Here is a 112,395-nt window from a genome sequence, read left to right on the forward strand (position 1 = left end):
GCGGCGACCGCGACGGCGACGGGGCCGGAGGCAGCGGCAGCGGCGAGGCCGAGCAGGTGCAGGCGTACTTCGGCACGGCGACCGACGACGTGCTGGCGGCCGTCGTCGACGCGGACGAGCAGGGCGACCCGAGCGGTCTGGACCGAGGCAAGGAGGTGCACGCCCTGGCCGCGCTCTCCGGCGACGAGCGGTGGGTGACGGAGCTGCCGGTCGCCTCCTACGTCATCGCCACCTCGCGCACCACCGGCTACGCGGCGACGTTCTTCCCGAGCGGCCGCGACACCCCCACCCTGATCGCGTTCGACCTGTCCGACGGCCGCACCCTGTGGACGATCGAGCTCTCATCGGGCTCGTTCACGTCGGCGTTCTGGGGGCCGACGCTCGTCCGGGTCGACCCCGGTGGAGTCGTGCACGGGCTCACGACGGGCGTCGAGCTCGCCGGCTGAGGGCGGTCGCGGGCTCAGCCGCACCTCGACGCGGCGTCACGTGCCGGGCTGGCCCGTTCCGGACACGATGACGCGATCCAGCGCGTCACCATGTCCGGAACGCGTCGCCGCAGGCAGTCCGCGGCCGCCGCGACGAGCCGGGGCGGCTCAGGTCTGCACGAGGCGCGGGTCAGTTCCCGCGGACGAGCAGCGGGAAGACGAAGACCGCGAAGAGGAAGAAGGCCGCGGTCACGGCGAAGATCACGTAGGTGCCGCGGCCGACCGGGTCCTGGCCGGCGGCCTGGCGGCGGCGCATGACCCGGCGGCGGTACAGGACCTGCATCACGATGAGGACGACCGCCGCGACGGCGAGGATCGAGATGACCAGGGCTTCGATGAGGGAGTCCTTCGGGCGGGGGCGGCGGTGATCGGGCGAGACCAGCTTAAGGGCGGGCGGTTCCGGGCGAGCCGAGAGAGATCCGTCGCCGGACGACCGCGGCTCCGGGTTCCACAGGGCCGCACGGTGCCGATCACTCTCAAACTTTGAGAGTGATCGGCAGGAGGGGGCAGCAAGGGCAGGAGGCGCGGCGGCCGTACGATCGCCGGAGGCGCGCGAGAGGGGACGAGCACCGTGACGGACCACGAGGACACGCGCTCGGCCGGCGATGCCCGGGACGACGAACGCCGAGCGGACGGCGACGCCCGGGCCCGCGCTGCGCGGCCGGGCGGACGAGGAGGCGGCCTGCGCGCTCGCTGGCAGCGCGCCTCCTCGGGTCGTCGAGCGGGCACGGCCGCCGCGGCGGGCGTCGTCGCGGCAGCCCTCGTCGTCGCTGCGGGGCTCGCCGCTCAGCCCGAGTACCCGGAGGGCGATCCGGTGGACGGGCTCGTCGTCGACGAGCTGCGGAGCTCCCCCGTGGCCGAGGGCTGGCAGATCGAGCCTGCAGACCTCGGAGCGACCGACGTGCAGCCCGGCTGCCTCGACATGCGCGTCCTGGCTCGGGCTGGGGACGACGTCCTCGTCCTCACGACCACGCAGCTCGGCGCGGCGAGGGCGGGCTGCTCCGACCGCGAGGGCGGCGGAGGCAGCGAGGGCGCCGAGGGCGCCGAGGGCAGCGGCGACCGCCTCGTCCGTGTCGACCCGCGCACGGGCGTCGTGCGGTGGAGCACGGCCACCTCCGACGTGAGCGACGTCGTCTCCCCCGAGCAGCTCGGCGCCTGGGTCGACGACGATGGGTCGACGGCCGTCGTCGGCAACGGGACGGCCGGACTCGGCTCCCCGAGCGCCACGGTCGCGCGGGTCGACCTCGCGACGGGCCTCGTGCTCGAGCGGTACACGTCGCCCGCGGGCCCGCTCGTCGTGGTGGAGGTCGACGACCGGTGGGTGCTCACGCAGACGCAGGTCGGCGGCGGGGGCGACCGCGGCCAGGGCTTCGTCGACGGACCGGCCCGGACGCTGACGACCGTCCTGGCGCGGGAGGACGTGGGACGCGCGGTCTGGCAGACCGCCCTCGGGGTCGACGGGCACGCGGACCTCGTCGGCGGCGGGGTGCTCGTCGTGGCCGACGGCGCAGGGTCGCTCGTCGATCCGGAGACGGGTGCGGCGGCCGCGTGGGGCGAGCCCTGGCGGGACGACTCGGCGACCACGGTCGACGGGGACCTCGTGTTCGTCGACCTGCTGACCGACGGCACGACGACGACATCCCCCCAGCGGGTCGCGCACCGGCTCGACGGGCGGGAGACGTGGCGGCGCGACTCCGGGCGGGACGAGGCCCCCGTGCTCGTCGGCGACTGCGTCTTCTTCTCGGAGGGCGCCTCCCTGACCTGCGTCGACCGGGACTCCGGCGACGAGCGCTGGACGGTCCGCAGCGACCCCCATCCCGACGGCGTGCCCGCACCGGCGCCCCTCGCGCTCGAGCCCGCGGCGGGGCAGCGCGGCGGGGACGTGCTCGCGCGGGCGGCCACCTCCCGCGAAGGAGACGGCTCAGCAGGGTCGTCGGGCTCGCCGGGCCGCCAGCAGGCCCTGCTCGTGCTCGACGCCGAGACGGGAGCCGAGCGCACCCGGATCCGGGTGCCCGGCGACGCGTCGCCCCTCGCGATGTCGCGCACCGTGCTCGCCGTGACGACCGGCCCTCGCGTCGGTCTGGACGGCGGCGTCCTCGCCGGCGCGGTGGCGGCGTACGACCTCGCCGACGGCCGCGCGCTCTGGCAGCTCACGCCCGGCGAGGGCGACGCCGCCGGCGTTCACGACCTGCAGTTCTGGGGCGGCACCCTCGTCGCGGTCGGCGACGACGGCGTCGTCACCCAGCTCGTCGACGACACGCGCGTCGTCGGCTGACGCCGTCCCGGACGCGAAGAACCGCGTTCCGCACCATGAACCGCGAAAAAAGGCGGTTCATGGTCCGGAACGCGGTTCGAGGCGGGCACAGCCGCAGCCGCAGCCGCACCGCGGCCGCGGCCGCACCGCGGCCGCGCGCAGCTAGCCGCGCGCCTGCGCCGCCAGGATCCACGCCATGGCGTACGACCGCGAGTTCCCGTCGTCGATCCCCGTGTCGGGCAGCGCCGCGAGCGTCGTCAGCGCCGACGCGGCCGCGTCCTTCCCGGCCAGGGCCGAGTACATCAGGACGTAGTCGGCGAGCGGCCCGTCGAAGCCGTCCGGGGCTGCCTCCGCGACGAACGCGTCGACCTGCTCCGCGCCTCCTGCGGCCTCGGCGGTCAGGTAGTCGACCGACGTCGGGCTCAGCGGGATCAGCTGGATGCCCGCGATGGCCGACGGCTCGGCCGAGAACCACGTGGCCCAGTCCCGCTTGCCGCCCCAGTTGAGCGACACGACCGTGTGGTCGAAGGTCGTCGTGCCGGCCGCGCCCTGGAACACGGGGTCGCTGAGGTCGGGCGCCACGAAGTAGGCGAGGGCCGCCTGCGATTCGGCGCTGAGCATCCAGCTCGCCTCGCCGCCGAGGGCCTCGTCGCCGGTGGCCGACGCCCAGAGCGACAGGCCCGCGTAGGCGCCCACCGCCTCCGACGACGACTCCTGGTTGTTGCCGTCGGCGAACGGCGACCAGCCGCTGGCCCAGCTGTGCGACCAGAACGGGTCGAACGCGCGACGGTCGGGGAACGAGCCGTTCTGCGAGCCCGACGCGATGTCGGCGGCGAGCAGGTCCATCACGGGCTGCCAGCCCTCGGCGAGCGAGGGGTCGTCCGCGGCCATGACGCCGGCCGCGTAGAGGAAGTAGCCGTAGTGGAAGTAGTGGTCGTTGAACTCGTCCGAGCCGAACGAGGCCGCCTTGCCGACGACGCCCTTCACCGCGGGGTCGTAGACGAAGCACTCCTGGTCGCGCGACTCGCAGCCGTCGGGCTCGGTCCACAGGTCGAGCTGGTCGACGATGCGCTTCTTCAGGTCGGCCGCCACCTCCTGGTCGTCGAGCTGCACGGCGAGCTGGTAGAGCATCGACGCCCGGTAGAGCGCCTTGCCGCCGTAGTACGTGTCGGCCGCGAAGGTCGGCGTCAGGCTGACGTCGATCTCGAGCTGGTCGCGCACGGAGGCGCGCTCGGCGTCGCTCAGCCCGCTCAGGTCGAGCGCCGCCGAGGCCGTCGTGGTGGGCGCCCCGAACGACAGGCCGGTGCCGATCGAGAGGGGCACCGTCCCGTAGACGGTCGGGTACGTGAGACCGGTGTCGGCACCGCCGGCCGCGGGGCCGGAGTCGCCCTGGTGCGGCGCCGCGACGACGAGGGCGTCGCCGCCCGCGGCCGTCACGTAGCCGAGCTCGGTGGTCTGCTGCTGCTGGTCGCCGCTGCCGCTCGTGCCGTACGAGGTGGTGACGCCGGTCAGCGGCGAGGCCGCCGCGTCGAGCACCTGCGTCGTCTGGTCGGAGGAGGCGCCGGCCGGGACCGAGACGAGCACGACCGAGCCTCCCTCGTCCAGCGAGACGGAGGAGGCGTCGGCGTCGAGGGTGCCACCGGTGACGACGACCCCCCAGGTGGCGTCGCCGACCTCGACCGTCGCGCGGCCGTCGCCGGCCGCCTCGAAGGTGCCGTCGCCGAGCACCGAGAGCGCGTCGGTCTGCGCCGTCGCCGCGGTGTACGACACCGTGGGCGAGCCCTCGGCGATCGTCGTGTGGCCGAGCACGGTGTCGCCGTCGCGGTGCTCGAGGGTGACCGACACGTCGTCGTAGCCGCTCACCACGAAGTCGGACGACCCGAGGTCGACCGAGACGTCGGTCAGTGCGGGGCCGACGATCGCGGTGGCGGACGGCACCGGGGCGGGCTGGCCGGCGGCGAAGCCGTCGTCGGTCAGCTGGAACGAGATCGGGAACGGGAAGACCGGCATCGGCTCGTCGCCGAAGACCAGGCCGGAGAACCAGCGGTTCGTCGGCGGCAGGACGCCGTCGGCGAGGCGCATGGTCGGGACCTCGGCGACCGACTCCTCGGGCAGGGCGGCCACGAGCGGGTCGATCTGCGAGGCGGGCAGCACGTCGCCGGCCGCGGTGGTGCGGCCCTCGGTGCTGCCGCCGTCGGGGCCGGTCGCGCCGTCGTCGCTCGTGCAGCCGGCGAGCACGAGGCCGCCGGCGGTCACGAGGGCGAGGGCCGCGACGAGGCGACCTGCCGGGCGGCGGCCTGCGAGGCGACGGCCGGCGAGGCCGTGCCCTGCGGGGCGGGGGGTGCCGGGGAGGCGCGGCGCGCGTCGGGTGTCGACCCGCGCCTCCTCGGCGTGACGGGTGGTCGCGGCGTCGGTCGAGGGTCCCGAACGACCCAGCCCACGACGACGACCCGTCGTCTTGTCTCCTGCGTCAGCGATGATCAGACCCCGATCTGACGCAGGAAGTCGGTGAGGGAGTCGACGGGGCCGGCGAGCACCCCGTCGTCCCGGAGGTGCAGCTTCGCCTCGACGGGCGTGCCCGGCGTGACGAGCCCGTTGTACGCGCCCTCGACGAGCTGGTCGCTCGAGACCTGCAGCGTCGTCTCGGCGTCGCCGTCCTTGGTCTCGACGTTCACGACGCCGACCTTGCCCGTGATGGTGGTCTGGTTCGGCAGCATGAGGTCGACCTCGGCGCCGGACTCGATCCGCTCGTAGTCACGGGGCGTCAGCACGAAGTCGGCGGCGACGAAGAGGGTGTCCTCCTTGTCGATGGTGCCGAGCGACCCGCCGGCCTGGACGAAGCTGCCCTCCTTGAGCAGCACGTCGGCGACGGTGCCGTCGACGGCGGCCTTCAGGGTGAGGGTGCCGTCGGGGGCCACCGAGTAGGTGGCGGTGTCGTAGGTCACGAGGCCGCGCGAGATGTCCTGCAGCAGCGAGAGGCTCTGCACCTCGAAGAGCGTGTCGCCCTCCTTCACCTCGTCGCCGTTCTCGACGTACGAGCGGGTGATGGTGCCGCTGTAGTCGGTGCCGACCGAGTACTCCTGGGCGGCGATCTCGGCGCTCGTGCTGTTCACCTGCTGCTGGCGCTGCGTGAAGATCATCGTGAAGGCGGCGACCAGCACGAGCACGACGAGCATGCCGGCGGTCATCTTGAGGCGGTTCATCCAGGTCATGACGTGACCCTCTCCTGCTGGTCGGCGCGGGCGCCGGAGTCGTCGGCGCGGGCGCCGTTGTCGGGGGCGTCGCCGTGGTCGGGGGCGGCGTCGGAGGCGCGGCGACCGCTGGGCCGGTCGGCCCGGCGTGCTGCGCCGACGAGCGAGTCGGGGTCGTGCTCGGCGGCGTGCGCCAGCGCGTCCCTCTCGTGGGCGTGGGCGAAGGCGCGGGACGCCGCGAGCTCGGCCTGGCGGGCCTGGTCGCGAGCCGTCTGCTCCGGGTCGTCGGAGGGCGTGCGGTCGGCGAGGCGGTGCGCGGTCGCGAGGTCCGCCTCCTTCGCCGCCGCCTGCTCGGCCTCGTCGGCCTGCTGCAGGGCGAGGATCTCCTCGCCGGTGCGCGGTGCGGGCCGCGAGACCTGCGTGCGACGCGACGCGGGCGCCGAGCCGGGAGGCGCGGTGAGCACCACCGGGGCGTCGGTCACCTCGCCGCGCTGCTCGGCCTTCGCGAAGCGCTTGAGCGTGCGGCCCTCGCGCCAGGCGGCGACGAGGAACGCGGACAGGATGAAGGTGTTGAGCAGGTTCCACACGGTCGCCAGCGTCAGCACGCCGTTGTCGGCGTCCCGGACGAGCGCCACGCACGAGGTCAGCGTGAGGAACAGCCAGAACAGCACCTGCGGGATGATGAAGTTGAAGGGCGACGACACCTTGCCCTTGCGGCCGGTGACGCTCCACGCCTCGTCCTTGCCGCTGATGACGTTCCACAGCGCCTTGACGTAGATCGGGAACGACACGGTGGCGAGCATCAGCACCTCCCAGCGGAACGAGCCGAGCGTGTAGAACGCCAGCACGATCTGCATCAGGTAGAAGCCGGCGTAGAAGAGGAACCACTGCAGCACCGAGATGTGCAGGTTCATCGGGCGGAGGTCGAAGAAGATCTCCATCGGCGGCACCATGAGCAGCAGCAGCGGGGCGATGCCGGTCAGGTAGTTCGTCGCGGTGACGAAGTACTGGAGGCGCTGGTCCATCGTCAGGGTGCGGCGCGGGCTGAGCGGGTTGTGGCGGAACAGGATCTCGAACCCGCCGGTCGCCCAGCGCAGCTGCTGCTTGCTGTACGCCTCGATGGTCTCGGGGGCGTCGCCGACGGCGAGCGTCATGGGGATGTAGATCGACTTCCAGCCGGCCTCGTGCAGGTGCAGGCTCGTCCAGACGTCCTCCGACTTCGAGTCGGTGTCGATGCCGCCGATCTCGTCGATCGCGCTGCGGCGGAAGATGACGTTCGTGCCGACGCAGAAGGCCGCGTTGAAGCGGTTGCGGCCCGGCTGGATGAACCGGTAGAAGACGGTCTGCATGTAGCCCGCGCCGCGGCTGACGAGGCTCGTCAGGTTGCCGTAGGTCTGAGGGGTCTGCACGAAGGCGACCTTCTCGTCGACGAAGAACGGCACCGTCTCGAACAGGAAGTCCGTCCCGGGCACGAAGTCCGCGTCGAAGATGGCGAAGTAGTCGCCCTTCGCGATGGCCAGCGCGTGGTTCACGTTGCCGGCCTTCGCGCCGTTGCTGCTGAGGCGGCGGATGTAGCGCGCGCCGAGCTGCGCGGCGAGGTCGCGGACCTCGTCGCTGCGGCCGTCGTCGAGCACCCAGGTGCGGTGCTCGCCCTTCAGGGCCAGCGCGGCCTGGACGGTCGTCGCGATCTTGGCGAGCTCCTCGCCGTAGACCGTGATGAACACGTCGGCGACGATCTTCTCGCCGGCGATGCGCATCGGCCAGAGGTGCGGGGTGCCGCGGAGGCCCAGGCGGTCGATCTCGTCCTCGTCGTACAGGGTGTCCTGCGTCGCGTGGAAGTCGAAGTCGCGGGGGTCCTGGCCGCCCGAGAGGATCGTCCACATCGCGAAGAGCGTCTGCACGACGAGGATCGCCTCGGCGACGATGATCATCGCGTAGGGCAGGATGTCGCCGCGGTTGCTCGGGTTCAGCAGGAACTGCGCGTAGAGCAGGATGCCGAGCGTCGCGATGAGCACGAGCAGCACCATGACCGGGCTGTGCGCCCTGCCGCCCTCGGGGCGGGCCGCCACGCTGACGTGGTCGGCCCGCGGCCGAGGAGCAGGCACCGGCTCGCGACGCTGGCCGACGGGTCCGGAGGGTGCTAGGTGCCTCTGGTCGACGGTCGTCGCGGTGTCGGCACGCTCGTCGAGGACGAGCGCGCCGGTGCTGGTCGTGCCGGGTGCGGTGGTGCCGGGTGTGGTTGCGGTGGTGCCGGCCGCGAGGCGGTCGGCGGTGGACGACGTGGTGGCCGACCCCGTTTCCGGGGACAGCGGAGCGTCGCGCATGGTTCGGGACATGCGAGTACTTCTCTCCTGGTTCGGGACTACGGAGATCCCGGACGGCAGAGAGCGGCGGTTGTCGCCTGCAGACGTCCGGGGAGGGCGTCGGCAGCTGTGGCGACGGGTGCGTGCAGTCGACGGCCTGGGTGTGAGCCGGCGACGGCGGTGAGCGGAGGAGGGTGCCTCCGGGGCTCGTCCTCTCGGACGGGCCTGTCGGGTGCGCCCGGTGGGTCGCCGGGCGGCGGTGGTGCTGGTGGTGCGGTCGTCGTGTGGGCCTTTCGGGGGACCTCGCGGCGACTGATCAGAACAGTACAGGCTGGTCTGGAACCAGGTTGTCACCCGTTCGGGGGGTCGTACCCCTCCTGTGGGGCACACGGCCTCCGGGACCCGCGCCGTTGCTGGCCTCATACCCGGCGGTATCGCCCGTCGTGTCACCCGGGCGAGGGACAGACTCACCCCGGGTGCCCGGGCTCATCCGTCGGGCGGCCCGCCCGGAGACGCGGATCCGTGCAGAGGGTGCACGTCCGGAGGGCCGGATGCGTGCAGAGGGTGCACGTCCCGTGGGAGGCGCGGGCCGGCTCAGGCGCGGACGTCGCGGACCCAGCGCGCCAGGAACTCCGCCCCGGCCTCGTCGTGGATCAGCCCCGTCGCGCTCGTGAGCACCGGGTACTCGGTGGCCGGCACGCCGTCGGCGGGCCGCACGTCGACGTGCGCGACGTCGTGGCCGTTCGCGTGCAGCCAGTCCGCCATGGCGTAGTCGCTGCGCGAGTCGCCGACGGTGCGCCAGGCGAGGGGCAGCTCGCCGTCCTCCGCGAGCAGCTCGAGGGCGCGCTCGGCGCCGAGGTCCTTGCCGAGGCGGACCGACTCGATGTCCGTGGAGATGATGGTCGGGTCGACGCGCCACTGCACCTCGCCGCGGGCGTCGCGACGCTCGTCGTCGAGTCGCCGGACCCCGGCGCCTCGCCGGACCAGCGCCTCCATCGCCTTCTCGTCGAACTCGCGCTGGCGGGCCAGGTAGGTGGCCGACTCGACCGTCGTGAGCTGCTCGATCGAGACCATCGCGCGCTTGGTGTGGTCGAAGAAGACCAGGTCGGCGAACTCGGCCGTGACGAGCTCGTCCATCTCGGCGGCGAAGTCGGCGGGCATCGCCAGGGCGGAGTCGACCTGCACCTCGCTCATGCCGCCGGCGCCGTGCTCGGGCCCGATCGAGAACCACGACGCGCCCTTCTCGCAGATGCCGTGCACACGGGCCCCGGCGGGCAGGCCCGCCGCGATCATCGGGCCGACGACCTCGTCCCGGATGAACGCGTCCGACCGGCCGGTGTTGAAGACGACCGGGATGCCCGCCGCGGCGAGCGCGACGAGGTCTCGCGTGATCTGCGGCAGGGCGATGCTGCGGCTGACCGGGCTGGCGATCGGCCCGTCGACGTCGAGGAGGAGGCCGAGGGGAGGGGGCGTCGAGGAGACGGTGGACGAGGAGGCGGTGGTCACCGCTCCATCCTCGCAGCCGCGGCCCCCGTCGGCGCCTCGACCGCGCGGAGGACCCGCCCGTCCGCACCAGGTGGGAGGATGGGTGGTCCAGACCCCGAAGGAGATCTCCGTGCCGCAGCTGCCCGCACCCGTGATCGCGGCACTCGAGGCCTTCGCCGCCCCCGACGCCCGCGACACCGTCCAGAGCCTGGCCCACGAGGCGGCCGAGGGCGTCGACACCCCCCGCGAGCGCCTCGACGCCCTGCTCGAGTCGGTCGAGTGGGTCGACATGGGCGTCGTCCACCCCATGGCGCCCGAGCTGCGCGACCCCGAGGGCGTGCGTCGACTGCTGACGGCGATGGGCGCCGAGGGGCGCTGCGCCGTGCTCTCGGCCAGCGGCTCGGAGGACGACCGCGACCTCGGCGGCGCCCTCGACCAGGTGCTGCAGCAGCAGTCCGGCGGGGCGCTCGTGGTCTGCCGACCGGGGCCCCTCGCGTTCCTGGTGACCGCCTCCGGCGAGCGGTGGCTGCTCAGCGACCGCGAGCTGCCGCACCTCACGGGGCCGCTGCCGATCATCCGCGACTGACACCGCGAGGCGTCAGACTGGGGCGATGAGCACCGACGCGTCCCGTCCCACCGCCCTCGTCACCGGAGCCACCCGCGGCATCGGCCTCGCCGTCGCCCGCGACCTGTCGCGCACGCACCACGTCGTCGTGCACGGCCGGGACGAGGAGGCGCTGGTCGCCCTCGCCGACTCGCTCCCGTCCGGCGCCCCCTGGGTCGCGGACCTCGCGGGGTCGCCCTTCGAGGCGCCCGCGCTCGACCGCCTCGACGTCGTCGTGCACGCCGCGGGGGTGATCGGCGGCGGGACCGTCGAGGGCACGAGCCGCGACGACTGGCGCCGCGTCTTCGAGGTCAACGTCTTCGCCGTCTCCGAGCTGACCCGGCAGCTGCTGCCGGCGCTGCGCACGGCCCAGGGCACGGTCGTCGCGATCAACAGCGGCTCGGGCTTCGCCGCCGGCCCCGGCGGCAGCACCTACGCGGCGAGCAAGTTCGCCCTGCGGGCCCTCACCGACTCGCTGCGCGAGGAGGAGCGTCGGCACGGCGTCCGCGTCAGCTCCGTCCATCCCGGCCGCGTCGACACCGACATGCAGCACGAGCTGGTCGAGAGCGAGGGAGGCGTCTACGACGCGTCGCTCTACCTCGAGCCGCAGTCGGTGGCCGACGCCGTGCGCCTCGTCGTGGACCTGCCCCACGGCGCGACGGCCGAGGTGGTGTCGGTGCGCCCGACCCGTCGCGCCTGAGCGCCGGGTGCAGCGCTCGGGCCCGAGCGGGGCGCCCGCGCCGGGCCGCGTCGACGCGGGTCAGGTGGGCGCAGGTCAGGTGGGCGCAGGTCAGGTGAGCGCGAGGGCAGGCCACTCCGGCAGCTGCGTCTGACGGATGGTCGCCTCCTCGAGCAGGTGGCCCGGCAGCTCGCCCTCGTAGACCGCGGCGTCGATCTTGACCAGCTGCAGCCCCTCGGCGAGGTCGGCGTCGTGGTCGGTGTAGGTGCCGCTGAGCTGCAGGCCCGTCGCGGTCGGGTACTGGTCGGTGACGCGGTAGCCGAGGCCGTTCCAGCGGGTGCGGATGTCGAGCTCGAAGTACTCCTGCACGTCGGCGACGTCGATGGTGCGCGACCAGACCATCGGGGTGGTCGGCGTCCAGCCGTCGGCCTCGGCCTGCTCGTCCTGGCGCACGGCGATCACCCGCGTGCCCCCGTCGATCAGGTCGGCGATGCGGACCTCGCCGTCGTCCATCCGGGCCAGGCCGCCGACGAAGCGGCTGACGAGGCGCGGCTGGCGTCCACGCGTCGCCTCGACGTCGTCCGCGTAGATCCAGCCCCAGGCGGCGGAGTGGAAGTACGCGAGGTAGGTGCTCGTGCCGTCGGCGGCGATGCGGTGCAGCTCGGCGCCGGCAGGCACGCGGCGGTGCGGGAGCCACGAGAGCGGGATGACGTGGTCGGGGTCGGCGACGAAGCCGTCGCCGCGGAACGGCGGCCGGTCGAGGAACGGCCCGCCGGTGACGTTCTGAGTGGCCCGGTCGGGACCGCCCGTGGCCTTCTCGAGGAGCAGGTTCTCCGTGCCCTCGAACCGCAGCACGTCGATGTGCGGCATGTCCGTCGAGAACGGCGTCCCCGGGAAGTCGAGGCCGTGCGCCGTGATCAGCTCACGCGGCGTGCGCGCGTGGCCGACGGCGCCCCAGGGCACGACGAAGCCGGCCACCCGGTCGTGGTCGTGGTCGTGGTACGCCGCGCTCAGCTGCGGCGTGACGGCTTTCTGCAGGATCATCTGCGCCCCTCCGAGGTCGTTCGGCGACGACGCTGGTTCGTCCGTCGCCCGACCAGGATGGCACAGGGCACGGACAGACAAGTCGATCCCCCACGTCCGGCACCGCCGTCAGGAACGGGGCCGCGGCAGCGCCTCACCAGGCGCAGAAGCCGCCGTCGACGAGCAGGTCCGTGCCGGTGACGAAGCTCGCGGCGCCGGACAGGAGGAACACCGTCGGCCCGGCGATCTCGTGCGGCTCCGCGACGCGCTGCATCGGCGTCTCCGACGCGAAGACGGCCATGTGGTCGACCATCTCGGGTCGGAGGTTCATCGGCGTCGCGGTGTAGCCGGGGCTGACGGAGTTCACGCGCACCCCGCGCGTCGCCCACTCGATGGCGAGGGACTTCGAGAGGTGCTGCACGGCGGCCTTGGCGCTGTTGTAGTGAACCTGGTTGAGCCCCCGGTTCACGATGGTGCCCGACATGGACGCGATGTTGACGATCGAGCCCCGCCCGTGCGCGAGCATGGCCCGGCCCTCGGCCTGGCAGCTGAGGAAGACGCCGGTCACGTCGATGTCGTAGACCTTCTGCCACTGCGCGAGCGGCATGTCCTCGGCGGGCGAGGCGTTCGCGATGCCCGCCGCGTTGACGGCGAGGGACAGGTCGCCGAGGTCGCGCTCGATCCGGGCGACGGCCTCGGCCATGTCGTCGGGCGACGTCACGTCGGCCTCGACGGCGAGGGCACGTCCTCCGGCGCTCTCGACCTCGGCGATCACCGAGCTGAAGTCGGCTCCGACCAGGTCGACGAGACCGACTCGACCGCCCTGCTCGGCGATGCCGATCGCGATGGCGCGGCCGATGCCCGAGGCGGCTCCGGTGACGAGGGCGACGTCGCCCTCGAGGGTGAATGACGGCATGGTTCTCCTGGGGTGTGGGGTGGGGACGGGGTGGTGCGGTGCGGTGCGCGGCGGTGGTCGTGCCGCGTCAGGCGTCGGCGAGCAGGCGCCGGGCGGTGGCCACGTCGGTGACGAGCACGCTCAGCCAGCCGCCGCGCAGGGCGGCGCGGATGGCCTCGAACTTGCGGGCACCCCCGGCGACGCCCACGCGACGAGGCACGTCGAAGAGCTGTTCCGTGCTGATGCCGAGGACGCGCTCGTGCAGGTCGGAGTCGATGACCCTGCCCTGGTCGTCGAAGAAACGGAGGCAGATGTCGCCGACGGCTCCGGCGTCTCGGAGCGCGCCGGTCTCCGACTCGCTCAGCGAGTTGCCCGAGTTGCGCAACAGCGGCGACGGCTGCACGCTCCCGATGCCCACCAGCACGACCGAGAGGTCGTTCCAGAGCTCGGCGACCTCGGCGACGAACGGGTCGTCGAGCAGGGCGTCACGACCAGAACGCGACGACACGACGCCCGGTGCGGCGAGGTAGCGGGGGACGGCGCCGGTGACCCGGGCGAGCCGGTCGGTGAGACGCGTCGCCATCACCTGGACGCCGGGTGCGCCGACGCCGCCGATCACCTGGACGATCTCGGTCGCCGTCCGCACCGTCTTCGGGGACATGGCGTCGACGGTCGCCAGCAGGGTGGCCGACCACGAGGACAGGCCGACGCGCTGCCCGCCGGTCAGGCTGGTCTCGAGGTAGACCGCGGCGGCCGCGCCCAGGGCGTTGAGGATCGACGCGTCGTCGTCGTCGCTCGGGTCCGCGACGACGACGTCGTCGAGCCCGAAGAGGTGCTGGAGCTCGTCCTCGAGGTCGGGGTGCACGCCCTCGGGCGGCACGACGACCGTGCGGACGATCCCCGCGGCCACAGCCTCCTTCAGGAGGCGCGACACCCGCGACTGCGACAGGTGCAGCTTGTCCGCGATGGCCGGCTGGCGGAGGCCCTGCTCGTGGTAGAGCCGCGCCACCTTCGTCATGAGTGCCAGCTGCTCCGTGGAGGGCAGGGCGCCCGGTCCGATCCGCGTCACGTGGGCTCCGATCGAGGCTGGTGGCCGCCCTCCCGTCGTCGGGCCGGGCCGCGACCAGGCGGGGAGCTCCCTGGCTCCCGCCGGCCGCGTCCCTACTGTATTGGTCGGCATCGGTCAGGCCGTCGCCAGGGACATGACCCGGCCGGGGGTCGCCTCGGCCCGCGAGAGGACGCCCCGCGACTCGCCGTCGGCGAGCACCATGACGCGGTGCGCCAGGCCGAGCACCTCGTCGAGGTCGCTGCTCACGACCACGACCGCGGTGCCGCTCGCGGCGAGCGCCGCGACGACCTCGTAGATCGACGCCCGGGCGCCCACGTCGATCCCGCGGGTCGGCTCGTCGAGGATGACCACCTTCGGGGCGAGCTGCAGCCACTTGCTGATCACGACCTTCTGCTGGTTGCCCCCGGACAGCGACGAGGCCGGGTCCTGCAGACGGCCCTTGACCCCCAGGCTGCGCGCGGCGTGCTCGGCGACGCGTCGGACGGTCGCCCGGCCGACCCAGCCGCCGGAGCCGAGCACCGGCAGGCTGGGCAGCACGATGTTGTCCTCGATGCTCTGGTCGACGATGACGCCCTGCTGCTTCCTGTCCTCGGGGACGAGCACGACGCCGGCCCGGATGGCGCTGCGCGAGTCGCCCAGGACGACGTCCCGACCGTCGACGACGACCCGGCCCGTCACCCGCGAGTCCGCGCCGGCGATGGCCCGCACGAGCTCGGTGCGGCCCGCGCCGACGATGCCCGCGATGCCGAGCACCTCGCCCTTGGCCACGGTGAGGTCGATGTCGCGGAACCGCCCCGTGTCGCTCGACAGCCCCTCGACGCGCAGCACCTCGGTCTCGGTCGGCGCGGCGATGTCGGGGAACAGCCTCGCCACGGAGCGGCCCACCATCTCCTCGACCAGCTGGTCCGGGGACACCTGGGCGTCGTCGTGGGCGGCGACCTCGCGGCCGTCGCGCAGCACGACGATGCGGTCGGCGATGCGGGCGATCTCCGACAGCCGGTGGCTGACGTAGATGAACGACACGCCCTCGCGCTTGAGCTCGGCCACGGTCGCGAACAGGGCGTCCGTCTCCGCCTGCCCGAGGGCGGCCGTCGGCTCGTCGAGGATGAGGAGGCGGGCGTCGAGCATGAGCGCCTTGGCGATCTCGACCTGCTGCTGGCCGGCGACGCTCAGCTCGCGCACCTGCTGGTCGAGGCGACCGGTGAAGCCGAGCTTGCGCAGGGTCGCGCCCGCCTGCTCCTTCATCCGTCGCTCGTCGAGGAACCCGGCGCGGGTGGGCCAGCGGCCGACCAGCACGTTCTCGGCGACGCTGAGGTCGGGGAGCAGCCGCATCTCCTGGTGGATGAGCCCGATGCCCTGCGAGATCGCGTCCCCGGGGTCGGCGGGCGAGTACGGCTGTCCCTGCCAGGTCATCGTGCCCTCGGTGGGCGACGTGACGCCGGCGATGATGCTCGACAGCGTCGACTTGCCCGCGCCGTTCTCGCCGAGCAGCGCGACCACCTCGCCGGGGGCGACGTCGAGGTCGACCGAGTCGAGGGCCGTCGTCCCCGGGTAGACCTTCGTCGCCCCGCGGACGGAGAGGCCACGGCTGCTCGTCGGCGTCACGGTGTCGCTCACGGGTGCTGGGCGATGAAGGGGGCGACGTTGTCGGCCGTGGTGAGCACGCCCTCCTGCAGCTGCTCGGCGGGCAGCTCGTCGCCGTTCGCCAGCTTCACGGCCGACTCGAGGGCGAGCTTGCCCATGGCCTGCGTGGGCTGCGTGATCGTGGCGGCGAGGGTGCCGTCCTGCACGGCCTCGAGACCGGCGACGTCGCCGTCGAAGCCGACGACGAGGATGTCGTCCCGGCCGGCCGAGCGCGCGGCCGTCGCGGCGCCGAGGGCCAGCGCGTCGGCCCGGCCGAACAGCACGGTGATCTCGGGGTGCGCCTGCAGCATGTCGGTCGCGATGTCGAAGCCCTCGTCCTGCGCCCACTGCGACGACGCCTGGCGGGCGACCTCGGTGAGGCCGGGGCTGGACTCCAGCGCCGTGGTGAAGCCCGCGTCACGGTCGATCTCGGGGGTCGTGCCGACCTGGCCCTGGATGACGCCGACGGCGCCCTCGCCCCCCGTCTGCTCGATCACGTAGTCGCCGAGCGCCTCGGCGGCGGCGACGCTGTCCGTCGCGATGAAGGTGTCTCCCGGGGCGCCCTCGGGGTTGCGGTCGACGGTGACGACGGGGATCCCCGCGTCGTCGGCGGCCCGCATGGGCACCGTCGCCGCGGTGGCTCCGGCCGGGATGTAGATGATCGCGTCGACGCCCTGGGTGATGAAGTCCTGGATCTGACTGACCTGGGTGTCGGAGTCGCCCTTCGCGTCGGCCACGATGACCTCGACGTCCTGGCCGTCCGCCTCGGCCTCGACGGCCTGGCGGATCTGGTTGAAGAAGTCGGCCTGCTGGTTGGCGACGGCGAGGCCGATGGTGACGGTGTCGTCGTCCTGGCCGGCGGCGGTGAGCGCACAGCCGCTGAGCGCGACGACGGACGCTGCGGCGACGAAGGCCGCCGCGACTCGGGTGGTGGTGCGGGACATGGTGTCTCGTTTCTCTGAGCGGTCGACCGACTCTGGTCGCCGAGGGGTGAGGTGAGGCGGGGAGGGAGGAGGGAGCTGAGGAGGAGGGGTGCGGGTCAGGCGCGTCGGCGGCGGAGGACGTCGATCGCGACTGCGAGCGCGATCACGAGGCCGATGACGATCTGCTGGATGAACGGCGAGACGCCGAGCAGGTTCAGGCCGTTGCGCAGCACGCCGATGATGAGGACGCCGACGATGGTCCCCGTGACGCGTCCCGAGCCGCCGACGAGGCTCGCGCCGCCGATGACGACCGCCGCGATGACGTCGAGCTCGTAGCCGGTCCCGGCGCTCGGCTGCGACGAGTCCAGGCGGGAGGCGAGGACGATGCCGCCGACGCCCGCCAGGGCGCCCGCCGTGACGTAGACCCAGGTCGTGACGCTGCGCACCCGGATGCCGGCGAGGCGGGCGACCTCGTGTCCGCCGCCGATGGCGTAGATCGCCCGACCGCTGCGGCGGTAGGTGAGGAACGCCCAGCCGGCGACGTAGAGCACGATCAGGAGCAGGGCAGTGACGGCGAGGAAGCCCAGGTAGCGATTCGACGACAGCTCGTAGAACCACTCCGGGTAGCCGACGATCTGCTGTCCGTCGGTGATGAGGTTCGCGAGGCCACGGGCGATCGACATCATGGCCAGGGTCGCGATGAACGGCGGCAGCCTGAGCATGGTCACCCCGAGCCCGTTCAGCGCACCGGCCGCCGCCCCGACCGCGACCGCCACGAGCATGGCCAGCGGGAGGGGCCAGCCGCCGTCGTGGGACAGCCAGCCGAGGACCATGGTCGACAGCGCCAGGACGGAGCCGACGGAGAGGTCGATGCCGCCCGTGATGATGACGGCCGTGGCGCCGAGCGCCAGGATGCCGATCACGGTCACCTGGTCGACGACGTTGACGAGGTTGCGGCCCGACAGGAAGTTCGGCGCGCACAGGGACAGCACGATGAAGAGGACGATGAGGCCCGCGAGTGCGCCGCCGGACCCCTGGAGGAGGCGGCCGGCACGGCTGCGCAGGTCCGGGCGGTCCTCCACGGCGGGAGGTCGGTGGGGAAGGGTGTCGGTCATGAGCGGGCTCCGTCGGCTGGTCATGGGTGGTGCGGGTCGGGTGGGGGGATCGAACGGGGGCTGTTCAGCTCATGAACATGCCGCCGTCGACGTTCACGGCCTGGCCGGTGATGTAGGTCGCGGCGTCGGAGGCGAGGAAGAGCAGGAGGCCGGCGATGTCCGAGGCCTCGGCGGGGCGGCCGAGCGGGATCGCGTCGATCCACTCCTGGATGAGCTCCCCTGGCGCGTAGTCGCCCAGGCGCCGCCCCCACTCACGGTCGTTGTACTGCCACATGTCGGTCTTGACGATGCCGGGGCAGTAGGCGTTCACCCGCACGTTCGCGGGCGCCAGCTCCTTGGCGAGCGATTGGGTCAGCCCCACGACGCCGAACTTGCTGGCCGCGTACGCCGGCGTGTAGATGAAGCCCTGGCGCGCCTGGCCGGACGCGGCGTTGAGGACGACCCCGCCGCCTCCTGCCTTGAGGAGCGGTGCCGCCTCGCGGCAGCAGAGGAACATCGCGCTCGTGTTGACCGTCAGGACGCGCTGGAAGTCCTCGAAGCTCGTCGCCTCGAGGTCGTCGATGGTGATGATGCCCGCGTTGTTCACCAGGACGTCGAGAGTCCCCCAGCGCTCGGCCGCGTCGGCGAAGAGCGCGGCGACCTGCGCCTCGTCGGTGACGTCCGCCTGGATCCCGACGGCGTCGAGGCCACGCGCGGCGAGCGCCTCGCCCGCCTCGACGACGTGGGCGTCCCGGTCGGTGACGAGGACGGAGGCGCCGGCCTCCGCGAACGCGGTCGCGATGCCCAGGCCGATGCCGCGGGCCGCGCCCGTGACGACGACCCGGCGACCGGCGAAGTGACCGGCGAACAGGGGGTGCCCGACGGTCAGGGGGTGACCGTCCGGCGCGTCGCCGGGGGCTCGGGGGGAGGTGTCGGTGCTCACTGCTGCTCCTTCGCAGGGTGGGTCGTCATGGGGGCGAGGCTCAGCTCGCGACGACGGGAGAGAGGGACGGACGCGCTGCCGTGACGGCTGCCGCGGGATCGGAGGAGGACCGCGACCGGGACCGCGCGAGGGCGGTCAACCAGCGTGCCCTGCGGGCGCGCACGGCTCCGTCGTCGACGTGCACGTCGAAGCGGGTGCGGCCGCCGCGCAGGGCGGCCGCGTCGGCGTCGGACCAGAGCCCCGCCGTCCGGCCGGCGAGCTGCGCGGCGCCGCGTGCCGAGAGCTCGGCCGTGTCCGAGCGGACGACGACGCGTCCTCCGAGGTCGGCCTGCAGCTGCATGAGCCAGTCGTTCCGGCTCGGGCCGCCGTCGGCGAGGACGACGTCGACGTGGTCGCCGTGCTCGCCGACCGCCGAGAGGACGTCGTCCACCTGCAGGACGATCGACTCGAAGGCGGCCCGGCTGAGGACACCGGCGTCGGTGCCGAGGTCGAAGCCGGAGAGCACGGCGACGGCGGACTCGTCCCACCAGGGTGCGCCGAGGCCCGCGAAGGCGGGGACGAGGTCGACGCCGTGGTCGGCCGGTGCTCCCTGTGCGAGCGCGGCCAGCTCGTCCGGGGTGCGTCCGAGGAGGCGCCCGAGCCAGGCGACGGTGGCGCCGGTCGAGAGGATGTTCCCCTCGAAGGCCTCGACGGGCTCAGGGTCGGCCCACGCGATGGTCCGCACGAGGCCGGCCCCGAGGACGGACGCGCCGCCGGAGAGCCCCATGATCGACGATCCGGTGCCGTAGGTCACCTTCACCTCGCCCGGCTCGCGGACGCCGTGGGCGAAGAGGGCGGCGTGCGAGTCCCCGAGCACCCCGGTCACCCGGACGTCGGGCCCCAGGCCCGGGACGCCGACGACGGGAGCGGAGACGCGGGTCGACGGCGACACTGCCGGCAGGCTCTCGACGGGGACGTCGAAGAGGTCGAGGAGCTCCTGGCTCCACGCAGCGGCGTCGAGGTCGAGCAGCTGGGTGCGGCTCGCGTTGCCGAGCTCGATCCGGTGCTCGCCGGTGAGCGACGCCACCAGCCAGCTGTCCACGGTCCCGAGCGCGACCTCGCCACGGCGGCTGCGCACGCGGTCGGGGTCGACGGAGTCGAGGAGCCAGCGGAACTTGAGGGCCGAGAACATGGGGTCGAGCGGGAGCCCGCTCACGCGTCGGACTCGCTCGCCGTGACCCGCCTCGGCGAGGGCGGCGCAGACGGCAGCCGTCCTGCGGTCCTGCCAGCCGAGGAGGGGCGCGAGGGGCCGACCGGTCGCGCGGTCCCAGACGACCGCCGACTCCCGCTGGGTGCTGAGGCCGACGCACACGACGCGGTCGCCGAAGACGGCCGCGGCCTGCTCGAGGCAGGTCACGACGCTCGCCAGGATCTTGTCGGCGTCCTGCTCCACGTGCCCGACCGCGGGGTGCGACTGCCCGACTGCCACGGAGGTGCTCCACACGACCTCGCCGGCGACGTCGACGACGAGGGCCTTCGTGGAGCTCGTGCCCTGGTCGACGGCGACGACCACGCGGTCGTCGACCGCGGTGCGCGTCTCGTCAGCCACGACCCGCGACCTCGCGAGCGGCCGCGACGATGCTGTCGGCGGTGAGCCCGAAGTGCTCGAGCAGGAAGTCGGTGCTGCCGGTCGGGGCGAACTCCGTGAGGCCCAGCAGGCGGAGCCCCACGCGAGAGTCCCCCGGCAGCTGCCCGACCACGCTGGCGACCGCGGCTCCCAGTCCTCCCGCGACGTTCGCCTCCTCGGCCGTGACGATGCCGCCCGTCTCGCGGGCCGCCGCCTCGATCGCGTCGACGTCGAAGGGAGCGATGGACCAGGCGTTCAGCACGCGGGCCTGCACGCCGTCCGCGGCGAGCAGCTCGGCCGCGGCGAGGGCCCGGGACACGAGCGTCCCGGCGGCGACGAGGGTGATGTCCCGGCCTTCGCGGAGCTGCTGGAACCGGCCGCGCTCGAGCACGGAGCCCTCTGGCGTGACGTCCGGCACCTTGTGACGACCCACGCGGATGAAGGTGGGGCGGGGGTGCTCCACCGCGGCCCGGACGGCCAGACGGGTCTGCAGCCGATCGGCGGGGACGACGATGTCGAGGCCCGGCAGGGCGCGCAGCCAGGACAGGTCCTCGACGGAGTGGTGCGTCGGGCCGAGTTCCCCGTAGGCCATGCCGGGGCTCATGCCGCAGAGGATCACGGCGTGCTGGCTGTAGGCGACGTCGGCCTTGATCTGCTCGAGCGAGCGCCCGGTGAGGAACGGGGCGGCCGCGCAGACGAAGGGGATCATGCCCGCGCTCGCCAGTCCGGCGCCGACGCCGACCATGTCCTGCTCGGCGATGCCGACGTTGATCAGGCGGTCCGGGAACTCGTCGCGGAAGTCGGTGAGGTTGCTCGACCCCACCGAGTCGTTGCAGACGGCGACGATGCGGTCGTCGATCCTGGCGAGGGCCGCGAGCTCCTCGGCGAAGGCCTTCCGGGCGTCGTGGACGGGCAGGTCGGCGCCGGTGGGCGCGGGGGCCGTCGTGGTCATGCGAGTTCCTCCAGTGCGGTGCGGACCTGGTCTGCGGTGGGCACCTTGTGGTGCCACTCGACGCGGTCCTCGATGAACGAGACGCCCTTGCCCTTGATCGTCTGGGCGACGACGGCGACGGGCGAGCCGGTGGTCGACGGCCCGAAGGCCTCGATGAGGGCGGAGAAGTCGTGGCCGTCGACCACGCGCACCTCCCAGCCGAAGGCCGCCAGCTTGTCGTCGAGCGGGTCGAGCCCGTTCGTGTCCTCGGTGCGGGCGCCCTGCTGCAGGCGGTTGCGGTCGACGACGGCCGTCAGGTTGTCGAGGCGGTGGTGCGCCCCGGCCATGAGGGCCTCCCAGTTGCTGCCCTCCTGCATCTCGCCGTCGCCCATGACGGCGAAGACGCGGGCGCCGGTGCCGGTGAGCTTGGCGGCGATGGCCTGGCCGACGGCGACGGGGAGCCCGTGCCCGAGCGGCCCGGTGTTGGTCTCGACCCCGGGCACCTTGTTGCGGTTCGGGTGGCCGTTCAGGGCCGAGAGGGGCTCCATGAACGTCGAGAGCTCGTCCCGGGAGAAGTACCCGGTCTCGGCGAGCGTCGCGTACAGCGCGGCCGAGCAGTGGCCCTTGCTGAGGATGAAGCGGTCCCGCTCGGCCCAGTCCGGCCGCGTCGGGTCGATGCGGAGCACGGCGGAGAAGAGCGCCGTGAGGATGTCCGTCACCGAGAAGTCGCCGCCGATGTGGCCCTGGCCGGCCCCGGAGATCATGCCCACGACGTCGCGCCGCACGGCCCGGGCCCGGGCGGCCAGGAGCTCGTCGCGTTCGGTGTCGTCGACCTCGTCGAGGCGGCTGCGGAACTCGGACCAGGCGGTGGCCTGGGAGACGTCGGTGTCTAGCATTGAATACCTATTCAGTAGTGATTCGGCTTGCACTGAGCGTGCCAGCACCGACGCCGACTGTCAAGGACGAGTTCTCGACGGGTCGTCTCGCCGGCCGGCGAGGGCACCGCATCGGCACGCGGTCTACCGTCGTCCGCATGACGACCGCGACGCGACAGACGGCCAGCGACCCCGCGACGGAGGCGACCATCGGCGACGAGGGAGGGCCGAGCAGCGAGCCGGTGACGCTCCTGATCCTGGGCGCGTCCGGCGACCTGGCCGCCCGCCTCCTGATGCCCGGGCTCGGGGGCCTTCTCGCCCACGAGCCGGTGCGACGCGTGCAGCTGATCGGCGCCGGCGTCGAGGAGTACTCGGACGAACAGTGGCACCAGCGGGTCAGGGACTCGTTCGCGAGCGTCGAGGCCGCCGGGCCCGCGGTCGACGCCCTGCTCGCCTCGACCCGCTACATCACGGCGGACGTGACGTCGGCCGACGCCCTGACCACCTTGCTCGACGCCTGCGAGGCGCCTCCCGCGATCTACTTCGCGCTGCCGCCCGCGATCACCGAGAAGGCCTGCGAGGCCCTGAAGCAGGTGCAGCTGCCCGAGGGCACCGCGCTCGCCCTCGAGAAGCCCTTCGGCACCGACGTGGCGTCGGCCGGGCACCTCAACGAGCTCGTGCTGCAGCTCGTCCCCGAGGAGCGGGTGCACCGCGTCGACCACTTCCTCGGTCGGGCCACGGTGCTCAACCTGCTCGGGCTGCGCTTCGCGAACCGCCTGATCGAGCCGATGCTCAACAACCAGCACGTCGAGAGCATCGACATCGTCTACGACGAGACCCTCGGTCTTGAGGGCCGGGCCCGGTACTACGACCACGCCGGCGCCCTCGTCGACATGATCCAGAGCCACCTGCTGCAGGTGATGGCCGTGCTCACGATGAACGCGCCCTCGACCCTGACCGCCGTCGACCTGCGTGACGAGAAGCAGCTCGTGCTGCGCGCCACGCGCCTCCTCGACGGGGACCCCGTCGCGAACAGCCGTCGTGCCCGCTACACGGCCGGCACCATCGAGGGCCGCGACCTGCCCGCCTACACGGCCGAGGAGGGGGTGGACGCGTCCATCGAGACCGAGACGCTCGCCGAGATGGTCGTCGAGGTGCAGAACTGGCGCTGGGCCGGCGTGCCGATCCGGCTGCGCTCGGGCAAGGCGCTGGCCTCGAGGAGGCGCGAGATCGTCATCACCTTCCGCCCGCCGACCCACGTGCCGCGCGAGTTCGTCGGCGGCGGCACGCCGGACCGCCTCCGCATCGCCATCGCCCCCGACGAGATGTCGCTCGAGCTCAACGTCAACGGCCCCGGCGACTCGTACGACCTGTCGCGGGCGACCCTGCACGCCGAGTTCGGGCTCGGGGACCTCACGGCCTACGGCGAGGTGCTCGCCGGGATCCTCGACGGCGACCCCACCCTGTCGGTGCGCGGCGACTCGGCGGTCGAGGGGTGGCGCATCGTCGCCCCCGTGCTCGACGCGTGGCGCGCGGGCGACGTGCCGATCGACGAGTACCCGGCGGGCACGGCTGGCCCGTCGTCGTGGCCCGCGGTCGAGGACGACTGAGTCGCCGCCTCCCCCAGGTGTGCATGCACCCCGTTGTGGACGAAGCACCCCGGAACGACGGGGTGTCTCGCCCACAACGGGGTGCCGCGCGTGGGGCGGGCTGCTCAGCCGAGGCTGACGAACGCGGTCACGTCGTCGCGGGGCAGCTCGTCGGCGACGGCGCCGACCTGCATCGACGCGACGGTGACGGCGGCCCCGTGGCTGGTGAGGAACGCAGTGTCGCTCGCGTCCCGACCGGTCGCGATGCGCAGCAGCGTGCTGCGCGGCGCGAGCGTCGTGGCGTCGACCACGTGCCACTCGTCGTCGACGAAGGCCTCGGCCACGGCGTGGAAGTCCATCGGCGACAGCCCCGGCGCGTAGACCGACACCAGCCGGGCCGGGACGTCGAGCGCGCGGAGCAGGGCGATCACGAGGTGCGCGTAGTCACGGCAGACGCCCCGGCGGTCGAGCAGGGTCTGCACGGCGCCGTCGGTCGGCGCGCTGGCGCCGGGGACGTAGGCGAGGTGCGAGCCGACCCACGAGCTGACGGCCGCGAGCAGGTCGCGGCCCGTGAGGCCGCCGAACTCCGCCCGCGCCGTCGGCGCCAGGGTGTCCGACTCGCAGTAGCGGCTCGGCCGGCGGGAGCGCACGAGGTCGAGCTCGTCGACCGGAGGCGGGGCGAGCCTCCCCTCGACGACGACGCGGTAGTCGACGAGCACCCGGCCGGCGCCGACGTCGCACAGGTGCAGACGGGTGCCGTGCTGGTCGACGAGCTCGCGCACGGCGACGGGGGCGCCGTCCTGGGTGACGACCAGCGCCTCCTCGGCTCTCTGTTCGTACAGGGCCGAGGCGGCGACCGACAGGACGAACTCGGCCGGGCCGGCGACGTCGAACTCGAGACGGGCGGAGGCGGTGCGCTTCATGCCCCGAGCCTGGCAGGCCCGCGGGTCGGGGCCGAGTCGGGCGTGCGTCGCGCATGTGAACTCGTCGGCGTCGAGTGGTCAGCAGATGCTCTGCCGAGGCCGCGCGACGACACCAGGTGACCACTCGACGGTCGGGACGTCCGAGCACGGGAGGCGGAGCCCGGCACGGCAGGATGTGGGCATGCCCTCCTATCGCGTCCTCCTCGCCGTCGGCTCGCTGCGCCCCGGTGCGCGGCCCGACGCCCTGCTGCCGAGCGCTGCCGCCTCCGCCGCCGAGCACGCCACCGTCGAGGCGAACGACATCATGATGGTGCGCGGCGAGCCCCAGCTCGTCGTGCGGTTCACGGGGACCGACGACGACTTCGCCCTCGGGGTCGGCGCCGCGGTCGAGTCGACCGTCGATCGGCTGGCCGAGGTGCGCGGAGCCCGGGTCACCCGCCGCGACGGCGGCGCCTGGACCCTCGTCGGCGCCGCCTGACGCGGCACGCGCCGCCGAGTGGTCAGCTCTCGTCGTCCCCGGGGAGCCCGACGACAGTTCCGGACCACTCGGCGGATCCTGCTCGTGCGTAGGCTCGGCACATGGACGGCAGGGGCGGCAGGGCCAGGGCGGGCAGTGCAGGCAGGACGGGCAGTGCAGGCAGGACGGCACGCGTCGTGACGACACGTGCCGTGACGGCCCTGGCCGTGGCCGCGCTCGCCGTCGGGGCGCTCGCAGGCTGCGGCGAGCGCGACGACCCCGTCGTGACGCCGACCCCGTCGCCGGTGAGCCCGACGGCGACGCCCGAGCCGGCCACGCCCGAGCCCTCGGTGGAGGCGCCGGTCACCACGGACAAGCCCACCGACCGGCAGACGATCCCGCCGCAGAACTAGCCCGCCGGGTCGAGACGCAGGCTCGAGACGACAGGAAAGGTCCTCCCCGGGGTCGGGGAGGACCTTTCTCGTCGGTTCACGTCGGCCGGCGGGCCGGGCCAGGCCAGGCCAGGCCGGCCGAGCCGGCCGGCCGGCTAGCCGCCCGAGCCCGCGGCGATCACCGCCAGGTTCACGGCCCGGACCGCGTCGCGGTCCATCTTCTCGACGCGCCGGTCGTAGGTCCAGAACCCGTTGACCTCGCCCTCGACGTCGGTGAGCTGGGTGTAGACCGAGCCCGACAGGTACGTCGAGGCCGGGTCGACCAGCGCCTCCGTGTTCTCGACGTACGCGGCCGTCAGCTCCTCCGGCGACGAGACCTCGCCGTAGGGGTTGACCGAGCCGCCGGGCCACACGTGCCCCGGCGCCGAGTAGGAGAACCCGCCGTGCTCGCCGTCCATGGCGGCGCGACGCGCGTCCGGCCGCGGCAGGGCCGGGCCGGTGTACTGGTGCCAGTCGATGACGTCGCCGCGGCCGCTGTCGCCCTTCGAGTTGCAGCAGTTGACGCCGCTGTGGGCGTCGACGAGCCGCGACGGGTCCTGGGCCTTGACGCCGTCGGCGATCTCACCGGTGATGTCGCGGTTCCACTCGCCCCAGCCCTCGTTGAACGGGACCCAGCCGATGATCGACGTGAACGAGTCGTGCTGGTCGATCATGGTGCGCAGCTGGGCGCGGAACACGTCCTGCGTGGCGCGGTCGGCGTTGCCCCCGTTGTTGGCGGGCATGTCCTGCCAGACCATCATGCCGAGCTGGTCGGCGTGGTAGTACCAGCGGGCCGGCTCGACCTTGATGTGCTTGCGGATGGTGTTGAACCCGAGGTCCTTCGTGGTCGAGATGTCCCAGGCCAGGGCCTCGTCGGTCGGCGCCGTGTAGACGCCGTCCGGCCAGTAGCCCTGGTCGAGCGTCGACAGCAGGAACGTCTCCTGGCCGTTCAGCAGGATCTTCTGCTGACCGCCGACCTTCCCGATCTCGATGGAGCGCATGCCCTGGTAGCTGGTCACGGCGTCCTTGCTGCCGCCTCCCTGCATGGTCGCCGACACGTCGTACAGGTACGGGTCGTCCGGGCTCCACAGGTGCATCTCGTCGATCGGCACCGTGAGGCGCTGGTTCGCCGCCCCCTTGGCCGACCCGACGACCACGCCGTCGTGGTCGCGGACGAGCACCTCGACCTTCGACTTCGAGGAGGCGCCGGCCGAGACCGCGGTCACCTCGAGGGCCTGCGCGTCGAGGTCCGGCGTCATCTTCAGGCGGTCGATGTGCGCCACCTGGACCGGCTCGAGCCACACGGTCTGCCAGATGCCCGAGGCGGGCGTGTAGAAGATGCCGCTGGGGTTCGGGTCCTGCTTGCCGCGGGGCTGGTTCCCGGTGGTGTCGTCGACGCGCACGACGATCTCGTTGGCGCCCTTCTTGTTCAGCGCGTCGGTGACGTCGGCGCTGAACGCGTCGTAGCCGCCGGTGTGCGTCGCGACCTTGCGGGCGTTGACGTACACGGTCGCCTGGTAGTCGACCGCGCCGAAGTTCAGCACGACGCGGTTCTTGTCGTTCTTCTTCCACTCCTTCGGGGTCTCGAAGGTGCGGCGGTAGACCATCTGGTCCTCGTGGCGCTCGAGGCCGCTGAGCTGCGCCTCGACCGGGTAGGGCACGACGATCTGCTCGGCGAGGTCCTTGCCGAACGGCAGGCGGTCGCCCGACTTCCAGGCGGCGAACTGCCACTGGCCGTTGAGGTTCTGCCAGGCGTCGCGCGCGAGCTGCGGGCGGGGGTACTCGGGCAGCGGGTTCGTCGGGTCGACGTCCTCCGCCCAGGGCGTGGTGAGCACGTAGGTCGACAGGTTCGCGACCGGCTGGTCGAACGCGGGCACGGCGACGCCGTCGACGGTGAGCCCGCCGAGGCCGTCGTACGCCACGCGCACGCTGGTGCCCTGCTGGAGGGGACCGCCCGGGGTGACGACGAGGCCGAGGCCGTCGGCCGCGAGCGTCACCGCCTCGACGGGGAACCCGGTCTGGTCGACCGAGAGCGTGAGGTGGTCGGCCACCGTCTCGGCGCCTCCCACGACGCCCGGCAGCACGACGTTCACCGCGTCGCCCGCGGGCGGCACGCTGGCCTGCACGGGGTAGACGGCGAAGTCCGCAGGAGGCGCGAACGCCCCGAGCGGGACGATCGACTTCTCGACGCCGGGGCCTGCCCAGCTGAGGTGCATGTTCGCCCCGCCGATCGCCTGGAACATGTCGAAGCGGAACGGCACGGCCTGGCCGGCAGTGAGCTGCACCGGTGTGCCGACCTGCTCGATCTCCCAGTCGTTGACCCAGTGCTCGATGACCTTCTCGCCGTCGATCCACAGGCGCATGCCGTTGTCGCCCTTGGCCGAGAACGTGTACTCGCCGGTGGCGGGCGCGGTGATCGTGCCCGTCCAGCGGGCGCCGGCGCTCTCGCCCTGCCCCGTGCGCTCGGCGAAGACCGGCACGAGGTTGCCGTAGTCGATCTCGGTGTCGAGCACCGTGGCCGTCGCCGGCTCGAGCAGCTCGTAGTCGGGCGCGCCGCCGAGCCGGAAGTACTCGCCCTTCAGCCCGTGCGCCGCGACGGCGCTCGGTGCGAGGGCCTGCGGGGCAGGCGCCGCGGTCGGTGCCGACGGATCGGCGGCCGCGTCGGTCGGGGCAGCCGACGGGACGGCGCTCGGGTCGGGGGTGGTCGGAGCAGCCGTCGGGTCGGTGCTCTGGTCTGCAGTCGGGTCTGAGCTCGGGTCGGAGCTCGGGTCCGCGGTCGGGTCGGCCCCGGGCGTCGCGGAGGAGGAGGGAGCGGGCGTCGGCGTGCCGGCGGCCTGCGCCGTCTGGCCGAGCCCGAGCGTGGTGGCCATGACCGCCGCGAGCAGGAGCGCCGTGGCGGCGCCTCCTCGTGTCGGGGGACCACTTCGTCGTGGTTGTGACATGGAACTGACCTTCCTATCGGTGATCTCGATGTCGGTCGACTCAGTCGTCGCCGGGGCGCGACCTCGCCTGGATCCGGGACAGCTGCACCTGCCCCACGGCGACGGCGACCAGGAGGACGCCGTTCACCACGGCCTGCCAGTTGGAGTTGGTCAGGCCGAGCCTGTTGATCAGGTTCGCGACGACCTGCAGCAGCACGATGCCGACGAGCGAGCCGAACACGGTGCCGGCACCTCCGGTCAGCAGCGTCCCGCCGAGCACGACGGCGCTGATCGCGGTCAGCTCGAGGCCGACCCCCAGCGTCGTCACCCCCGAGGCCGTGTAGGAGGCGGTCAGCGCGCCGGCGAGGCCCGCCAGCAGCCCCGAGACGGTGTAGACGATCACCTTCGACCGGCGCACCGGCAGCCCCATCAGCTCGGCGGCGTCCTCCTGCCCGCCGACGGCGAGCAGGGTCGACCCGTAGGAGGTGCGGCGCAGCACCAGCACTCCCACCGCGAACAGCACCACCGTGATCCAGACCGGCCAGCCGAGCCCGAGGAACGTGCCGCGGGACAGCTGGAGGAACGCGCTGTCGGCCGGGACCTTGTACGTCGTCGAGCCCTCGTCCGTGAGGATTAGCAGCAGCCCCCGGGCGAAGAGGAGCCCGGCGAGCGTGACGATGAACGCGGGGATCGCGGTCCGCGAGATGATCGTGCCCTGCACGAGCCCGATCAGGCCGCAGCCGGCGAGGGGCAGCAGCACCGCGACGACCGGGCCGTACTGCGACCCCCACGCGGCGAGCACGCCGCCCAGCGCGTAGACCGAGCCGACGCTGAGGTCGATGCCGCCGGTGAAGATGACGAAGGTCATGCCGAGCGCGAGAGGGGCGAAGAACGACGACTGGATGGCTATCTGGCTGAGGTTCCCCGCCGTGGCGAACGAGGGGAACACGACCGCCATGGCGACGACCAGCACGACGAGGGTGGCGAGGGCGCCGTTCCGCTGTGCCAGCCGGGCGAGCACCTCGCCCCGCGAGCGGGTGGTGCGGACGACCCGGGTCGAGTCGGCGGCCGACTCGAGCACGGGGGCAGGGGACGACGTCATGGTCTCTTCCTTCCGAGCTGCACCCAGACGGCGACGACGATGACGCCGGCCTGGATCATCTGGGCGACGGAGTCGGGCACGTCCTGCGCGACGAGGGTCGACACGAGCAGCTGCATCAGCAGCGCGCCGGCGACGGTGCCCACGACGCGGACCTTGCCGCCCGTGAGCGGGGTGCCGCCGATGACGACGGCCGCGATCGCGTTCAGCTCCATCAGCAGGCCGAGGGTGCGCGGGTCGCTGGCCTGCGACCGGGCCGCCGCGAGCACCCCGGCGAGTGCGGCCAGCACGCCCGCCACCATGTAGACGATCAGCAGGATCCGGGCCCGGCGGAGGCCCGCGAGCTCGGCCGCGCGCGGGTTGCCGCCGATGGCCTCGACGCCGCGGCCGAAGGTGGTGCGGCGCACGACGAACCAGACGACCGCGAAGACGAGCGCGGCGACCAGCACGGTGTTCGGCACCCCGAGGGTCGAGCCGCTGCCGAGGCGCACGAGCCCCGGGTCGCTGAGGTTCTTGATCTGGCCGCCGATGACGTTCGCAAGGCCGCGGCCGCCCACGAAGATCGCGAGGGTCGCGACGATCGGCTGCAGGCCCAGCTTCGCGACGAGCGTGCCCGAGACGAAGCCGGTCACGAGCCCGGCGGCGACGCCGATCAGGATCGCGGGCAGCGTCCCGTAGCCGATGTAGAGCGGCATGATCGCCGCGGAGAGCGCCATGACCGAGCCGACGCCGAGGTCGATGCCCTTGGTGCCGATCACGAGCGACATGCCGAGCGCGACGATGATCACCGGCGCGGCCTGGATCAGCTGCAGCCGCAGATTGGACGTGCTGACGAAGTACGGCGTGATGACGACGTTGAGCAGCACGAGCACGACGAGCGCGAGGTAGACGCCGTTGCGGGCGACCCACGCCGCGTCGGGGCGGCGACGCGGCCTCGAGGTCTCGACCCGCGCCTCCGGCGAGGTGGTCTGCGTGCTCACGAGGCACCTCCCTCGGGCGCGGCGTCGCCGACGAGGGCAGCCAGCAGGCGCGAACTGGTCACGTCGTCGCCCTCGAGCCGTGCCGAGACGCGGCCGTCGCGCAGCACGACCACGCGGTCGGAGCCCTCGACGAGCTCGTCCGACTCGCTCGAGATGAGCACGACGCCCAGCCCGCGGGAGGCGAGCTCGTCGATCAGGCCCTGCACCTCGCGCTTCGCGCCGACGTCGATGCCGCGGGTCGGCTCGTCGAGCAGGAACACGCGCGGCTCCGTGCACAGCCACCGGGCGATGAGCACCTTCTGCTGGTTGCCGCCGCTGAGCTGCGACACGAGCTGGCGCGGGCTCGAGACCTTGATCCCGAGGCGGCGCACGAAGGTGTCGACGAGCTCGTCGACCTTGCGGTCGCTGATCACGCCGAAGGTCGAGACGCGGTCCATCACGGCCAGGACGATGTTGTCGCGGACGCTGAGCTCGGGGATGATGCCCTCCGCCTTGCGGTCCTCGCTGAGCAGCGCGACCCCCGCGGCCAGGGAGGCGCGGATCGAGTTCCGCCGGACCGGCCGGCCGCCCACGCGCACCTCCCCGCCGGTCGTGGCGAGGGCGCCGTAGGCCGCCTTGACGGTCTCGCTGCGGCCGCTGCCGAGTAGGCCCGCGAGGCCGAGCACCTCGCCCTGGCGCACCTCGAACGAGACGTCGTGCAGGGCCGCGCGGGCGTCGAGCCCGCTCACGCTGAGCACGGGGTCGGCGCTGAGGGCCGGGGTCGCGGTGGTGGTGCCGACGCCGCTGCCGACGAGGGCTCCCTCGGGGGCCGGGGAGGCGCCTCCTGCGCCCTCGGGGCCGGCATCGGCGTCGGCGTCTGCCGCGGAGCCGACGCCGGCAGCCGCGTCGCCGAAGCCGGTGGCCCCGTGGGCCGCGACGTCGTCGATGTCACGGCCGAGCATGTGCGAGATGAGCTCGCGACGGGTCAGCGGCGCCATCTCGCCGGTGTGCACGACGCGGCCGTCGCGGAGGATCGTGACCGCGTCGCAGAGCTGCCAGAGCTCGTCGAGGCGGTGCGAGACGAAGACGATGCCGACGCCCTGGTCGCGCAGGCGCCGGGCGACGGTGAAGAGGGTGTCGACCTCGCGGCGCTCGAGCGACGAGGTCGGCTCGTCCATGATGACGACGCGCGCGTCGACGCTGACGGCCCGGGCGAGGGCGATCATCTGCTGGATGCCGAGGCCGAGGCGTCCGAGGTCGCCCGTCACGTCGACGTCGACGCCGAGGTCGCGGGTGATCTCGGCGGCCTCGCGCTCCATGCGGCGCACGTCGACCAGGCCGAGGCGGGTGCGCGGCTCCCGGCCGAGGAACACGTTGCGCGCCACGCTGAGCAGCGGCACGAGGTTGACCTCCTGGTAGACGGTCGAGATGCCGGCGTCCTGCGCGTCGGCGGCGCGGCCGAACGAGGTCTCGACGCCCTGGTGCAGCAGGCGGCCCTCGTCGGGGCGGTGCACGCCGGTGAGCACCTTGATCAGGGTCGACTTGCCGGCGCCGTTCTCGCCGACGAGGGCGTGGATCGAGCCGGGCTGCACGCTGAACGAGACGTCGCTCAGGGCGGTGACGCCGGCGAAGCGCTTGGTGACCCCGTCGGCCTGCAGGGCGGGCGTGGTCGGGCGCTCCGCCGTGGCGGACGGAGGAGGAGAGGTCGTCGTCATCGACGGGCCCTTCTGTGCGGTCGGGGGTGACGCAGGGGGGAGGCCGGGGACCGAGGGCCCAGGAGGCGCGGGCGGTCGTGCGCGGACCGCGCCGCGCCTCCTGGGGTCGGGCTGGCGAGCAGCCTCGGGAGCCGGGCCTAGAAGGCCTGGTCGAGGTCCTGCTCGGCGTTGTCGGAGGTGTACTCCCCGTCCTTGATGATGATGTCCTCGGGGATCGCGTCGCCCGCGTAGAACTTCTCGAGGGTCTCGAAGACGAGCGGCCCGAAGCGCGGGTTCGACTCGATCACGGCGTTGTACGTGCCGTCGACGATGGCCTGCACGGCGTTGCGGGTGCCGTCGATCGAGACGATCGCGACGTCCTCGCCCGGCGTCTTCCCCGCGTCGCTGATCGCGGTCATCGCGCCCAGCCCCTCCTCGTCGTTGAACGCGTAGATCGCGTCGATGTCGGGGTTCGACTGCAGCAGCTGCGCCGTGACGTCCTGCCCCTCGGAGCGGCTCGCGTTGGCGGTCTGCTGCGCGACGATCGTGATGTCGGGGTACTCGGCGGCGACCTGGTCCACGAACCCCTTCTGACGGCCGTCCGTGACGTTGTTGCCCGACGGGCCGAGCAGCACGGCGACGTTCGCCTTCTCGTCGGTGACCTTCGCGAGGGCGTCGGCGGCGCGCTTGCCCTGGTCGACGAAGTCGCTGCCGAGGAACGTGAGGTAGTCCTCGCAGGCCGTGTTGGTGACCTTGCGGTCGATGGTGACGACGGGCACCCCCGCGTCGGCGGCGGCGCTGAGCGCGGGGTCGAGGCCGTCGGAGTTGACCGGGGCGACGACGAGGATCTGGACGTCCTGGTTCAGCAGGTCCTGGATGTCGCTGATCTGCTTCGGCAGCTCGTTGTTGGCGTTCGTGACGACGAGCTCGGCGCCGGCGTCGGCGGCCGCGTCCTTGAGCGACTGCGTCTCGGCGGCCCGGAAGCTCGCGGAGTCGGGCTCGGACTGCGAGAAGCCGATCTTGGCCCCCTCCAGGTCGACGGCCTCGACGCCGCTGCCTCCGTAGGTGTCCATCGTGCAGCCGTCTCCGCTGCTCGCGCTGGGGCTGACCGCCTCCGCGGCGTCGCCCGTGCCGCCTCCTGCGGCGGTGGTGCCCTCGTTGGTGCAGCCGGTCAGGGCGAGCCCCGCCGCTGCGACGACCACGGCGCTCCGCACCCAGAGCGTGCGCCTGGTGACCTGGTACATGCGTTCTCCCTTGAACGTGCAGCCCCAGCAACGTTGCTGCGACTGTGCAGAAGCTATCAGTTTGCAAACAAAAGAAACAAGGGGGTCGAGGAGGCACGGCGCGCGACCCCGGGGTACGTCACGACGTCGGAGTCCATGACCGACCCTGGCGAACACGAGCCTGACGGGATCGCGGACGGCCGCCCGCCGCGGAGAGCGGGGTACGTCATCCCGGTGACGTGCCCCGCGAGATCAGGCGTCGGGCGCCACCGGCGGTCGATCCGTGATGCTTTCTGAGCGAGCGCGGCGTCGGTCGAGGCCAGGACGCCGGCTGGCGTGCGGTCGACGGGAACGGGTCAGAGCGAGGCGACGTGCACGTCGACGCCCGCGGCACGCAGCGCGTCGAGCTCGTGCTCGGGCGACGCGGCGTCGGTCACGACGTGCGTCATCTCGCCGGTCGGCACGGTGCGCACGGCGGTGCGGACCCCGAGCTTCGTGTGGTCGGCGAGCACGATCACCTGGTAGCCGGCACGGGCCATGGCGCGATCGGAGTCGGCGACGGCGAGCGCGGGCGTCGAGAGCCCGAAGTCGGCGGCGAGGCCGTTGCCCGACAGGAACGTCTTGTCGGCGTGCAGCCCGGCGAGGAGCGCGATGGTCGGGTCGCCGATCAGCGCGCGGATCGATCCGCGCAGCGAGCCGCCGGTCATGATCACCTCGACGTCGGGCGACGCCACGAAGAGCTCGGCCACGGGCAGCGAGTTGGTGACGACCGTGAGGCCGCTGAAGCCGCGCAGGTTCTCGGCGAGCGCCTCCGTCGTGGTGCCGGGACCGATCACGAGGGTGTCGCCGTCCTTGACGAGCTCGGCGGCGAGGCGGCCGATCGCGGCCTTCTCGCGGGCGGCCTGGCCGAGCTTCTCGAGGTAGGGCTGCTCGCGGGACGGGCCGGACGCGACGGCGCCGCCGTGCGTGCGGGTGACGAGGCCCTCGCTCGCGAGCTGGTCGAGGTCGCGGCGCACGGTGACGACGGACGCGTCCAGCCGCTCGGCCGCCGCCGAGATCGAGACGGCGCCGTCGGCGCGGATCATCTCGAGGACGAGGTTGCGGCGGTGTGCGGCGATCACCCGCACGAGCTTACGACCGTGCCTGCCGCCTCCTGGCCTGACCCGGCCTGGCTCCGGCGTGGCTGCGGCCCGGCCAGGTCTCGCCGGACCGACGGGAAAGGTCCTCCCCGAGCTCGGGGAGGACCTTCTCTGTCGGTCCGGCGCGCCCGTCACCCCCGTGACGGGACGCGGCCGAGACCGGCCGGCGGGCTCAGTACCAGTTGACCGACTGGCTGTGGCCCCAGGCGCTGCACGGGGTGCCGTAGGCGCGCTTGATGTAGTCGAGGCCCCAGGCGACCTGGGTGGTGGCGTTCGTCGCCCAGTCGGAGCCGGCGGTCGCCATCTTGCTGCCGGGCAGCGCCTGCGGGATGCCGGTCGCGCCGCTCGGGTTGTAGGCCTTGTAGTTCCAGCCCGACTCCTTCTGCCACAGGTTCACGAGGCAGCCGTACTGGTCGCTGCCCCAGCCGTACTTCGACGACGCGAGCTGCTGGGCGGCGGCCTTGGCGGCGGCCGGCGTGTTCGCGGCGGCCTGGGCGGCAGCGGCCGCGGCTGCGGCTGCCTCGGCAGCGGCCTGCGCCTCGGCGGCGGCCTGGGCCTCTGCGGCGGCCTGGGCGGCAGCCGCGGCGGCGGCGGCCTGGCGGTCGGCCTCGGACGCGGCGGCCTGGACCGTCTGCGCCGTCGTCGCCGTCTGGGCGACGCGCGTGGCGAGCGTGTCGGAGTCGAGGTTCTCGTAGTCCGCGAGCGAGGCGACCGAGGTCTCGAGCGCGCTGGCGTCGACCTTGTCCTTGGTCGAGCTCACGACCTGCGAGGCGATGTCGATCGTGGACTTCGCCTGGGCCTCGGCGAGCGAGTCGGCGATCGCCTCCTCGTTCTGCTTCACGCTCTCGGCGTGGGCGGCGGCGACGGCCTCGGCCGACGGGGCGCGGTTGACGAAGGCGAAGCCGGTGCCCGCGACGATCGCGACGGCGGCGACCGCGGTCACGCCGACGAGGCGGCGACGGCTCGCGCGGCGACGGCTGGCGGCGATGGCCCGGCGCGTCAGCGGCGCGGCCGCGGTGCCGGTGGAGTCGTCGGTCGTGGAGCGGGTGGTGCTGGCGGTGCTGGTGCTGCGGGTGCCCTCGGGGGCGGGGGTGTTCTCGGAGGTCATGTCGTCCCATTGCTCGGCCGGCCTGCTCGGCGCGCCTCGGTCGGGGGCACGTCGACTCACCTCTGCGCCTCGGGTGCGCAGCACCGCGGGAGGCGCGGTGCACGACGGCACGGCCGGGGAGTCGGTCCCGGAGGCGGCCCGGCCGTTCCGCCCAGGGGCGGACCGGTCGACCGGCAGGTGCTGTCGAGGTGACGGGTCGGTGTCGGTTCCAGCGGGGCCTCGGGGCCCGGCACGTCCGCCCAGCGCTCCCGAGGGGTACGGGCGGGCGCGGGCGAAGCGACGAGCATGCACCACGAGCCTGAGTGTCCCCGCAGAATGGAGAGAACTCGCCTTGGCCCTCCCCCGGCTCTGGGGATGTCGACCGACTCAGCCGAACGGGATGATGGGAAGACGGCGACGACGTCGAGACTCCCCGCAGGAAAGGACATGGCCACGTGATCACCGGCGCCTACGTACTGGATCTCGTCGATCTCGGCAACGACGCCATGGACTCGGGCGACCTCGCCGCCGCAGAGAAATACTTCCGAGCCGCTGCCGAGCAGGGGAACGCAGACGCGTACTTCGATCTCGGGAACCTCCTCCAGCAGCAAGGCCAGCTCGACAGCGCCGCAGAGCACCTCAGCCGAGCCTGGGCCATGGGCGTGGTCGACGCGGCGCTCAACCTCGGTCTCGTCCTCCAGAGCCTCCGTCGTGACGACGAAGCAGAGGTCGCCTTCAGGAACGGATGGGAGGCCGGCGATGACGGCGCCGGCCACGAACTCGCGTGGTCGCTGCGGGAGAGGGGTGACACGGCCGGCGCACGACGGGTGTTCCGGAAGATGTCCCGCGAGAAGAGCTACCTCGGCCGCAAAGCTGCAGGCGTTCTCGGCACCTGGGCCGAGATGAATGGGAAACGCGACAAGAAGACCATCGAGCGGCTCACACGCGGCTTGTGGGCCTACCAAGACGCGGCCCCGGCACTCGCGACCATCCTCGTGGAACGAGGCGACTTCATGACGGCACGTGATCTGCTCGAAGAGCACATCGCCTACTCCCCTCGGGCATCGGTCCGATTGGGCAACCTCCTGAACGACCACTTCGGCGATCGCGAAGGAGCAGAGGCAGCTTTCCTGATCGGTGTCGCCGCCGGCGATGCCCATGCCAAGGACAACCTGGACGAGCTAAGAGCCTCGCTGAACGCCGCCCCTTGATCGACTCACAGAGGTTCCTGTCGCCGGTCATCCATCGGGGCACCATCATCCTGCCGGTCCGAGCTCCGCGCACCTGAGCGAGTGTTCTGCTGCCAACATGAAGCCGCCCACGGGTACCGGCCCCTCGGATCTTCTCCGGTCCGATGCCGGGGCGCCGGCCGCTAGACGGTATGCGACCACAGCCCGGTCGCGGTCCGCGAGCAGCTCACGGCCTTCTGGCGAGCGAGCTGGCAGCAGCTCTACGAGGCGGTAGAGAGCACGTTCATGCTCCACCTCCACTCCCGCCCGCGCGGCGGCGACCCTGGCCGTCGCTCCGCCTGACACCGCGAGGCGGCGCCGGTGACCCCGGGACCAGATCGCCAAGGCCGATCCGGCAAGCACGAGGAGCATCAACGACCACGTGCCGAGCCACGGCGCGATGTGCTCGTTGACGGCCGTGCCTTCGTCGAACACAGCGAGGACTGCAGACGGCAACGACAGCGCCGCGGCCCCTCCGAGCAGGTACGGCGGCCGCGGCCGATCTGCCGCCATGACCCCGATGACGGCGCCGAACAGCGCCACCCCAGCCCACACAGCAGCCCAGATGTCGAGAGGATCCGGGACGGCGGCCGTGATGTTCGAGAACGGGACAGCCCGCGGCTGATACTTGCCACCGCCCAGGTTCTCGAACACCAAGAACGCTGCGAGGAGAGAGGCGGCACCGGGAAGACCTCGCACGCTCAACCAACGGACCGAGTGCACGTCTCTGACTTTGTCCGCATCCCCTGGTCTGAGCCGCTGCTCGATGATCCTCGACGTCGTCGTCACGTACTCGTCGACGACTCCCACGACACGCGGGAACAGATCCGGGTGCTCCAAGAGCACGATCCGTTCGGCAGCCGCCGCAGCCTCGTCCATGCTGTGAGAGCTCGCTCTCCGCAGCGCAGGCGTGTCTCCGGGGGCCGTCATGCATCCATCATCCAGGACACGCGCGCGCGAGAGGGGACCACGGTCGCCAGCGAATGGGCCGGCAGACGATCGCCCATCGGGCCGCTGCCTCTAGCTGCTCGGCACCTCGTCCGTGGCTGCGTGGGAGAGGGGATAGGCGCGGTCGAGGCGCGGGCTGAGGACGACGAGGAACAGGAACATCGACAGCAGCCACCCGGCGACCCAGTAGGCGGGAATCGAGAAGATGGCGACGTTCGACACGACGTCGGTGGCGACTGCGACGACCACGGCGATCGTGAAGAGCACGCCCACCCCGTAGTACAGGGCTCGGAAGCCCTCCTCGACACGGCCCCGCCGTTCCTGCTGGCGAGTCGTTCGTACGTCGAGGGCGGTGACCGAACGGCCGTAGTCGTCCTCGGCGACGGTGACGAAGAGATCACGAACCGGGACGCCGAACGCCTTGGCCACTCGCGACAGCGTGTCGAGGCTCCCGTCGTTGCCCGCCTCGAGCCTCTGGACGGTGCGGACGGTCACGCCGCTCTCGTCTGCGAGGCGTTCCTGGGTCCAGCCCATCTGGGTCCGGAGATCGACGATCCGTGTCTCGTTCATGAACCTCACACTAAGAACGACCGGCGCCGAGGTCCACGACACCGACCCGACAGGCACCCGACACCTTCGCGACAGAGCACCTCGGGGCACCAGGCCCCATCACGGCCGCAGCCGCAGCCAGCGGTCTCAGATCGGGTCTGTCAGCGATCGGCTGTCGGGCGCCCAAACGGTCGAGGTTGAGTCAACCGTGCAGCCGACGAAACGTACTGGCCTGAGTCATCACTTCGCCAGGCTCGGCTCGTCCTCCCTGATCCGCGCGTGCACATGCATGTCGTGCCAACCGTCGATGTGGAGGGCTTGGCTGCGCTTCACGCCTTCGAGGGCGAAGCCACATTTGGACGCGACCCGGCAGGAGGACTCGTTGCTCACCGCGTGTGCCAGTTCTAGGCGATGGAACCCCGAATGGAAGGACCACTTGGTCAACCCCTGGAGAGCCCCTGAAGCAACCCCGAGCCCTCGCCCTTCGGGGAGGACCCAGTAAGACAGTTCGGCGAGACCCGACGGGAGGTCGATGCGTCGGAGTGAAATTTGCCCCATCAGGTGACCGTTGCAGACGATGGCCCACCCCGCGCCACTTCCGTTCTCCCACCGAGACCGCCAGTGAGCAATCCACTCGTTTGCTTCGGACGAGGTCATCGTTCGTCCATGCCATTGCTGAATCGCCGGATCTTCATAGGCGCGGCAAACCGCTTCCGCATCCGACCTGATCCACGGACGTAGTTGGAGACCACGCGTCGTGAGTTGAGGTTGCTCGTGGCTACTCAGGGTCGCAGCGTGCATGACGGCTTGCACGAGCTTCGGCATGCCCCGATCCTGCCAGCGGTGTCGCCAATCAACACGCTGTCCGTCCTCCCCGCCGCGACGGCTAGGACTCTGCGCCCCGCTCCGGCTGCGGCTCCTCGCGGATGAACCGGGGCCCGTCCCAGCCGTCGCGCGTGACGCGCTCGACGAACTGGGCCACGGGACGCACCCAGTGCGAGCGGTCGCCGTAGAGCGTGCGGTAGAAGACCAGCGCCTCCTCGGTGTCGACGTGCCGCCCCGTGCCGATCACCTCGTAGCGGCCGCCCTTGAAGTGGCGGTAGGTGCCGGGCGCAGGAGGCGCGGGCTCGGCGGGGCGGTCAGGGCCGGCGGCGGAGGGGGTCGCGGTCACCGCACCAGGCTAGGCCCGTGCTGGCCGGTGTCGGTCCCGCCCCCTACGATCGCGGCATGGCACTCCTCCACCAGGCCGAACTCGTCCCGTCGAAGCTCGAGGCCCTCGCGGCCTGGGCGCCGAGCCAGCCGTGGTTCGAGGGCGATCCCGGGCCGCTAGAGAAGGTCGCGGCGTTCCGCCTCGACGACCCGGCCGGCGAGGTCGGCGTCGAGGTGCTGCTCGTCCGCGCCGGCGACGGCCCCGTGCTGCAGGTGCCGCTGACCTACCGGGGCGCCCCGCTCGAGGGCGCCGACGACCTGCTGGTCGGCACGATGCAGCACTCGGTGCTCGGCGAGCGCTGGGTCTACGACGGGTGCGGCGACCCCGTCTTCGTCGCGGCGACGATCGCGGCCGCGCTCACCGGCGACGGCCAGGCCGACCAGGTGCTGCAGACCGTCGACGGCGAGCGTGTGCCCCGCGAGTCGGAGATGGTCGTCGTCGGCAGCGGCACGACCGGCGCGGCAGTGCCTCCCACCTCGGTGCGGGGCACGCGCGTGGTCGACGGCGCCACCGTCGTCGACGCGGGCTCGTGCACCCTCGTGGTCGCGCGGACCCCCGACGGCGGCGGCTCGCCTGCCTCCCTCGCCGAGGCCGCAGGAGGCGCGCACGACGACACGACGCAGGTCCTGTCCGCGACGTGGCCGGGCCACGACGCCCCGACGACGCTCGCCGTCGTGCTGGTGCACTAGCCGCGGGCACACGTCGAGGGCGGGTGAACTGGCTCGAGGGCGGGTCATTGACGACCCGCCCTTGGCGCCGTTCACCCGCCCTCGGCAGGTTGCGCGGCTGCGGCAGTGGCAGCGGCAGCGGCAGCGGCAGCGCGCTACTTGATCGCAGCGCGGATCTCGCGCGCAGCGTCCGCGACGTCGTCGGCGCCGTAGATCGCGGCGCCCGCGACGGCGACCTGGGCGCCCGCGTCCTGCACCGAGCCGACCGTGGCGGCCTTGACGCCGCCGGCGACCGAGAAGGGCACGCCCGACGCCTTGCCGGCCGCGAGCAGCGTCTCGAACGTGAAGCCGTCCTCGGCCTGCTCGTCGAGGCCCGCGTGCATCTCGACGAACTCGGCGCCGAGGGCGACGACCTCCTTGGCGCGGGCGGCCTTGTCGTGCACGCCGATCAGGTCGACGACGATGCCCTTGCCGTGCTCCTTCGCGGCCTTGACCGCACCGGCGATGGTGCTGTCGCCCGCGACGCCCAGCACGGTCACGAGGTCGGCGCCGGCCTTGAACGCCTCGCCGGCCTCGAGCTCGCCGGCGTCCATCGTCTTGAGGTCGGCGAACACGACCTTGTCGGGGTGCGCCTCCTTGATCGCGGTGATGGCGCGGAAGCCCTCCGCCTTGATCAGCGGCGTGCCGAGCTCGATGATGTCGACGCTGGGCGCGGCGGCGGCGGCGAGCTCGAGGGCGGCCTCGGTGGTCAGGGTGTCCATGGCGAACTGCAGCTTCATGTGGTGCTCCTTCTTTCGGGGTGGGACGTGCGGGTCGAGCAGCCGTCGGCTACTCGAGGTTGGCGTGGCGGGGCCACATGTCGTCGGCGCTCTGGCCGGAGCGCTGCCACAGGGCGTGGAACAGTGCGTCGCCGACGAGCACGACGACCTGCTCGAAGAGGCCGCCGGCGTACTGGGCCGAGGCGGAGCCCGAGCGGTCGAGCTTCTCGGCGGCGGGCACGAGCACGACGGCGGTCGCGACCTCGGCCAGCGGCGAGTCGGCGGCCGTGGTCACCGCGGCGACCCGGGCACCGGCGTCGACGGCGGACTGCGCCGCGCTGACGATGCCGCTCGTCGTCCCCGATCCGCTCGCGGTCAGCAGCACGTCGCCCTCGCCGATCGCGGGGGACGTCACCTCGCCGACCACGTGCACGGTCAGGCCGAGGTGCATCAGCCGCATCGCGGTCATCCGCAGCGCGAGGCCGGACCGGCCCGCACCGTGCACGAAGACGCGCTCGGCGCCGGACACGAGGTCGGCCACGGCGTCGAGCCCGTCGGGGTCGGTCTCGACGACCGCGCGCACGGCACGGTCCACCTCGGTGCGCACGAGCTCGAGCGCGTCGGCGGTCGAGGAGGCGGTGGCCGAGGAGGCGGTGGGGGTGCTGTCTGCGTCGGGCATGGGTCCCAGCCTGCTCCCGTGCACCTCCGGGTGCGCTGTTCGTCAGGGCGGGCTGACCTACCCGAACGGGTAGGTGGTGGTCCGCGGGTAGGGGCCGGGTAGGGTGACGCCGTGCCTGACCTGCCGACCACCGCCCCGGCGAGCTCCGCCGCCTCCACGCCCCTCCCGGAGCCCGACCTCGCGTCGGCGGCGAGCCGCGCGGTGGTCGCCCGGCACGCGCGCACGGTCTCGGAGCTGCTCGACCGGCACGCGCTGACGCTCGAGTCGCTGCTCGCCACCCTCCGCTCCGGCCGCCTCGACGACCGCGCGGCCCGCACGGTGGCGATCGAGGTCGCGGCGGCCGCCGTCGTCGAGCTCCGCTCCGAGACGGACGAGCAGCGCTCCCTGCTGCTCGAGCCGGTCGTCGGGGCGTTCGCGCGCCTCCGGGACGACCTGCGCCCGCTCGTCCGCTTCGGCGAACTCGACGTCCAGTTCGTCGAGCCGCCGGCGACCGGACGAGCCCTGCCGGGGGAGGTCGCCCACGCCGCCCGCACCATCGTGCGGAGCACCGTCCTCGCCCTCGTCGACGACGGCAGGGCCCGCCGGGTTCGCATCCAGTGGGACTGCGACGGGCTGAACCTCCTCATGGCCGTCCGGGACGACGGAGCGGGCGAGCTGACGGCGCACGACGACTCGCTGCGGCCGGTCGCCGAGCGCGTGTCCGCCCTCGACGGGACCTTGTCGGTCTCGTCCACGCCCGGCTGGGGCTCGGACCTGACCGTCAGCCTCCCGCTCGACCCGCCGGCCGAGCCCGGGTCCCTCGACGAGGCGGTGTCGCTCAGCCCGCGCGAGCGCGACGTCCTCCGGCTGGTCGCCTCCGGGGCCCGCAACCGCGCCGTGGCCGAGGCTCTCGGCATCAGCGAGAACACCGTCAAGTTCCACGTCTCGAACCTGCTGCGCAAGGCCGGGGCCTCGACCAGGGCCGAGCTGACGGCGCTGGCGCGGTAGCTCTCCCGAGGCGTGCACCCGCGATCAGCCGCGGTCGAGCACCAGCGCCTGCGACGCCCCGGCTGCGGCGTCCGCCGCGACGGTCCCGGTCCGCGCGAAGTCCGCCCAGATCTGCCGGACCCGACGCCCGAGGCGGTCGACCTCCGCCCAGTCGGACTCGCCCAGCAGGGCCGACCGGCCCCACGCCTCCTTCGTCCCCAGCAGCAGCGGCAGGTCGGTGATGTGGGCGGCTCCGTAGCGGCTGCCGCGCGGAGCCCAGCTCAGCTCGTACCGCACGGCCCGACCGCCGGAGGCGCGGTGCCGGTCGACGAAGCGGCGCGCGTCGCGTCCGTAGACTGCCCCCGTCGTCGCCCGGACGAGCACGCGGCGCACGAGCCCGCCGACGACGGGCAGGCTCGTCAGCACGTCGAGCGGCCGGACGAGCGGCACGTAGAGCCCGGTCTCCTCCGTCGTCGCCCCCATCAGCAGGTCGACGTGCGGAGCGGCGTCGCGCCAGGCGGCGTCGCGGTCCTCCTCGGCGGGCAGCGGCGCGCGGCCGTACTGCGGGCCGAACGGCATGCCGCCGCGCAGGCCGAAGCGCAGTGCCGCCCGCTCAGCGGGGGGCTGCCCCGCCAGCAGCTCCTCGACGGTGGCGTCGGGGTCGGGGGCGCCGACGACCCGCAGCATCGCGCGCGACATCGCGGACCGGCCGCGGCCCAGCCCCAGCGGGGCGCTCTGCACGATCGCGCGGCGGAACAGCCCGCGAGCCCCGTCGCTGATCATGAGGTGCGCGATCGAGTCGCCGCCCGACGACTGCCCGAACAACGTCACCGTGTCGGGGTCGCCGCCGAACGCGTCGATCGTGTCGTGCACCCAGCGCACCGCCTCGAGCTGGTCGAGCAGCCCGAGGTTCGACGGCACCCGGTCGCCGTCGCCGAGGAACCCGAGGACGCCGAGCCGGTAGGTCACCGCGACCACGACGACGCGCTGCTCGACGACGAGCGAGCGCGGGTCGTAGACGCCGAGGTCGCCCGCGCCGTTGACGTAGGCACCGCCGTGGATCCACACCATGACGGGCAGCCGCTCCCCCGGGGCGAGGTCGGCGGGCAGCGTGATCGACAGCGCCTGGCAGTGCTCGGAGTCGACCATGCCGCGGGCCGCGTCGTCGAAGAGCACCTGCATGGCGGGCGACGCCAACTGCGGCGAGGCAGGCGCGCGCTCGAAGGCGAGGAACGGCACCGGCTGCCCGTCGTCGCCGACCGCAGGAGGCGCGGGCCGGGGAGCCTCGAAGCGCTCGGCCACCGCGTACGGCACGCCCAGCACGCGCACCACGTCGCCGTCGACGCGCCCGACGACCGTGCCGACCCGCGTCTCGAAGGTGCGGGTCTCGAAGGTGCGGGTCGGGGCGGCGCCCGTCTCCGCGGTGCCGACCGCGGCCGCCGGCGTCTCGGCGGCGGGGGTCTCGGGGGTGCGGGTCTCGGGTGCGCTGCTCACCGGCTCACGCTACGCGCGCCTCCTGCGCCCACGCGCGACCGCCCCGACGAGCTCCGACCGCGGCACCCCGCGAACCCGCGCGGACCCCCCGGCGCGCACGAGGGTCCGCGCGGGTTCGCCGGGTCTCGACGCCCGCGCCCCGCGGCAGGCGGCGGGCAGCCGCGGGAGGCGCCGCTCACGTCGGCAGCAGCACCTCCGCCGCCGAGCGCCGCACCGACTCCGTCAGCGTGTCGAGCAGCCGCGACGACAGGGCCCAGCGCTGCCAGTACAGGGCGAGGTCGACGTGCTCGCCGGGCGCGAGCTCGACGAGCGACCCGTCGGCGAGCAGGTCGAGGCACTGCGCCTCGGGCAGCAGCCCCCAGCCGAGGCCGAGCCGGGCGGCCCGGGCGAAGTCGGCCGACGACGGGACGAACGTGCGCGGGGGTCGCGGGTCGTAGCCGAGAGAGGCCCGGAGGAACCCGCGCTGCAGCTGGTCCGACCGGTCGAAGTCGAGCATCGGCGCGGCGTCGACGCGGCCCATCGTCGGCACTCCCCCGAGCCAGCGGTCGACGAAGCCGGGGCTCGCGACCGCGCGGTAGCGCATCAGCCCGAGCGGCTCGGACGAGCAGCCCTGCAGCGGCTCCCGCGTCGACGTGACCGCGGCGAGCACCGTGCCCGAGCGCAGCAGCGAGGTGGTGTTCTCCTGGTCCTCGCGGTGCAGGTCGAAGACGGCGCCCACTTCCGGCGGCAGGGCGGCGAGCGCCTCGAGGAACCAGGTCGCGAGCGAGTCCGCGTTGACCGCCACGGCGATCGACGTGCCGAGCCCGCCCGGCCCGCCGGCGCCTCCTGAGCCGCCCGCGCCGGCGCCCAGCTCGACCGCGGCGTCGTCGGCGAGCAGCTGCACCTGCCGGGCGTAGCGCAGCACGACGTCGCCGGCCGCGGTCGTCACGACGGGCGTGGTGCGCTGCACGAGCACCTGCCCCGCGGTGCGCTCGAGCTGCTTGATGCGCTGCGAGACGGCCGACTGCGTCATGTGCAGCCGCTGGGCCGCCGCCTCGAAGGTGCCCTCGTCGACGAGGGCGCGGAGGGTCACGAGGTGCTCCGAGGCGAAGGTGATCATCAGCAGAGCTTATGCAGCATCACGATCATGAGCTAGAGAGATGCGGTGCCTGCTCCCTAGCGTCGGGGCGTGACCTTCTCCTCCCTCCTGCTGCCCGCCCTGTTCGGCATGGGCACCGGCCTCGCCCTCATCGTCGCGATCGGTGCCCAGAACGCCTACGTGCTCAAGGTCGGCCTGCAGGGCGTCAACCGGGTGATCCTCCCCGTCATCGCCGTCTGCGCGGCGAGCGACGCGGTCCTCATCATCGCCGGGGTGGCCGGCGTCGGAGCCCTGATCGCGGCAGCCCCGCAGGCCCTCGTGGTGGTGCGGATCGTCGGGGCCGCGTTCCTGCTCGTCTACGCGGCGTTCGCCGCGAAGCGGGCGATCCGGCCGTCCGGTGCACTGCAGGCCGAGGGAGGCGCGGTGCAGCCGAGCAGGAAGACCGCCGTCGTCACCGTGCTCGCCCTCACCTGGCTGAACCCCCACACCTACCTCGACACGATCGTGTTCCTCGGCTCGGTGGCGAACCAGCAGCCGGGGGACCTCCGCTGGTGGTGGGCGGGCGGGGCCATCGCGGGCAGCTTCCTGTGGTTCGCGGTGCTGGGCCTCGGCTCGCGCCTCCTCAAGCCGTTCTTCGCGAAGCCGTCGTCGTGGCGCGTGCTCGACGGCCTGATCGCCGTGGTGATGACGGCGCTGGGGCTGCGGCTGCTGCTGGGCGCGTGACGCCTGGCCGCCGAACGAACGGCGTCCGTCGCGTTGTTTTGAACTATTCAAGAAAGCGCGCTAAGGTGGTGCTCACGCCGACGGAGACGAGCACCCCGCCCTCAGTCGACCGGCGGCCCTCGTCTCCCTGAACGAGGAGGCCCCCATGGACCGCACCGCATCGACCACCCCCGCCCAGCCGTTCCCGCTCGGCGGCCGCTACGTCAGCACCGCCCGTCGCGACGAGCCCGTCGGCTCGTACGTCTCGACCGCGCACCGCGACACGGTCACCATCGGCGCCTACGTGTCGCCCTCGGTGCAGCGCACCTCGCTCGGCCGGTACGTCCGCGCCCAGCTCAGCGCGCTGAGCACCCGCACCTCGACGGTGCGCACGCACACCGGCTCGATCGTCCTCGGCCGCTAGGCCCTGTCGACGGCGCCGGGCGCCGCCGGGCACGCCGGGTCGGCCCCCCCGAGCTGACGGACGGCGGCCTGCGCCGCACGGACCACGACGAACGACCCCGCCCCCGGACGACGGCACCGCACGCAAGCGGTGACCTCGTCCCGGGCGGGGTCGTCGTGCGTCGCGCGGGCCTTCCCGCGCGGTCGCTAGACCGCGTCCGAGCCGGTCACGCCGGTGCCGCTCGTGCCGGTGCCGTCGGTCGGCGCGGGCCCGCCGCCCGCACGCGGGACGCTCTCCGTGCCGTCGTCCTCCGACGAGTCGGCGTCGGCGTCCACGCCCTCCGCGTCGCGGAAGGCCCCCTGCTGGCCGAGGGGCGAGCGGCCGTCGGCCTCGACGCCCGAGCCCGCGTCGAGGCCCGTCCCGGTCGTCGCGTCGTCGTCGTGCGCGTTCGTGCTGTCGCTCATGTCTGGCCTCTCGCTCGTGTCGTCCCGCGTGGTCGCCCTCGGTGTCGAGGTGCCGCGGTCGTACCACTCTGCCCCGGAGGCGCGGGCCGGGTCCCAGGGAGGCGCACCCGGCCCCCGGGAGGCGGGCGGGCTAGTGACGCGCGAGGAACGCCAGCGTGCGCTCCGTGAGCAGCGCGGCCGCCTCCGGCCGGTACGCCGCCAGCGACGAGTCGGCGAAGAGGTGCTCGCTGCCGGGGTAGGTGAACACCTCGGCGTCGGCCGTGGCGTCGTCGGCCCGCAGCTGGGCCACGAGCTCCCGGGCGGCGTCGAGGTCGCCCTCGTCGGCGAAGAAGGGGTCGTGCTCCATGCCGTGCACCTGCAGGGCGAGGCCGGACGGCCAGGTGCCGAACTCGGCGGCGGGCACGCAGGCGTGGAAGAAGAGCGCGCCGCGGGCACCGGGACGCGACTGCGCCAGGTGCTGCGCGGGCAGCACGCCCAGCGAGAAGCCGGCGTAGACGACGTCGGCGTCGAAGTCGGCGGCCGAGCGGACCCCGCGGGCGGCGACCTCGCCGACGCCGAGGCCGTGCACGAACTCGAGGCCCTCGTCGATCGAGTCGAAGGTGCGCCCCTCGTACAGGTCGGGCGTGTGCACGACGTGGCCCGCGGCCCGCAGCGCGTCGGCGAAGGCGACGACCCCGCGGGTCAGGCCCTGGGCGTGGTGGAACAGGACGACCTCGGTCACGGCTGCGCGCCTCCTCGACTGCCGTCGGCCCGGTGCGCGACGGTCGTCACGACCCTAGCCCGAGCCCGGGAGCCCGCCGTCAGCGGTGGAGGCGGCGGCGACGACGTGCGGGACGGTCGGCGGAGAAGAGCGGGACGACGGGCGCGAGCGGCCGGTCGTCGGGGGCGGGCGCGGTCGAGGGCGACGCGTCCTCCGCCAGGTGGCTCGTCTCCGTGTCCGCGTCGTCGTCGATCACGAGCCCGGCGATCTCGGCACCGAGGGGGACGAGGTCCTCGAGGGACGCCACCAGCCGGAGGCGGTCGTCGCCCTCGCGGTCGCGGCGGACGACGGGCGACGCGTCCCGACGCCAGAGGACGAAGCCCTTCACGGGCGCTCGCTCGGCACGCAGCAGCCTCGACGGTGGTGTCCTGTCACGACGATGTACCCCCTCGGCCGTCCGCTCGCGCGGGGCCCTCTGATCCGGTGACGACGACCCTACGCCGCCCGGCCGCGCTGCGGCCGCGTGCGGCTGCGCTCCGGCCGCGTGCGGAAGCTCGACGACACCCGTTGCACAGCGTGCAGGACGGTGTCCGGAGGGCCCTCACAGGCGAGTAGCCTGACACGGGCGGAGGAACCAGCCGCCTGCAGATCGGGGTCACCGGCGACCTCCGCCACGAACCGAGCACCCCGCAGGAGCACCCTCATGTCCGACGACCGCACCTCCGACGCGCACGTCACCCGGCCCCACGTCGTCGTGGTCGGCGGCGGCTTCGCCGGCATCGCGACGATGCGCGCCCTCAAGGACGCCGACGTCGACATCACGCTGATCGACCGGCACGTCTACAACATGTTCCAGCCGCTCATGTACCAGGTCGCGACCGGCGGCCTGAACGCCGGCGACGTCACGTACTTCCTCCGCAGCCTCCGCTCGAAGCAGTCGAACGCCGACTTCCGGCACGGCCTCCTCACGACCGTCCGGGCCGACGAGCGCATCATCACGCTCCGCGACGGCGAGGAGATCTCGTACGACGCGCTCGTCCTCGCGAACGGCGTCAACACGAGCTACTTCGGCACCAAGGGCGCCTACGAGTTCGCCTACTCGATGTACTCCCGCTCGCAGGCCCTCCGCATCCGCGACGAGCTCTTCACGCAGCTCGAGAACGCGGCGGCGTCGCAGGGCAGCGGCGAGGTGCGGGTCGTCATCGTCGGCGGCGGCGCGACCGGGGTCGAGATGGCCGGAGCGCTGGCCGAGCTGCGCGACCAGGCCCTCAAGGACGCCTACCCCGAGATCGACGCCTCGAGCATCACGATCACGCTGGTGCACCGCAGCGGCGAGCTCCTCAAGCCGTTCGCGCCGCGCCTCCGTCGCTACGCCGCCAAGGTGCTGCGCAAGCGCGGCGTCGACCTGCGGCTCGACACCGGCGTCGACGAGGTCACGCCCGACGGCGTGCACACCACGTCGGGCGAGTTCATCCCGGCCGAGCTCGTCGTCTGGGCGACCGGTGTCGCCGCGCACGCCGAGGTCGCCGCGTGGGGCGTGCCGCAGACCCACGGCGGCCGCATCCAGGTCAACGACGACCTCACGGTCAAGGGCCTCGACCGCATCTGGGCCGCGGGCGACATCGCCGCGACCGACGAGGCCCTCGCCCAGCTCGCCCAGCCGGCCATCCAGGGCGGCGAGCACATCGGCGAGCAGATCGAGCGCCTTCTCGCCGGCAAGCCGTCCACGAAGTTCAAGTACCACGACAAGGGCACCATGGCGACGGTCGGCACGAACGCGGCCGTGGTGCAGCTGCCGAACGGCTTCACGATGACCGGGCCGGTCGCCTGGCTGCTCTGGGTCTTCGTGCACATCACGAGCCTGCTCGGCAACGGCAACCGCCTGTCGACGCTGACCCACTTCTTCGTCCGCTACATGTGGGCGCTGCGCAAGCGCGCCATCCCGATCGTCGGCGACGTGCGCCCGGTCCGCCCGAACGGCGACCGTGCCCCCGAGAAGTGGCAGACCGAGAAGGCCGAGTAGCAGGGCCGCTCCCGGAGCGCGAAGAACCGCGGACCGAACCATGAACCGCGTTCTCTCGCGGTTCATGGTTCGGTTCGCGGTTCATGGTGGGCACGCAGCTCGAGGAGGTGCGGTGCCCGCCGGGCGCACACCGCACCTCCTGCCCTGTCCCGCCCCGCCGCGTCGCGTCGCGTCGCGTCGTGAAACGCGAAACACCCCGGAGTGGACCATCCACCCCGGAACGACGGGGTGCATGGTCCGCTGCGGGGTGCGGGGTGCGGGGTGCGGGGTGCGGGGTGCGGGGTGCGGGGCGCAGGGTGCGCGGCAGGGCCGGGCCGGGCAGCGCCGGGCTCAGCCCAGGTGCACCACGGGGCCGCTCGGGAGCAGCTCCTCCTTCGTGCCGCGGATCATGAAGAACGAGATCGGCGCGGCGACGAACGCGGCCACCGCGGCCGCGACGAACGCCGCCGAGTAGCCGTCGACGAGCGCTCCCAGCCCGCCCGCGGCGCTGCCGGCCACGGCCGACGCGTACAGGTTCGTGTAGACGGCGAGCCCGATCGAGCCGCCGATCTGCATCATCGCGTTCGAGGTGGCGCTGGCCGCGCCGGCCTCGTGCGGCGCGACCCCGGCGAGCGCGAGGTTCTGCATCGGCACGAAGATGCCGGCCAGGCCGACGCCCATGACGATCAGCGGGGGCAGCACGTGTGTCGCGTACCCGCCGTCGGCCGTGATGAACGACAGCCAGAAGAGGCCGGCGGCAGCCACGATCGGCCCGACGATCATGAGGAGGCGCGGCCCGATCACCGGCAGCAGCTTCGTCAGGATCGGGGCCATCACCATGATGACCAGCGTCATCGGCAGGGTCGCGAGACCGGCCTCGAGCGGGCCGAAGCCCAGCACGATCTGCAGGTGGAACGTCAGGTAGAGCAGGGCGCCGATCATGACGCTGCCGACGATCAGCTGCACGAGGAACGCTCCGCCGCGCACGCGGTTCGTGAGCACGCCGAGGGGCAGGAGGGGGTGGTCGCTGCGCTTCTGGACGAGGACGAACAGGGCGAGCAGGCCGGCGCCGAGGGCGATGAAGCCGATCACGACGGGGCTGCCCCAGCCGTCCTCGGCCTGGGTGAAGCCGTAGACCAGCGACGCGAGGCCGAGGGCCACGACGATCGTGCCGACCACGTCGAGGCGGTTGTCGCCCTCGGCCTTGCTCTCGCGCACGACGAGCGCGGCGGCGACGATCGCGACGATCACGATCGGCACGTTGACGAGGAGGCACCAGCGCCAGCTGACGAACTCCGTGAGGACGCCGCCGAGCACGAGGCCGACGGCCGCTCCGGCACCCGAGATGGCGCCGAAGACGGCGAAGGCGGTGTTGCGCTCGCGTCCGCGCGAGAAGGTCGTGGTGAGCACGGCCAGGGCGGCCGGGGCGAGCAGCGCGGCGAAGACGCCCTGCAGCGCACGGGCGGTGACGAGCAGCTCGCCGGTCGAGACGAGCCCGCCGAAGGCCGACGCGGCGCCGAAGCCGACCATGCCGACGATGAAGGTGCGCTTGCGGCCCCAGAAGTCGGCGATGCGGCCGCCGAGCAGCAAGAGGGCGCCGAAGGCGAGGGCGTAGGCCGTGACGACCCACTGGCGGTTCTCGTCCGAGAGGCCGAGCTCGGCCTGGGCCTGCGGCAGGGCGATGTTGACGATGGTGCCGTCGAGCACGACGACGAGCTGCGCGAGCCCGACGATCACGAGCACCCACCAGCGGCGGGCGGACGCGGGCGCGTCGGACGGAGGTGCGGTCTGGGTCGACCCGGTGGCGGGCCGTGCTGCTGAGGTGGTCACTGTTCTCCTGGTTCTGGGCCCCGGGCTCCGGGGGGCCGCACGACGGGCGGCCGTCGCGGACCCAGTGATACTACCTACTAGTTGGTTGGGTTCGTAAGGGGCTATCGTCGGCGCATGGCCTACGACGCGGACGAGACGCGCCGCCGCATCCTCGCGGCGGCCACGGCGGAGTTCGCCGAGCACGGCCTCGCCGGCGCCCGCGTCGACCGGATCGCCGCGGCGGCCGCCTGCAGCAAGGAGCGCCTCTACGCCCACTACGGCGACAAGGAGTCGCTGTTCACGGCGGTGCTGAACGCCTCCTTCGCCCACCTCGGCGAGGCCGCCTCGGCCGACTTCGCCTCCGTCGAGGACTTCGCGGTCGCCGTCTTCGACCACCTCGTCGACAACCCGGCCAACCAGCGCCTCCTCGCCTGGGCCCGGCTCGAGCAGCGGCACGACTGGGCGGCGTCGTTCGGCGTCCTCGAGAGCGTGCGTGCCACCTCCGTCGGTCACCTGGAGCGCCTCGTCGGGGCCAGCCAGGCGGTGGACGTCACGGCTGCGACGGAAGGGCCTGACGCGACGGCCGCGACGGCGGAGGCGCCGCCGTGGTCGCCCGACGACCTCTTCGCCCTCGTGCTGGCGATCGCGTCGGCGTGGGTGCAGCTGCCGGGGCTGCCGGACGACCAGCCGCGGACGCCCGACGTCGAAGCCCAGCGCGCGATCGTGCGCGTGGCCGTGGGGCGCCTCCTCGACTGACGCCCCGCGCCCTCGCGTGCCGGGTCAGCGCCCGTCGACCACCGTCCGGGCGAACCCGGCCGTCCGCTCGCGCAGGCTGAGCACCCGCTGCTCGACGGCGGCCGCGACGTCGAAGCCGAGGTACGCGGGCGGCGGCGGTCGGTGGGCGTTCGCGCTGCACTCGAACCCGGCGCAGACGAGCGTCCCGACGGTGTCGCCGTTGCGTCCGGCAGCACCGGCCCGCTTCGCGCTGAAGAACGCGACCGGAGCCGGCAGGGTCACGTCCTGGCACCAGCTGCACTGGGCGCGGGACCGGGTCGTGGCCTCGGCCTGGCGCAGCACGAGGCCGACCGGCTCGCCGTCGACGGGCACGACGACGTAGGCGCGGCGGGGCAGCTTCGGGTCGCGCCAGCCGAGGAACTCGAGGGAGTCCCAGTCGAGGGCGTCGAGGTCGGGCGGGAGCACGAGGTCGGAGGCCTCCTTGCGCGAGGCGTTCGCGAAGGAGGCGCGGAGGGCGGAGGCGGTCAGGGACAGCATCAGGGGTTCACCAGTCGGTAGGGGTGCTCGGGCACCGGGCCGCGCGCACCTGCCCCGGCCCTGCCAGGACGTGCCCGCACGACGAGTGGTCAGCTCCGGTCGTCCCCGCGACGGGGAAGGACGAGAAGTGACCACTCGACGGCCGGGCAGGCCCGTCGAGGGGGCGAGGAGGCGCGCGCACGACGGCGCACACGAGCGGTGATCAGGGGAGGAGAGGGGGGTGTCGACTGTGCGACTACCTGCCGCCGGCGGAGAATGCGCCGACGACCTCCTGACGCCCCGAGGGCTGCGCGACTGCGGTGATGATCACGGGTCGACCATACGACTCGTGCCGGGCTGCGTCCACCCCGGTGCCCGCGGCCGGGCCTGCCGGGCCGCCGCATCGCTGGCCCACCGCTGCGACAGGCCTCGGGGATCCCATCGAGAGGCCCTTCCGGCCCGGCGCGTCCGGCTGCCAGGATGACCGACATGCTGCTCTCGACGGTCCGGTTCCCCGCCTCCTACGACCTCGTCTGGAGCCTCGCCCTGGGCGTGGTCGCACTCGGGTTCGTCGCGGTCGTGGTGCTCGTGGTGGTGAACGTCGTCCGCGCCCGGCGGAACGGCATCAGCCCGCTGACCTCGCAGGTCGACCTCGCAGCCCGGCTGCTGCAGTCACGGGCTCTGCAGCCCGACCGCTCCCTCGACGAGCGGCTCGTCGAGCTCGACGATCTCGCCGCACGCGGCGTCATCAGCACGGACGAGCACCGCGAGGCCCGCGCCGCCGTGCTCCGCGGCGACCGCAGCTAGCGGACCGGCCCGACCGCCCACAAGCCCTGACCTCAGCCCTGCGCGTCCGCCCCGGCGCCGACCCGCTCGTCGTACTCGGCCCAGGCGCCGGAGACCTGCCCGAAGTGCGCGATCGACCACTCCTCGAGGGCGCGCAGCGGCGTCCGGAGCGTCTCGCCCGCCTCCGTCAGCTCGTAGACGACGCGCGGCGGGACCTCGGCGAAGACGGTGCGGGTGACGAGCCCGTCGCGCTCGAGCCCCCGGAGGGTCTGCGTCAGCATCTTCTGCGAGATGCCCTCGACGCACCTTCGGATGTCGGAGAAGCGCAGCGGGCCCGTGCCGAGGGAGCCGACGACGAGCACCGTCCAGCGGTCGCCGATGCGGTCGAGCAGACGGCGCGACGGGCAGCCCGCCGCGTACGGGTCGAGCGGAGGCGGACCGCCCGCAGGAGGAGCGGGAGCGGTTGCCGGGGCAGCGTCCGAGCTGGTCATGGTTACCAAAAAGTGCCTACTTCCCATCAGTGACCAATGGACCTAGCGTAGCCGCGAAGCCCCACGGACAGAAGAACCAGAAGGAGAACGCCATGACCCGCATCACCGTCGTCGGAGGGACCGGCTACGCCGGCAGCGCGATCGTCGCCGAGGCCGCACGCCGCGGACACGAGGTCGTCTCGGTCAGCCGCAGCGTGCCCGCCGAGGAGGCCCGCGTCGAGGGCGTCCGCTACGAGACCGGGTCGCTCGTCGACGCCGACGCGCGCGCCCGCGCCGTGGCCGACGCCGAGGTCGTCGTCTCGAGCCTCTCGCCCCGCGGCGAGCTCGACGGACGCATCGTCGAGGTCGACCGCGAGCTCGCGGGCCTCGCCGAGCAGCACGGCGCCCGTTTCGTCGTCGTCGGCGGCTACAGCTCGCTGCGCCTCGAGGAGGGCGGGCCGCGCCAGGCCGAGACCGGCCAGATCCCGCCGGAGTACGCCGGCGAGGCGCTGCAGATGAACGAGGTGCTCGGCGAGCTGCTCGCCAGCGCCGGGTCGCTGGACTTCACCTTCGTGTCGCCCGCGATGCAGTTCGGCGCCTACGCGCCCGGCGAGGCGCTGGGCCGCTACCGCGTCGGCGGCGAGGTCGCGTTCACCGACGACGCCGGCGTGTCCGCCGTCAGCGGCGCCGACTTCGCGCTCGCGATCGTCGACGAGCTCGAGACGCCGGCGCACCGCCGCGAGCACATCTCCGTCGCGTACTGACGCGAGCCGCGTCGAGGACGCGAGGGACGACGGAGGCGCGGGTCAGGATCACCGGACCCGCGCCTCCCCCGCGTCCCCGCTCAGGCGAGCGGGTCGGACGGGATGCCGAGCAGGTCGGCGCTCCGCTCCCACAGGTCGCGCATCAGGTCGCGGTCGCCGGCCTGCGCCGCGACGCGGCCCGGCGCGCGGAGCCGGTCGAAGTAGTTGCCGCTCGGCGCGGGCACCGTCGGCGCCGCCGCGAGCCGCACCAGGGGCTCGGCGCCCTGCTCGGTCGACACGGCCGCGCGCTTGGCGAAGGTGGCGACGGGGCCGTTCCCGCCGAAGCCCGAGGCGACGAAGCCGGGGTGGAACGCGAACGCGTCGACTCCCGTGCTGCCGAGGCGACGGGCGAGCTCGCGGGTGAACAGGATGTTGAGCAGCTTCGAGGTGCCGTAGGCGCGGAACCCGCCGTACCAGCGCTCGTGGTCGCCGTCGAGGTCGGCCAGGTCGACCCGGCCGAAGAGGTTGCCGGCGCTCGAGGTCTGGACCACGCGGACGGTGCCGGGCGCGTGGTCGGCCGCCGTCTCGACCATGCGCGGCAGCAGCAGCGAGGTCAGCAGGAACGGGGCCAGGTGGTTGCCCTGGAACGTCAGCTCGAACCCGTCGGAGGTGCGCTGACGCTCCGCGATCGTGGCCCCGGCGTTGTTGGCGAGCACGTGGATGCGGGGCAGGTCGGCCAGGAGCCGGTCGGCGAGCGAGCGCACCGAGGCGAGGTCGGCGAAGTCGGCGAGGTAGGCGGTGCCGCCGACCTCGTCGGCGACCGCGCGGGTGCGGTCCGGGTTCCGGCCGACGACGGCGACGGTGGCGCCGAGCTCCGACAGCGCCCGGGCGGCCTCGCGGCCGATCCCGGAGCTCGCTCCGGTGACGACGACGGCGCGGTCGTCGAGGCGGCCAGGGGCAGGGAGGGTGACGGACATGACCTCGACGGTAGACCGTGACCGCCTGGGGGCGTCGTGCACGACCGCGGAACGGTGCCCGCCGCCCGCGCTCCGGGCCCGTGGGCGCACCCTGGTGCGAGCGCGTACCGTCCACCGGGTCGAAGGCGTCACCATGCGTCTTCACCGGCCGGTGTTGCTCTGCTCCCCTGCCCGTGAAGCTCAGATGCGGACAACATCGACCCGGGCACGGCCACCTGCGTGGTGGTCGTGCCCTCTCTCTGCCCCCGCCCGCTGTGCGATGCCCACGGCTCGTGGCCCTTCGGATCCGCGCACACCCCTCGGCGCGCGGAGGGGTCTGCGCGGGTACGAGGGGTGCCGCAGTCCCGGAGCGTGCGCCGGCACGCCACGGGCACGGCAGACTGGCCCGCATGCGCAAGGTGCTGGTGCTCGGTGGGACGGGGTGGCTCGGCCACGAGATCGCACGGCAGGCGGTGGCCGACGGAGCCGACGTCACCTGCCTCGCCCGGGGCAGCGCAGGAGGCGCCCCCGAGGGAGCAGCGCTGGTCCGGTCCGACCGCACCCGCCCCGGCGCCTACGACGCGGTGGCCCGCGTCGACCACGAGTGGGACGAGGTCGTCGAGCTCGCGACGCCGCCCGACCTCGTCGAGGGAGCGCTCGACGCCCTCGCGACGCGCGCCCGGCACTGGACCCTCGTCTCGTCCGTCTCCGTCCACGCCCGGGACGACGAGCCGGGCGCGGCCGAGCCCGCCGAGCTGGTCACCGTCGGTGAGCGCCCCGACGACGCCGCTCCCGACCTCTACGCGCAGCAGAAGGCCTGGGCGGAGCGCACCTCCGCCGCCCGGCTGGGCGACCGCCTCCTCGTCGTCCGGCCCTCGCTCGTCGTGGGCCCGGGCGACCCGAGCGACCGGTTCGGCCACTGGCCCGCGCGGATGCTGCGCGGCGGCCGCGTGCTGGTGCCCACGACCGAGGGGCGCTGGGCGCAGGTGATCGACGTGGCCGACCTCGCGGCGTGGGTGGTGCGGGCGGGCCGTGAGCGCCTCCTCGGGCCGGTCACCGCTGCCGCGGAGCCTGTGCCCCTGGCCGAGGTGCTCGAGGAGGCGCGGGTCGCGGCCGGCACCAACCCCGAGCTCGTGCCGGTCGACGACGCCTGGCTGCTCGAGCGGGACGTGCGGTGGTGGGCGGGCCCCCGGTCGCTGCCGCTGTGGCTGCCGCTCGAGGCGTCCGGCTTCGCGCGGCGCAGCACGGCGGCGTTCCGTGCCGCCGGCGGCACGACGCGCCCCCTCGCCGAGACGGTGCAGCGCGTGCGCGACGACGAGCTGGCGCGCGGGGTCGACCGTCCCCGCCGTGCCGGCCTCGCCCCCGACGAGGAGGCGGCGCTGCTGCGCGAGCTCGCCCGCTGACCCAGCCCGCCCCGCGTCAGGGGCGGCGACCCGCGCGGTCGCCGCGCACGCGCCACACCCGCTCCGCCGGGATCGACACCAGCAGCACGAGCAACGCCCACGCGCCGACCCCCGGCACGGCCGCCGCGAGCACCAGCGCGACGATCATCAGCACGGCGGGCAGCCACCGGCGTCGACGGAGCGTGGCCTCGCTCGGCTCGTCGCCCTCGGGAGCCCGGACGACCCCCGCGCGGCGTCCGAGTTCCGTCGTCACCGCCAGCGACGACGTCGCCACCACCATCGTCCCGATGTAGAGCACCGTCCCGAGACGGTCGCCCGAGTGCGTCCCGACGAGCAGCACCGTCGGCAGCGGCAGGAACACGACCGCGGCGAGCCAGACGAAGTTCGTCCGGAGCATCCCCCTCGTGATGCCCTCGATGCGCTCGAAGACCGTGTGGTGGGCCTCCCAGAAGTTCGCGATGACGACGAAGCTCAGGGCCGCGGCCCCGAGCGCGGGTGCGTTGTCGGAGAGGAACTGACCGACGCTCCGCAGGTCGGCGTCGCGGGCCGTGTCGACCAGGGGCAGCACGACGAGGGTGATGGCGATCGCGACGACGCCGTCGCTGAAGGCGACGATCCGGTCGGGGCGCGGGGTCCGCTTCATGCTGCACATCAGACCACAGAGCCGTCGGAGCCGCTGCTCCCGAGCGGCCGCGTGGTGCACCCGCGCCGAGCCCTGGTCGCGCCGCACCCCGAAGTGGTCCGCGCACCCCGTCGTGTCGGGGTGCATGGTCCACTCCGGGGTGCTTCGTGTGCCGAGCGTTCCCTGGCAGGGCGCGTCACGCCTCCTCGGGCGTCCGTAGGGTCGGGCCATGACCACACTCGCCATCATCGGCGCCGGCCAGGGCCTCGGCCTGGCCGTCGCCCGCCGCTTCGCCCGCGAGGGCCTCAGCATCGCGCTGATCGCCCGCGACCAGGCCCGGGTCGACGAGCTCGCCGCGACCCTCGTCGCCGAGGGGCACACGGCCGCGGGCTTCGTCGCGGACGTCCGCGACCGTCCCTCCCTCGTCTCCGCGCTCGAGCAGGCCGCCTCCCGCCTCGGCCCGATCGAGGTGCTGCAGTACAGCCCCCTCCCCGCCAAGGAGTTCATGCGCCCCGTGCTCGAGACGGTCGCCGACGACCTCGTCGGCCCGGTCGAGTTCTCGATCTACGGCCCCGCGACGGCCGCCCACCAGGTGATCCCCGGCATGCGCAGCATCGGCGGGGGCACGCTGCTCTTCGTCAACGGCGCCAGCGCGGTCCGACCGCGTGACGGCGTCACGGGCACGGCCGTCGCCTTCGCGGGCGAGAGCGCCTACGCCGAGCTGCTGCACGGCGCGCTGGCACCCGAGGGCATCCACGTCGGACAGCTGATCATCCCGCTCGGCATCGGCGGCGGCGACCCGGCCCACGAGCCGGACGTGCTCGCCGACACCCTGTGGACGATGCACGCCGAGAAGGGCGACTTCCGCGTCTACGCGGCACCGCTGCCCGACTGACACGGGCCCCCGGCCCTGGGACGGCAGGAGGCGCGGTGCCCGTCGGGCGCCGCGCCTCCTGCCGTCCTGCCAGCTGCCGGCGTGGCCCCTCCCCTGCACCATGCGCGTGCCGCGCCTCCACAGGGGCACCAGCAGGGCACCCCGGGCACCGGGTCGCCGTCGTAGCGTCGAGGTGCGCCTCGCGGTCAGCCCCGCGGCGGCGCGAGCGGCCGCCGCCCGGTCGGCCGCTCCCCCACGACCGAGGAGCACCCGTGCAGATCGTCCCGAAGAAGCCGACCGTCAAGAACCCGTCCGAGCAGTTCACCGGCGACGTCTGGCTCGACGCGATCGCGTCGCCGCAGCAGGAGGGCGACCGGATGACGGTCGTCAAGGTGCGGTTCCTGCCCGGGGCCCGCACGGCCTGGCACTCGCACGCGAGGGGGCAGACCCTGCACGTCACCGAGGGCGTCGCGCTGCTCGGCTCACGCGACGGCACCGTGCTCGAGGCGCTGCCCGGCCAGACGATCTACACGCCGCCCGGCGAGGAGCACTGGCACGGCGCCACGCCGGACGACTACATGGAGCACCTCGCCATGATCGAGTCGGCCGACGACCCGTCGACCACCACGACGTGGCTCGAGCACGTGTCCGACGACGACTACCGGCGCCCGTAGGCCGAGCAGATCCGGCGCCCGTAGGCCCGAGTCCCGAGGCCCGAGGCCCGAGCCCTCGGACGTCAGTCCGCGTCGACCGTCTCGTCGAGCGCCTCGCCCGTGGGGTCGTTCGGGGCGGCGACGCCGACCGGCGCCCCCTGCCAGCTCACGACCGTCCAGCCGGCCTCGGGCGAACCGGTGACCTCGATGACGCCCGTGTTCTCCATCTCGGTGCTGGTCGTGAACTCGGGGTCGACGTTGAGGGCGCGGCCGCCGAGCCAGACCCGGGTGGCAGCGCCGTGGCCGACGACGACGACGGTGGCGTCGTCGTCGTGCAGCGCGACGATGTCCGCGATCGCGGCGTCGAAGCGCTCGAAGAACGCGTGCCCGTCCGGGGCGCCCGGGGCCGAGGCCGTGAGGTCTCCCCCTGCCCAGGCGACCAGCGGCAGGACGTAGCCGCGGAGCGCCTCCTCGTCGGTGCGGTCCTCGAGGTCGCCGGCCTCGATCTCGTGCAGTCCGTCACGGACGACGACGTCGAGCCCGAGGCGGGCGGCGAGGGGGGAGGCGGTCTGCTGGGCCCGGACGAGGACCGACGCGTAGACGGCGTCGATCCGGTCGTCGCCCAGCGTCCCGGCGAGGGCCGCGGCCTGTTCGCGACCGAGGTCGGTGAGGTCGGGGCCGGGGGCCGCGCTGGAGACGGCACCTGCGGCGTTGGCGGTGCTCTGGCCGTGTCGGACGAGGAGGATGCGCACGTCGTCGAGTCTTCCACGGGACGGATGTGACGGAAGTCCTAGGGGCCGCGCCGACCGTGGGCTAGCTTCGGCGTGCCGGGGCGGAGAGCTCCGGCAGGACACGCACGCCGGACTTGCCCCTTCGCACCCACACCGTCGTGACCGAGGGCGCAGGCGGCCCTCCCCCGAGGGCCGACCATCGCGCGGACGTCCGGCACCCCGACTGCCGGGCGTCCCCTTCGACGGTGGACGACGAACGGGCCCGACGACGAACGACCCAGCGCCGTTCCGGGAACCGGGTCGTTCGTCAGGGGCGTCGGCTCAGTGGCCGACCTTGCCGTCGGCGGCGTCGCCGGCCTTGTCGATCTTGTCGTCGTACTTGCCGCCGGTCTTCTGCGAGGCGGCCTGCTCGGCCTTGTCGATCCCCGCGTCCGTGGCCTTCTCGCCCTTGTCGCTGCTGAGCGCGTCCTTCGCGCTGTCCATGAGACCCATGTCGTCGTCCTCTCGTCGTCGGCCCGCCCAGGACGGACCTCCACCAGGAGACTCCGCGACGCTCGTCGCCGTCCGGACGCGCAGGCAGGTCACAGGCGGGGGACGACGGCGCGGGCTCACGACTGCAGGGCCTCCGTCGGAGGCGTCCGCGCGGCACGGACCGCGGGCCACAGCCCGGCGATCGCCCCGATCAGCATGGTCGCTCCGAGACCGGCGCCGAGCACGGCCGGCGGCACGGCGAGCGGCCACCCCCGCGAGGCCGCGAACACCGCGGTGACCGCCAGGCCGAGCACGATCCCCCCGACCCCGCCCAGCAGCGACAGCAGCAGCGCCTCGGCGAGGAACTGGTCGCGCACGTGGGCCTTGGTGGCCCCGAGCGCGCGACGCAGCCCGATCTCGCGGCGCCGCTCGAGCACGGAGATCACCATCGTGTTCGCGACGCCGATCCCCCCGACGAGCAGGGCAACCGACCCCAGGCCCACGAGCAGCCCGGTGAACGCCTGGTCGGCCGCCTGCCTGGCGGCGAGGGCGTCGGAGGGGCGTGCCACGCTGACCTCGGAGGGCGCGTCGGGGCGGATGGTCGGGGCGATCAGCTCGCGCACCTCGTCGACCCTCTCGTCGTCGACCCGGAGGTACACCGCCGAGGGCGGGACGGCAGCGCCGGTGAGCACCTCGGCGTCCCGCTCGCCGATCAGCGCGGAGCGGTCGACGTCCGACGCGAGCGGAGAGGGCTCGAGCACCCCGATGACGAGGTGCTCGGTCCTCCCGACGAGCACGTGCTGGCCGGGCCCGCTGACGCCGAGGGCCTCGGCGGCGGCCGATCCGAGCACCACGGTGGGGTACGCCGCCGTGCCGTCCGTGAACCAGGTGCCGGCGGCGAGGTCCGTGCCGAGCACGTCGAGCAGCCCCGAAGAGGCGGTCCGCACCGCGATCCCGCCGGTCTCGCCCTCGGGAACGGCGGCGCTGCGGTAGACGCCGACCCCGGCGACGACACCGGTCGACCCGACCGACTCGACACCGTCGACCCGAGCTGCCGACCCCAGCGTGGTCAGGGGCAAGGGCGTCTCCTCGCCGAAGAGGTCCTGTCCCTGGCTGGCCTCGAGCAGGTTGGTCCCGAGCGTGTCGAGCTGCGCCGCGAGCCGGGCCTGGCTCGAGGTGGAGATGCCGACGACCGCGATCATCGCGGCGATGCCGATCGCGATCCCGAGGGCGGAGAGCAGGGCCCGGGTGGGGCGGGTGAGGAGTCCGGACGCTCCCAGGCGGAGGACGTCCGCCGGGAGCAGCCGCGATGCGGTCGGGTCGGTCACGAGAGGGCTCCTCTGCTCGGGGCGGGCGTCGGCACGGGGGCTGGTGCCGGCGGGACCGGCGACGAGCTGTCGTCCACCACGTGGCCGTCCCGGATGGTCACGCGACGCGGGAGGCGGGCCGCGAGGTCGACGTCGTGGGTGATGACGATGATCGAGGTCCCCTCCCGGTGCAGCTCGTGGAGCAGCTCGACGATGCCGGCGCCGGCACGGCTGTCGAGGTTGCCGGTGGGCTCGTCGGCCAGCAGCAGGGGCGGCCGGTGCACCACGGCCCGGGCGATGGCGACGCGTTGGCGCTCCCCGCCCGACAGCTGGTTCGGCTCGTGGCCCAGCCGGTGCCCGAGCCCGACCCGCTCGAGTGCTGCCGTCGCCCGCTGGCGCCGCGACCGCTGCGGCACGCCCGAGTAGAGGAGCCCCGCGGCGACGTTGTCGACCGCCGAGACGCCCTCGCTGAGGTGGAACTGCTGGAACACGAAGCCGATGCGGTGGGCCCGCAGCCCCGAGAGGGCGCGGTCGCTCTGGACCGCGACGTCGACACCGTCGATCAGGACGGTCCCCGTCGTCGGCCGGTCGAGGGTGCCGAGCACGTTCAGCAGGGTCGACTTGCCCGACCCGGACGGGCCGACGACCGCGAGCAGCTCGCCGCGCTGCACGGTCAGGGAGACGTCGGCGAGCGCGACGGTCGGCGGCCGGCCGTAGGTGCGTCCGACGTCGCGGAGCTCGACGACCGGGTCGGGCGCGCCCGCCGGCGACGTCGGGGCAGCTGCCGTGGTGCTCATGCGGGCACCACGACCTCGTCGCCCTCGGAGACGTCGCCCGAGATCTCGACCCGGTCGCCCGCGAACAGGCCGACCTCGACGGGCACCAGGCGTGAGCCCGAGGCCCCGCCGACGACCTCGACGACGAACCCGCCGCCGCTGGCGGCGCCGAGCGCCGTGACGGGCACGGACAGGACGCCCTCGCGGACCTCCGACCGGAACCCGACCTGGACGGCGGCAGCGGTCAGGTCCCCGGCCGCCGCAGGGTCGTCGAAGGACACCGAGACGGCGACGACTGTCTTGCCGTCGGCGTCGCGGGGGGCTCCGACACCGGTGACCCGGCCGGCGGCGGATCCGCCGGTCGGCAGGTCGACCGTGACGACCCCGTCGAGGCGGGCGAGGGGGGAGCCGACCGGCAGGTCGACGGTGACGACGCGGTCCCCGCGGGAGGTCGGGTAGAGCGGTGCCCTCGCGCCGACCTCGTCGCCGACGGCGACCCCGGCCTCGCCCGCGGTGAAGGTCCCCGTGACGAACTGGATGCGGCCCTTCTCGAGGGCGCCGGTGCGCGGCAGCCCGAGGTCCTTCTGCCACGCCTTCACGGCGGCCTCCGTACGGGCGTCGAAGTGGTCGTTCGCCGTGCCCTTCAGGAAGCCCCAGGCGACGAGGCTGCGCTCGAGCTGCCCGACGTCGGGTCCGTCGGCCATCCCGGACTCGAAGCTGCGCCACTGGGGCAGCGACCCCTCGACGGCCAGTACGGGCGTGTTGTCCACCCGGTACAGCACCGAGCGGGACGTGAGCTCCGTCCCGGGGGTCGGCAGCTCCGTGACGGTGCCGCCGAGTCCGGCGACGATCGTCGGTCCGCCGAGGAGGCTGAGCTTGCCGGCCTTCTGAGTGACGCCGGTGAGGTCGCCCCGCGTCACCTCCGCCGTCGCCGTCGGGGCGGCCGCACCGGCGCCGGACTCGCCGTCGGCGTCGGCGGCGGCCCCGCCCGGCGAGCCGACGAGCACGACTCCCGTGACGACCACGGCCGCGGTCGCGACGGCGGCGACGGACAGCCACACCCAGCGGCGACGACGACGACCGCGACCCGGCGCGGTGCCGGCGTCGTCCTCGACCGGGGTCACTTCTGCACCGTGGTGGAGCCGTCGCCCGCCGCTCCGCCGCAGGCCGCGATGTCCTCGGCCGAGATGTCGCCGGCGGTGCCGTTGCTGAGGCCGGAGCCGCCCTGGCTCGGGTCGGCGACGTCGTAGCCCTTCTCCCGCAGGCACTTCGCGGACTCGCGGGCCTGCTCCTCGTACTCCTCCTGGTCCTTCTTCTCCTGCGCCGTCACGGGCCGCGGGCCGAGCTCCTCGGTGACCTTCCCCTGGCACGTCTCGAAGGCCGCGTTCAGCGCCTCCATGTCGATGTCCCCGGAGAAGCCCTGCTGCATGCCGTCGTCGGACGGGTCCGGGACGTCGATGCCCTCCTCGCGCAGGCACGACGCGTGGGCGACGTCCCACTTCTGCGCGTCGGCGGAGACCTGCGAGTCGGTCTTCACGTCGGGCGTCGCGTCGCCGTCGCCCGAGGTGCAGGCGGCGAGGGCGACGACGAGGAGGGGCACGGCGGCAAGGGCGAACAGCGCGCGGGAGGTGCGGGAGGAGGTGGTCATGGTCGGATCCTTCGCTGGAGGAGGTGCGGGGCGACCACACGGTCGCTCCCGGTCCGCTCGGAGAGGGACGACGACGATCCCACCGTCCAGCGCGTTGCGAGGTCGTAAACAGCCCGCTTTATGCTGACGTGACAGATCACATGTGACACTTCCTCCGGAAGCGCATCCGCTCCCGTCGTCCGACCGAGAGGAACCCCGTGCGCGTACTGGTCGTCGAGGACGAGCCCTGGCTGGCCGAGGCCGTGCAGACCACGCTCGAACGCGCGTCGATGTCGGTCGACGTCGCGCCCGACGGGGAGTCCGCCCTCGAGCGCCTGGCCGTGGTCGACTACGACGCCGTCGTGCTCGACCGCGACCTCCCCGGCGTGCACGGCGACGACGTCTGCGCCGCGATCGTCGCGACGCCCGGCGGTCCCGCCGTGCTGATGCTCACCGCCGCCGGCGCTCTGCGCGACCGCGTCGGCGGTCTCGAGCTCGGAGCGGACGACTACCTCACCAAGCCCGTCGAGTTCCCCGAGCTCGTGGCCCGCCTGCGGTCGCTGGCGCGACGCCCGCGCCGGGCGGCGCCTCCGGTGCTCCGCTGCGGGTCGCTGCGCTGGGACCCGTTCCGGCACGAGGTCGAGCGCTCCGGACGCCACGTGCGGCTGACCCGCAAGGAGTTCGCGGTGCTCGGCGTGCTGCTGGCGGCCGAGGGCGGAGTCGTCAGTGCCGAGCACCTGCTCGAGAAGGCCTGGGACGAGAACGCCGACCCGTTCACGAACTCGGTCCGCGTCACCATCTCGAACCTCCGTCAGCGGCTGGGCGAGCCGTGGATGATCCACACCGTGCCCGGCGTCGGCTACCGGCTGCTGCCGGACACGGACACGGACACGCACACGAGCACGGGCACCGACGCGGCGACCCGCACTCGTGGCGGCCCCTCGGACGTCGGCCGCGCGGGACTCCCCCGGTGACGCGCCCCGGCACCGGCACCTACTGGCAGCGACGCCGACTGAGCGCGCGGGCGAGGCTGACCCTGACCTTCACGGGGCTGCTCTTCGTGGTCGGCGCCGCGATCGTGACGAGCGTCGTCGTGGTCATGCGGTACCTCCCCCGCTACGCCATCACCGCCGTCGTCGGCCCCTCGGTCGACATGCGTCCCAGCGAGGTCACGGCCCCGACGTCGGCCCCGGCCTTCGACGGCGTCCCCGCGACCCCCGACGCGACCACGCTGATCTCCGACTCCCTGACCATCAACGGCGAGGGCGACCTGCTCCGCGTGCTGCTCACGACGTCGCTCGTGGTCTTCGTCGTCGTGCTCGCGCTGGGCGCCTGGCTGAGCTGGGTGCTCGCCGGGCGCCTCCTGCGGCCCCTCGACCACCTCGCCGACGCGGCACGCGAGGCCGAGCTCGGCCAGACGAGCAGGCGACCGGCGCTCGACCACGAACGCCTGGCCCTGGCCGGTCCCCACGACGAGTTCCACCGCCTCGCGAGCGCCTTCGACGACATGCTCGAGCGCCTCGACGGCTCGTACCGGGCGCAGCAGCGCTTCGCCGCGAACGCCTCCCACGAGCTCCGGACCCCGCTGGCGACGACCCAGGCGATGCTCGACGTCGCCCTCGCCGAGCCGCAGAGCGTCGACCTCGAACGTCTCGGCACGCGGCTGCGCGAGACCAACACCCGCAGCCTGAGGACGGTGGAGGCGCTGCTCACCCTCGCGGACGCGACCGCCGGACAGGGCGACGACCGCCCCGTCGACCTGCGCGAGCTCGTCGTCGACGCGCTCGCCCGGGCCGAGCCGACGGCCGCCGCGGCCGGCACCACGCTGGTCGACGACCTCGAGCCGGCCGTCGTCGAGGGAGACCCCGCGCTGCTCGCCGCCCTCGTGACGAACCTCGTCGACAACGCGCTGCGGCACGGGCGCCCCGGCGGCCGGGTCGAGGTCGTGCTCCGGGACCGCCTCCTGAGCGTGGCCAACGACGGCGACGTCCTCGAGCCCGACGAGGTCGCCCGCCTGACCGAGGCGTTCCACCGCGGCGCCCGCCGCGTGCACGGCGCCGGGGGGCACGGACTCGGCCTGGCGATCGTGCAGGCCGTCGCCGACCGGCACGGGGCACGACTGGAGCTGGTGCCGAGGCGCGCGGGCGGGCTGCGCGTCGACGTCGAGTTCTGAGCGTCAGTCGCCGGCCGTCTCGGCCCGCCACACAGCAGCTGGTCGCTGAGGACGACGGCGGCGATCGCCACGCCGCACGCCGCACGACGCCGTACGACGCCGCACGCCGACGACACCGATGCATCGCGCCGTGGTCAAGGACTCGGGGCGACGGAGGCGCGCGCGAGGCGCACCCGGACGACGAGACCGCCGCCGGGCCGGGGCGCGAGGTCGAGCCGTCCGCCGTGCGCCCGCACGACCGCGTCCACGATCGCGAGGCCGAGGCCCGTGCCGCCGTCCCCGTCGTGCAGGCGGGCGGCGCCGCGCTGGAACGGCTGCGTGAGCGTCGGCACCAGGTCGGCTGGCACCTCCTCACCGGTGTTCTCGACGACGAGCTCGACGTGGTCGCCGTCGACCCGGGTCCGCACGTGCACCACGGCCGGCTCGCCCGCGCGGCCGTCGCCGGGCCCGGCGCCGTCGCCCGGACCGTCGACGTTGTGGACGATGCCGTTGTGCACGAGGTTCGTCACCACCTGCAGCAGCAGCGCCGGCGAGCCCGAGGTGGACGCGGCCTCGCCCGAGGCGTCGAGGGCGACCCCCCTCGGCTCGGCCAGCGGCAGCAGCGTCTCGACCGCCTCCTCGGCCAGCAGGGAGAGGTCGACGACCTCGCGCACGGCGGGGAGCTGGTCGGCCCGGCTCAGCAGCAGCAGCGCCTCGGTCAGGTCGACGGCCCGCGTGTTGACCGCGCTGAGGCGCTCGACGAGCAGGGCGGCGTCACGGGACGGGTCCTCCCGCGCGACGTCGAGCAGCGCCCGGGTCACGGCGAGCGGCGTCCTGAGCTCGTGGGAGGCGTTGGCCGCGAACCGCTGCTGGGTCTCGACCTGCGCCTCCACCGTCTCGAGCATCGCGTCGAAGGCGTCGGCCAGGTCGCGGAACTCGTCGGAGCGACCGGGGAGGTCGACGCGGTGCGAGAGGGACCCGGCCTCGACACGGCGGGCGGCCTCGGCCAGCCGCTCGAGCGGGGCCAGCACCTGGCCCGCGAGCAGCCAGCCGCCGACCAGGCCGAGCACGAGCAGGACCGCGAGGGCGAGACCGGCGCGGGGCAGGAACGCGTCGACGAGGTCGCCGCGACCGGGCACGAAGCTGCCGTTGTAGTCGGGGCGCCGGGGCACGTAGCGCAGCAGGAACAACCAGACCACCGCCAGGAGGAGCAGGCCCGTGACGACGACGACGCCCGCGTAGCTGAGCGCGAGGCGCATGCGGACGCTGACGCCGCGGGTCCTCGGCACCGCGGGGGGCCTAGGCACGGTCGGGGGCCTGCGGACGGTCACCGGCCGGAGCGGACCCGACGTCGATCCGGTATCCGACGCCCGGCACCGTCGCGATCACCCACGGCTCGCCGAGGCGCTTGCGCAGGGCCGACATCGTGATCCGGACGGCGTTCGTGAAGGGGTCGGCGTTCTCGTCCCAGGCGCGCTCGAGCAGCTGCTCGGCGCTGACGACCCCGCCGCCCGCCCCGACGAGCACCTCGAGCACGGCGAACTGCTTGCGCGTGAGGGCGACGTGTCGCCCGTCGCGGTGCACCTCGCGACGGAACGGGTCGATCCGCAGCCCGGCGAGCTCGGTGACCGGCGGGCGGTGGTGGGTGCGCCTCCGGTCGAGCGCCCTCAGCCGGAGCACGAGCTCGCGCAGGTCGAACGGCTTCGTGAGGTAGTCGTCGGCGCCGGCCTCGAAGCCGGTCGCCTTGTCGTCGAGCCGGTCGGCCGCCGTGAGCATCAGCACGCGGACGCCGCTGCCCGAGGCGACGATGCGCTCTGCGACCTCGTCGCCCGAGGGGCCGGGCACGTCGCGGTCGAGCACGGCGACGTCGTAGCTGTTGAGGTCGAGCAGCTCGAGCGCCGCGTCGCCGTCGCCGGCCACGTCGGAGGCGATCGCCTCCAGCCGCAGGCCGTCGTGGATCGCCTGGGCCAGCAGGGGCTCGTCCTCGAGGATCAACACGCGCATGCGCTCGATGGTACGAGCCGTGAGGTATCCGCCGCGTATCGGAAATCCTTAACGTCACGGCAACGGCCCCTGTCGTGCACTGGAGCCATGTCCGACACCGCCCCGCTCCCGTTCCCGGCGCCCCGCACGCCCCTCCCCGCTCCCGCCGAGGCACCTGCTCCCGCCGACGCATCCGCTCCCCGCCGCCGACGGCTCGGCGCCCGCGACCTCACGCTGATGGCGGCCGCTGCCGTGCTCCTCGTGGCCGCGCTCGTCGCAGCAGGCTGGGCGGGCGTCGCGTTCTCCGGCGGCGCCCCGGTCGGCAGCGGCAGTGCCGGCATCGGCGACAGTGCGGGCGACAGCGGCGACAGCGGCGCCGGCGGGCCGGTCGACGGCGCGGCACTCGCCGGCGACGGCGGTCCCTCTCGCGACCAGGACGCGACCGGGGTGGCGGGCGGGGTCGTCCCCGACGGCACCTCGCCCTTCGACGTCGACGTGCCCGGGGTCGCGGGGCTCGACCCGCGCCTCCTCGACGCCCTGCAGCGCGCCGCGACCGACGCCTCCTCCGACGGCGTGGACGTCGTCGTCAACAGCGGCTGGCGCTCCGCGGCCCACCAGGAGCAGCTGCTGCGGGACGCGGTCGCGCAGTACGGGTCGGCCCGGGAGGCGGCGCGCTGGGTGGCCACGCCGGCCACCTCCGCGCACGTGAGCGGCGACGCGGTCGACATCGGCTCGTGGGACGCGACCGACTGGTTCTCCCGGAACGGCGCCTCCTACGACCTCTGCCAGGTCTACGAGAACGAGACCTGGCACTACGAGCTGCGGGACGGCGCCTCGCGGACCGGCTGCCCGCCGATGTACCGCGACCCGACCGAGGACCCGAGGATGCGCGCGTGAGCGCGGCGTCCGCCCTGCGCGTGCACGACGACGCCGTCCGGGCCAACACGGCGCACTTCGCCGCGCTGACCGGCGGCCGGCTGATGGCCGTGCTCAAGGCCGACGGCTTCGGCCACGGCTCGGTGGCGGCGTCGGTGCTCGAGAGCGGCGCGCGGTCCGTCGGCGTGACGTCGGTCGAGGAGGCGCTGGCCCTGCGCGCCGAGGGCGTGCGCGTGCCCGTCCTCAGCTGGCTCAATCCGCTCGACGCCGACTTCGAGGCCGCGATCCGCGCCGACGTCGACCTGGCCGTCCCCGGGCCCGAGCTGCTGCACGCGGTCGCCCGCGCGGCCCGCTCCGCCGGGCGGCCGGCCCGCGTGCACCTGCACGTCGACGTCGGCATGGCCCGGGACGGCTGCCCCCCGACAGCGTGGCGCGCCCTGTGCGACCTCGCCCGGGAGCTGCGCGCGACCGGCCAGGTGCGCGTCGTCGGGGTGATGGGGCACATGTCGTGCGCCGACCGTCCGGGCGACGCGCAGAACGAGCGGGAGCGCCTCGTCTTCGACGCGGCGCTGCGGACGGCGAGGAGGCGCGGGCTGGCCCCCGCCGTCGCCCACCTCGCCGCGACGGCGGCCACCGTGACGGGAGCGGGAGCCGGCTTCGACCTGCACCGGATCGGGGCGGGGCTCTTCGGGATCGACCCGTCGGGCACCTCCTCGGCCCTGCGTCCGGCCCTGACGCTCACGTCGCACGTGGTGTCGTCCCGGGAGGCCGCGGCGGGGACCGGCGTCGGGTACGGCCTGGCGCACGTGCTGCCGCGGCGCACGAACCTCGCCCTGCTCCCGATCGGCTACGGCGACGGCCTGCCCCGGGCGGCCTCGCACCGCGCCGAGGTCCTGGTCCGCGGCCGCCGACGACCCGTGGTCGGCCTCTTCTCGATGGACATGGTCGTCGTCGACACCGGGGACGACCTCGTGCGGCCGGGCGAGCCCGCCGTCCTGTTCGGCCCGGGCGAGGGCGGCGAGCCCACGGTGGCCGACTGGGCCCGCTGGGCCGACACCGTGCCGCACGAGATCGTCACGCGGATCGGCAGCCGCGTCGCGCGGGTGCACCGCACGACCGCCGCCTCCGCGCCCGGCGCCTCCTCCGCCGTCCGTGCCTCCTCCGTGCCCGGCCGCTCCCCCGCGCCCCGCCTCTCTTCTGCGCCCCGCGCCTCCTCGATCCCCCTCCCCTCCGACGAAGCAGGAGCCCTCGCATGACAGGACAGACCACCGTGACGACCGACCGGGAGAGCCCGCGCGTGGCCGTGATCGGGGGCGGGGCGAACGGCGAGCACGAGGTGTCGCTCGCCTCGGCGGCGGCGGTCACGCGCGCGGTGCGCGAGCTCGGCGCCGAGGCCGTGGCGCTCACCGTCGACCGCGAGGGCGGCTGGCACCTCGAGGGCGAGGGCGCCCTCACGCCCGCGCAGGCCGTGGCCGTGCTGACGGACTGCGCCGTCGCCTTCCCGGTGCTGCACGGCGTCGACGGCGAGGACGGCACCGTGGCGGGGCTGCTCGTGATGACCGGGGTGCCCTTCGTCGGCTCGCCGGTGCGGGCAGGCGCCCTCGCCGCCGACAAGTGGGCCACGAAGCTCGTCGCCGAGGCGGTCGGCGTGGCCACCGCACCGGGCGTGCTCGTGCGCGCCGGCGACGGCGTCTGCCGCGGCGGCGGCCACGGGCCGCACGGCATCACGCTCGCGCCGCCCCTCGTGGTCAAGCCGACGTCCGCCGGGTCGAGCGACGGGGTGTCGGTCGTCGCCGACCTCGCCGAGCTGCCCGCTGCGGTGGCCCACGCCCGGACCGCCGGCGAGCTGGTGCTCGTCGAGTCGTTCGTCGAGGGCCGCGAGGTCGACATCGCGCTGTTCCGCGACGCGGGAGGCGTGCTGCGCGCCGGGTCGACCCTCGAGATCGGCGTCGACCCGAACGGGGTCTTCGACCGCGACAGCAAGTACGACGGGAGCGCCGAGTTCACGCTGCCGGCCCGGCTCACCCTCGCCGAGCACACCGCCGTCGAGCGGGCGGCCCGCCTGCTGTACGACGCGCTCGGCTGCGACGGCGTCGCCCGCTTCGACTTCTTCGTCACGGACGCCGGCGTCGTGCTCAACGAGGTGAACACGTCGCCGGGGTTCACCGAGCGCTCGCAGGTCCCCCGGATGTTCGAGGCCGTCGGCCTCGGCTACGTCGAGCTCGTCGGGGCGCTCGTCGACGCCGCGCTGGCCGGCGTGCCGGACCGCACGGGGGTGCCCGGCCGCGCCGACGTGCCGGGCCGGACGGGTGGCCGCGCCGGTGGCCGCCTCGGCGGTCGCGCGTGAGCGTCGCGGCCGCGAGCGCCCCGGCGTCGGCCTCGTCGCCCGCGTCGCGCGAGGGCTGGGCCGACGCGCTCAAGGGGCTGCTCATCGTCCTGGTGGTGCTCTGGCACGTCGTCCTGAAGAGCACGCTCCAGGTCGACTGGCAGCTCGGCCTGCCGGTGCCGGGGGCCTGGGGCCTCGCCGTCGACGCCGTCTGGCCGTTCCTCATGCCGGCGTTCGTGCTGGTCTCGGGCGTCTTCGCCGCGGGTGCGCTGGCCCGGCCGTGGTCGGCGGTCCTCCGGCCGCGGGTGCTGCGCTTCGCCTGGCTGTACCTGCTGTGGTCGCTGATCCACACGGCCGCCCTCTGGGCGTTCCGGGAGTTCCCCACCTTCGTGCCCCGCAGCGTGGCCGAGTTCGTCGAGGCCGTCACGATCAGCCCGATGAGCACCTGGTACCTCTACGCGCTCGTGCTCTACTTCGTCGTGGCGAAGGCGCTGCGCCGGGTGCCGCCGGTCGTCGTCGTCGCGGCCGCCGCCGCGCTGTCCGTCGTCGTGTCGTCCGGGCTCGTCGAGGTGGTGTCGAACCGGGGGCAGCTGCTCGGCGACCTCGTCTTCTTCGTGCTCGGCGCCTCCCTCGCCCCGTGGCTCCGCCGGGCGGTGCCCGGCGCGCGCCTCCGGGTCGTCCTCGGGCTGGTGGCCGTGTACGCCGCGGCGTTCGCGGCCGTGCGCGTCACCGGCTCCGCGACGGTGCCGGGTGCCTGGCTGGTCCTGTCGGTGCTGGGGTCGGGCGCCGTCCTCGCGGCGTCGCCGTGGCTGGCGCGGCTCCGGGGCCTCGGTCCCGTGCTGGTACGGCTCGGACGACGGAGCCTGCCGATCTACCTGCTGCACATGCCCCTCCTCGCCCTCGCCGACCACCTGCTCGCCGAGCCGCTCTCGGGGGCGCGGGTCGGCGCGAAGCTCGTCGCCGCCGCCGCGCTGCCCGTGGCGCTGACGGCGGCGCTCGTCGGGATCTGCCTCGTGATCGACCGGCTCGCGGCCCGCGACGGTCTCGGGTGGCTCTGGGACCTGCCGGGGCGGCGCACGGCCCGGACGGCCGAGCTCGACCTGCCGCGCTCACCAGCGGATCGCTCGGGACGGGTGCCGGGTCGCTCGGGTCGGACGCCCTGGCGTGCCGGCGCCGCCGTGCTGCTGCTCGTGCTCGGCGGCGTCGCGGGCACCCGTGCCCAGCAGCTCGCCGGCTGCACGGTCGACCTGGCCGCGCGGCCGGCAGCCGTCGACGGGCAGGTCAGCATCGGCGCCGTCGGCGACGTCCTGATGCACGACGTCGGGCACCGCGTGCCGGCCGACGGAGGCGCGAGCCACTTCGACGAGGTGCGCCCCTGGTTCACCGAGGACCTCGTCACGGGCAACCTCGAGCAGGTCGTCGCCGACGACACCGGGTTCGACAAGTGCGCCGTCGGCAGCGACTGCCTGGCGTTCCGTAGCGACCCGGCGACGGCGGCGCACCTCGCCGGCTTCGACCTCATGAACACGGCGAACAACCACACCGGCGACTTCGGCCCGGTCGGGTACCGCGAGACGAGGGAGGCGCTGGCCGGCCAGGGCATCGCCGCCGTCGGCGAGCGCGACGAGATCGTCTGCACCCGGATCGGCGGCATCGTCGTCGCCGTCGTCGGCTTCGCCCCCTACGCGGGCACGAACCGGGTCACCGACCTCAGGCACGTGCGGAAGGTCGTGGCCGCGGCGCAGAGGGCCGCCGACATCGTGGTGGTCCACGCGCACATGGGCGCCGAGGGGCCGGACGCGAACGTGGTCCGTCCCGGTCCCGAGCAGATGTTCGGCGAGGACCGCGGCGACCCCGTGGCCTTCGCGCACACCGCCGTCGACGCCGGCGCGGACCTCGTGGTCGGGCACGGGCCGCACTCGCTGCGGGGGGCCGAGTTCCGCGACGGGAAGCTCATCGCCTACAGCCTCGGGAACTTCGGCGGCGGGGGCGTCTTCGGGGCCGAGGAGGCGACGCGCCACGGCGTGTACCTCGACGTCGTGCTCGACGCGGACGGGTCGTTCGTGCGGGGGCAGCTGAGGTCGGCACGGTTCGACTTCGCGGACGGCCGGCCGGTCCCGGACCCCAACGGGAAGGCGGCCGACCTCGTGCGCGAGTTCGGCGAGCGCGACCTGCCCGCGACGACGCCGCTGATCGGGCCCGACGGCGCGCTCTCGCCGCGCGACTGAGGCGGCGGCGGCGACGGCCGCGATCGGTAGGCTCCGAACGTGGCCAGCTCCCTGTACGAACAGATCGCCGACGACCTGCGTCGCCGCATCCTCAGCGGCGACCTCGCGGTCGGCGACGACGTGCCCAGCGAGGGCGAGCTCGCGGAGCAGTGGCGCACCTCCCGCGGCCCGATCCGCAACGCCCTCGCGGCGCTGCGCAGCGAGGGCCTCGTCGAGACCCGGCGCGGTCGACCTGCCCGCGTCGTCGCCCGCAAGGCGCACCACCCCGTCGACGTGTCGATCCCGTTCACGAAGTGGGTGCGCGACGTGGGCGGCGAGCCGGGCGCCCGCACCCAGGAGGTGTCGCTGCGGCGGGCGGACGACGAGAAGGCGAGGGCGCTGGGCATCGAGCCCGGAGACCTCGTCGTCGACGTCGTGCGGCTGAGACTCGTCGACGGCCGCCCCACCATGCTCGAGCGCCTCACCTTCATCGAGGAGGTCGGCCGGGTGCTCTTCGACGTCGACCTCGACACGGTCTCGATCACCGAGTACCTCGACTCGCGGGGGTTCGGCTACGACGACATCGACCACGAGATCGACGCGGTGGCGGCCGACGAGCTCGACGCCGAGCTGCTGGGCGTCGACCTCGGGACGCCGATCCTGCGGCTGCACCGCGTGACCCGAGGCCGCGACGGACGCACCTTCGAGGCCTCCGACGACCGCTACCGCAGCGACATCGTCCGCTTCACGGTGGCGGCCTCGGGCCGCGCCCGCGAGGGCGGCCACTTCATCCGCGCGATCGGCGCCTGAGCACCTGCTCGACCGGCGCGTGACCCGAGGAGGCGCGCGCCGCCTCCTCGAGGCTGCGCACCTGCCGACGGCGGGTCTTCTGGCTCGAGGGCGGGTCGCTGCGGACCCGCCCTCGGCCCGGAAGACCCGCCCTCGATGAACACGAGGAGGCGGCGGTGCGGCCGCGAGGGAGAGCCCGGTCAGGCCGGGCGGACGCCCACCCGCACCGAGCCGCCCGCCGCGGCAGCCGCGATGCCGGCGTCGAGGTCGGGCAGCGCCACGACCTCGCCCACGAGCTCGGCGAGCGGCCAGGCCGCGTGCCGCTCCTCGACGAAGCGGGCCGCCGCGACCAGGTGCCGCGGCGCGTAGTTGTGCACGCCCCGGATCGTCACGAGCCGCCGCACCACGCTCTCGGCGTCGAGCGGCACGGCCGGCGCCGGGAACACGCTGCCGACGAGCACGGCGACCCCGCCTGTCCCGAGCAGGGCGAGCGCGGAGGCGACGGCGTGCGGCGATCCGGACGCCTCCACGGCCACGAGGGGGGCGCCTCCTTCAGTGCGGAGCGCGTGCTCGACGCTGTCGTCCGATCCGGGCGTGACGGCGGGCGACGCCGTGGCGACGGCCCCGAAGCGGACGGCGAGCGCACGTCGAGATGCGTCGGGGTCGACGACGACGACGCGTGCCCCGGCGTCGGTCGCCATGGCCGTGGCCGTGAGCCCGATGAGCCCTGCGCCGAGCACGACCACCACCGCCCCGGCGAGGTCGACGAGCTGCGCCGCCGAGTCGAGCGCAGCCCTCGCGGTCGCCGTGCCGCACGAGACGGGGGCGAGCAGCTCGGCGTCGAGGTCGTCGGCGACGGGGACGACTGCGGTGCCGGCACGGACGTGGACGTGCGTGGCGAAGCCGCCGCTCAGCTCCCAGCCGGTGACGAGGCGTTCGTGCCCGTACTTGAGCACCGACTCGCACTTCTGCGGCAGGCCCCGCCCGCAGGTCGAGCAGCGACCGCAGCTGACGGTGAGCGACCAGACGACCCGCTGCCCGGGCACGAGGGGCGTCCCGTCGACGGCCACCGCCCCCGCGCCGACCGCGACGACCCGGCCGACCTGCTCGTGGCCGAGCACGAGCGGCGCCGGGGCCCCGCGGTCGCCGCGCGTCGTGTGCACGTCGGAGCCGCAGATCGTGGCGAGCTCCACCTCGACGAGCAGGTCCCCCGGGGCCAGGTGCACGCTCGGCACCGCGACCGCGTCGTGCGGGCGACCGGGCTGCGTCCAGACCATCGCCGTGGGCGCCGGGTCGAGACGCAGGTCGACGCGTCCGGACGGCGCTCCCGGAGACGCGGCCCGCGCCTCCTCGCCGGCCGAGGCCACCGAGCGCGGCGGGCGCGTCGTGCGTGCCGAGCGCGAGGAGGCGGTCGTCACGAGACCGGGACCGGGCTCGCGGTCGGGCTGGGGCTGGCGGTCAGGCTCGCGGTCGCGAGCAGACCCGCGAGCTGCGGCAGCCCCGCCAGCTCGCGCACGCTGTCGAGCACGACGTCGGCGCCCGCCGCGAGCAGCTGCTCGCGCGTGTGCGCACCCGTCGTGACGCCCACGACGAGGCCGGCGCCCGCCGCACGGCCCGAGAGCACGTCGCTCGCCGTGTCGCCGACGACCACGACCGAGGCGACCGACGACGCTCCCGTGCGCAGCAACGCCGTGAGCACGAGGTCGGGTGCGGGGCGACCACGACCCGCGTCGACGGGCGACAGCGCCGCGTCGACCTGCCAGCCGAGGGCGTCGAGCAGGCGGTCGCGCGTGGCGGGGGCGAAGCCGGTCGTGAGGACGACGGCGACGCCGGAGGCGCGCAGCGCGTCGATCAGCTCGCCCGCTCCCTCGATCGGGTCGACGCCGAGCTCGTCGACGAGCTCCCCGTAGGCGACCTCGAACTGCTCGGCGGCGCGCTGCGCGACCTGCTCGTCGCCGCCGGCCAGGTGCCGGAACACGTCGATCTTCGACTGCCCCATCGTGTCGCGGACGTGCTGCAGCGCCTCCTCGCGGGTCAGCGACGGGCCGAGGTCGACCCGGTCCGCGGTGCGGACGAAGGCCTGCTCGACGATGCCGTCGTCGACGACGGTCGTGCCGGCCATGTCGAGCACGACGAGCTCGACGGCTGGCGCGGCGGAGGCAGGGCGGGAGGGGGTGGTCTCGATGCTCATGAGCGGCTTCCTGTCAGGACGGAGGGGAGAGGTGCGGAGTCGCCGGAGGACGAGGCGGCGGGCGAGAGGGCGGGCGAAGCGGCGCGCGAGGCGATGGGCGAGAGCGCCGCGTCGCGCCCGCCGTCGAGGTGGCTGCCGACGACGTGCTCGGCGAGCCCGAGGCCGGTGGTCATGCCGATCCCCGTGGCGACGACGGTCACGAGCACTCCTGGCTCGACCTCGTCGACGACGAACTCGTCGCGGCCCGAGGCGTAGACGCCCTGCCAGCGCTCGGTCACGACGGGCTCGGCGCCGAACAGCGCCCGGAACTCGTCGAGGAACGCCACGGAGGCACGCTCGTCCTGGAACGGCGAGATCGCGGCGCCCTTCTGGTGGCTGTCGCCGACGACCACGGAGCCGTCGGGCAGCTGCGTGTACATCTGGTTGAGGTCGAGCGCGGCGAGGTCCGGCCGCTCGGCGTGCAGCCTCGCCCGCACCTGGTCGGCCGCGTCCGTGCCGGCGAACGCGCTGTAGCGGATCAGCGACCACCCGGTCAGCAGCGGCGCGACGAGCGGCCGCGCGAGGTCGGCCCGCACGCGGAGCATGTCGAGTCCGCAGCGCTGCAGCTCGGCGCGCTCGGCGAGGTCGGGCAGCAGCTGGTCGAGGTCGTGGTTCGTCGCGACGACCACGGTGCCGACGTCGATCGGTCCGCGGCTCGTCTCGACGCGCCCGCTGCGGACCGACCCGACGGAGGTGCGGGTCAGGAAGCGCACCCCTCGCGACTCGAGGTGCCTGCGGATCGCGTCCGCCGCCTCCCGCGGGTCGACCTGCAGGTCGTACGGCAGCAGCGCGCCGCCGAGCGTGACGCCCGACGAGACCGGGGCCAGGGCCCGGAGCTCACGCTCGTCGAGCGGCTCGATCTCGGGCCGGTCGCCGAGCACGCGGTCGGTGCGCGCGGCGGCGAGCTCGTCGAGCAGCGCGAGCTCGTCGGGGTGCCGGGCGGCGACCAGCGTGCCGCGCTCGGAGGCCCAGAAACCGGCGTCGCGGGCGAGCCGCAGCCACAGCCCGCGCGCGGCGATCGCGTGACGCCGCGCCTCGCCGCTCTGCGGGGTCAGGCAGAGGTGGCCGAAGTTGCGGATCGTCGAGCCGCCGATCACGGCCGAGCGGTCGACCACCAGCACCGAGAGGCCGCGGTCGACGGCGGCGAGCGCCGCCCCCAGGCCGACGATGCCCGAGCCGACGACGACGACGTCGTGCGCAGGAGCGGCGTGCCGGACGGACCCCGTGGGCACGCCGGACTCCGACTGGAGCTCGGCCCGCGCGCTCATCGCAGCACCTTCCGCATCCACATCGCGAGCCCCTCGACGGCGAGCACGGTGACGAGGATCATCAGCACGATCGCGGTCACGGCGCCGTAGTTCGACCCCTGGCTGGCGTTGAGCAGGTAGTAGCCGACTCCCCCGGCGCCGACGATGCCGAGCAGCGTCGCCGCGCGGATGTTCGTGTCGAGCATGTAGAAGGTGTGGCCGACGAGCGCACGGGTGCCCTGCGGCAGGGTCGCGCCGGCGTAGACCTGCAGGCGGGTGGCGCCGGTGGCGGCGAGCGCGCGCTCGGGGCCGGCCGACACCTCCTCGAACGAGTCCGCGATCAGCTTGCCGAGCAGGCCGACGCCGCCGAGCGCGAGGGCGAGGGTGCCGGCCTGCGTGCCGAGGCCGGTGACGACGATCAGCACGATGGCGAGGATCACCTCGGGGACGCCTCGGATGCCGACGAGCAGCAGGCGCATGCCGCTGCGCATCCCCCGGCTCGGCGCGACGTTGCGGGCGGCGAGCGAGCCGATCACGACGGAGGCGACCAGGGTGAGCAGCGTCGCGGCGAGCGCGATCGCGATCGTCTCGCCCATCGCGGCGACCATGGTCGAGGTCTCGTAGCTGCCGAACGAGGGCGGCCAGAACTGGACGGCGACGGCGGGCACGCCGCTCCACACGGTGACGAGGTCGGACCAGGCGACGTCGCAGACGAGCACGCTCGCGACGACGACCGCCACGGCGATCGCGCCCCACGACGTGTCCCGCACGCGGGTGCGGTCCCAGGGGCGGCGCAGCATCGTGTCGACCGAGACCGCGGGGACGGGGGCACGGGTCGCGTCGACCGAGACCGAGGGACCAGCAGCGGCAACGCGGGAGGCGCGGGTCGCGTCGTCCGCGCCCGTCACGCCCGCAGCTGCCCGGCCGGCCGTCTCGGGGACGACCGCGGCGGACGAGGCCGTCGCGCGCCTCCTCGTGGCCCGCCGCACGACGCGGTCGCCGAGGCCGCGACCGGTCGGCGCGATGCCGAGCATGGCGGCGCGCACCGAGCTGGAGACGATCTCCATGACGACGCAGAGCACGAAGATGACGAGCGCGTAGCCGAGCCCCAGGCCGTAGTCGAGCGACTTGAAGGCGAACGACATCTCCATGCCGAGGCCGACCACGCCGACGTAGCCGAGGATCACGCTGCCGCGCAGGTTGATGTCGTTGCGGTGCAGCACGGTGGCGACCCACGAGGGCAGCACCTGGGGCAGCACCCCCGCGGTGAACTGCTGCAGGCGGGTGCCGCCGGCGGCGCGGACCGCGGTGCGCGGCCCCTCGTCGATCTGCTCGATCGCGTCGGCGAACAGCTTCGAGATCATGCCGACCGAGTGCAGGCCGATGGCGAGGATGCCCGGCAGCGTGCCGAGCGAGAAGAGCAGCACGAACACCATCGCGAGCACGACGTCGGGCACGGCGCGGGCGAGCACCGTGACGAAGCGGGCGGCGGCACGCCAGACGGGTCCGGGCGTGGTGTTCGAGGCGGCGAGCACCGCGACCGGGACCGACAGCACGGCGGCGAGCAGCGTGCCGCAGATCACGAGGCCGAGCGTCAGCGCCGTGAGCTGCAGCAGCTCGCCGAGCGGCGGGAACTCGATCGCCCCGACCCGGCCGAAGAAGCGCTCGGCGTTCGACCAGCTCTGCAGCATGCGCGCCGGGTCGATCTCGACGCTGCGGAGCGCCGCGACGCTCAGCCCCAGCAGGGCGACGATCGTGAGGCCGGCGGCGACGCGCTCGGGCGAGGCCCGACGACGAGGAGGCGCGGCGACGGGCGCGAGGACCGGGTCGGTCGTGCGCGGGCGCTCGGTCACGGCGGTCATCGGACGGCGTCCCCGGAGGCGGCGGTGCCTGCGGCGCCTGCGGCGCTGCGGGCGCCTGCGGCGCTGCCGGCCCCGGCCAGCTCCAGCTCGATGGCCTCGAGCTGGCCGGTGCTCGTCGCGACGCGGCCGTAGATCTCCATGACCTGGGCCTTCGACAGCCCCTCGGTCTCGGTGTCGAGCACGACCGCGCCGTGTCGGAGCCCGACGATGCGGTCGGCCCACGAGAGCGCCAGGTCGACCTGGTGCAGGCTGCAGATCACGGTCAGGCCCTCGTCGACGGCGATCTCGCGGATGAGCGCCATCACCTGGTCGCTCGACTCGGGGTCGAGGGAGGCGACGGGCTCGTCGGCGAGCAGCACCTGGGGCCGCTGCATCAGCGCGCGGGCGATGGCCACGCGCTGCTGCTGGCCGCCCGAGAGCGTGTCGGCGCGCTGGTAGGCGCGCTCGAGCAGCCCGACGCGCTCGAGCCGGGCGAGCGCCTCGGCCCGGGCCGCGCGTCCGTACGACCAGAGGCCGAGACGCGGGCCCCGCACGGCGGCGAGCGAGCCGGTGAGCACGTTCTCGAGCACCGTGAGCGAGGGCACGAGCTCGAACTGCTGGAAGATGAAGCCGACCTCGCTGCGCAGCTCGCGGAGGGCGCGGCCCGAGAGCGCGGTGACCTCGCGGCCGAGCACGTGCACGGTGCCCGACGTCGGCCGCTCGAGGCCGTCGACGTGCCGCAGCAGCGTCGACTTGCCCGAGCCGGAGAGGCCGAGCAGCACGACGACCTCGCCGCGCCGGACCTCGAGCGACGCGCTGTCCAGAGCCGTCGTCGTGCCGAAGCGCTTGGTGATGCCCTCGAGCGAGACGACGATCTCGGCGGGGTCGGAGGCGGCCGAGGGAGCGGCCGGGGCGACGGGGTCGGCGTGCGGGGTCATGACGTCTCCAGGGGCTGGGCGGTGCGGGCGGTGCGGTGCGCGAGAGGCGCGGGGCGGTGCGGTGCGGGAGGTGCGGATCGCGGGAGGCGCGGCGACGGTCGGGACCGTTACCGCGCCTCCCTCAGGCAGAGGCCGTCAGGCCTGGCACTGCGTGGCGTTCGTCTTCTCGCAGATGTCGCGGATCTGGTCGTAGTACGCGTCGTCGACCGGCGTGGTCTGGAAGAACACGGCACGGAAGCCCTCGCTGTCGGCGCTCTCGATGCCCGCGGCGACCATGTCGTCGGCGGTGACGTCCGAGAGGATGTCCTTCAGCTGCTGCTTGACGTCGTCGGGCAGGGTGTCCGACTCGACGATCGGGGCGCCGGGCACCATCTGCTCGTCGATGACCTCCACGGCGTCACTCTTCGCGACCTCGCTGTCCTCCGCGAAGCCGGCCTCGCACTCGGTGCCCTCGCCGACCTTCTGGACGCTCACGTCGTGCTTGCCGGCGAAGACCGGGGTGATGTCCTTCTCCGGGTCGATGCCCGCCTCGAGCAGCGCGTAGCTCGGGAACAGGTAGCCCGAGGTCGACGAGGGGTCGACGAAGCAGATCTTCTTGCCCGCCATGTCGTCGATCGACGAGATGTCGCTGCCCTTCGGCACGATGGCCTGCGAGAAGTAGCCGGGCTCCTGGCCCTCGGCCGTGGTGATCGACGAGATCGGCGTCAGCTCGGCGCCGTTGTTCGTGGCGGTCACGTAGGTGAAGCCCGAGAACGACGCGACGTCGATCTGGCCGGCGATGCTCGCCTCGATCAGCGCGGCGTAGTCGGTCGACTCGTGGTACTCGACGGTCTTGCCGGTCTCCTGCGCGATGTAGTCCATCAGCGGCTGGTAGTTCGTCTCGGTGTCGACCGAGTCGGGCACGACGCCGAAGACGAGGGTGCTCGAGTCGACCGCGTAGCCGGCGGCGTCGTCGGGCGACCCGGTGCCCTCGGCGGAGGAGGCGGCGGTCGAGCAGCCGGCGAGGGCGGTGGCGAGCAGCGCGGTGCCGGCGAGGGCGATCGCGGCGCGGGAGCGGCGGAGGGTCATGACGGCCTTTCAGAGGGGAGCGGGACGTCACGATGCTGACACGCGGTCGGTCGACATAGGAACCTAACTTGGGGCTAGTTCAGTCAGAGTTCATCTCTTGTATGCCGAACCCGTCGCCCTGGTGCCCGCTGCGCGCGGCGGGATCGTCGAGGTGACGCTCCGGAGGCGTAGGGCGGGGCGCGATGCCCCCGACGCGTCATGTGCATTGCGGACGGGCTTGGGCGCGACGCGCGGTGCGGCGCCGGGACGGCGGCGCGGCTCGGTGCGGTGCGGCGCGCCCCGCTCAGAGGGCGAGCAGCGCGATGCCGCCCAGCACGACGACCGACGCCGTGAGCCGCTTCGCGACCGACCCCTCGCGCAGCACCAGCGCCCCGAACACGGCGACCATCACGACGCTCGTCTCGCGGGCGGGCGCGACGAGCGCGACCGGGGTCGTCTGGATCGCGACGAGCACGAGGATGTACGACATCGGCGACAGCACCCCGAACGCGAGCACGCGCGGCCAGTGCTCCTTGACGACGTCGAGCAGCTCGCGGCGCCGACGACCGAGCGTCGCCGTGTAGAACACGACCTCGACGGCCGTCACCCCGACCATGAACGACACCGGCGAGAGCTCCCAGGTGCGCAGGGCGTGGGCGTCCCAGATCGTGTAGGAGGCGATGGCCAGGCCGGTCAGGAGGCCCCAGGCGATGCCGGGGTCGAGCCGCCGCCTCCTGCGGGGTGCCGCGTCCGCGACCGGCGCGGGCGCCTGCCGGGGTCGACGGTCGATCAGGCCCGTCGCGACCACGCCGGCGACGACGACCGCGATGCCGACCGCGGCGAGCGCCGACAGCCGCTCGCCGAGCAGGAGGACGGCGAGCACGGCGCTGACGGCCGGCCCCGTGCCCCGGGCGGTCGCGTAGACCGTGGAGAGCGACCCGGCGGCGTAGCCGCGCTGCAGCACGACCATGTAGACGACGTGCAGCACCGCCGAGACTCCGGCGCCGAGGGCGAGGCCCGCGACGCTGCCGCCGAGCCCGCCCGTGAACGGGACGACGGGCAGCCAGAGCACGGCGCTGGCGACGGCGCCCCACCAGAGGAACGGCGTGCCGATGCGGCTGACCCCGTGGGCGACGACGTTCCACGAGGCGTGGCAGACGGCCGCGGCGAGGACGAGGAGGAGAGCTGTGCCGGACATGAGATGGGACCCTTCGACCCGACGCAGGGCGCGTCGGCAGGATCCTCCAGGCTTTTGTCCGTTCAGATGACGGCGGGGCGGTGGCGCCCGGCCGTGGCGCCGCTCGGACCAGTCGGATCGTGAGACCCCGGAACCCTAGGCGCTGTCGGTCGGGACCCTAGCAGGCCCGCGTGACGCGTCGGCGACGCTGCCGCGGCCTCGACGGCTGTTCACGTCGGCTCGCTAGCCTCCGGCCATGAGCGGACTCGTGCCTGACCTCGTCGCCGTCGTCGCGCTGCTCGCCAACGGTCTCGTGGCGGGCCTCTTCTTCGCCTTCGTGGTCGCGGTGTCGCCGGGGCTGCGTCGGGTCGACGACGTCGCCTTCACCGCGGCGTTCCGCGCGATCAACGCGGCGATCCTGCGCCCGTCGTTCCTCCTCGTGTTCGTCGCGGCACCCGCCTCGGCGGCCCTGCTCGCGGTGCTGCACGTCGTCGACGGCAGCTCGGCGAGCGCGTGGGCCGCCGGGGCGGCGGCCGCCTCGGTCGCCACCTTCGTCGTCACGGTCGCGCGCAACGTGCCGCTGAACGAGGCGCTCGCGCGGGCGGACGTGTCCGGCCCGGCCTCGGCGAGCGCCGCGCGCCGTGCGTTCGAGCCGCCGTGGACCCGGTGGAACACCGTCCGCACGCTGACGGGCGTCTGCGCCGTCCTCGGCCTCGCAGCCATCGCGGTCGCGGCCGCCTGACCCGTCTCGGCGACAGGCAACGGCCGGCTCGGGCTAGGCCCCCGCCGAGCCGAGCGCGATCGCCTCGCGCAGGTCGGCGGCGAACTGTTCAGGCCGCTCCCACGCGGCGAAGTGCCCGCCCGACGTGTGCTCGTGGAACGCACGTACGTCGAACAGTCGCTCGGCGAACGAGCGCGGGGCGTTCGCCAGGTCGCCGGGGAAGATCGACAGCACTGCGGGCACCGCTGCCTCGACGCGCTCGTTGGTCGAGGGCTCCCGCAGCGCGTAGGCGCCGAACGACGTGCCGATCGTGCCCGTGAACCAGTAGGCGGAGACCCAGGTGAGCACGTCGTCGTCGCCGAAGACCGCCTCCATGCCGCCCTCGACCGAGCGGTCGCTCCACGACCAGAGCTTCTCGCCGATCCAGGCGAGCAGCCCCGCCGGGGAGTCGCCCAGCGCGACGGCGAGGGTGCCCGGCTTGGTCGCGTGCTCGTGGGCGTAGCCGCCCTCGGCCGCCTGCCACTGCTCGCGGCGGCCGGCGTAGGCGCGCTCCTCGTCGGTGAGGTCGTCGGGCAGCTCGGCGGCGAGGTGCCCCTGCGGCACGTCGGTCAGGTGCACGGCCGAGACCGCGTCGCCGTGCCGGCGCAGCAGCGCCTCGGCGACGCCGGCCCCGATGTCGCCGCCGCTGACCACGTACCGGTCGTGGCCGAGCCGGTGCATGGCGGCCGCCACCACGTCGGCCATGTCGACGCCCGACATGCCCCCGGCAGCCGAGGAGGCGCTGAACGGGTACCCGGGAAGGGCCGGCACCACCACGGTCGCGTCGCCCAGCAGCGGCAGCACCTTCTCGAAGCGCAGCACCGAGTCGGGCCAGCCGTGCAGCAGCACGACCACCGGGGCGTCGGGCGCACCGCGGCGGTGCACGACGCGGAGCGGCGTCGGGCCGTCGACCACCTCCCACGGGAGGTCGAGGACCCGCTGCTCGTGCACGCGCCAGTCGTAGTCGTCGGCCCAGCGGGCGAGCAGCCGCTCGAGCCACGCGGCGTCGACGCCGTGCCGCGGCTCGAGCCCCGCGGGCAGGTCGACGCGTCGTCGGCGGACGAGGCGTTCCCGGAGGTCGGCCACCGCCTCCTCGGGGACGCGTGCCGGGGCTGCGCTCTGCGCGTTCGTCTGCATGGCCGCACCCTACGACCCGGGGCCGACACCGGATCGACCGACCTGCCGCGCCGACGACCGCCTACTGCGCGGCGGCGGCCTCCGGGCCGTCCGCGGCGGCGACCGGGTCCATCCAGCCGAGCTCGAGGACGTTGCCGTCCGGGTCGGAGAGCTGGCGTTGGTACATGAAGCCGAGGTCGTTCGCGGGGCGCTCCTCGACGCCGCCGCTCGCGAGCCCGGCATCGGTCATCTCGTCGACGCGGTCACGGCTGTCGACCATGAGCGCGGTCATGACCGAGACGGTCGTCGAGGGGTCGCCGGCGGGCCGGTCGGTGAACGTCTGGAAGAAGTCGCGCACCAGCAGCATGAAGGCGGCCTGGTCCTCCTCGACGACGATGCAGGCGGCGGCGTCGTCGCTGAACGCGGGGTTCTGGGTGAAGCCGAGCGCCGTGTAGAACGCGACCGCGCGAGGCAGGTCGGTCACGGGCAGGTTGACGAACATCATGGGGACTCCCTCGTCGGCGGTGCGCTGGTGCTCGCGATGGTCCTCCCGGCAGGGCTCGTCGTCAAGCACGCCACCAGAACGGGGTCTGGCCGCGGCCGCCGCCGCCTGGTGAGGTGGACCAGTGACCGACGTGCCCTCGCTCCCCCGCCCTGCCTCTCCCCTCGACGAGGACACCGAGCTGCGGGTCCGCGTCGTCGAGGCGGTGATCGTCGCGTTCCGCAGCCGCGCGTTCCACGAGACCGACGTCGACGTGGTCTCCGAGCTGGCCGGCGTGCCCGTCGAGACGGTGCGTGGGCTCTTCCCGAGCTGGAACGGCCTCGTCATGGCCGCCGTCGACCGGTGGAACGCCGAGCGCATGCGCCCGGTCATCCCACTCATGCACGCGCACGGCACCGTGCGGTTCCTCCGCGGCATCGTGGAGCGCAACGTCCACGACCCGTCGCTGATGCGCCTCCTCACCTCCCTGCTCAACGTCGCCGCGACGCCGGGGCACCCCATGGCGCCGACCCTGCAGCACGAGTGGCGCAAGTTCCACGCCCTGATCCTCGGCGGCCTCACCACCGACGTCGAGGTGGGACGCGAGCCGGAGACCATGGACCCGGTCCGCGGGGCCGAGCAGCTCATCGCCCTCTACGAGGGGCTGCAGATGCAGTCGATGGTGCGACCCGACATGGACCTGCTGGCCTCGTACGACCGGGCCGTGACGCGCCTCCGGGCGGGCTGGTCGCAGGACTACGTCGAGCAGATCTGGGACCTCGACAGCTGATCGCCGGTGGCTGTCCACCGACAGCTGCCGTCCGGTCGCGGAGGAGTAGACCTCGATGAGGCGGGCGCCACGAGGCGCGCCCCCCCTCGAGAGACAGGAACCCCATGACCACCTTCAGCCACGTCACCGTCGTCGGCGCCGGCGTCCTCGGCGCCCAGATCGCCTTCCAGATCGCGACCCACGGCGTCGCCGTCCGAGCCTGGGACGTCGACGACGACGCCGTCACGGCCGCCGAGGCGCGCCTCCGGTCGATCGTCGAGCAGTACGTCGGCGACCTCGGCGACGAGCACCGGCAGGCAGCCGAGGAGGCGGTGGCCGGGATCGCCTTCACCACCGACCTCGCCGAGGCGGTCGCCGACGCCGACCTCGTGGTCGAGGCCGTCCCGGAGACGCTCGAGCTCAAGCAGGGCGTCTACGCGCGGCTCGCCGCCGCGGCGCCCGAGCGCACGATCTTCGCGACGAACTCGTCGACCCTGCTGCCGAGCCAGCTGGCCGACGCGACGGGCCGCCCCGAGAAGTTCCTCGCGCTGCACTTCGCCAACCACATCTGGCGGCAGAACACGGCCGAGATCATGGGCAGCCCGCGCACCGACCCCGCGGTCTTCGACCAGGTCGTGGCCTTCGCGGGCGAGATCGGCATGGTGCCGATCCCCCTCCACAAGGAGCAGCCCGGCTACGTGCTCAACTCGCTGCTCGTGCCGTTCCTCGGCGCGGCGTCCGAGCTCGTCCTGCGCGGCGTCGCCGACCCCGAGACGATCGACGCCACGTGGCGCATCGGCACGGGAGCCCCGATGGGCCCGTTCCAGATCTTCGACATCGTCGGCCTGCGGACCGCCTACGCGATCTCGGCGGCCAGCGACGAGGAGGGGGCCCAGCTCTGGGCAGACCACCTCAAGACGAACTACCTCGACCAGGGCAAGCTCGGGGTCGAGTCAGGCGAGGGCTTCTACTCGTACCGGTGAGCGGTGGCGGTCCGGTGAGCGCTTCTGCTCGTACCGGTGAGCGCGCGGGCCGGGTGGTTAGAGCTGGGGCACCGCTTCGACGGAGCGCGGCCAAGTGGCCAATGGCAACTCGGCACAGGTGTTGGCGGCTTCGGCGGCCCATTGCAGCTCCCTAGGCCCCTCTGTGCGGAAGGTCGCCGAATGCGCACTAATCGGCACGGAGGAACCACGACGGGCTACCCACGACGCGGCCAGCCGACCGGATCGACCCAATGACGTTTCGCGCCGAGGACCCTTAGATCCTGCAGGTAGGCCAAGCGCTGCCTACGCTGCGTGCGGTGACAGCGAGCAGCGCAGAGCCCGACTAGGCTCCACCATCGGTTCACGGCGGGGAGGACTGCCGGCACCAGTGGGAGAGTGGAAGCGATCAGCAGAACAGCCTTCCCCGTGGAACCCGCTTCACTGACGAAGGTCGTTGAGACTCGGACGCCCAACCATGCAGCCCCGATTATCACCGCCCAGGCGGTCGCTTGGCGCACTACATGATCGAAAGTCGTCAGTGTGAGGCTGGCCCGGATGTACGCAGTGATCAGGGCCACTGCTACTGGCGCGAGCGAAAGCACACTCGCAACGAGAACAAGGCCGGACCTGAGGCCCGGAGTCGCGGGAACAGATGTCATGATGACCGCGACAGCAACGAGGTTCGCCAGGGCCCAAAAGATGAGCAGCAGACGTGCGACACGAATAAAGGGCACGCGTCGAGGGACGCCTCGTGCTCGGTACCGACGCAGGAGAGACCGTGATGTCTTCGCGCCGTCTCTTGCACGACGGCGCAGCTGCTTGCGAGTTCCAAATGTGCGCACACCGGTCCATGCAGCCAGGATGACAACGACGAACCCAGCCACGACTGATGACCACGCATGCCCCAACCCCTCCTCAGCTGATGCGGCTGAACCGATGAGTGTCAAGACGGCAGATGCCGACGCGAATCCAGCGATCACGTAGCCGAAGGCAGCGGCCGCCCGTTGGTCAACACCACGTGACCTGCTGCTCGAACCGAAGAGCCGCGCGATCAAGAGCGCGACGAGGACGCTGACGAGTATGGCTTGGAGCGCCAAGCTGTCATCGCCAACAGCCGCTCCGAAGGTCGATAAGCGCAGAGTCACCGCACTGACGTCGTTCCATTCAAGGTATGGGGCGAGAAAGGCTCCCGTGAGATACAAGACGACCAACGCTGAGATGCCGATGGCACCAAGACCGGAGGTGAGGGGCTCAACGCGTCGGCTGACGGGACGTACAACTCGCCAGGAAATAGGTGCCTTGCTCATTGGTGGCATCTTCGCAGAAGTCATCAGAGTTGAAGCCAGCCCTGCGCGCGGGACGAAGTCGCCACTCGGACATCCGTTGCGGTCTCTTCGAGGAAGTTAGACCAGGCACCAACGGACGACGCCGAGCGAGGAGCAGACTGCGTCCATGACCGACACCACCACGAACCGTCCCGCAGCCGCCTCCGGCACCTTCAGCATCGGTGGGGACCTTCCCACCACCCGCCTCGGCTACGGCACCATGCAGCTCACCGGCCCCGGGGTCTGGGGCGAGCCCAGCGACCGCGACGTAGCCGTCCGCGTCATCCGCCGCGCCGTCGAGCTCGGCGTGACGTTCTTCGACAGCGCCGACGCCTACGGGCCCGCCGTCACCGACGGCCTCCTCCGCGAGGCCCTCCACCCCTACGCCGACGACATCGTCATCGCCACCAAGGTCGGCAACACCCGCCAGGGCCCCGACCAGTGGACTCCCCTGGGCATCCCGGCCTACCTCCGTCAGCAGGTCGAGATGAACCTCCGCCACCTCGACGTGGACCGCATCGACCTCCTGCAGCTGCACCGCATCGACCCGAACGTCCCCCTCGAGGACCAGGTCGGCGAGCTGGGCGCGCTGCGCGACGAGGGCAAGATCCGCCACATCGGCCTCAGCGAGGTCAGCATCGACGAGGTGAAGGCGGCACAGGCGGTCGCCCCGATCGTCTCTGTGCAGAACCTCTTCAACCTGACCGACCGCTCCGCCGAGCCGCTGCTCGACTGGGCGACCGAGAACGGCCTGGCGTTCATCCCCTGGTTCCCGCTCGCCACCGGCGGCCTCACCGGTTCGGACAGCCCGCTCACGAAGCTCGCCGAGCAGCACGAGGCCACCCCGGCGCAGCTCGCACTCGCCTGGCTCCTCAAGCGCTCGCCCGCGATGCTGCCCATCCCCGGCACGTCGAGCATCGCCCACCTCGAGGACAACCTCGTCGGCGCGACCATCGAGCTCACCGACGCCGAGTTCGACGCGCTGACGGATGCGGTGAGCTGACTAGAGACTGCGTCTCGGATGCTCCCGGAGCACGCGAGACGAGAGAAGCCCCGGAACCCAGTGAGACTGGGTTCGCGGGGCTTTCTCGTGGCGGGCTGTTCGCGGGACCCGAACAGACCCGGAAACCGGGGGTTTCGCGAATCGGACGTTGGACGCCGTCCTCCGCGTGGCTGCCGAAGATCCTCCGACGAGACAGTCGACTCAAGGCGTGATCGCTCGAGGCAAGCTAGAGCACGCATCTCACCTGTCCAGATGCCGGCCCCTCGCCGGCGCCACACGCACGCCGAGGCGCGAGGACCAGCCCTTGCGCCTCGGCGCAACACCCCTACTTCTTGATGCGCGGTCTGACGAAGAGAAGCACCAGTCCGAGGATCGCCAGCACCGGGGCGACGACCCACATGACAGTCTCAACGGGCGTGATCCCACCCACACCTCCTGTTGAGTCCGCGATGATGCCACCCTGAAATGCGAGGGCGGCTGCCGCGAGGAGAATCGCGATCCCACTTGAGAGGAGAGCGACAGAGACGATCTTCATGGTTGCAGCCTTCTTGTTGGTGCCTGACATCTGATGTGAGGTGCTCACCAGTTGCAGAGATGGCTGAGGGGGTTCGAAGCCCAACCGGAGTTGTTGGCTCGGAACTTCTCGAGGCGCCTGAGTGCTCACCGCGCGGCTACATAGGGCAGCTAGGGCCCAAGCCGAGTGGCAAGCACGAAAAAAGGCCCCCAACTGGGGGCCTTTCTCGTGAGCTGAGTTTCGCGAACATTCTGCTTGAGTGTCGCGAACAGCCCTCTGGCGGTACCGGTGGGATTTGAACCCACGGTGGAGTCAACCCCCACACATGTTTTCGAGACATGATCCTTCGGCCGCTCGGACACGGTACCGGGAGAGAGCTTAGTACATCCGCGCCCCCGTGTCGAAATCCGCCTCCGGCCGCCGTGAACCGGCGGAGACTGCTGCCCCCAGGCCGGCAGCGAGCGCTTCGTGACGTTTCGCCGCGCCTCCTCGAAAGGCCGCAGATCGACACCAGAGACTCGAGCGAGGTCGATCTGGGGACTCTCGCGGCTCCGACCTGACCGCCGGGCGTACGCTCCCCGCATGCCCACCCGTCACCCCCTCGCCTTCTTCTCCGGAGTCGGCGCCACCCTCGCCGCGGGCGGGGCCCTCTTCGCCGTCTGGCGTCGCGCCCTCCGCAGCCAGCGCTCCGCCGCCGCGACCCTGAACGACCTGCTGCCGGTGCACTCCGCCTGGTGGCGCGACCGGTTCGACCGCAAGGGCAAGCTGCTCTACGTCGCTCTCGGCGACTCGACCGCGCAGGGCATCGGGGCGTCGAGCCCGGCGCGCAGCTACGTGGGCAGGTTGTCGGTGCGGGTCCGGCACGCGACCCGCACCTCCGTCCGGGTCGTCAACCTCAGCGTCAGCGGAGCCACCACGTGGCTCTGCCGCAAGGACCAGCTGCCGAAGCTCGAGAAGTACCAGCCCGACATCGTCACGGTCGCCATCGGGGCGAACGACATCATCGACTTCGACGCCGAGACGTTCGAGCGCAACCTGCGGCACATCTACGAGGCGCTGCCGGGCCACGCGATCGTCGCCGACCTGCCGACCATGTGGATCCCCGAGCGCGAGCACCGCATCGCCGAGGCGAACGCGATCGTGCGGCGCCTCGCCGACGAGCTCGGCCTGACCGTCGCACCCCTCTACGACACGACGCGCAAGCAGGGGCTCGTGCGGACGTTCCGCAACTCGGCGGGCGACCTGTTCCACCCGAACGACCGCGGCTACCGCGTCTGGGCCAGCGCCTTCGAGCCGGCCATCGCCGCCCGCGTCGCACGCATCGCCGCGGACCACGCCGTCACGGACGCCGACGCCAGCGTGCACGACGCCGCGACCGCGGGCTCGACGGCCCGCACCGCCGAGCGTGCGGCCGCCCGCGCCTCGGCCCGCGGCGCCGAGACCCTGCCCCGCAGCTGACCGGGCCCGGACCCCGCAGCTGAGCGGACCGGGTCCCGGCAGCCGAGGAGGCGCCTCCTACCGGACCGTCAGCGACGCGGCCTTCGAGGTGCTCCCGGCGATGTTCGCGTCGCCCGAGTACACGGCGACGACCGGGTAGTTCCCTGCGGTCCGGAATGCCGGTACCGACATGGTGACCTTGCCGCCGGAGCCCGCCGCGAGCGTGGCCGTGCCGATCGTGGCCGAGCCCGACTTCAGCGTGACCGTGCCGGCCGGGCTGACGACCCCGGGGACCGAGACCGTGACGGTGACCTTCGTGGCCAGCGTCCTCGAGACGGCGACCGTGGGCGCCGAGACGGCGGTGCTCGAGGGCGCCTTGCTGACGGAGAACGACAGCGCCGCGCTCGTGGAGGGCAGCGCCCCGGCCGCCGACGGGGTGAAGGCCGCCGTGATCCGGTGGGACCCGACGCCGGCGCCCGCGGGGGCGACCCACGACGCCGCTCCGCCCGAGACGGCGACCTGTGCCACGACCGTGCCGTCGAGGCTGAAGGCGACGGTGCCCGCGCCCGTCGCGGCGGAGCCGGCGGTCGAGACGACGGAGGCGGTGGCCGTGACACGGGACGAGGCTCCGTACACCTGCGAGGCGGCGTTCAGGCCGAGCGTCGTGGTGGTCGGCGCCTTGTCGACGGTGACGACGACGGTCGACGAGGCCGAGGCGGCCTGGTCGGCCGCGGCCGGGCTGAAGGTCGCCCGCAGCGAGTGCGCCCCCGGTGCCAGCGAGGCAGGGAGGCGGACGGTCGCGGTGCCGTCCTTCGCGACCGGCACCGTGGCGAGGGTCGTCGTGCCGTCGAGCACCGCAACGGAGCCCGACGCCTTGGCGCCTCCTGCGACCGCGACCGTCGCGGTGAGGGTCGCGGTCGTCGACGAGCCCCAGGTCTGGCGCGCACGGTCGGCGCCGAGCGTCGTCGTGGTCGCGGCCGTGACCTGCTTCGGGGCGGGCTTCGCCGTCGTGTCGCCCACGGGCGCGGTGCCGGTCGAGCTGCTGCCCGCGAGGCTCACGTCGAGCACGGCTCCGCCGGAGGGCGAGGTCGAGCGGACCGCGACGGTGAAGCCGCCGCCGGTGCTCGTGAAGCTCTCGCCGGCGTCGAGGTGCGTGTCGCGGCGCGTCAGGTCGCCCGCCTTGACGGGGCCGGCAGCCACGACGGCCGTCGAGACCGCGGAGCCGAACAGGGGCATGGCGCGCAGGACGCGCACCTCGCCGACGGCACGGTCGCCGTTCAGGGCGCAGCGCACCAGCGTGGCGTCGAGGGACGAGCACCGCGGCGTCGCGCCCCGGAACTCGGCGCTCGTCGCGTCGCGGCCGCTGGCGGTGCGGTACTCGACCCAGTAGGTGTCCCCGCTCAGCGGGTCGACCACCTGCACGGCCCGGCCGCCGGCCGTGTTCGCGGCGCCGTCGAGCGCGCCCACGGTCACCTGCTGGCGGGTGCCCGGCTCGCGGAGCGTCGTCGCGTCGGCCTGGAAGCCGGCCCGGAGGCGCTGCGGCGTCGACAGGTGCGGTCGCGCACCCGAGACGGAGTAGCCCATGATGTCGACGAAGTCGCCGTACTCCTCGACCGGGCAGGCCACGGAGGTGTCCTTGTCCGCCGCGTGCGCGTACTGCGAGAGGGGGGCGTCGACGGCGGTCGAGCTGCGGCACATGCCGGCACCCGCGTGGCCGAGGCCGAGGTTGTGGCCGAACTCGTGCAGCAGCACGGGGACGCCGAGGCCGGTGTCCGTGCCGACCGAGCTGAAGATCTCCCCGCCGCCGCCGCCGACGGTCGCGAAGGCGGCTGAGCCGCAGGTCTCGCGGGTCAGCACGAGGAGGTGGTCGTCGGTGCCCGCCCAGCGGTACGACGCGAAGGCACCCCCGAACGCGGTCGTGTGCACCGAGTCGAGCACGGCCGACGGGTCGCAGGTGGTCTTCGACAGCGACGTGCGCTCGATCCCGCCGAGGCGGACGTCGACGGTGCCGCCCGACTCCTCCCACCAGTAGTCGTGCAGCTGCTGGATCGCGGTCGTCACGGACGCGTCGTCAGGCGGCGTCGCGGCGTCGTCGGCGGTGGCCGCCGTGACGGTCGCGAGGCTCACCGAGACGCGGTGCACGACGGCGACGGGCGCTGCCGCGGCCGACTTCGTCGACCCCTGGGGGGCGGCGGCGGCGGCGGTCGTCGTCTGCTCCATGACCGCGGCCTCGCGCGTCGTGACCTCGACGGCCTCGGCGTGCAGGTGCGGCGCCGTGACGGGCGTCGTGGGCACGGCGATCATGTCCTCGGAGAGGTCGGGCGTCGTCGGGGCTGCCGCAGCCGTCGCGACGGTCGGGTCGGGCGCGGCAGCGTTCGCCGCCTGCCCGGCGACGCCGCCGCCGGTGACGACGAGGGCCGCGACGAGCGCGACGGAGGCACGGATGTATCGAGGGGTGGGCACAGGGAACTCCAGTCGTGCGGGAGCTGCGAGGTCGTCGGGACCAGGCGCTCGACGGCGCGCGGTCGTCGGGACCGCGCGCACGTGGCGAGGTCGTCGGGACCAGCCACGCCGCACGGTCGTCGGGACCGTGCGTTCACCGCAAGATTGATGCAAACACAACGACTTGACCGCGGGAGCCCCCCACAACGGGTCCGGCTCGCTCCGCGGACAGGCCACCGTGGTCGTACCCGGCCGGCCGTCCACAGCCGACACGAGGAGGCGCCTCCTCTGTCGGACGTCCCGCCTAGGCTCGCAGCATGCCTCGCCCCACCACCCCGCCCTTCCGCTGCACCGAGTGCGGCTGGACCAGCCTCAAGTGGGCCGGCCGCTGCGGCGAGTGCCAGCGGTGGGGCACCGTGGTCGACGTCACGTCGGCGCTGGTGAGCGCCCGGGGCACCGCCCCCGTGTCGGTCGGCGGCGACCGGGTGGCCCGGCCCATCACGCAGGTCGAGGCCGGGGCCGTCGCCTCGTGGCCGAGCGGCATCGCCGAGTTCGACCGCGTCCTCGGCGGCGGCATCGTGCCCGGCGCGGCCATCCTGCTCAGCGGCGAGCCCGGGGTCGGCAAGTCGACGCTGCTGCTCGAGGTCGCCTCGCGGGCCGCGGCGACCGGCGCCCGTGTGCTCTACGTGACCGCAGAGGAGAGCGCGCAGCAGGTCCGCATGCGGGCGCAGCGCACCGGGGCGATGCACGACAACTTGTTCCTCGCTGCAGAGGTCGACCTCGCCGTGATCCTCGGGCAGATCGAGCAGGTCGACCCGCAGCTCGTCATCGTGGACTCGGTGCAGACGGTCTCGTCGTCATCGATCGACGGCATCGCGGGCGGCACGTCGCAGGTCCGCGAGGTCGCGTCGACGCTCATCCGCGTCAGCAAAGACCGGAACCTGCCGGTGCTGCTGGTGGGGCACGTGACGAAGGACGGCACGATCGCCGGCCCGCGCCTCCTCGAGCACCTCGTCGACGTCGTGTGCCAGTTCGAGGGCGACCGGCAGACCTCGCTCCGGTTCATCCGGGCGCACAAGAACCGCTTCGGCCCCACCGACGAGGTCGGCTGCTTCGAGATGACGGGCGACGGCATCGCCGAGGTCGCCGACCCCAGCGGGCTCTTCATGTCGCGCAACGGCGCACCGGTCAGCGGCACCTGCATCACGATCGCGATGGAGGGGCGGCGTGCGCTGCCCGTCGAGGTCCAGGCGCTGATCGTCGCCAGCAGCACCCCGCAGCCCCGACGGGTCGTCAACGGCGTCGACTCGTCCCGGGTCGCGATGCTGCTCGCCGTGCTCGAGCGGCGGGCCGGCATCCGACTCGGCGACGCCGACGTCTACGTGTCGACCGTCGGCGGCATCAAGATCACCGAGCCGGGGGCCGACCTCGCGATCGCGCTGGCCCTGGCGAGCGCGAGCCGCGACGTCAGCTACCCGCACACCATGGCAGCGGTGGGCGAGATCAGCCTCGCCGGCGAGATCCGGCCGGTGTCGTCGCCGAAGCAGCGGGCGAGCGAGGCCCGACGCCTCGGCTTCAGCCAGCTCGTCGACGCCGAGTCGGGCAACCTGCGCGAGGCGCTGCGCCGGGCCTTCAGCGCGGCCAGCACGCCCCGTGAGCGCGAGCTCGACGGCGCCTTCTAGGCGCCGGCTGCCTGCTACTTCAGGGCCTTGAGCAGGTCCTCGGGGGCGGCGGCCATGGTGTGCGGCCCGGCGATGTCGAAGAAGACTTGCTCGAGCACGTCGAGGTGCACCTCCATGAACGCCCGCAGCGCGTCGGAGTCGTAGAGCATCACCTCGAGGTCGGGGTCGTCCGGCACCATCGCGGCGTATGCCTCCGCCGAGGAGAAGAGCAGCAGGATGCGCTTGTCGGTGTTCTCGCGACCGAAGACGCGCACCTGCTCGGCGGCGACGGAGACGGGCTCGGCCGAGTCGCGGTCGGCGAGGGCCGCAGCGTCGCCCGCAGCGTCGCCCTCACCGTCGCCCGCGCCCGCGACCCCGGCAGGGGGAACGACGAGCTTCGGCACGACGACCACGTCGTGCCGCAGGGCGAACGCGACGGCGGCGACGTCCTGGCTGGCCAGGGCCAGCTCCAGCGCCTCGGAACGGGGGGAAGCAGCTTCGGTCATCGCTCAGTTCAGGATCATGGGGGCGGAGTCGGCCGACGTGATGTCGCCGACGCTGACGGTCAGGCGGTACGTCGCGCCTCCTGCGGGCACGGCCTGCCGGGAGTCCGCGTCGCAGGTGTCGGTCGTCGACCGTGTCCTGTCCCAGGCGATGGCCGGGGTCGAGAGGGTCTGGCCGGCGGTGAGGGTGACGTCCTGGTCGGTGGGGTCGACCTGGCAGTCGGCGGACGACCACCACTGCTCCTCGCCGCTGGTCACGACGAGCTTCTGCTGGCCCGAGCCCAGGTTGATCACGCAGTCCGACGAGCCGGTGTTGGTCACCGACATCGAGATCTGCGGCAGCTCGGTGGGGGCGAACACCTGCTTGTCGACGACGGGGACGAGCTCGATGGCGGTCGCGGCGCAGCGGGCCCCGTCCTCGGCCGTGGCCTCCGTCGACGACGGATCGGGGGTCGCGTCGGCGGCCGGTGCGGTCGCTGCCGCCGAGGGAGCCGGGTCGGCGGCGGGGGTGCTGGTGGCCGCGGCACCAGGCTCGTCGCCCGAGGCGCCGGGCCGCACGACGATCAGCACGACGACGACGATCGCGACCACCAGGCCGAGCAGCACGAGGGCTCGGCGACGCCAGTACACCGAGGGCGGCTGCGGGCCGGTCGGATTCGTGAACGTCGACATGCGCACAGGTTAAGTGCTGGCCACCGCCCCGCGGCGGACGCTGGCGGCGTGTGCGCCTGGGAACTTGCGCCGAGCACGCAGGAGGCGGGCGTGCAGCCGGGCGGGACGCCGTCAGCCCGCGAGCGGCGGCAGCGCCTTGAGCATGCGCGAGTTGCCGAGGGTGTTCGGCTTGACCCGGGCCAGGTCGAGGAACTCGGCGACGCCCTCGTCGGTCGAGCGGACGAGCTCGGCGTAGACCTCGGGCGGCACGAGCCCGTCGTCGCCCACGTTCAAGTAGTCGTGCTTCTCGAAGAAGTCGACCTCGAAGGTGAGGCAGAACAGACGGCCGATCTCGAGGCGCCGCGCGGCACCCTCCAGCGAGTCGAGGAGGCGGTGGCCGACTCCCCGGCGGATCCAGGCCGGGTCGAGGGCGAGCGTCCGGATCTCGGCGAGGTCGTCCCACATGACGTGCAGCGCCCCGCAGCCGACGGGCACCCCGTCGGGACCGACCGCGATCTGGAACTCCTGCACGTCGCCGTAGAGGGTGACGAGGTCCTTGCCGAGCAGGATCCGCTTCTGCACGAAGGGCTCGCAGAGGCGCTGGATGTGCGGCACGTCGCTGACGACGGCGTCGCGGACGGTGATGCCGTGCTGGTCCGCGGAGGTCATGCCCCGAGCCTACCCAGCCGGGGGGCTTCCGCGACTGGCCGTCCCGGGGAGCCGGCCCGCGCCTCCTCCTCGACCGCCCCACGCACGCGAGAGGGCGGCCCGGCCGGAGCCGGACCGCCCTCTCGGCGGATCACAGGGAGCTGACGCTCCCGACGAGCTGGCTCGCGCCTAGCTCTCGATCTCGGGCACGTCGCCCACGAGCACCTCGTCGCGGCCCGGCTGACGGGTCGTCGTGAAGACGAACTCGCCGTCGACCCAGTCGACCAGCACGTGGTCGCCGGCCGTCAGGTCGCCCGTGAGGATGCGCTCGGACAGGCGGTCCTCCACCTCGTGCTGGATCGCACGACGCAGCGGGCGAGCACCCAGGGCCGGGTCGAACCCGATCTTGATGAGCTGCTCCTTGGCGGGCACCGTCAGCATGGCCGTCATGTCGCGGTCGAGCAGACGGTCGCTCAGGCGCTTGATGAACAGGTCGACGATCTGCAGCAGCTCGGGATTCGACAGCTGCGGGAACACGATGGTGTCGTCCACGCGGTTGAGGAACTCGGGCTTGAAGTGCTTCTTCAGCTCCTCGTTGACCTTGGCGCGCATGCGGTCGTAGCCGGTCGCGGTGTCGCCCTCGATCTGGAAGCCGACGGGACCGCCGGCGATGCCCTTCGAGCCCAGGTTGGTCGTCATGATGATGACCGTGTTCTTGAAGTCGACCACGCGGCCCTGGCCGTCGGTGAGGCGTCCCTCTTCGAGCACCTGCAGCAGCGAGTTGAAGATGTCCGGGTGGGCCTTCTCGATCTCGTCGAAGAGGACCACGGAGAACGGCTTGCGGCGCACCTTCTCGGTGAGCTGGCCGCCCTCCTCGAAGCCGACGAACCCGGGAGGGGCACCGAAGAGCCGCGAGACGGTGTGCTTCTCGCCGAACTCCGACATGTCGAGGCTGATCAGCGCGCCCTCGTCGTCGAAGAGGAACTCGGCGAGCGCCTTGGCCAGCTCGGTCTTGCCGACGCCCGTGGGGCCGGCGAAGATGAACGACCCGGAGGGGCGGTTCGGGTCCTTGAGGCCGGCGCGCGTGCGGCGGATGGTCTTGGACAGGGCCGCGATGGCCTCCTCCTGACCGATGACGCGCTGGTGCAGGGCCTGCTCCATGAAGACGAGACGCGAGGTCTCCTCCTCGGTGAGCTTGAAGACGGGGATGCCCGTCGCCTGGGCCAGCACCTCGGCGATGATGCCCTCGTCGACGGTTCCGCCGGCTCCGGCCTCGCCCGAGCGCCACTGCTTCTCGAGACGCAGACGCTCGCCGAGCAGCTTCTTCTCCTCGTCGCGCAGCGAGGCGGCCTTCTCGAAGTCCTGGTCCTCGATCGCGCCCTCCTTCTGGGCACGGACGCCGGCGATGCGCTCGTCGAACTCGCGCAGCTCGGGCGGTGCCGAGAGGATCGACAGGCGCAGGCGTGCGCCGGCCTCGTCGATCAGGTCGATCGCCTTGTCGGGCAGGAACCGGTCGCTGACGTAGCGGTCGGCCAGGTTCGCCGCCGACACGATGGCGCCGTCGGTGATCGAGACCTTGTGGAACGCCTCGTACTTGTCGCGCAGGCCCTTGAGGATGTTGATCGTGTGGGGCAGCGACGGCTCGTTGACCTGCACCGACTGGAAGCGTCGCTCGAGGGCGGCGTCCTTCTCGAAGTGCTTGCGGTACTCGTCGAGCGTCGTGGCGCCGATCGTCTGCAGCTCGCCTCGGGCCAGCAGGGGCTTGAGGATCGACGCGGCGTCGATGGCGCCCTCGGCGGCACCCGCACCCACGAGGGTGTGGATCTCGTCGATGAAGACGATGATGTCGCCGCGGGTGCGGATCTCCTTGGTGACCTTCTTCAGGCGCTCCTCGAAGTCTCCGCGGTAGCGGCTGCCGGCGATGAGCGAGCCGAGGTCGAGCGAGTAGAGCTGCTTGTCCTTCAGCGTCTCGGGCACCTCGCCCTTGACGATCGCCTGTGCGAGGCCCTCGACGACGGCGGTCTTGCCGACGCCGGGCTCGCCGATCAGCACGGGGTTGTTCTTCGAGCGGCGGGAGAGGATCTGCATGACCCGCTCCATCTCCTTCTCGCGGCCGATGACCGGGTCGAGCTTGTTGTCGCGCGCGGCCTGCGTGAGGTTGCGGCCGAACTGGTCGAGGACCTGGCTGCCGCCCTGCGCGCTCTGCTGCTGCTCGCCTCCGACGGCCACCGCCTCCTTGCCCTGGTAACCCGAGAGGAGCTGGATGACCTGCTGACGGACGCGGTTGAGGTCGGCGCCGAGCTTCACGAGGACCTGGGCGGCGACGCCCTCGCCCTCGCGGATCAGGCCGAGCAGGATGTGCTCGGTGCCGATGTAGTTGTGGCCGAGCTGCAGCGCCTCGCGGAGGCTCAGCTCGAGGACCTTCTTCGCGCGGGGCGTGAAGGGGATGTGGCCCGTGGGCTGCTGCTGGCCCTGGCCGATGATGTCCTGGACCTGCTCGCGCACGGCGTCGAGCGAGATGCCCAGGGACTCGAGGGCCTTGGCGGCGACGCCCTCGCCCTCGTGGATCAGCCCGAGCAGGATGTGCTCGGTGCCGATGTAGTTGTGGTTCAGCATCTTCGCCTCTTCTTGGGCGAGGACGACGACGCGACGGGCACGGTCGGTGAATCTCTCGAACATCTCTTGACTCCCTCGGTGGCGGGGTGGTCGTCGCCACCAGTACGCGGTCGGCACCCTCATTCGGCGCCGGTCTAGGGAGAGCGTAACCAGCGCCTCCCCCGCAGGTCATCCCTGTTCGCTGGGGGCGTGACACCCTGTGAACCAGGGGGACAGCCGGGGAGGCGCGGGCCGGGTCGACGGGCTCGGGCGCGGGAGGCGCGGGCCGGGTCGACCGCGTCGGGCGCAGGAGGCGCAGGCCGGGTCGGCGGCGTCAGCCGGGCGACAGGGGCGCGGTCTAGCCTCGCCTCATGGGCAACCTCGTCGTCGGCCTCGTGCCGCACCCCACCAAGTCGGTCCGCGACTCCGTCGACATCCTCTGCGGGTGGAAGCAGCGCGGCGAGCTCGCCGGCGGCCACGTCCGCCTCGTCGCGCAGGCCGCCGACGAGTCGCGCATGCAGGGCGGCGTCGAGCTGATCGACGAGCAGGAGTTCCGCGACACGGTCGACGTCGTCGTGGCCCTCGGCGGCGACGGCACGATGCTCGGCGCCATGCGGCTGGTCGCCGACCGGCCCGTGCCCGTGCTCGGCGTCAACTACGGCAACGTGGGGTTCCTCGTCGAGGTCGAGCCGCACGAGCTGCCCGCCGCCCTCGAGCGGCTCGCCGCCGAGGACTTCTCGCTCGAGCCGCACCACGCCGTCGAGGTCGTGCACACCGCGTCGGGCACCGAGAACCGGTTCCTCGCGTTCAACGACGTCTCGATGGCGCGCCGCCCCGGCGAGGGCGTGGTCACGGCCGACCTCGTGCTCGACGGCACGCCCTACGGCTACTACAAGGCGGACGCCGTCGTCGTCGCGACGAGCGCCGGCTCGACCGCCTACAACTACGCCGCGGGCGGGCCGATCCTGTCGCCCGCCGTCGCGGCGACGCTGATCACGCCCGTCGCGCCGATGTCGGGCATCGACCGCTCGGTGGTGCTCGGCCCGCTCGAGCAGCTGCGGTTCCAGATCGGCAGCGGCACGCACTCGGCGGCCCTCGAGGTCGACGGCCGCGTCGTCGCCGACGTGAGCGACGGCTGCGTCGTGTCGATGTCGCTGCGGCCCGAGGCCGGCCAGGTGATCCGACTCGACGCCGGGCGGCACGCCACCAAGGGGCGCCTCAAGCTCAGCCTGCTCGACCTGCCCCTGCGCGAGGACCAGCTGCTCGAGCTCGTGCCGAGCGACGTCCGCGCCAAGTTCAAGGCGCGCACGGCGCACCGCCGCGGGGCGGCCGGCGCCGAGGCGACCGAGGTGCTCTCGCCCACGCCGACCAGCTGACCCGCGCCTCCTTGAGGCTCGACCCGCGCCTCCTGCGGTCCCGGTTCCGGTGAACCGTCAGGAAGTGTCGCCCGGCAGGGCTGCCGCAGCACTTCGCGACGGTTCACCGCCGCCGCCTAGCCGAAGACCTCCCCCAGGGCCTCGGCGAAGAGGTGGTCGTGCGAGCGCTCGAAGCCGCGACGACCGAACCACTCGCAGACGTTGCGACAGTCGCGCTCGAGCAGCTCGGCGCCCTGCGGGTTGCTCGCCACGTCGACGAGCTGCGGCACGTCGATGACGACGACGCGTCCCTCGTGCACCAGCAGGTTGTAGGCGCTGAGGTCGCCGTGGGCGAAGCCGGCACGGGCCAGGACCAGGACGATCTCGGCGACCTGCTCGAACAACGGCCACAGGTCGGCGCCGTCGGCCCGCGTCTGCGCCAGGCGGGGCGCGGCGGCCGTGCCGTCGCCGATGAACTCCATCAGCACCTCCGTGCCCGAGATCTGCACCGGGTACGGCACCGGCAGGCCGAGTGCGTGCATCCGTCCGAGGGCGTCGAACTCCGCGGCGGCCCAGAGGCCCGCCTGCACCCGGCGGCCGTGGGAGGAGCCGCGCGCCATGGCGCGGCCGTCGCGCGTGTTGCGGGTGCGACGGCCTTCTCGGTACTGGGAGGAGCGGTGGAAGTCGCTCTGCTCCGGGCCGCGGTAGCGCTTGGCGGCGAGCAGCACGCTTCGGCCGCCGTCGAGGGGGCCGAGCTCGACGTCGTCGGGCACGGTGCGGTCGACGAGGAAGAGGTCCGCCTCCTTGCCCGACTTGACGACGCCGAGCTCGGTGTCGACGGCGGCGGCCGAGGTGACGAGCCAGCCCGGCCACGGACGAGGGCCGCGCTCGGTCGGCGTGGCCGCCGGCCAGGTCGACCACCGCTGACCGTCGTCGGGCTCGGCGGTGCTGAAGGCGGGGACGACGAAGTCGTCGGGGAACGGGGACGGGTGCGGAGTGGGTGACGGTGACGGTGAGGCCGTCGGTGGCGTCGGCAGCGTCGTGGACGGTGTGACGACGGAGTCGTCGGGGTGAGAGGACAAGCGGTTCTCCTGAGGAGGGGGCCGCTCATCGGCGCGCGCGAGGCGCAGCGTCTAGACGGCGACCCGGGTGTGAGGGGGGTTCGCGTGCGCGATGACGTCGACCATGCTCATCACCCCTCTCGTGCAGCTCCTGCGGCGTGCGCTGGTGTGCGCTCGCTCGTCCGCGCCCACGGTACCGCCGCCGCGCCTCCCCCACCACCCCTCCTCGCCCCGTCCCCTCTCCCACCCTTTCGCCCGAGAACGAGAGGCCTCGAATCGATCTCGCGCGCGTCGAACACGTCGATTCGGGGCCTCTCGACCACCTCGGGCGTCGTCCCTCCCCCACGAGCGAGCTGCCGTGCGACCCACCGCGGGGACTGGAGACGCCCCCGGGACCATTCCGCGCTCGCCAGCATGAGGACGTGCCCCTCGCCCCTCTCCCCTTCTCGTTCCGTTCCCGCGCCTTCGTCGTCGCAGACGCACGCAGGGCCGACGTGGGCGAGGGGCGCCTCCGCAGCCTGGATCTCGCGGCTCCTCACCACGGCGTGCGCGTCCCTGCGCACCTGCCCCAGACGACGGTGGTCGATCGCGCGCGCGCCTTCGGACCCCTGATGAGGCCTGCCTGGTGCTTCTCGCATCTCACGGCCCTGGCCGTGTGGGGCCTTCCCCTCCCGCTCTGGGCCCAGCGACACGACACCCCGTTGCACGTCGCGAGTCACCGCGGACACGGTCCGCGGAGGCCAGAGGTGGTCGGCCACCGCTGGGGCGGCCCTTCTCGCCGCGCAGGGGTCCTCGTCGTGGCCGGCCTGCAGGTCGTCGATCCCGTCACGGCGTGGAGACAGGCGGCGCCGTGGCTGACGGAGGACGAGATCGTCGCGGTGGCTGATGCCCTGGCCGGACGGTGGTCCCCGTACGCGGACGCACGGGAGGTGCCGATCAGCGCCCTCGTGTCCGCAGTCGAGTGCTCAGAGCGCACGCGCGGTACGTCGGCCCTCCGACGTGCGCTGCCGCTCGTCCGTGCGGATGTCGAGTCACCGAAGGAGACCGAGCTGCGGCTGCTCCTCGGGAGGGCGGGGCTGCCGGAGCCGGAGGTGAACGTCCGGACCTACGACGACGACCACCTGTACCTGGGCAAGCCCGACCTGAGGTGGCCGCTGGTCAAGGCGTGCGCTGAGTACGAGGGTGACGAACACAGGACCGATGCACGCAGGTACCGGAGCGACATCAGCCGCCGGGAACGCTTCGCCGACGCAGGCTGGCGGATGGCCCGAGTGACCGAGGACGATCTCCACGGGGCCGCGAGCGAGCGGATGATCGCGCGGTTCCGCCGCCTCCTCGACTGTTGAGAGGCCTCGAATCGACCTCGGGCTAGCTGGTGACGTCGATTCGAGGCCTCTCGACCGTGTGCTGCGAACAGCGGGGACGACAGAGCGAGGGGTGGGGACGACCGAGGGCCGCCTCCCCGGGTGAGCGGGGAGGCGGCCCTCAGGCACTGCAGGTCGGACCGGCCTACTGCAGGTAGAGCTGCAGGTCCTGGCTGACGGCCTTCGCGAACATGCGGAGGCGGGCACGGCTCTCGACGCGCGAGACGGCCTGGCGCGAGCTGTGCACGCGCTTCGAGATCTCGTCGAGGGTCATGGGCTGGTCGTCGTCCAGGCCGAAGCGCATGCGGATGACGCGGGCCTCGTCCTCGGGGAGCGTCGCCACGAGGGCGTGCATGTCGCGGTTCAGCAGCGAGTTCTCGGTCGCGGCCGTGGGCGAGGGGGTCTCCTCGTCCTCGATGAAGTCGCCGAGCTCGCTGTCCTCGGCGTCGCCGACGACAGTGTGGATCGAGACGGGCTCGTGCGAGCGCGACTTGAGCTCGACCAGGTCGGCGACCTCCATGGCGACCTCCTCGGCCACCTCCTCGACGGTGGGCGCACGGCCCAGGTCGACGGTGAGGTCGCGCTCGGCACGCGAGATGCGGTTGATGCGCTCGACCGTGTGGACGGGGATGCGGATGGCACGCGCCTTGTCGGCGAGGCCGCGAGCGATCGCCTGGCGGATCCACCAGGTGGCGTACGTCGAGAACTTGTAGCCCTGCGTGTAGTCGAACTTCTCGACTGCACGGACGAGGCCGAGGTTGCCCTCCTGGATGACGTCCATGAAGGGGAGGCCGCGCTGCGTGTAGCGCTTCGCGATGCTGACGACCAGGCGGAGGTTCGCCGTGATCATGCGGTCCTTGGCACGCTCACCGTCGTGCTGCAGCCAGCGGAGGTCACGCATCATCTCGGCGTGCGCCTTGGTGCGGTTCTTCTTGACGGCGTCGGCGGCCTGGAGCTCCTTGAGCTTCTCGCCGGCGAACAGGCCGACCTCGATGCGACGCGCGATCTCGGTCTCTTCTGCGGCGTCGAGCAGCGGCATGCGGCCGATGTGACGCAGGTAGTCGCCGACCTGGTCGGTGGATGCACCGCGGACCTGGGACAGGACCTCGACCTCGGGCTCATCGGTGGTGTCTGTGGTGGTGTTGCGCGTGGTGACGGATGTGATCGTCATCGTTCTCTCCCTGCTCGAGGTCTGACTGCTGTCATGTCGAATAGTTCGTGAAGCTCTTCGGCGTTGTCACAAGTCTGGCGCGGGGCGGGGTCTCGGGAGAAGTCGCTGAGGCCCTTCGCAAGGCAGTTCTGTGCGTGCGTACAGGGTTTCGAGCCATTCGGGGGACGGGGGAGACCAGGCTTTGACGTGCGGGGCCTCCGGGTGTATGACGCGAATCGGGCCTGCGGGGTACAGTGCGTGCCGTTCGCCTGAGCCGGGGGCAGCAGACGGGGTACACGGACGCCTCCGACGCCCTGGCAGCGGCATTCCCGGGGTACAGCGAACGCCCGCCGACAGGGTCGACGGGCGTGCAGGTGAGCCGCAGGCGGAACGTGCGGAGCGAGGCTCAGGAGGCGCGGGTCGCGCCGGCCTCGCCGCGCTCGAGGGCCTCGGCCCGCTCGCGCTCCTCCGCCTCGATCTTCGCGTAGGCGGACCGCTCGGTCCGGTCGGCCCGCAGCAGCGAGCGCACCACGAACCAGAAGATCAGGCCCACCACGATCGTCGGCGTCACGGCGAAGATCGCGGCTCCCAAGAAGGTCTCTGGCATGCGTCGAGGATAAGCCAGACCCGCGGCCCGCGCCTGAGGATGCGTCGAGGCCGAACCACCTCGCCGGGCGACCGGTGCGCAGGAGGCGCGGGGCGCCTCCTGCAGGAGGCCCCGGCCGCCAGGGGGCCGCGTCGGGCGACCTCGCCGTCAGGCGGTCCCCTCGAAGGCCGAGTCGACCAGACCACGAGCCGTCGCCGCGTCGACTCCGAGCCGACGCAGGCGCGCCACGAACTCGGCCGCCGCGGACCGCGCCTCGGCCTCGGGGCCGTTCGCCGTGACGAACGTGCCGTGCCGACCCCGCGTCTCGAGCACGCCGGTCTGTTCGAGCTCACGGTAGGTGCGGGCCACCGTTCCGGGAGCGATGCCCAGGTCCTCCGCGAAGCGTCGCACCGTCGGCAGGCGTGCACCGGGCACGAGCTCGCCTGAGCCGACCGCGGTCAGCAGCTGCTGCCGGAGCTGCTCGAACGGCGGCACGGGAGAGCGCTGGTCGATGACGATCACGCGCGACGCTCCGCCCCGGGGGCCGCAGCGGCGCCGGCCGTCGCCGGACGGTACGGCTCCCACAGGGTCCGCCACCAGTGCAGGTGCGGCCTCGTCGTCGTGGCCCAGACCGCGAGCCCGATCGCCAGGGCGAGGGGCACGATGAAGCTGAGTCCGAGGACGCCGACGACGACGTTGCCGAGGGAGCCCGGCCCGCCCCCGCTCGCCGCGTCGCCCAGCACGATCATCGATCCGACGACGCCCACGAAGCCGAGGACGACGGGTGCCGTGACCAGGTCGCGCAGCGCCATCGACCGGAGCGCATCGTCCCAGGCGAGGTCGAGCTCGGACATCGCGGGCTGCCCCCGGTCGACGAGACGTGCCATCGCCACCTCCGTCAGCACCAGGCCGACGACCGCGACGAGCACGCTCACGCCGGCGACGCTGGTCGCCCACTCGCCCGGCGACAGCGGCGCGAAGGCACCGCCGAGCCCCGTGACCGCGACGATGCCGCAGACGACGAACGCGGCGAGCGCCAGCCCCGTCACCAACCGCGGGCCGATGCGCTCGGACGGACCGACGTAGTCCGAGACCCGAGGAGGCGCCGCACGCGCGACGCGGACCGCGTCGGTCGCGGGACGGGGCACGGCCACCGCTGCAGCCGACGCCGCACCGACGCCCATGCCGGCGAACCCCGAGACGAACACGACGGCCGGGGCGACCGGCGAGCCCTGCAGCTCGGGCACGGCGAGACCCACGGCCAGGACAACGACGAGGGCGAGGCCGCCGCCGAGGCCGACGCCCCACGCGCGGCGACGCAGCCGGGCGCGCACGAGCGGCTCGACCTGCGGCGTCAGCGGGAGCGACATGCGGGCCGCGACCTTGGCGAGCTGCTTGCCGTTCCGCCCCGGCGACGCGGCGTCGACGGCCACGGTGACCAGCGAGGCCACCAGGAGCAGGTAGATCCAGATCATCAAGCGCCTCCTCGTTGCATCAGGTTCGTACCAATGTACTGATACAGACGCGGAGAAGCAAAGCCCGATCGAGGCTGCCGCCCCGCGCCCCTACTTGACCAGCGGGAAGAGGATCGTCTCGCGGATGCCGAGCCCGGTGATCGCCATGAGGAGGCGGTCGATGCCCATGCCCATGCCGCCGCTCGGCGGCATGCCGTGCTCGAGGGCGCGGAGGAAGTCCTCGTCGAGGCGCATGGCCTCGGCGTCGCCGCGGGCCGAGAGGGCGGCCTGCTCGACGAAGCGCTCGCGCTGGACGACCGGGTCGACGAGCTCGGAGTACGCCGTGGCGAGCTCGAAGCCGCGCACGTAGAGGTCCCACTTCTCGACGACGCCGGGCTTCGAGCGGTGCTGGCGGACGAGGGGGCTCGTGTCCACCGGGAAGTCGACGACGAAGGTGGGGCGGTCGAGCGAGGGCTTGACGAAGTGCTCCCACAGTTCCTCGACGAGCTTGCCGTGCGTCTCGTGCGGCACGACCAGGTCGACGGTCGCGGCGAGGCGCTGCAGCTCGGACACGGTCGTCAGCGGCGTCACCTCGACGCCCGCGGCCTCGCTGAGCGACTCGTACATGGGCACGCGGGCCCACTCGCCGCCGAGGTCGTACTCGGTGCCGTCGGCGAGCGTGACGAGGTGGGTCCCCGCGACGGCGAACGCCGCCTCCTGCACGAGCTGCTGCGTGAGGCGGGCCATCTGCTCGTAGTCGCCGTAGGCCTGGTACGCCTCGACCATCGCGAACTCGGGCGAGTGCGTCGAGTCGGCGCCCTCGTTGCGGAAGTTGCGGTTGATCTCGAAGACGCGGTCGATGCCGCCGACGACGGCGCGCTTGAGGAACAGCTCGGGCGCGATGCGGAGGAACAGCTCGGTGTCGAACGCGTTGCTGTGCGTCCGGAACGGACGCGCCGCCGCGCCGCCGTGCATCGTCTGGAGCATCGGGGTCTCGACCTCGAGGTACTCGTGCTGGTCGAAGGTGCGGCGCAGCGACGAGACCGCGGCGGCGCGGGCGCGCACCGTGGCGCGGGCCTGGTCGCGGACGATCAGGTCGAGGTAGCGCTGACGCACGCGGGTCTCTTCGCTGAGCTCGCCGTGCAGGTTCGGCAGGGGCAGGATCGCCTTCGAGGCGATCGCCCACTCGCTCACCATGATCGACAGCTCGCCGCGCCGCGACGAGATGACCTGCCCCTTGACGAAGACGTGGTCGCCGAGGTCGACGAGGTCCTTCCACTCGGCGAGCGACTCGTCGCCCACCTCGGCGAGCGACACCATCGCCTGGATGCGCGAGCCGTCGCCAGCCTGCAGCGCCGCGAAGCAGAGCTTGCCGGTGTTGCGCGCGTGCACGACGCGGCCGGCGAGGCCGACCACCTCGCCGGTCTCGGCGCCCGCCTCGAGCTCGGCGTGACGCGCCCGCACGGCGGGGATCGTGTCGGTCAGCGGGACCCCGACCGGGTACGCGTCGCGCCCGGTCTCGAGCAGCCGGGCACGCTTCTCGAGCCGCACCTGCTTCTGCTCGGAGGCCTCGCGAGCCGCCTCGGCCGCGGCGGCGGCCACGGCGGCCGCGTCGTCGGAGGGGGTGGTGGTCTCGGGGGCGTCGGTCATGTGCGGGGGCTCCAGCGGGGTGGTGGGGGACGGAGAGACGAGGGAAACGAGGAGGCGCGGTGCGGGCTGCGACGGCGACGAGCGGACGAGGAGGCGCGCAGCCGTCAGGCGCCGAGGCCCCCGCCGAACGGGGACGGCGGGTCGTCGAACGCCGCCATGTCGATGGTACCGGGGCCGCTCGAGCCGCCGGCGACGCCCAGGGCGCGGTCCATGGCGGAGCGGACCAGGGGCGCGATGAGCCGGCCGGGCTCGGGGACGCCGAGCTCGGCGAGCATCGAGACCGACTGCGTGACGATCGCGGCCGAGAACTCGGTGGCGGTCGCCACGGCCTCGGCGTAGCGCGGCCGGTCGGCCTCGCTGACGAGCACGGGCTCGGCGCCCATCTCGACGACGAGCGCCTGCCCGATGGGCTGCACGGGCCCGGGCGCGGTCACGGCGCACCACGCCTCGCGGAGCCGGACGAGGTCGATCGTCGTCCCCGTGAACGTGAGCGCCGGGTGGATCGCGAGCGGGATCGCCCCCGCGGCGAGCGCCGGCCGCAGCACCTCGAGGCCGTGCGCCGCCGACGTGTGGACGACGAGCTGGCCCGGCTGCCAGACGCCGGTCGCGGCGAGGCCCTGCACGAGGTCGGCGAGCTGGTCGTCGGGCACCGCGATGAGCACGAGCTCGCTGCGCTCGACGATCTCGGGGACCGTCAGCACGGGGACGCCCGGGAGGATCGCCTCCGCCCGGTCGAGGCTCCGCTCGGACACGGCCGAGATGCCGACGATCGCGTGGCCTGCAGCGGCCAGGGCGGCGCCGAGCACCGGCCCGACGTGGCCGGCGCCGATCACGCCGACGCCGAGGCGGCCGCTCTGCTGGGGGCTCACGGGCGCGGCTCCTCAGGGGCGACGGGAGCCGACGAGGCGCCCCAGCGGTGGGTGCGGTCGGCCCGGGCCGAGGTCACCGCGTCCCGCGCGGCGCCCTCGAAGAACGCCATCGCGTCGTCCTGGTCGAGCGCGCCGATCGTCGCGATGATCGGCCCCTGAACGGTGTGCAGGTGCACGGCCGCGAGCCGGAGGCGACGCAACAGCGGGCCCTGCGACAGGCCGACGCTCTGCATCCGCGGCAGCGGCACGACGACGAGCTCGCGCCAGATCGCTCCCTTGCGCAGCAGCAGGGCGCCCGGAGCCGTGCGGAAGCCGTTGCGGCGCCACGAGAACCAACGCAGCACGGCAGCACGACGGGGCGACGTGGTGAAGCCGCCCTCGCTGCCGCGCGAGGTCAGGCCGTCCTCGACGAGGGAGAGGGTGCGCGAGGCGCGCTCGTGCACGACGGCACGCTCGGGCTCCGCGAGTGCCGGCCCGGTGCCCGCGGCGGTCTCGGGGCCCGCTGTCTCGGTGCCCGCGCCGGTCCCGGCCGGCGGGTCCGACGCCTCCTCGGCCTGCTCCTCGGCCTGCACCTCGGCGGCGGCCACGCCGACGAGCTCGGGCAGCACGAGCTCGAGCACGCGCCGCACGTCCGTCTCGTCGCCGACCGGCAGGAGCGTCGAGTTGCCCTGGTGCCCCGAGCCGTCGGTCGACGACCGCGAGGCCCGGTTGATGCTGATCTGCCACCAGCCGAACGGGCGCCAGAGCAGGGGCTGGCTCACCCTCACCGAGTGGATGCGGCCGGGCGGCAGCGTCTCGTTCGTCGTCGAGAACAGCCCGTAGCCGATGCGGATGCCGTCGCGGGACGACGAGATGCTGTAGCGCAGCGACTTCGTGACCCGGTTGACGTAGTACCCGCTCGAGCCGAGCACGGCGGGGAGCAGGGCGAAGAGCAGGAAGAACTCGCCCGTCAGCCGCACGCTGACGACCACCGCGATCGCGGCCGCGACGAGGAACAGCGTGTACCCGCTCAGCAGGACGGAGCCGACCAGGCGACCGACGTCCACCTTCACGACCGACTCGGGAGGCGCCTCCTGCGGGTCGAGGCCGTCGGAGAGGAAGTCCTGGGCGCGCTGCTCGACGAGCCCCACGAAGCGCTGACGGGAGTCGGCAGGCGCGGCGTGGCCGGGCACCGCCTGGCCGGGGGCGACGTGATCGGTCACCGGCTGGGCAGCCGCAGACTGGGCGGACGCGGACGCACCGGCACGAGGCGCGGCCTGCACCCCGTCGACGGCCGACCGCTGCACGCCCGAGGCGCGCCGCAGGATCTCGCGCCGCAGGTCGTCCGCCGCCGCCGAGCGGAGGTACGCGAGCGAGACGTTCGCGTCGTCGCCGGCCTGGCTCACCTCGAGCTTCGCGGCGCCGAAGACGCGCGCGAGCACCGGCCGCTGGATGTTGATCCCCTGCACCCGGTCGAGCCGCGCCCGCCGGTTCGTGCGGAAGACGACGCCGCTGCGCACCTCGACGATCTCCTCGGTGACGCGGAAGGTGTTCATCCGCCACGACAGCCAGAAGACGAGCACGAGCACGGCGACCACGACGAGCACCCCGAGCAGCACGAACCCGAGGTACCCGTGCTCGACGACGTACCCGAAGGGGTCGCCCTCGCCGTCGCCGTCGGGGCGTCGACCGCCCGGGACGAAGAAGCCGACGACCCACTCGCGGGCGTTGTTGACGATGATGCCCAGCACGACGATCAGGGCGATGCCGCCCTTGAGCAGCGGGGTCGCCGGGTGCAGGCGGTGCCACTCGCCGTCGGTGAGCTCGGCCACCGCGGCAGGTGCGGCGGACGCGGCAGGCGTCGCAGGCGTCGCAGGCCCGGCGGACCCGCCAGGCGCGGGCGCGGCAGGCGTCGCAGGCGTCGCAGGCGTCACAGGCTCGTCCGCAGGAGGCGGCGCCCCCTCCCCCGGCAGCGGCCCGCTCACAGCCCCGCCCGGCGGGACTCGGCGAGCTCGACGAGGCGATCGCGCAGGGAGTCGGCCTCCGCCTCCGGGAGCCCCGGGATCGTCACGCCCGACGAGGCCGCCGCCGTGACGAACTTCAGGTCGCTGAGGCCGAGGGCCCGCACGACGGGGCCCCGGTTGATGTCGATGAGCTGCATGCGGCCGTAGGGCACGGCGACGAAGCGCAGGTACAGGATGCCGCGGCGGACGAGGAGGTCGTCCTCGCGCAGCTGGTACCGGATCGAGCGGACGCGCCGGGGCACGAACGCCATGACCACGACCGTGACGACCACGACGGCGGCGGTGATCGCGTAGCACCACCACGCGCCGATGAACCAGAGCGGCGTCGTGGCGGCCGCGGCGAGCAGCCCCGTGATCAGCCAGCCCACGAGCTCGGGCCAGACGTACTTGGGCGAGATGCCGGTCCAGGCGGGCTCTGCCACGTCGAGTCGGTCCATGGCGCGTACCTCCGGGTCGGCTGCGGGTCGCCCTGCAGCAGTGCTGTCGGCGGGGCTGCCGGCCTGCGGTCAGGCCGCCTGGGCTCCGGGTCCGCCCTCGTCGTCCCCGGGCGGCACCGTGCACATGTGCTCGGCGACGATCCCGGCCGCGAGGAGGCCGAGGCCCCCCACGACGGCGACGATCGTGGGCACCACGGAGCCTATCGCCACGTCCACGCCGCGCGTCGTCATGAACGCGAGCACCCCTCCGCTCGCCCCCGCGAAGAGCGAGCCGGCCAGGCTGCTGGCCTTCGCGAGCAGCAGCACGCGGGTCGCGTAGTACGGGTCGATCCGCTCCTTCTGCGTGCCCTTCGCGACTCGGCGCACGGGCAGGGCCATCGTCACGACGATCCCGCCGATCACGAGCAGCACGAGGCCGAGCACGATCGACGGCACGATCGAGGCCTGGCCGGACGACACGAGCGCAGCGTCGACGACGAAGCCGCCGACGAGCGCCACGAGGGCGAGGCCGATCAGGGTCGCCGGGCGGGTGTGCCTCACGAGGTGCCTCCCTCGGCGTCGGGGTCGGGGGCAGGGGCAGGGGCAGGGGCGTCGTCCGGACCGGAGGCGTCGTCGTCCGCGTCGTCGGGCGCGGGGACCTGGGCCGAGGCCGAGGAGGCGCGCGCCGGCACGAGCAGGCCGGTCGCCCCGGGCACGGGCCGGGTGCGGTCGGGCAGTGCGGCGAGCAGGTCGGCGACGCGTCCTCGGCTGCCGAGCCGCGCCTCCTCGTCGACCTGCAGCCACGGCTCGAGCACGAACGCGCGCTCGGCCGCACGGGGGTGCGGCAGCGTGAGGCGCTCGGTGTCGAGCTCCAGGTCGCCGAGCACGACGACGTCGAGGTCGAGGGTGCGGTCGCCCCAGCGCTCGTCGCGCACCCGGCCGTGGTCGTGCT

At 73.4% G+C, this 112,395-nt stretch carries 107 protein-coding genes and 1 tRNA gene (2 of these 108 only partly in view); 34 read left to right on the forward strand and 74 right to left on the reverse strand.

Features of this window, described 5'->3' with window-relative positions; translation table 11 throughout:
- Nucleotides 1-446, forward strand: the end of a protein-coding gene (locus ITJ48_RS16760) for a PQQ-binding-like beta-propeller repeat protein (protein WP_194614041.1). It extends 1,450 nt beyond the left edge of the window; only the last 446 of its 1,896 coding nucleotides appear in the window; its start codon lies off the left edge, out of view; the stop codon is at nt 444-446.
- Nucleotides 447-615: 169 nt separating this feature from the next.
- Here ITJ48_RS16760 and ITJ48_RS13495 read toward each other — a convergent pair whose 3' ends face one another.
- Nucleotides 616-771: a hypothetical protein gene (locus ITJ48_RS13495; protein ID WP_192040643.1), complete on the reverse strand. Its 156-nt coding sequence runs from the start codon at nt 769-771 to the stop codon at nt 616-618.
- Nucleotides 772-1,056: 285 nt separating this feature from the next.
- Between ITJ48_RS13495 and ITJ48_RS13500 the strand changes: the two genes are divergently transcribed.
- The gene (locus tag ITJ48_RS13500; RefSeq protein ID WP_194614042.1) at nt 1,057-2,760 is read left to right on the forward strand and encodes a PQQ-binding-like beta-propeller repeat protein; all 1,704 of its coding nucleotides are present in this window, start codon (nt 1,057-1,059) and stop codon (nt 2,758-2,760) included.
- 141 nt (nt 2,761-2,901) lie between these two features.
- Here the strand turns inward: ITJ48_RS13500 and ITJ48_RS13505 are convergent, their stop codons facing one another.
- The 4 genes from ITJ48_RS13505 to ITJ48_RS13520 all read right to left on the reverse strand — a co-directional run bounded on the left by ITJ48_RS13505 (nt 2,902) and on the right by ITJ48_RS13520 (nt 9,739).
- Complete coding sequence (locus tag ITJ48_RS13505) at nt 2,902-4,995, reverse strand: glycosyl hydrolase (protein ID WP_194614043.1); 2,094 nt, start codon at nt 4,993-4,995, stop codon at nt 2,902-2,904.
- A 224-nt stretch (nt 4,996-5,219) separates the two neighbouring features.
- Complete coding sequence (locus ITJ48_RS13510) at nt 5,220-5,951, reverse strand: HlyD family efflux transporter periplasmic adaptor subunit (RefSeq protein ID WP_148050099.1); 732 nt, start codon at nt 5,949-5,951, stop codon at nt 5,220-5,222.
- The gene (locus ITJ48_RS13515) at nt 5,948-8,266 is read right to left on the reverse strand and encodes a glycosyltransferase family 2 protein (RefSeq protein ID WP_228506905.1); all 2,319 of its coding nucleotides are present in this window, start codon (nt 8,264-8,266) and stop codon (nt 5,948-5,950) included. The genes ITJ48_RS13510 and ITJ48_RS13515 overlap by 4 nt, the downstream gene beginning before the upstream one ends.
- A gap of 561 nt (nt 8,267-8,827) precedes the next feature.
- Complete coding sequence (locus ITJ48_RS13520; protein WP_194614044.1) at nt 8,828-9,739, reverse strand: hypothetical protein; 912 nt, start codon at nt 9,737-9,739, stop codon at nt 8,828-8,830.
- Nucleotides 9,740-9,821: 82 nt separating this feature from the next.
- On the opposite strand from ITJ48_RS13520, the gene ITJ48_RS13525 reads away from it, so the two are divergent.
- Entirely contained in the window at nt 9,822-10,304 is a 483-nt protein-coding gene (locus ITJ48_RS13525; RefSeq protein WP_194614045.1) for a hypothetical protein, read from the forward strand.
- Between the two features lie 25 nt (nt 10,305-10,329).
- Nucleotides 10,330-11,022, forward strand: coding sequence for an SDR family oxidoreductase (locus tag ITJ48_RS13530; protein ID WP_194614046.1), 693 nt, complete (start codon nt 10,330-10,332; stop codon nt 11,020-11,022).
- A 90-nt stretch (nt 11,023-11,112) separates the two neighbouring features.
- Here ITJ48_RS13530 and ITJ48_RS13535 read toward each other — a convergent pair whose 3' ends face one another.
- The 10 genes from ITJ48_RS13535 to ITJ48_RS13580 form a co-directional block, all read right to left on the reverse strand.
- Nucleotides 11,113-12,045: a hypothetical protein gene (locus ITJ48_RS13535; protein ID WP_194614047.1), complete on the reverse strand. Its 933-nt coding sequence runs from the start codon at nt 12,043-12,045 to the stop codon at nt 11,113-11,115.
- 133 nt (nt 12,046-12,178) lie between these two features.
- A complete protein-coding gene (locus ITJ48_RS13540; RefSeq protein ID WP_194614048.1) occupies nt 12,179-12,940 on the reverse strand; it encodes an SDR family oxidoreductase in 762 nt (253 codons plus the stop codon).
- A gap of 67 nt (nt 12,941-13,007) precedes the next feature.
- Nucleotides 13,008-13,988 (reverse strand): sugar-binding transcriptional regulator, encoded by a 981-nt coding sequence (locus ITJ48_RS13545; RefSeq protein WP_370544926.1) that lies wholly within the window; start codon nt 13,986-13,988, stop codon nt 13,008-13,010.
- A gap of 114 nt (nt 13,989-14,102) precedes the next feature.
- Nucleotides 14,103-15,605: a sugar ABC transporter ATP-binding protein gene (locus tag ITJ48_RS16765; protein ID WP_194614049.1), complete on the reverse strand. Its 1,503-nt coding sequence runs from the start codon at nt 15,603-15,605 to the stop codon at nt 14,103-14,105.
- A complete protein-coding gene (locus tag ITJ48_RS13555; protein WP_194614050.1) occupies nt 15,602-16,555 on the reverse strand; it encodes a substrate-binding domain-containing protein in 954 nt (317 codons plus the stop codon). Before ITJ48_RS13555 ends, ITJ48_RS16765 begins: the two co-directional genes overlap by 4 nt.
- 95 nt (nt 16,556-16,650) lie before the next feature.
- Nucleotides 16,651-17,649, reverse strand: coding sequence for an ABC transporter permease (locus tag ITJ48_RS13560; protein ID WP_194614051.1), 999 nt, complete (start codon nt 17,647-17,649; stop codon nt 16,651-16,653).
- A gap of 64 nt (nt 17,650-17,713) precedes the next feature.
- The gene (locus ITJ48_RS13565; protein ID WP_370544927.1) at nt 17,714-18,571 is read right to left on the reverse strand and encodes an SDR family NAD(P)-dependent oxidoreductase; all 858 of its coding nucleotides are present in this window, start codon (nt 18,569-18,571) and stop codon (nt 17,714-17,716) included.
- Between the two features lie 40 nt (nt 18,572-18,611).
- Nucleotides 18,612-20,159 carry an FGGY family carbohydrate kinase gene (locus ITJ48_RS16500; protein ID WP_194614052.1) on the reverse strand — a complete coding sequence of 516 codons (1,548 nt, stop codon included), beginning with the start codon at nt 20,157-20,159 and terminating at the stop codon, nt 18,612-18,614.
- Nucleotides 20,152-21,129, reverse strand: a complete 978-nt coding sequence (locus ITJ48_RS13575) for a transketolase family protein (RefSeq protein WP_194614053.1) — start codon at nt 21,127-21,129, stop codon at nt 20,152-20,154. Before ITJ48_RS13575 ends, ITJ48_RS16500 begins: the two co-directional genes overlap by 8 nt.
- On the reverse strand, nt 21,126-22,004 hold the full coding sequence (locus ITJ48_RS13580; RefSeq protein ID WP_194614054.1) for a transketolase: 879 nt from the start codon (nt 22,002-22,004) through the stop codon (nt 21,126-21,128). Before ITJ48_RS13580 ends, ITJ48_RS13575 begins: the two co-directional genes overlap by 4 nt.
- Before the next feature lie 137 nt (nt 22,005-22,141).
- On the opposite strand from ITJ48_RS13580, the gene ITJ48_RS13585 reads away from it, so the two are divergent.
- Entirely contained in the window at nt 22,142-23,593 is a 1,452-nt protein-coding gene (locus ITJ48_RS13585) for a glucose-6-phosphate dehydrogenase (protein WP_194614055.1), read from the forward strand.
- Between the two features lie 104 nt (nt 23,594-23,697).
- Here the strand turns inward: ITJ48_RS13585 and ITJ48_RS13590 are convergent, their stop codons facing one another.
- Nucleotides 23,698-24,495 (reverse strand): transglutaminase family protein, encoded by a 798-nt coding sequence (locus ITJ48_RS13590; RefSeq protein ID WP_194614056.1) that lies wholly within the window; start codon nt 24,493-24,495, stop codon nt 23,698-23,700.
- A 181-nt stretch (nt 24,496-24,676) separates the two neighbouring features.
- Here ITJ48_RS13590 and ITJ48_RS13595 point away from each other — a divergent pair, with 181 nt between their 5' ends.
- Complete coding sequence (locus ITJ48_RS13595) at nt 24,677-24,973, forward strand: hypothetical protein (protein WP_194614057.1); 297 nt, start codon at nt 24,677-24,679, stop codon at nt 24,971-24,973.
- 176 nt (nt 24,974-25,149) lie between these two features.
- The gene (locus ITJ48_RS13600) at nt 25,150-25,365 is read left to right on the forward strand and encodes a hypothetical protein (RefSeq protein WP_194614058.1); all 216 of its coding nucleotides are present in this window, start codon (nt 25,150-25,152) and stop codon (nt 25,363-25,365) included.
- A gap of 134 nt (nt 25,366-25,499) precedes the next feature.
- Here ITJ48_RS13600 and ITJ48_RS13605 read toward each other — a convergent pair whose 3' ends face one another.
- From ITJ48_RS13605 to ITJ48_RS13635, 7 genes are all read right to left on the reverse strand, one after another.
- Nucleotides 25,500-28,325 (reverse strand): PA14 domain-containing protein, encoded by a 2,826-nt coding sequence (locus tag ITJ48_RS13605; RefSeq protein ID WP_194614059.1) that lies wholly within the window; start codon nt 28,323-28,325, stop codon nt 25,500-25,502.
- A gap of 40 nt (nt 28,326-28,365) precedes the next feature.
- Nucleotides 28,366-29,406 (reverse strand): ABC transporter permease, encoded by a 1,041-nt coding sequence (locus tag ITJ48_RS13610; protein WP_194614060.1) that lies wholly within the window; start codon nt 29,404-29,406, stop codon nt 28,366-28,368.
- On the reverse strand, nt 29,403-30,383 hold the full coding sequence (locus ITJ48_RS13615; RefSeq protein WP_194614061.1) for an ABC transporter permease: 981 nt from the start codon (nt 30,381-30,383) through the stop codon (nt 29,403-29,405). Before ITJ48_RS13615 ends, ITJ48_RS13610 begins: the two co-directional genes overlap by 4 nt.
- The gene (locus ITJ48_RS13620) at nt 30,380-32,077 is read right to left on the reverse strand and encodes a sugar ABC transporter ATP-binding protein (RefSeq protein WP_194614062.1); all 1,698 of its coding nucleotides are present in this window, start codon (nt 32,075-32,077) and stop codon (nt 30,380-30,382) included. Before ITJ48_RS13620 ends, ITJ48_RS13615 begins: the two co-directional genes overlap by 4 nt.
- 137 nt (nt 32,078-32,214) lie before the next feature.
- On the reverse strand, nt 32,215-33,300 hold the full coding sequence (locus tag ITJ48_RS13625) for an ABC transporter substrate-binding protein (protein ID WP_194614063.1): 1,086 nt from the start codon (nt 33,298-33,300) through the stop codon (nt 32,215-32,217).
- A gap of 335 nt (nt 33,301-33,635) precedes the next feature.
- Entirely contained in the window at nt 33,636-34,400 is a 765-nt protein-coding gene (locus ITJ48_RS13630) for a DeoR/GlpR family DNA-binding transcription regulator (protein ID WP_194614064.1), read from the reverse strand.
- Nucleotides 34,401-34,590: 190 nt separating this feature from the next.
- A complete protein-coding gene (locus ITJ48_RS13635) occupies nt 34,591-35,526 on the reverse strand; it encodes a phospholipase (protein WP_228506907.1) in 936 nt (311 codons plus the stop codon).
- A 434-nt stretch (nt 35,527-35,960) separates the two neighbouring features.
- Between ITJ48_RS13635 and ITJ48_RS13640 the strand changes: the two genes are divergently transcribed.
- Nucleotides 35,961-36,716, forward strand: coding sequence for a tetratricopeptide repeat protein (locus ITJ48_RS13640; protein WP_194614065.1), 756 nt, complete (start codon nt 35,961-35,963; stop codon nt 36,714-36,716).
- 45 nt (nt 36,717-36,761) lie between these two features.
- Here the strand turns inward: ITJ48_RS13640 and ITJ48_RS13645 are convergent, their stop codons facing one another.
- From ITJ48_RS13645 to ITJ48_RS13660, 4 genes are all read right to left on the reverse strand, one after another.
- The gene (locus ITJ48_RS13645; RefSeq protein WP_194614066.1) at nt 36,762-37,613 is read right to left on the reverse strand and encodes a hypothetical protein; all 852 of its coding nucleotides are present in this window, start codon (nt 37,611-37,613) and stop codon (nt 36,762-36,764) included.
- Nucleotides 37,614-37,754: 141 nt separating this feature from the next.
- A complete protein-coding gene (locus tag ITJ48_RS13650; protein WP_194614067.1) occupies nt 37,755-38,252 on the reverse strand; it encodes a helix-turn-helix transcriptional regulator in 498 nt (165 codons plus the stop codon).
- Between the two features lie 219 nt (nt 38,253-38,471).
- Nucleotides 38,472-39,056 (reverse strand): GNAT family N-acetyltransferase, encoded by a 585-nt coding sequence (locus ITJ48_RS13655; RefSeq protein WP_194614068.1) that lies wholly within the window; start codon nt 39,054-39,056, stop codon nt 38,472-38,474.
- A 61-nt stretch (nt 39,057-39,117) separates the two neighbouring features.
- Entirely contained in the window at nt 39,118-39,402 is a 285-nt protein-coding gene (locus tag ITJ48_RS13660) for a DUF1653 domain-containing protein (RefSeq protein ID WP_194614069.1), read from the reverse strand.
- A gap of 56 nt (nt 39,403-39,458) precedes the next feature.
- On the opposite strand from ITJ48_RS13660, the gene ITJ48_RS13665 reads away from it, so the two are divergent.
- Entirely contained in the window at nt 39,459-40,130 is a 672-nt protein-coding gene (locus tag ITJ48_RS13665) for a hypothetical protein (protein ID WP_194614070.1), read from the forward strand.
- 134 nt (nt 40,131-40,264) lie between these two features.
- Here ITJ48_RS13665 and hxlA read toward each other — a convergent pair whose 3' ends face one another.
- Nucleotides 40,265-40,888, reverse strand: coding sequence for a 3-hexulose-6-phosphate synthase (gene hxlA / locus ITJ48_RS13670; RefSeq protein WP_194614071.1), 624 nt, complete (start codon nt 40,886-40,888; stop codon nt 40,265-40,267).
- Between the two features lie 49 nt (nt 40,889-40,937).
- Complete coding sequence (gene hxlB / locus ITJ48_RS13675) at nt 40,938-41,546, reverse strand: 6-phospho-3-hexuloisomerase (RefSeq protein ID WP_194614072.1); 609 nt, start codon at nt 41,544-41,546, stop codon at nt 40,938-40,940.
- A gap of 111 nt (nt 41,547-41,657) precedes the next feature.
- Here hxlB and ITJ48_RS13680 point away from each other — a divergent pair, with 111 nt between their 5' ends.
- The gene (locus ITJ48_RS13680) at nt 41,658-42,533 is read left to right on the forward strand and encodes a LuxR C-terminal-related transcriptional regulator (RefSeq protein WP_370544928.1); all 876 of its coding nucleotides are present in this window, start codon (nt 41,658-41,660) and stop codon (nt 42,531-42,533) included.
- A gap of 24 nt (nt 42,534-42,557) precedes the next feature.
- On the opposite strand, the gene ITJ48_RS13685 is transcribed toward ITJ48_RS13680, so the two are convergent.
- Complete coding sequence (locus ITJ48_RS13685) at nt 42,558-44,006, reverse strand: carboxylesterase family protein (RefSeq protein ID WP_194614073.1); 1,449 nt, start codon at nt 44,004-44,006, stop codon at nt 42,558-42,560.
- A 175-nt stretch (nt 44,007-44,181) separates the two neighbouring features.
- A complete protein-coding gene (locus ITJ48_RS13690) occupies nt 44,182-45,105 on the reverse strand; it encodes a LysR family transcriptional regulator ArgP (RefSeq protein WP_228506909.1) in 924 nt (307 codons plus the stop codon).
- 69 nt (nt 45,106-45,174) lie between these two features.
- On the opposite strand from ITJ48_RS13690, the gene ITJ48_RS13695 reads away from it, so the two are divergent.
- Complete coding sequence (locus tag ITJ48_RS13695; RefSeq protein WP_370544929.1) at nt 45,175-45,807, forward strand: LysE/ArgO family amino acid transporter; 633 nt, start codon at nt 45,175-45,177, stop codon at nt 45,805-45,807.
- 145 nt (nt 45,808-45,952) lie between these two features.
- Entirely contained in the window at nt 45,953-46,210 is a 258-nt protein-coding gene (locus ITJ48_RS13700) for a hypothetical protein (protein ID WP_194614074.1), read from the forward strand.
- 185 nt (nt 46,211-46,395) lie between these two features.
- Here the strand turns inward: ITJ48_RS13700 and ITJ48_RS13705 are convergent, their stop codons facing one another.
- From ITJ48_RS13705 to ITJ48_RS13715, 3 genes are all read right to left on the reverse strand, one after another.
- On the reverse strand, nt 46,396-46,653 hold the full coding sequence (locus ITJ48_RS13705; RefSeq protein ID WP_194614075.1) for a hypothetical protein: 258 nt from the start codon (nt 46,651-46,653) through the stop codon (nt 46,396-46,398).
- 130 nt (nt 46,654-46,783) lie between these two features.
- Nucleotides 46,784-47,374, reverse strand: coding sequence for a dienelactone hydrolase family protein (locus ITJ48_RS13710; RefSeq protein WP_192040614.1), 591 nt, complete (start codon nt 47,372-47,374; stop codon nt 46,784-46,786).
- A 79-nt stretch (nt 47,375-47,453) separates the two neighbouring features.
- The gene (locus tag ITJ48_RS13715; protein ID WP_194614076.1) at nt 47,454-47,741 is read right to left on the reverse strand and encodes a hypothetical protein; all 288 of its coding nucleotides are present in this window, start codon (nt 47,739-47,741) and stop codon (nt 47,454-47,456) included.
- Nucleotides 47,742-48,056: 315 nt separating this feature from the next.
- On the opposite strand from ITJ48_RS13715, the gene ITJ48_RS13720 reads away from it, so the two are divergent.
- Complete coding sequence (locus ITJ48_RS13720; protein ID WP_194614077.1) at nt 48,057-49,376, forward strand: NAD(P)/FAD-dependent oxidoreductase; 1,320 nt, start codon at nt 48,057-48,059, stop codon at nt 49,374-49,376.
- A gap of 330 nt (nt 49,377-49,706) precedes the next feature.
- Here ITJ48_RS13720 and ITJ48_RS13725 read toward each other — a convergent pair whose 3' ends face one another.
- Nucleotides 49,707-51,185, reverse strand: coding sequence for an MFS transporter (locus tag ITJ48_RS13725; RefSeq protein ID WP_370544930.1), 1,479 nt, complete (start codon nt 51,183-51,185; stop codon nt 49,707-49,709).
- Between the two features lie 114 nt (nt 51,186-51,299).
- Here ITJ48_RS13725 and ITJ48_RS13730 point away from each other — a divergent pair, with 114 nt between their 5' ends.
- Nucleotides 51,300-51,920: a TetR/AcrR family transcriptional regulator gene (locus ITJ48_RS13730; RefSeq protein ID WP_194614078.1), complete on the forward strand. Its 621-nt coding sequence runs from the start codon at nt 51,300-51,302 to the stop codon at nt 51,918-51,920.
- Between the two features lie 24 nt (nt 51,921-51,944).
- Here the strand turns inward: ITJ48_RS13730 and ITJ48_RS13735 are convergent, their stop codons facing one another.
- Nucleotides 51,945-52,436, reverse strand: coding sequence for an FBP domain-containing protein (locus ITJ48_RS13735; protein WP_194614079.1), 492 nt, complete (start codon nt 52,434-52,436; stop codon nt 51,945-51,947).
- Nucleotides 52,437-52,904: 468 nt separating this feature from the next.
- On the opposite strand from ITJ48_RS13735, the gene ITJ48_RS13740 reads away from it, so the two are divergent.
- The gene (locus ITJ48_RS13740; protein WP_194614080.1) at nt 52,905-53,222 is read left to right on the forward strand and encodes a hypothetical protein; all 318 of its coding nucleotides are present in this window, start codon (nt 52,905-52,907) and stop codon (nt 53,220-53,222) included.
- Between the two features lie 32 nt (nt 53,223-53,254).
- Here the strand turns inward: ITJ48_RS13740 and ITJ48_RS13745 are convergent, their stop codons facing one another.
- A complete protein-coding gene (locus tag ITJ48_RS13745; protein WP_194614081.1) occupies nt 53,255-53,692 on the reverse strand; it encodes a helix-turn-helix domain-containing protein in 438 nt (145 codons plus the stop codon).
- A 92-nt stretch (nt 53,693-53,784) separates the two neighbouring features.
- Between ITJ48_RS13745 and ITJ48_RS13750 the strand changes: the two genes are divergently transcribed.
- On the forward strand, nt 53,785-54,435 hold the full coding sequence (locus ITJ48_RS13750) for an NAD(P)-dependent oxidoreductase (protein ID WP_194614082.1): 651 nt from the start codon (nt 53,785-53,787) through the stop codon (nt 54,433-54,435).
- 80 nt (nt 54,436-54,515) lie between these two features.
- Here ITJ48_RS13750 and ITJ48_RS13755 read toward each other — a convergent pair whose 3' ends face one another.
- Complete coding sequence (locus tag ITJ48_RS13755) at nt 54,516-55,391, reverse strand: SDR family NAD(P)-dependent oxidoreductase (RefSeq protein ID WP_194614083.1); 876 nt, start codon at nt 55,389-55,391, stop codon at nt 54,516-54,518.
- A gap of 389 nt (nt 55,392-55,780) precedes the next feature.
- On the opposite strand from ITJ48_RS13755, the gene ITJ48_RS13760 reads away from it, so the two are divergent.
- Nucleotides 55,781-56,773 (forward strand): NAD-dependent epimerase/dehydratase family protein, encoded by a 993-nt coding sequence (locus tag ITJ48_RS13760; protein ID WP_194614084.1) that lies wholly within the window; start codon nt 55,781-55,783, stop codon nt 56,771-56,773.
- Nucleotides 56,774-56,789: 16 nt separating this feature from the next.
- Here the strand turns inward: ITJ48_RS13760 and ITJ48_RS13765 are convergent, their stop codons facing one another.
- Nucleotides 56,790-57,416 (reverse strand): TMEM175 family protein, encoded by a 627-nt coding sequence (locus ITJ48_RS13765; RefSeq protein ID WP_228506911.1) that lies wholly within the window; start codon nt 57,414-57,416, stop codon nt 56,790-56,792.
- Between the two features lie 208 nt (nt 57,417-57,624).
- Between ITJ48_RS13765 and ITJ48_RS13770 the strand changes: the two genes are divergently transcribed.
- Together ITJ48_RS13770 and ITJ48_RS13775 are read left to right on the forward strand one after the other, a co-directional pair.
- Nucleotides 57,625-58,290, forward strand: coding sequence for an SDR family NAD(P)-dependent oxidoreductase (locus ITJ48_RS13770; RefSeq protein ID WP_194614085.1), 666 nt, complete (start codon nt 57,625-57,627; stop codon nt 58,288-58,290).
- 251 nt (nt 58,291-58,541) lie between these two features.
- On the forward strand, nt 58,542-58,943 hold the full coding sequence (locus ITJ48_RS13775; RefSeq protein WP_194614086.1) for a cupin domain-containing protein: 402 nt from the start codon (nt 58,542-58,544) through the stop codon (nt 58,941-58,943).
- A gap of 62 nt (nt 58,944-59,005) precedes the next feature.
- On the opposite strand, the gene ITJ48_RS13780 is transcribed toward ITJ48_RS13775, so the two are convergent.
- From ITJ48_RS13780 to ITJ48_RS13805, 6 genes are all read right to left on the reverse strand, one after another.
- Nucleotides 59,006-59,674, reverse strand: coding sequence for a histidine phosphatase family protein (locus ITJ48_RS13780; RefSeq protein WP_194614087.1), 669 nt, complete (start codon nt 59,672-59,674; stop codon nt 59,006-59,008).
- A gap of 300 nt (nt 59,675-59,974) precedes the next feature.
- Complete coding sequence (locus ITJ48_RS13785; protein ID WP_123547536.1) at nt 59,975-60,145, reverse strand: antitoxin; 171 nt, start codon at nt 60,143-60,145, stop codon at nt 59,975-59,977.
- Nucleotides 60,146-60,261: 116 nt separating this feature from the next.
- Nucleotides 60,262-61,452 carry an ABC transporter permease gene (locus ITJ48_RS13790; protein WP_194614088.1) on the reverse strand — a complete coding sequence of 397 codons (1,191 nt, stop codon included), beginning with the start codon at nt 61,450-61,452 and terminating at the stop codon, nt 60,262-60,264.
- The gene (locus ITJ48_RS13795; protein WP_194614089.1) at nt 61,449-62,228 is read right to left on the reverse strand and encodes an ABC transporter ATP-binding protein; all 780 of its coding nucleotides are present in this window, start codon (nt 62,226-62,228) and stop codon (nt 61,449-61,451) included. The genes ITJ48_RS13790 and ITJ48_RS13795 overlap by 4 nt, the downstream gene beginning before the upstream one ends.
- Nucleotides 62,225-63,331: a peptidoglycan-binding protein gene (locus ITJ48_RS16770; RefSeq protein WP_194614090.1), complete on the reverse strand. Its 1,107-nt coding sequence runs from the start codon at nt 63,329-63,331 to the stop codon at nt 62,225-62,227. The genes ITJ48_RS13795 and ITJ48_RS16770 overlap by 4 nt, the downstream gene beginning before the upstream one ends.
- Complete coding sequence (locus ITJ48_RS13805) at nt 63,328-63,855, reverse strand: hypothetical protein (protein ID WP_194614091.1); 528 nt, start codon at nt 63,853-63,855, stop codon at nt 63,328-63,330. The genes ITJ48_RS16770 and ITJ48_RS13805 overlap by 4 nt, the downstream gene beginning before the upstream one ends.
- Nucleotides 63,856-64,052: 197 nt before the next feature.
- Between ITJ48_RS13805 and ITJ48_RS13810 the strand changes: the two genes are divergently transcribed.
- Nucleotides 64,053-64,808, forward strand: coding sequence for a response regulator transcription factor (locus tag ITJ48_RS13810; protein WP_194614092.1), 756 nt, complete (start codon nt 64,053-64,055; stop codon nt 64,806-64,808).
- Nucleotides 64,805-66,007 carry a HAMP domain-containing sensor histidine kinase gene (locus ITJ48_RS13815; RefSeq protein WP_194614093.1) on the forward strand — a complete coding sequence of 401 codons (1,203 nt, stop codon included), beginning with the start codon at nt 64,805-64,807 and terminating at the stop codon, nt 66,005-66,007. The genes ITJ48_RS13810 and ITJ48_RS13815 overlap by 4 nt, the downstream gene beginning before the upstream one ends.
- Before the next feature lie 134 nt (nt 66,008-66,141).
- Here ITJ48_RS13815 and ITJ48_RS13820 read toward each other — a convergent pair whose 3' ends face one another.
- Complete coding sequence (locus ITJ48_RS13820; protein ID WP_194614094.1) at nt 66,142-67,275, reverse strand: HAMP domain-containing sensor histidine kinase; 1,134 nt, start codon at nt 67,273-67,275, stop codon at nt 66,142-66,144.
- A 10-nt stretch (nt 67,276-67,285) separates the two neighbouring features.
- Nucleotides 67,286-67,990: a response regulator transcription factor gene (locus ITJ48_RS13825; RefSeq protein ID WP_194614095.1), complete on the reverse strand. Its 705-nt coding sequence runs from the start codon at nt 67,988-67,990 to the stop codon at nt 67,286-67,288.
- Nucleotides 67,991-68,077: 87 nt separating this feature from the next.
- Here ITJ48_RS13825 and ITJ48_RS13830 point away from each other — a divergent pair, with 87 nt between their 5' ends.
- The 5 genes from ITJ48_RS13830 to ITJ48_RS13850 are packed head-to-tail and all read left to right on the forward strand — an operon-like array spanning nt 68,078 to nt 74,188.
- On the forward strand, nt 68,078-68,866 hold the full coding sequence (locus ITJ48_RS13830) for a M15 family metallopeptidase (protein WP_228506912.1): 789 nt from the start codon (nt 68,078-68,080) through the stop codon (nt 68,864-68,866).
- A complete protein-coding gene (gene alr / locus ITJ48_RS13835) occupies nt 68,863-70,101 on the forward strand; it encodes an alanine racemase (protein WP_370544931.1) in 1,239 nt (412 codons plus the stop codon). The genes ITJ48_RS13830 and alr overlap by 4 nt, the downstream gene beginning before the upstream one ends.
- Nucleotides 70,098-71,192 (forward strand): ATP-grasp domain-containing protein, encoded by a 1,095-nt coding sequence (locus ITJ48_RS13840; protein ID WP_194614096.1) that lies wholly within the window; start codon nt 70,098-70,100, stop codon nt 71,190-71,192. The genes alr and ITJ48_RS13840 overlap by 4 nt, the downstream gene beginning before the upstream one ends.
- Complete coding sequence (locus tag ITJ48_RS16775; RefSeq protein WP_370544932.1) at nt 71,189-73,399, forward strand: CapA family protein; 2,211 nt, start codon at nt 71,189-71,191, stop codon at nt 73,397-73,399. The genes ITJ48_RS13840 and ITJ48_RS16775 overlap by 4 nt, the downstream gene beginning before the upstream one ends.
- A gap of 39 nt (nt 73,400-73,438) precedes the next feature.
- A complete protein-coding gene (locus tag ITJ48_RS13850) occupies nt 73,439-74,188 on the forward strand; it encodes a GntR family transcriptional regulator (protein ID WP_370544933.1) in 750 nt (249 codons plus the stop codon).
- 179 nt (nt 74,189-74,367) lie between these two features.
- On the opposite strand, the gene ITJ48_RS13855 is transcribed toward ITJ48_RS13850, so the two are convergent.
- The 7 genes from ITJ48_RS13855 to ITJ48_RS13885 form a co-directional block, all read right to left on the reverse strand.
- The gene (locus tag ITJ48_RS13855) at nt 74,368-75,585 is read right to left on the reverse strand and encodes a zinc-binding dehydrogenase (RefSeq protein WP_370544934.1); all 1,218 of its coding nucleotides are present in this window, start codon (nt 75,583-75,585) and stop codon (nt 74,368-74,370) included.
- Nucleotides 75,582-76,358: a phosphonatase-like hydrolase gene (locus ITJ48_RS13860; RefSeq protein ID WP_194614097.1), complete on the reverse strand. Its 777-nt coding sequence runs from the start codon at nt 76,356-76,358 to the stop codon at nt 75,582-75,584. The genes ITJ48_RS13855 and ITJ48_RS13860 overlap by 4 nt, the downstream gene beginning before the upstream one ends.
- Complete coding sequence (locus tag ITJ48_RS13865; protein ID WP_194614098.1) at nt 76,355-77,665, reverse strand: TIGR03364 family FAD-dependent oxidoreductase; 1,311 nt, start codon at nt 77,663-77,665, stop codon at nt 76,355-76,357. Before ITJ48_RS13865 ends, ITJ48_RS13860 begins: the two co-directional genes overlap by 4 nt.
- On the reverse strand, nt 77,662-79,506 hold the full coding sequence (locus ITJ48_RS13870; protein ID WP_194614099.1) for an ABC transporter permease: 1,845 nt from the start codon (nt 79,504-79,506) through the stop codon (nt 77,662-77,664). Before ITJ48_RS13870 ends, ITJ48_RS13865 begins: the two co-directional genes overlap by 4 nt.
- Entirely contained in the window at nt 79,503-80,423 is a 921-nt protein-coding gene (gene phnC / locus ITJ48_RS13875) for a phosphonate ABC transporter ATP-binding protein (RefSeq protein ID WP_194614100.1), read from the reverse strand. The genes ITJ48_RS13870 and phnC overlap by 4 nt, the downstream gene beginning before the upstream one ends.
- Before the next feature lie 135 nt (nt 80,424-80,558).
- Complete coding sequence (locus ITJ48_RS13880) at nt 80,559-81,491, reverse strand: phosphate/phosphite/phosphonate ABC transporter substrate-binding protein (RefSeq protein ID WP_194614101.1); 933 nt, start codon at nt 81,489-81,491, stop codon at nt 80,559-80,561.
- Between the two features lie 283 nt (nt 81,492-81,774).
- Nucleotides 81,775-82,668 (reverse strand): EamA family transporter, encoded by an 894-nt coding sequence (locus tag ITJ48_RS13885; protein WP_194614102.1) that lies wholly within the window; start codon nt 82,666-82,668, stop codon nt 81,775-81,777.
- Nucleotides 82,669-82,903: 235 nt separating this feature from the next.
- Here ITJ48_RS13885 and ITJ48_RS13890 point away from each other — a divergent pair, with 235 nt between their 5' ends.
- Nucleotides 82,904-83,389, forward strand: a complete 486-nt coding sequence (locus ITJ48_RS13890) for a DUF1772 domain-containing protein (RefSeq protein WP_194614103.1) — start codon at nt 82,904-82,906, stop codon at nt 83,387-83,389.
- Nucleotides 83,390-83,422: 33 nt separating this feature from the next.
- Here ITJ48_RS13890 and ITJ48_RS13895 read toward each other — a convergent pair whose 3' ends face one another.
- Entirely contained in the window at nt 83,423-84,544 is a 1,122-nt protein-coding gene (locus ITJ48_RS13895) for an alpha/beta fold hydrolase (RefSeq protein WP_194614104.1), read from the reverse strand.
- Nucleotides 84,545-84,605: 61 nt separating this feature from the next.
- Complete coding sequence (locus ITJ48_RS13900) at nt 84,606-85,028, reverse strand: VOC family protein (RefSeq protein ID WP_194614105.1); 423 nt, start codon at nt 85,026-85,028, stop codon at nt 84,606-84,608.
- A gap of 121 nt (nt 85,029-85,149) precedes the next feature.
- Here ITJ48_RS13900 and ITJ48_RS13905 point away from each other — a divergent pair, with 121 nt between their 5' ends.
- From ITJ48_RS13905 to ITJ48_RS13915, 3 genes are all read left to right on the forward strand, one after another.
- The gene (locus ITJ48_RS13905; RefSeq protein ID WP_194614106.1) at nt 85,150-85,794 is read left to right on the forward strand and encodes a TetR/AcrR family transcriptional regulator; all 645 of its coding nucleotides are present in this window, start codon (nt 85,150-85,152) and stop codon (nt 85,792-85,794) included.
- A 104-nt stretch (nt 85,795-85,898) separates the two neighbouring features.
- A complete protein-coding gene (locus ITJ48_RS13910; RefSeq protein ID WP_194614107.1) occupies nt 85,899-86,756 on the forward strand; it encodes a 3-hydroxyacyl-CoA dehydrogenase in 858 nt (285 codons plus the stop codon).
- Between the two features lie 1,452 nt (nt 86,757-88,208).
- A complete protein-coding gene (locus ITJ48_RS13915; RefSeq protein WP_194614108.1) occupies nt 88,209-89,084 on the forward strand; it encodes an aldo/keto reductase in 876 nt (291 codons plus the stop codon).
- A 325-nt stretch (nt 89,085-89,409) separates the two neighbouring features.
- Here ITJ48_RS13915 and ITJ48_RS13920 read toward each other — a convergent pair whose 3' ends face one another.
- Nucleotides 89,410-89,619, reverse strand: coding sequence for a hypothetical protein (locus ITJ48_RS13920; RefSeq protein ID WP_194614109.1), 210 nt, complete (start codon nt 89,617-89,619; stop codon nt 89,410-89,412).
- A 256-nt stretch (nt 89,620-89,875) separates the two neighbouring features.
- Nucleotides 89,876-89,966, reverse strand: a tRNA-Ser gene (locus ITJ48_RS13925).
- Nucleotides 89,967-90,180: 214 nt separating this feature from the next.
- Between ITJ48_RS13925 and ITJ48_RS13930 the strand changes: the two genes are divergently transcribed.
- A complete protein-coding gene (locus ITJ48_RS13930; protein ID WP_194614110.1) occupies nt 90,181-91,056 on the forward strand; it encodes an SGNH/GDSL hydrolase family protein in 876 nt (291 codons plus the stop codon).
- A gap of 57 nt (nt 91,057-91,113) precedes the next feature.
- Here the strand turns inward: ITJ48_RS13930 and ITJ48_RS16780 are convergent, their stop codons facing one another.
- Nucleotides 91,114-93,498, reverse strand: a complete 2,385-nt coding sequence (locus ITJ48_RS16780; protein WP_194614111.1) for an Ig-like domain repeat protein — start codon at nt 93,496-93,498, stop codon at nt 91,114-91,116.
- A gap of 296 nt (nt 93,499-93,794) precedes the next feature.
- Between ITJ48_RS16780 and radA the strand changes: the two genes are divergently transcribed.
- Nucleotides 93,795-95,159 carry a DNA repair protein RadA gene (gene radA, locus ITJ48_RS13940; RefSeq protein WP_194614112.1) on the forward strand — a complete coding sequence of 455 codons (1,365 nt, stop codon included), beginning with the start codon at nt 93,795-93,797 and terminating at the stop codon, nt 95,157-95,159.
- A 14-nt stretch (nt 95,160-95,173) separates the two neighbouring features.
- Here radA and ITJ48_RS13945 read toward each other — a convergent pair whose 3' ends face one another.
- From ITJ48_RS13945 to ITJ48_RS13960, 4 genes are all read right to left on the reverse strand, one after another.
- Nucleotides 95,174-95,644, reverse strand: coding sequence for a dehydrogenase (locus ITJ48_RS13945; RefSeq protein ID WP_194614113.1), 471 nt, complete (start codon nt 95,642-95,644; stop codon nt 95,174-95,176).
- 3 nt (nt 95,645-95,647) lie between these two features.
- Nucleotides 95,648-96,313: a hypothetical protein gene (locus ITJ48_RS13950; protein ID WP_194614114.1), complete on the reverse strand. Its 666-nt coding sequence runs from the start codon at nt 96,311-96,313 to the stop codon at nt 95,648-95,650.
- 111 nt (nt 96,314-96,424) lie between these two features.
- On the reverse strand, nt 96,425-96,961 hold the full coding sequence (locus ITJ48_RS13955) for an amino-acid N-acetyltransferase (protein ID WP_194614115.1): 537 nt from the start codon (nt 96,959-96,961) through the stop codon (nt 96,425-96,427).
- Between the two features lie 168 nt (nt 96,962-97,129).
- Nucleotides 97,130-99,619 carry an ATP-dependent Clp protease ATP-binding subunit gene (locus ITJ48_RS13960; RefSeq protein WP_146902288.1) on the reverse strand — a complete coding sequence of 830 codons (2,490 nt, stop codon included), beginning with the start codon at nt 99,617-99,619 and terminating at the stop codon, nt 97,130-97,132.
- 287 nt (nt 99,620-99,906) lie between these two features.
- Here ITJ48_RS13960 and ITJ48_RS13965 point away from each other — a divergent pair, with 287 nt between their 5' ends.
- Nucleotides 99,907-100,911 carry an NAD(+)/NADH kinase gene (locus ITJ48_RS13965; RefSeq protein WP_194614116.1) on the forward strand — a complete coding sequence of 335 codons (1,005 nt, stop codon included), beginning with the start codon at nt 99,907-99,909 and terminating at the stop codon, nt 100,909-100,911.
- A gap of 116 nt (nt 100,912-101,027) precedes the next feature.
- Here the strand turns inward: ITJ48_RS13965 and ITJ48_RS13970 are convergent, their stop codons facing one another.
- Nucleotides 101,028-101,972, reverse strand: coding sequence for a serine protein kinase RIO (locus ITJ48_RS13970; RefSeq protein WP_228506913.1), 945 nt, complete (start codon nt 101,970-101,972; stop codon nt 101,028-101,030).
- 776 nt (nt 101,973-102,748) lie between these two features.
- Here ITJ48_RS13970 and ITJ48_RS13975 point away from each other — a divergent pair.
- Nucleotides 102,749-103,297 carry a hypothetical protein gene (locus tag ITJ48_RS13975; RefSeq protein ID WP_194614117.1) on the forward strand — a complete coding sequence of 183 codons (549 nt, stop codon included), beginning with the start codon at nt 102,749-102,751 and terminating at the stop codon, nt 103,295-103,297.
- 163 nt (nt 103,298-103,460) lie between these two features.
- Here ITJ48_RS13975 and ITJ48_RS13980 read toward each other — a convergent pair whose 3' ends face one another.
- From ITJ48_RS13980 to folK, 10 genes are all read right to left on the reverse strand, one after another.
- Entirely contained in the window at nt 103,461-104,486 is a 1,026-nt protein-coding gene (locus tag ITJ48_RS13980; protein WP_192040547.1) for a sigma-70 family RNA polymerase sigma factor, read from the reverse strand.
- 385 nt (nt 104,487-104,871) lie between these two features.
- A complete protein-coding gene (locus ITJ48_RS13985) occupies nt 104,872-105,072 on the reverse strand; it encodes a hypothetical protein (protein WP_123547471.1) in 201 nt (66 codons plus the stop codon).
- A gap of 147 nt (nt 105,073-105,219) precedes the next feature.
- A complete protein-coding gene (locus ITJ48_RS13990) occupies nt 105,220-105,573 on the reverse strand; it encodes a GntR family transcriptional regulator (RefSeq protein WP_194614118.1) in 354 nt (117 codons plus the stop codon).
- Nucleotides 105,570-106,526, reverse strand: coding sequence for a hypothetical protein (locus ITJ48_RS13995; protein ID WP_194614119.1), 957 nt, complete (start codon nt 106,524-106,526; stop codon nt 105,570-105,572). The genes ITJ48_RS13990 and ITJ48_RS13995 overlap by 4 nt, the downstream gene beginning before the upstream one ends.
- Nucleotides 106,527-106,616: 90 nt before the next feature.
- The gene (gene lysS, locus ITJ48_RS14000) at nt 106,617-108,155 is read right to left on the reverse strand and encodes a lysine--tRNA ligase (protein ID WP_194614120.1); all 1,539 of its coding nucleotides are present in this window, start codon (nt 108,153-108,155) and stop codon (nt 106,617-106,619) included.
- Nucleotides 108,156-108,259: 104 nt separating this feature from the next.
- Nucleotides 108,260-109,024, reverse strand: coding sequence for a Rossmann-like and DUF2520 domain-containing protein (locus ITJ48_RS14005; protein WP_123547467.1), 765 nt, complete (start codon nt 109,022-109,024; stop codon nt 108,260-108,262).
- Nucleotides 109,021-110,835 (reverse strand): PH domain-containing protein, encoded by a 1,815-nt coding sequence (locus ITJ48_RS14010; RefSeq protein WP_194614121.1) that lies wholly within the window; start codon nt 110,833-110,835, stop codon nt 109,021-109,023. Before ITJ48_RS14010 ends, ITJ48_RS14005 begins: the two co-directional genes overlap by 4 nt.
- Nucleotides 110,836-110,984: 149 nt before the next feature.
- The gene (locus ITJ48_RS14015) at nt 110,985-111,464 is read right to left on the reverse strand and encodes a PH domain-containing protein (protein ID WP_194614122.1); all 480 of its coding nucleotides are present in this window, start codon (nt 111,462-111,464) and stop codon (nt 110,985-110,987) included.
- A gap of 69 nt (nt 111,465-111,533) precedes the next feature.
- Nucleotides 111,534-112,004 carry a DUF3180 domain-containing protein gene (locus ITJ48_RS14020; protein ID WP_194614123.1) on the reverse strand — a complete coding sequence of 157 codons (471 nt, stop codon included), beginning with the start codon at nt 112,002-112,004 and terminating at the stop codon, nt 111,534-111,536.
- Nucleotides 112,001-112,395 carry the 3' portion of a 2-amino-4-hydroxy-6-hydroxymethyldihydropteridine diphosphokinase gene (folK, locus tag ITJ48_RS14025; RefSeq protein WP_194614124.1) on the reverse strand. 340 nt of this gene lie beyond the right edge of the window, so 395 of the gene's 735 nt are visible here — the last part of the coding sequence; its start codon lies off the right edge, out of view; it ends in the stop codon at nt 112,001-112,003. The genes ITJ48_RS14020 and folK overlap by 4 nt, the downstream gene beginning before the upstream one ends.

Source organism: Frigoribacterium sp. VKM Ac-2530 (assembly GCF_015350835.1).
Taxonomy (GTDB): domain Bacteria; phylum Actinomycetota; class Actinomycetes; order Actinomycetales; family Microbacteriaceae; genus Frigoribacterium.

Coding starts and splice junctions, on each gene's coding strand:
- ITJ48_RS13510 (WP_148050099.1), bottom strand. CDS start 5,951: ATGACCTGGATGAACCGCCTCAAGATGACCGCCGGCATGCTCGTCGTG.
- ITJ48_RS13515 (WP_228506905.1), bottom strand. CDS start 8,266: ATGTCCCGAACCATGCGCGACGCTCCGCTGTCCCCGGAAACGGGGTCG.
- ITJ48_RS13530 (WP_194614046.1), top strand. CDS start 10,330: ATGAGCACCGACGCGTCCCGTCCCACCGCCCTCGTCACCGGAGCCACC.
- ITJ48_RS13535 (WP_194614047.1), bottom strand. CDS start 12,045: ATGATCCTGCAGAAAGCCGTCACGCCGCAGCTGAGCGCGGCGTACCAC.
- ITJ48_RS13540 (WP_194614048.1), bottom strand. CDS start 12,940: ATGCCGTCATTCACCCTCGAGGGCGACGTCGCCCTCGTCACCGGAGCC.
- ITJ48_RS13555 (WP_194614050.1), bottom strand. CDS start 16,555: ATGTCCCGCACCACCACCCGAGTCGCGGCGGCCTTCGTCGCCGCAGCG.
- ITJ48_RS13560 (WP_194614051.1), bottom strand. CDS start 17,649: ATGACCGACACCCTTCCCCACCGACCTCCCGCCGTGGAGGACCGCCCG.
- ITJ48_RS13575 (WP_194614053.1), bottom strand. CDS start 21,129: ATGACCACGACGGCCCCCGCGCCCACCGGCGCCGACCTGCCCGTCCAC.
- ITJ48_RS13580 (WP_194614054.1), bottom strand. CDS start 22,004: ATGCTAGACACCGACGTCTCCCAGGCCACCGCCTGGTCCGAGTTCCGC.
- ITJ48_RS13585 (WP_194614055.1), top strand. CDS start 22,142: ATGACGACCGCGACGCGACAGACGGCCAGCGACCCCGCGACGGAGGCG.
- ITJ48_RS13590 (WP_194614056.1), bottom strand. CDS start 24,495: ATGAAGCGCACCGCCTCCGCCCGTCTCGAGTTCGACGTCGCCGGCCCG.
- ITJ48_RS13595 (WP_194614057.1), top strand. CDS start 24,677: ATGCCCTCCTATCGCGTCCTCCTCGCCGTCGGCTCGCTGCGCCCCGGT.
- ITJ48_RS13605 (WP_194614059.1), bottom strand. CDS start 28,325: ATGTCACAACCACGACGAAGTGGTCCCCCGACACGAGGAGGCGCCGCC.
- ITJ48_RS13610 (WP_194614060.1), bottom strand. CDS start 29,406: ATGACGTCGTCCCCTGCCCCCGTGCTCGAGTCGGCCGCCGACTCGACC.
- ITJ48_RS13620 (WP_194614062.1), bottom strand. CDS start 32,077: ATGACGACGACCTCTCCTCCTCCGTCCGCCACGGCGGAGCGCCCGACC.
- ITJ48_RS13625 (WP_194614063.1), bottom strand. CDS start 33,300: ATGTACCAGGTCACCAGGCGCACGCTCTGGGTGCGGAGCGCCGTGGTC.
- ITJ48_RS13635 (WP_228506907.1), bottom strand. CDS start 35,526: ATGACCTCCGAGAACACCCCCGCCCCCGAGGGCACCCGCAGCACCAGC.
- ITJ48_RS13645 (WP_194614066.1), bottom strand. CDS start 37,613: ATGGACGAGGCTGCGGCGGCTGCCGAACGGATCGTGCTCTTGGAGCAC.
- ITJ48_RS13650 (WP_194614067.1), bottom strand. CDS start 38,252: ATGAACGAGACACGGATCGTCGATCTCCGGACCCAGATGGGCTGGACC.
- ITJ48_RS13655 (WP_194614068.1), bottom strand. CDS start 39,056: ATGCCGAAGCTCGTGCAAGCCGTCATGCACGCTGCGACCCTGAGTAGC.
- ITJ48_RS13665 (WP_194614070.1), top strand. CDS start 39,459: ATGGCACTCCTCCACCAGGCCGAACTCGTCCCGTCGAAGCTCGAGGCC.
- hxlA (WP_194614071.1), bottom strand. CDS start 40,888: ATGAAGCTGCAGTTCGCCATGGACACCCTGACCACCGAGGCCGCCCTC.
- hxlB (WP_194614072.1), bottom strand. CDS start 41,546: ATGCCCGACGCAGACAGCACCCCCACCGCCTCCTCGGCCACCGCCTCC.
- ITJ48_RS13690 (WP_228506909.1), bottom strand. CDS start 45,105: ATGATCACCTTCGCCTCGGAGCACCTCGTGACCCTCCGCGCCCTCGTC.
- ITJ48_RS13700 (WP_194614074.1), top strand. CDS start 45,953: ATGGACCGCACCGCATCGACCACCCCCGCCCAGCCGTTCCCGCTCGGC.
- ITJ48_RS13705 (WP_194614075.1), bottom strand. CDS start 46,653: ATGAGCGACAGCACGAACGCGCACGACGACGACGCGACGACCGGGACG.
- ITJ48_RS13720 (WP_194614077.1), top strand. CDS start 48,057: ATGTCCGACGACCGCACCTCCGACGCGCACGTCACCCGGCCCCACGTC.
- ITJ48_RS13730 (WP_194614078.1), top strand. CDS start 51,300: ATGGCCTACGACGCGGACGAGACGCGCCGCCGCATCCTCGCGGCGGCC.
- ITJ48_RS13735 (WP_194614079.1), bottom strand. CDS start 52,436: ATGCTGTCCCTGACCGCCTCCGCCCTCCGCGCCTCCTTCGCGAACGCC.
- ITJ48_RS13740 (WP_194614080.1), top strand. CDS start 52,905: ATGCTGCTCTCGACGGTCCGGTTCCCCGCCTCCTACGACCTCGTCTGG.
- ITJ48_RS13745 (WP_194614081.1), bottom strand. CDS start 53,692: ATGACCAGCTCGGACGCTGCCCCGGCAACCGCTCCCGCTCCTCCTGCG.
- ITJ48_RS13750 (WP_194614082.1), top strand. CDS start 53,785: ATGACCCGCATCACCGTCGTCGGAGGGACCGGCTACGCCGGCAGCGCG.
- ITJ48_RS13755 (WP_194614083.1), bottom strand. CDS start 55,391: ATGTCCGTCACCCTCCCTGCCCCTGGCCGCCTCGACGACCGCGCCGTC.
- ITJ48_RS13760 (WP_194614084.1), top strand. CDS start 55,781: ATGCGCAAGGTGCTGGTGCTCGGTGGGACGGGGTGGCTCGGCCACGAG.
- ITJ48_RS13765 (WP_228506911.1), bottom strand. CDS start 57,416: ATGAAGCGGACCCCGCGCCCCGACCGGATCGTCGCCTTCAGCGACGGC.
- ITJ48_RS13770 (WP_194614085.1), top strand. CDS start 57,625: ATGACCACACTCGCCATCATCGGCGCCGGCCAGGGCCTCGGCCTGGCC.
- ITJ48_RS13785 (WP_123547536.1), bottom strand. CDS start 60,145: ATGGGTCTCATGGACAGCGCGAAGGACGCGCTCAGCAGCGACAAGGGC.
- ITJ48_RS13795 (WP_194614089.1), bottom strand. CDS start 62,228: ATGAGCACCACGGCAGCTGCCCCGACGTCGCCGGCGGGCGCGCCCGAC.
- ITJ48_RS13805 (WP_194614091.1), bottom strand. CDS start 63,855: ATGACCACCTCCTCCCGCACCTCCCGCGCGCTGTTCGCCCTTGCCGCC.
- ITJ48_RS13825 (WP_194614095.1), bottom strand. CDS start 67,990: ATGCGCGTGTTGATCCTCGAGGACGAGCCCCTGCTGGCCCAGGCGATC.
- ITJ48_RS13830 (WP_228506912.1), top strand. CDS start 68,078: ATGTCCGACACCGCCCCGCTCCCGTTCCCGGCGCCCCGCACGCCCCTC.
- ITJ48_RS13840 (WP_194614096.1), top strand. CDS start 70,098: ATGACAGGACAGACCACCGTGACGACCGACCGGGAGAGCCCGCGCGTG.
- ITJ48_RS13860 (WP_194614097.1), bottom strand. CDS start 76,358: ATGAGCATCGAGACCACCCCCTCCCGCCCTGCCTCCGCCGCGCCAGCC.
- ITJ48_RS13865 (WP_194614098.1), bottom strand. CDS start 77,665: ATGAGCGCGCGGGCCGAGCTCCAGTCGGAGTCCGGCGTGCCCACGGGG.
- ITJ48_RS13870 (WP_194614099.1), bottom strand. CDS start 79,506: ATGACCGCCGTGACCGAGCGCCCGCGCACGACCGACCCGGTCCTCGCG.
- phnC (WP_194614100.1), bottom strand. CDS start 80,423: ATGACCCCGCACGCCGACCCCGTCGCCCCGGCCGCTCCCTCGGCCGCC.
- ITJ48_RS13880 (WP_194614101.1), bottom strand. CDS start 81,491: ATGACCCTCCGCCGCTCCCGCGCCGCGATCGCCCTCGCCGGCACCGCG.
- ITJ48_RS13885 (WP_194614102.1), bottom strand. CDS start 82,668: ATGTCCGGCACAGCTCTCCTCCTCGTCCTCGCCGCGGCCGTCTGCCAC.
- ITJ48_RS13890 (WP_194614103.1), top strand. CDS start 82,904: ATGAGCGGACTCGTGCCTGACCTCGTCGCCGTCGTCGCGCTGCTCGCC.
- ITJ48_RS13895 (WP_194614104.1), bottom strand. CDS start 84,544: ATGCAGACGAACGCGCAGAGCGCAGCCCCGGCACGCGTCCCCGAGGAG.
- ITJ48_RS13900 (WP_194614105.1), bottom strand. CDS start 85,028: ATGATGTTCGTCAACCTGCCCGTGACCGACCTGCCTCGCGCGGTCGCG.
- ITJ48_RS13910 (WP_194614107.1), top strand. CDS start 85,899: ATGACCACCTTCAGCCACGTCACCGTCGTCGGCGCCGGCGTCCTCGGC.
- ITJ48_RS13915 (WP_194614108.1), top strand. CDS start 88,209: ATGACCGACACCACCACGAACCGTCCCGCAGCCGCCTCCGGCACCTTC.
- ITJ48_RS13920 (WP_194614109.1), bottom strand. CDS start 89,619: ATGAAGATCGTCTCTGTCGCTCTCCTCTCAAGTGGGATCGCGATTCTC.
- ITJ48_RS13930 (WP_194614110.1), top strand. CDS start 90,181: ATGCCCACCCGTCACCCCCTCGCCTTCTTCTCCGGAGTCGGCGCCACC.
- radA (WP_194614112.1), top strand. CDS start 93,795: ATGCCTCGCCCCACCACCCCGCCCTTCCGCTGCACCGAGTGCGGCTGG.
- ITJ48_RS13945 (WP_194614113.1), bottom strand. CDS start 95,644: ATGACCGAAGCTGCTTCCCCCCGTTCCGAGGCGCTGGAGCTGGCCCTG.
- ITJ48_RS13950 (WP_194614114.1), bottom strand. CDS start 96,313: ATGTCGACGTTCACGAATCCGACCGGCCCGCAGCCGCCCTCGGTGTAC.
- ITJ48_RS13955 (WP_194614115.1), bottom strand. CDS start 96,961: ATGACCTCCGCGGACCAGCACGGCATCACCGTCCGCGACGCCGTCGTC.
- ITJ48_RS13960 (WP_146902288.1), bottom strand. CDS start 99,619: ATGTTCGAGAGATTCACCGACCGTGCCCGTCGCGTCGTCGTCCTCGCC.
- ITJ48_RS13965 (WP_194614116.1), top strand. CDS start 99,907: ATGGGCAACCTCGTCGTCGGCCTCGTGCCGCACCCCACCAAGTCGGTC.
- ITJ48_RS13980 (WP_192040547.1), bottom strand. CDS start 104,486: ATGACGATCACATCCGTCACCACGCGCAACACCACCACAGACACCACC.
- ITJ48_RS13985 (WP_123547471.1), bottom strand. CDS start 105,072: ATGCCAGAGACCTTCTTGGGAGCCGCGATCTTCGCCGTGACGCCGACG.
- ITJ48_RS13995 (WP_194614119.1), bottom strand. CDS start 106,526: ATGATCTGGATCTACCTGCTCCTGGTGGCCTCGCTGGTCACCGTGGCC.
- lysS (WP_194614120.1), bottom strand. CDS start 108,155: ATGACCGACGCCCCCGAGACCACCACCCCCTCCGACGACGCGGCCGCC.
- ITJ48_RS14015 (WP_194614122.1), bottom strand. CDS start 111,464: ATGGACCGACTCGACGTGGCAGAGCCCGCCTGGACCGGCATCTCGCCC.